We start from the raw sequence: 85,692 nt of genomic DNA on the forward strand, positions 1-85,692 counted from the left end.
AAATCGAAAATCTTTGACCAATCCTTTCATCTGCTGACGCATAAGAAAATAGGCATTGCCTCCGTCGGAGAACTAATGAATGCCGATTGGGCGCAATACAACTACTTCATAGAGGTCTTTAACCATGGCAACAAGTAATAACAGCGGGTACGCATTAGAACTCATTGTTGGGGTTAAAGACGCCTTTACGCAGCAGTCAAAGAAGATTGAGAATGAGTCGAAAAAGCTGGAGCGAGAGTTTAAGCAGCTACAGAAAACCACCGCTGATGTTGATGCATTTAAGAAAGCCGAAAACGCTCTGAAGGAATTGAATCAACAAGAAACCAAAAACAAAAAAGCAATCACAGTCCAAGAGCGTGAGCTGGAGCGGCTTGGACGAACACTTAAAAATACGGGCGTCGATGTTAATAACATCGCTCAGGAAGAAAGACGACTGCAAGCTGAAATCCAAAAAACGAACCAAGGACTAAAGCAACAAGGGAGTGCTCTACAGCATATAGAGAAGATAGGCACGATTGCTGGCGGCGCTATGGCTTCAGCAGGACTTGCTTGGGCAGGCAACGATAAGGCAAGAAATGAGCGCCTTCTCGCTGCTCGCAGTAGCTATTCACTTGAGGAGGTACAATCAGCATCCCAACGTCAATTCCGTACAGACTTAATTCGCATGTATGGAGCAGACCAGGAGAGCATATTTGCAGCTCAAGCGTTAGCCAAGCAGCAGAACTTGGGCGAAGAAGACACTCAGGCACTAACGAAAGCGACTATCCAGTTGCAAAAGATCTTCCCTGACTATTCATCCCCTGAAACCGTTCGAGCACTTGCCAATATTTCAAAAGGCTTTGGTATCAGCATTGAGGAAGCGGCGAATAAACTCTACGCCACCAGCTCAATGGTTGGTGATGCTAACGGGGATTTACTCGACACCTTTGCTGAATACTCACCTTTGCTTGGCGATAAGATTTCATTCGACCAATTTGCAGCTTCCATCGTTCGGGCACGTCAAGCAGGCGTTTGGAACACTGATAAGGTTGGGGACTCATTCAAAGAATCTTTTATGGCTCGTTTCAGTGATGAAGGTGAGTTTGCCAAGCTTGTTGGTGAAGGTGACAAAGCAGGAACCGTTGATGCAATTGAGGATGTCGATTTACGCAACCGTATAAAGGAGGCCGCTTACCGAGTTCGCAATGACGTTGCAACTGGAACCGCTCCTGGTAATAACTATGCTGCATTGTTGGCATTGGTCAATAGTGTAAGCCAAACAGATGCCGCCGCAGTTAAACCAATTCTTGAAGCGATTGGTGGCACCATTATGTCTGAGGATATTGGCACCAAAGGCTTAAATGCAATGCAGCAAGGGATGCAAGAAGGCGCTAAAGTATTTGAAGGTGTGGACTCACTTGATGATGCTGCGAAAGGCATATCCACATCCATAGACAAAGCCACACAATCATTCAATTCAATGACTGATACCGTATCTAACAGTGCAGCCAAATTAATTGATAAGTTTGATGGCTTAGGGAATGCGGTTTCTAATGTAACAGGCTCTACTACTGGAGCGATGAACGATAACTCCGCATTAGGTTACGCTGGTCTTACTGGAGCTGTTGGAACCGCTGCATTTGGCGGCTTACTTTTAAGCCGGTTAGGTAAAAAGGCTGTCGGTAAAATCCTCGGCACGGCAATGGGTTCTCAAGGCGGTTTCAAACCAGCCAGTATGTTCAGTGGGCTATTTACCAAGTCTGCTGCCGAGCCTGTAGCGAACGTTGCTAAAGGACCGAGCTTTTGGTCTACGGCAGGCCAAAAGGCATTAGGTGGTGGTAAAGGTGTTCTCAAAAAGCTTCCTGTTATTGGTACAGCGCTCAACGCTGCATCCATCGGAATGAGTGCAATGGATGGTGATACCGAAGGCGTTTGGCGTAGTATCGGCTCTACCGTAGGAGGTGGACTTGGTGGACTGACTGGTGCCTTATTTGGTGGTGTGGGCGCACTCCCTGGAACAATAGGTGGCTCGATTGCAGGTGATGAAATTGCAGGCTGGCTGTATGACGTTTTCAATGGTGGAGACGATAAAGTTAACCAGCAAGCCGTTGCCCAGGTTGAACAAACCGTACAGTCAGCAAGCGCTCAATCAAGAGCCATCATCAATCAACCACCAGCGACCGTTGAGGTCAGTTTTGCTCCCGTCATTCAGATTGAATCCGCCAGTACCGAACCGGATGTGATGGCTCAAACTTTAGTGGCCGCACTGCGCGATATGACCCCACAACTCAAACAAACCCTCCACGATGTGATGGATGATCTATGGAAGGATATGGATCATGTTGACCTCGGCTAAAAATAATTATACTGTTTATTTATACAGTTTAATTCGAGGCGAGGTTTGTTATGCGTGTTGAAATGATCGTTAAATCGGATGGTTTACCAAAAGACAAGTTCTCTTTGATTGAACCGGAAATTCAAAGGCGCTTATCGGTACTTGATCCTGATGTTCGGATTCGTATACGTAAGGGTGAAAATAATCACCTTGAGATTATGGACAAGAATAAAGACAACAAGGAGAAAGCCCACGAGATTTTAGAAGAAATGTTCAACGAAGCGGACGAATGGTTGTACAACTAGAAACCAGAAGTGATGTATTGTTTAATGGCTATATCTTTATGAATTGAGGGAAAATTAAATGGCGCGAAGAACACTTTTACTACCACCCGAGCACGGTTGCAGTCTTGTTCTTGTCGAAGAGCTTGACGCCAATGGAATGGTATTGTCTATCTCATACGAAGTGATTGATGTCGATGGAAATACCAAATCTTATCCTAGCAAAGCTGCGGCTAAGGCAGCATATGCGAATAGGGTTTACGAAGCAGAACAGCGCTTAGGGATTTCAAACTCACCAAGTATGCGAATGTAATTTTCAGGGGAATTATGAAATACAACAATGAACTGTATCTTAATCTAGTTGATACGCTATCCGAGTTTATTCATCACACATGTAATGGTAAACACGCAACGGATACCAGCCGAGATGTATTTTGCCATCTCGCCATACTGAGTGAAGTGATTGAACACGATTCAATGAAAACAACCGATTTAGTTGGCCGATGCGTTAACCTGATTTCTGTTGGTAGTCATTTGATGTGCCGTTTGGAACCTTCATATCATGGGTCGGAGACGCACCAGCTTTGCTGTACTGTTATCAAGCATCTGAGTGAGTTATGCGAAGTGCAGGAGCACCAGGTCTCATATTGGTTAGATTATGCCAGTGGCAATTAGATGACGATTAAAAGTAGCAAAGGCGCAATTAAGCGCCTTTTCTTTTAAGTTACGGACTAACATTTAATACTTTTAATCGACTCCAATGTTTGCTCAAACGTTTCTTCTTCCATTTCAATGCCAATGAAACGCCGATTCAAACTCAAACAAGCCTTACCAGTTGAGCCACTGCCCATAAATGCATCGAGCACCACATCGTTCTCACGACTGCTGGCGGTGATGATATGTTGCAGCAAGTCTTGCGGTTTCTCACAAGGATGTTTACCAGGATAATATTGCACAGGAGCAAACTGCCATACATCCGTATAAGGCACCTCACTGGTGACAGAGAACGGGCGGCGTAGATGTTCGTATTGGGCTTTTAGATCATCGTATTCCAAAACCAAACTTTGATAGCTGTTTTTTAAGGCATCATACTCTTCTACCAGTTCGCCATGTGTTTTGGCCAACAGCCCTTTTTTGTTGGCAAAGAGCCGTTGCAACTTCTGGTACTGCTCTTTGCTTGGTAATGTCCACTGGCTTTCACTAAACCAGTGTGAACACATTTGAGTGCCTGTAGCCTCATTGATTTCTTTCGCTGTCACTCCGAGCTGTTGACGAGCCTCAATAAAATAATCCATCAACGGTTTAAATACTTGTTTCTTTAGCTCACTGCACTGAGAGGCGTAACCTGAGCAGCCTTTCGCATAACCTTCAGCATTATAGTGACCAGCAAACAAGATACGCTCGGTTGCAGGGAAGAACATACGCAAATCAGGCTTGTGCATTCTGCGCCATGGGCCTGATGGTTTAGCCCAGATGATATGGTTAAACATTTCAAAACGATTTCTGATGAGAAGTTCCGTGTCACTGGCAAGTTTTGAACCACAGAACAAATAAAGGCTTCCTGAAGGTTTAAGTACTCGCCAGAATTCGAGTAGTACCTCATCTAGCCACGCTAAAAATGAAGTGACATCTGGCCACTGGTTATCCCAAGCTTGACGTTTAACTTGGAAGTATGGTGGGTCGGTTAAAATTAGATCCACAGAATTGTCTTCAAGTTTTTTAAGGTAAGTTAAACAGTCGGCATGAATGAGGGTTGCACGACCATCGTGCAGAGTGTGTTGGTGCATTCTAATCTCCTGTTGCAAGAGCCTTGAACACAAAGAGCGAGTGAAGCCGCCAGCCATAACGAATTAAAGCTGGCGGCGTTTTGCTGCTTCCTCTCCAATTCCTTTATTAAAAGGCTCTGGGTCTCAGGTACTCAAGGCATCAAAACACCAGGAGAGTTTATCACCATTAACACTGTCATTATATACAGTTGTTAGTGTTTTTAATCAGGTGGTGTAAATCGGCGAATGGCACTTGTGCGAGCTGCTCCAGTACAAAAGCAATATGATGTTCACTGTATTCGGGGTGTTGCGCGGCAATGATGTGTGGTTTTACCGCGCCATAACGCGAATAGGTTGCGATCGTTTGTAGAAGCTTTTGTGCCCCAGGTGCAATCGTTAACATGTTGTATCCCCTGCAATGAACGAGACCACGACACTAACTCTGGCACACCATACCATCCAGTCTTATTTATTGAGGACACATAAATAATAAAGTGGGCAGCGGGCAAATTTTTGCCTGTCGATTTTTAAGGTTATCATGCGAAAATGGAATTCAATGTCAGTCAGGAGATCTTCAATGCCTATATACGATATGTTTGATAAAAATAAACTGTACAAATGTCCTGTGGGTCAAAATCCAGAGCTCTGTAAATGTAGCTCTTGCCAAATGCAGAGAGATTGGGACAAGAGCGCTGCCGCTCTAAGAATGGCTGAAGCCAAAAATTTTGCACCATTAGGATCCTCCATGCCCATGACTCGGAGTGTTACACCACCTGAGCCTTCGAGAAAAACCACCAAAGAAAGGCTGGAAGCACAGCGAAAAGCGAATCTGGAGGCCAATGATAGAGCGTTTGCCGAGTTGCAAGCACGCAATAAACCACAGATCGCCGCAGAAAATATGTATTGGCCACCTTATAACCCTTTAGCTCCAGAAGGTAAGAAAGACATCCAGATCGAGTATGTGAAACCGATAGTGAGTATCGCGGTGCTGTCGTTGGAGGAAGCCCAAGAGCTATACAGCAATTTAGGAGGGAAAGAAACGATAGGCACCACTAAGTCTTATAGTGATTTAGCTAAAGGAACTGCGGAAGCTTATGCTACTGCTAAAGGACTGGGTGGGCTCGGTGTTAAATCATCAACAAAAACCATTCATGGTCAAGACTGGGTGATTATTCGTGATTTTCGTCGTCATCAACAAACCTTAATGCAAGGAAATAAGTGGGGAGCAAGTAATCCAAAAGTGGTTCAAGCTGGACTCGGTTTGAACGATCTCAAAGGCGCAGTGCGATATGTTCGGTTTAACGCAGGTATTGAAATCGCGTTTGCGGTTGGAGTAAATGCCGTCGACTATATACTGCGTGATGACGCAACCCTGGCAGAACTTGGTGTGAACATGTCTGCTGATTTGGCTAAAGGATTTATTGCTTTAGGTGGAGCGGCATTATTTACAGCATCATTGCCAGCAACAGTCGGCGTTTTACTTACAGGGTTAGTCTTTGCTGGGGTATCTTTTGGCTTAGGTTATGCTCTAGACGAGATTGATAAAAATATGGAATATTCAAAAAGCATTACTGAAGCAGTAGAGGGATACTTTCAATGAATTTCTTTCGTATCATTTTATTTTTGAGTGGTACATTTATAGGTGGTTGGCTAGTCAATGATCTAGTTGAAACAGCGTTTTTTCATAGCAGCGTAATACGTGTTGCTGGCTTACTCAATATGTGGGGAAGTTATGTGATGCTATTAATCTTTCCTTATTTCACAATTTATACGGTTAAAGAACAGTTTAGACTGTCCTTAAATATTGGTGAGATTAACAAAGTAGGCATCGTTTTAGTGCTTATTGTTGCCCCATTGTTAGCTATGGGCACATATAGTAAAACGCAATCTAATATCGAATCTTATGTCGAATGTAAAAGTGAACGAAAGATTTCCAGTCGTTATTCAAGCCGAACGTATGCGATCAATGAAGAGTTGTGTTCAGCTTTAAGTCAGCATGATTAGTTATCCAGTTTGGGGGCTCCTTTCTGCGAGGAGCTCCCTAGCTACATTTTGAGTGTTACAAATGTCTGTTGCTCTAATTCTGATATCGTCATGCTGACAAGCCGATGAATTTGGCTACTATCGTATGCACTTGCAAAGGCTACGGCTCTGAGTGAGTCATCCAGTTCAAGTACGAACTGCAGGCTGGGTAAGAAACTCCCATCCTTGAGTTCATCAAAAACCAACCACACTTCATCGGGAGATCTGATTAGCTTATCCTGTATCATCTCGCGGAACGGCTCTAGTTCGGGTGATTGTGTTATCGCTTTGCTGAGTGTTGCCGCAGACAAGCCTTGTTTGGTGACCGCTTTGGCTTGCTCCTTTAATACGCTTTTACTCTGCGTCTGAGAGTAATTCAAGATGCTTTGCGTCAGTCCATACTCTTGCGCTCGCTCCATCATCGATGCAGGCAATGTTTTCATTGATACCAATGGCGAACTGGTGAACTGATGCTCTTTACCTGTGACCACATCTTTATCTAAGGCTTTACCACTAACTTGCTCTGAGGCTTGTCGCATCGATGCAGGCAGCGCTTCATACTGCTTACGTGAAAGCACAGACACAGTGGCTCGGCATTTATGGTGGTTCGGTGGATAGAAGCTTTCCCAAAACGGATCGTCTTTGGGCTTAATTACGCCATCAAGCTTTCTGCACAACTCTGTCGTTCCTGAGTCTAGGACAGATGAATAGACTAGGAACTCAACCAAATCGTTATTCGCAATCTGAGTCCAGCGGCCAGAGTTGTACGCCGTCATCATATTGTTGCGATAATGCAGCTCTAGCCAATATGGGCTGGCTTCAGAAATACCTTCTTGCTCGAGAAGCTGACGGATATTGCCCAAGGTTTCAGAGCGAGACGCGCCGCTTTCCAGTGCGTCCTCATAGCGTTTCTTAACGCGATTGACAGCATCAATACTGGAGACATTCGCCACCGTGAAAGCACGAAGTTTCATCGCCGCTTCCATTTGACGATACTCTTTGGTATCGGTCGGTATCATCGCTTTGAGTGAATCAATTGCTTCCTGAAAAGGCACATCATCCACGGCAAGATAGATAGGCGCATAGGTCAGCTCGATGGGCTTATCTTTAGCTTCAGTGATGGCATTATTAATATGAGCCTGACCAAGCAACCAGCTCACCATCATCGATGCAGCATAGATATTGGTGTACTTATTGGTGGCTTGAGTAATATCGATATCGTCAGGGTTTGAATGGGCTTTGAAAGCGGCTTCTAACTCTCTTGAGAGACTTTTGATAGTTAAAGAGAGTGCCTCATTTTCGAGGCGCTGTAATTTGGTTAAGTTAATGGTCTCTTTCTTGTCGAGACTCTTTAAAGCAGACATAGATGCTTTCCTGGTACGTCTGAAAACTCCAGATTTGGACGTTGATTAAAACCTTGTACGGGTTCAACCCCTGAACCATTCGCCAGAGCCGATTCCAGCATGGCTTTGTACGCCTCCTCATCCACTCGGATTTTGATATTACCCTCACGACCGTTGGCTAAGAAAATCCACTTAAACAGCGTATCGTTAAGCGTCTTATGCACCATTCGAGCATCACGCTTGGAGACGCGCATGGCTGCGCGCTCGTGAACTTCACCCAAAGAGCGAGAGCCGTACTTTTGGTTACCGCCTGTGAGAGTCTGCCCAGTGATGCGCTTGGAGATTTTATTGTCGATGTATTCAATGGTGCGCAGCAGTTCGTCCACCTTGCCGTTCGCATCGAGCGCAACAATCTCTTTCACGCCAGACAGGGCAACCGCATCGCCGTTCATCACAGGAGCCAATGAGTTTGCAATCGCTTGCAAGTCAGTTTCGCCATTGGCATTCTCCGCCAATGCAATGGCAGTCGGAATGGCATACTTCTCACCCAAGCGCTCGATGTTAGCCCAGCTAATCCACTTACTTTGCCAGATTGGCCAGACCGATTCTAAGATGGTCTCACCGTATGGACGCTCAGTGGTCGCATTGCGCAGAACGGGAATGACTTTACCTGTCACCGGTGTTCTTGCGGTGTAGTCCACCGCGCTGTACACCAAGGTGCCATCTTTTAATAGACGAAAGTCTTCAGGACGTTTTTGCTCAGAATTGGTAAGAACAAGCAAAGAGCCGTCTTTCTCCCAAATCAGCTCCACCGGCATAAAGCCAAACTCGGTGGCACTGAGCATCTGCTCCATCAGCATTTCTAAATCAAAGTCCGCCATCACATCGTTGTAAAACGCAATGTCATTGGCTGAGCCTTCAATCACATAAGGCACTGTCATTGCTGTGGCATGTCGCATTTCAATGTCTGAGGCGACCTCTTCATCGAGTAACATGGCACGAATGGCACCAAAATAGTAGTTACTGCTTTGGTATCGCGCATTGCCCAGCTCAGTTGGCAATGGGTAGTGATTAACGATAACGTCGGTGGGAAGCCGAGCGATAAGGGACGATAATGTGAGATTCTTTATCACGGGCAATCGCAGCTCCTGTGTATTGAGCGCCACTGTCAGCGCCGTTATTAAGACCAAGCAACGAATTGATTAATGCGATGGCTTCATCTTTGCGATCGTCAAAATCAAACTCACTGATTTCACCCAACTCATAGATAGCCATTTGAGTCATGGCTTCAGCCAGCACTTCGTTATCATCATCGCTGTAGAATCGAGCGAGTGCATTCTTTTGACCAAGGTAGGCATAGCACCAACGGGCCGCTGATTGGCAGGCCGTTTGAGCGCTATTGCCATCGTTGTAAGTTAACGATTGATAGATTTGCTCCTCCAGGGAGTCAGATACTCCCTGGGGGGTGACCATCGCTCTTAACTGGGTAAGGGTAACAGCCATTATCGCTCCTTACGCCAGAGCGTTATCCGCCCAACAAATGGCATCAACGACAACCGCAGGCAAAGGTTTAGACATGGTGTAGACATCGGCTCCACTTGGATCATCCACTTTTTTCACTTTCGAGAAGAACGGCAACGCCTGAAGACCCGCATCTAAATCATCCAGTGCGGCGTAGTAAAGGTTGTGACCTGCATCGAGGTCAACCATCACCATCTTGTCGTCATCAACGGTTTTTACGCGCGTTTTGAGACCGCCTGCCATGGTTTCGTACGAACCATTTTCAAGGTTAATAATGTAGCCACCCACATTCACCTGACCTTTACTCACTTTGACATCCAACACGTTAGATTGATTTTTACCTGCCAGCGTGACAATACGAGCAAACAACGTTTTACCACACAAGGTTTCTACGTTAATGCCATAGCCTTTTGCCTGAATGGCTTCATCCATTTCTTGCAGTGCGGTATAGACCATTTCAATCGTCGCATCTGCGGCATTCAATGAGGTTGCAAAGTTGTGGCGCAGCGTCTCGCCATAGTCAACGTCAAACGTCTCTAGGGCACCTTCAGCGGTTTTCATTGGGTAAGAAATTTTACCTGTCAATGACTGAGCACACAGCGCTTCGGTGGAGAACTCAATCTTGCGCATCACGCCAAACTGAAGCATGTCGAAGAACTTTTTAATGTTCTGTAAACCTAACGCTTTCATGTTGTTCAGCTCTGCCGCTGAAATATATGACACGGTTGAGAAACCTTGAGGCTCGATGGCTTGTGTCTCTACATCATCACCACCTAGCTGATAAGCCTTGGTGCCACGACGCACCACCGGAATATTCGAAAGGGTTTCTTTCAACACACTCCAAGGGATACGCACACTTGGGTAAAAGATGGCTTGGCCAAACACTTTATTACGGATGCGCATTGGCACTGGTTTACGTTTTTTGTACTTATTCAGCAGCTCTGCCCATTCTTGTGGCGCTAACAGGCCGCGTAAAATATCAATAATATCCATACTTTTTTCTCTTTATAACAGCCGCCTATTGAACGGCTGTGTGCATTAATGGGAGTGGTTACTTCTCTGAGCTTGACTCAGGCGCATCGACGCTGGGTTGTGGTGAGCCATCCGTTGATGGGGCGTTCTCGTTTGGTGATGCATCTTCAATCACTAAGCCGAAACTGTCCTCAACACGTGGGTAGTCACCTTTTTTGGTAAACGCCACTTGAATGGAGACTTCACCATTACCCACAGGGGTGATGACGCCTGTCTTCTCATCCACAGCGGCCACCGACGTGTCACTGGATGAATACTTCACAACTTGCTCGTATGGGTTGTTGATGCCCAAACTGAACTTGCCTTCGTTATCACCATCAGAAAACACAAGAGTGGTGTAAGGCACTGGCACATCATCCACTTTCACAAAGCCGACGTGCCCCAACGTTGAATCATCTTCAAGGCTTTTATCTTGGATAGATTCAGTGGAGGCTTTCACTGCAGGCTGACCCAGTTGGTGATACGCATCGCCTTCACGTTTTAGGATTTGCAATTTCGCAATGGCTTGCTCAATCAAATCGTTTCGATGTGAGTGATGCAGCAAGGTACGCGGGTGTGCTCCTATCTGAACAAAGGCGTTGGAGGCTTCACGCAGCGCTTTTGAAAAAACGCCATCTTGCTTGGCTTTTTGTTGCTCTAACGGACTCATAGCCAAGCCCCTTCAGTGAATAGATGAGATAGTGACAACGTGAACTCATTGGAAGCGGAAAGCGCACTGCCATCGGCAAGCACAACGCGATCGCGAAGGTAAGCGCCAAGGCGAAGTGTAGAAACCGATGCATCACCTTCCATTTGTTTGGTGGTCACAATACCCAGCGTAACTTGAGTAACAGTTAGGTTTCCTGCGCCATCATCCTGCGCGGTTATTAAAGGGGAACCGTTCCAACGCGCCGTAATGACACCATCTGCAATAACGACTACATGACCAGGCTCTAAATCGGCTACGCCATTAACCATCATTTGTTGGATGACGTTACCACCGCTGTAACTACCGACAATTGCAGGTGCGCCTTTGATGGTCGTTTTCATTCCAAAATCCATTACCAACCCTCCGGATCAAAGTTGTCTTTTTTAGCGCCGCCGTTATCAGCCAGCTCTAAGTTTTGGGTTAACTGGTCCCACGACGATGGTTTCGCTGGAGCCGCTTTCTTCTCTGGCATGGCTGTCAGCATGCCTTTGAGTTGGCTGTAGCGGTTGCCATCACCCGAGGCGCAAAGCTCAATAGCAGAAGCGCTATCAATCATGGCTTTCACGCTCTTGCGCAGCTCATCGCTCATCTCACGAGAGTCCGCGAGTTCAGTCAGCGTTTCTTTGCGATCGCCAGCTAACGTGTCTTGCATAGCGGTGACCGCAACGTTTGACTTATCGCCATCGGTGGTGACTTCACCATCCTTATTTGGTTCGCCGTCTTTTTTAGCCGGTGCAGGCGTATTGGGTTTTATACCCATCGCTTCGAGCTGCTCTTTGACGGCATCGCCTAACAGCGCTTTCAGTTCGTCTTTCTTCATCGTTATTCCTGTTTCATTGTCATCAGAGCCAGACTGAGTGCCGACTTCTGCACTGAGATAGATAGCGCCATCGCAAAAGTCGCTATCGCTTAGGTTCACCACATCACGGGTTTTGGTTTCAGCCGCCGGAGGAAGCTGACCCAAGAACGCGGTGTGATGCATGTACCATTCACCGTCTTTGTCCGGCACCGGATGGATACCGGCGCTGAAGCCTTCAAACTTGCCCGAATCCTCCAGAGCTTCCATTTCAGGGGTGTAAATAATTTCCCCAACCAGCACGGTCTTTCCGGCTTTATCGCCACTGCCAGCTTCGGTTCGAAGGTTGGACACTCGCCCCAACGCGGCAATCTGATCGCTGCCTTTGGTTGGGTGACCTGGGGTCACCGGTGGACGAGCGTCCGGTTTGTAGTTGCGAACCACCGATTCCAACTGCGCTTTAGTGACAGGCTGACCATTCTTTTGAATGCCATCAGCCACTATCTCTAACTTACGAACTCGCATAACTGCTCCTTACAAAGTGACTGTGACACCAAATTGACCAGGGTCATCTGGCGGATATTTCGCGCCCGTTTGCATGTCGAGCATGAACACACGGCCCGAGGTATTGCTGATTTCAATAAAGTGCACAGCAATGTTGGCGGTGTACGGTGAGCCTTCATCGTTGTATCCAGGCACTGGCGGATTCTTCACATAGCCATGAATACGAGTGATACCGGCATCAATGATTTTTGTGCCCGTGTCAGAATCCAGCATTCTGACTTGGCCCGTCATGCGCAGCTTTATCCAACCGTCGTTATTGGTCAGTTGTTTCACATCGCCTAATGCGACCGACTGGAACTCGATGGTTGCCGTTGGCGCTTCGTATTTGCCAGTGGGTACTTCCACATCACCCAGACCACCTAAGCCGCCCACGGTGGCCATCTTACGTTGCAAATCCGCGCTCGCACTTTTCACACGTCCAACGTATTGGGTCTCATTGATGAACGTCATCTGGTCACGCCAGACTACACTTTTCTCTGCCATGACTTACCTCACGCAATCAGTTTGCTAAAGGCGCTTTCCAAGCCTTCAACGTAAATTTCAGCGACAAACTCGACGCTCTGCATGGGTACAGGCGGCGTCATTCGATAGCGGTACTTAATTTTGCCCAGCATCAGATTGGTGAGCGGGTTATCACCGGCATCAATCGACACACTGCTGTACACCAAAGCGGTACCTTCTTTCGAACGCAGATAGTCGTTCACCGTATCTTTCACGCGGCCACACGTGGTGTTGGCAATATCGGTGGGACTGGTGAACATTGGAAAGTCCAAGAACTGACGAGTGACATCTTCAATGCTCTCTTCAATGATGTCCGCAGTGCGGCGCACCGAAAGAAACGACAGGTAATCACTTTTGGCTGGGAACGCGGTTGAGTAGTTACCAAAGTTCTTCCAACCGCCGTGGTTCATCAGCGTCGTAATGCCATTCACGTTGAGATAGTTCACATCACACGATGGGTCGCTTGGGATGTAATCCAACTCAATCGATGGGCCAATCACATCCGCCATTACATAGTTCGATGGTGAACACCAGTAACCCGTCTCCGGCACAATGTTCTGCTCGGTTTGGTCACGGTCTACCTGAGCAATCAATCCGCACAGACTTGGCGCGTACCAATCCACAACTGTTGCGCCATCTTCAGCCAGCACTTTCGGACGCGGCCAACCAACATACGCTCGTTGTGAGGTGTACTTTTGTTTCCACGCGTAAGCTTCTTCTGGGGTTGAAATATGCTCAGGCATATCACCCACCCAAATACCGCGAAGGGTGCTGATAGCCGCAACCGCAAGCCCCATCGCGCCATCCTTGTGCAAGATGCCCGGAGCCATGTTGATTTTGGATGAGAAGCCATAAGTCTGTTTTGCTTTGCGAAGCAGCGGCAGCGCTTCCATGAATTTCGCGAGCAGCGCATCGGTCACGCGAGAAACTGTCAGTACATAAGTCAGCTCAACGCCTGCTACGTCACCCACATTGATGGTGACATCGTTATCGTTGGTGTAGCTGTAGTTACTCTTCGGTGCGAGCGTCACCGTGACCACGGCTTGTCCTTCAGACAAAGGCGTAATGGTGCCGTCACTGCTATCGACCAAAGCAATGGCTTCATCAACAATCGACCAAACAGCGGTTTGCTCGTACGGGTTGATTAACGCGTTTGGTTGAGAGTCAGCACCTAAGAACGCGGTCGCTACAGAATCGCCCAACGTTGCTGGACTCATCACCTTGCCTGCGCTCGGGTTGGTTTGAGCGACCGTCACGCCATAGACATGCGCTTCGTCTACATCATTCTCGCCATCGTTAAAGGTGACTAATGCGGTAATGTTGGCAACGCCTGCTTGCACGGGAGTGACAACACCCGTTACCGCATCAACGGTCGCAATCGCTTCATTGTCTGAGCTGTACGCAATGTCATAGGCGTGAGGGTTTGAAATTGAGATAGGCAAGCTTGCACCATCATCAATATAGATTGAGGTGCTAGACGTGCTCATCGTTACGCCAGAGACAGCAGGCTCTTCGACTTCAGGGAAGTCGCTGTCTTTACCTAGAGGGATGGCAATAATGGAGTTGCTTGGCACATAATTGTGAACACGACGAATGGCATTTTTCAACGTGCCTTCACCGAAGACTTTTTTCGCGTCGTCGTAATTGGTGGTGTGGTAGAGCTTTAATGGCTCTGCCAACTCAGAGGTTCCGAACACACCAATCACACTGGACGACACTTCGATGACCGAAATGGGACCTGTGAGCGATTCGATGGTTCGGATGCCGTGAAGTAATTCGGCCATGGATACTGTCTCCTGTTAATCAGTGGAGTCAGTATCTGAGATTTCTATAGGGATAATTTCCGTTCGGCAGGGTTAGGCGTTGGTGAAATCGAAGACTTCACTTTGACCCGTGGCGAGAATTTGGCAAGAAAGTTTAATGCCAATGATGCCTTGTGGCAAATCGGTTTGGTATACGATGATGCTTTCCAGCCTAACGCGAGGCTCGTACTTTGCCACAGCTTCGGCAATCGAGACTTTCAGACCTTGCACTTCCCATTGAGGCTTATCAACATACTCTAATGCATCGGCCGCGTAGTCCGGCATGTAAATCCGTTCACCTTTCCCCGTGTACACAATCATAAAAAGCGACTGCTTAATATCGGACACCAAATCGATATTTCGCCCGCTTGCTGCAAATTTGAGTGAGTAGGTCATGCGTACCCCGTTTGAATTCGTTTGAAATCCGGTTTGAATGAGTTTGAATAAAAATATTCGAACATTCACACCAGATTGAAATTAAACGCCCTTAGAATCGCTCTGAGAGCGTTTTGTTATTTTATTGATTTGCACCGGAGGTTGGTCTGCCTTCAGCGTCATTGTGGGTATGGCTAATCACAGCGACCGTTACCCCATTAATGGTGACTGAGCCTTGCATGATTGCGCCGCTGCTCATCACTGCCGCTCCTCCAGTGGTACTGCCGTAACCCGCCGCGCCCACCAAACCGGTGAAGGTGGCCGTTTTCATTCCCGTCAACGTATCCATCAAGGTGGTGGCTTTGACGACCTTGAGCGTATCAAGAAGCTCGGTGGCTCCAGTTACTTCCAGTTTGGCATCAATCAATACTTTGTCGGGATTGACGGTGATGGCTGGTGTTCCACCGCCAATCTTGAGCACACCCGTTTGGGTTGACTGGTCATATTCTAAAAGCGTGCCGTCTTTAAACTGAACCCCAAACTTATCGATGTTCGCGATATAAGGCTTTGCTGATTTGTTGGCCATTGAGCCAAGCACAAAGCCGGACATCATCGAGCCACTGGGAATGAACAGGCACAGCACTTGCTCACCAACCTCAAAGTTGCACGAAATGCTGACGCTTTTACTGCGCATCCCCAGAACAGGAAGCCAATCTGATTCGGGATATCGCAGCCCAGGGAAAGTGACCTTCACGCGCCGCAGATGCGCGTCAACGATGCTGACCTCCCCAATGCACACCAGTTTACGCAGCATTGAGAGTACATCACTCAGTTTGGCTTTTATCTCTGCCAGTTTATTGAACATATTGGCTCCTAACGCAATATCCGGCTTAACGCACCACCGCCGAATCGAGACAGCGCCTGCGCGGCAGTGCGGATAGGCCTTGGTGTTTGTGGCACTGCGCCACCAACAAAACCGGATTCAAATCCACTGATGGCCATCTCTACCGCATCAGGGCCATCATCATGACCACGTGGAAACTCTAGGAACATTTGACGCAGCAGTGTTTGGGTTTCTAAGAACTGAATGAGGCCATTCTCCACCTGTGAAGACAGAGACTTGATCCGTACCTGCTTGTTGCCGCCTTTGAACTCACGAACCGGAAGACGCACACCTTTCTTCTTGGCGTAACGCATCACTTCTTTTTTGTAGATCTTCTGGAAGGCGACCGTTTCAAACATCACAAAAGACGGTCGATGTTGCAGATACACATCCACAATGCGCTGAGCAAACTGCAAGTCCGATTCCTTCCAACCTTTGGCAAAGAGGACATGATCCACCATGGTAATTTTGTGGCGAGCCACGACCGCAATAAATGACCAGTCGCCTTTCTTCAAACCCGTAGCAGGGTCAACTGCCATGCCAATGGTGCAGTCTCGAAGGTCAAGTTCGTAAGGCTTGAAGTAGATAAACCAATCTTCTTTAAAGTCCGCATCTTCATCGGCAATGGGTCGGTTCATCCATTCCGTCCACCACGCACTGCCGGAGGCTATCCGCTTATTCTCTAAGTCTTGCAAACTCCAGCGAGACGGGAACAGTGGACGCCCTGAAGGCGTAATGGCACTAAAGCGCAGACCTAACCAGTTTGGAAGACGACCGTCTTCAATCTGATTTAACAAGCGTGACGGCAAGTCGTCAGGGTGCATGATGGTATTGGCAATGATGGTCAGTGCGCCTTTACCCAAGTTCATGATCACGCGCTTAAACCAACGTTCAGCCTGACGACGTAGTGTGGGCGATTCCACCTCTTTATCATCGAGTAAGTCATCACAGATGATGTGGGTCGGACGCTGGTATTTGTTCTTGATACCACGAAGACGTTGACCACGACCCACCGCAACAATGGATGAACCATTCGCGAGCTTTATCTTACGTTTGGTCCAGGTGTTGCCTCGCTGCTCGCCGTAGTCGTCCAGGATAAGTTCGTTATCTTCTAAGTCGTCTTTGATGGCGTCCATCATCTCTTTGGCGCTATCAGCCGATGCACCACAAATCACAATGAACGAACCAGGGTGATTGAGCGCAAGCCATAACGGCATCGCCTGAGTATTACGAGTGGTCTTACCGTGGTCACGTGGCTCGATGTCAAGAATCCCTTCGTATTCACCACTGATGGGCTGCTTAATAAAACCATGATCGCGTGGGTCAATGAGTTCTTTAAACAGCGCTTCATCTTGACGGTTAAGATTTCGATTAGCCGCAAGACGCGTGAGCGCCAGTTGATATTCACTGAACGCCAGCGTGAACGCATCAGGCATGTAGGTTTGACAGAAGTAAGCAAAGTCATGCTTGGATTTAGCGCGGCGTTTTTTGCGGGCTTTTTCTTCCTTCTCTTGACGTGCTAACGCTCGCGCTTCTTGCGCCTTACTTTGTTTGGCAATGCGTTTGTCTTCAGCCGCAATATTGGCGCTGTCACGAATGTTCTCTAAATCCGCATCAGACAAACCTTCAAACAGGCCACTCATCGACGGCCTCGTTTGGGTTTCTGCTCAATACGAATTTTCTGGATGATGCTCACCAGCTCAAACAACAGCTCTGGGTGTTTCTCTTTGAGCATATCAGTGAGCTGATTTTCAAACTCCGCTTTCGCCGCATCGACGCCTTTACGAAACTCGACTTTCAAACGGTCAAGGTTGACCTGCGCATCGGACAGACGAGCCAACAGGTTGGCAAGCTTATTGGGATCTTTAAATGACTCAGGACCAAACTCCAACTCACGCAGCACTTTAAACATGTAGCGCTGCATGATTTGTAAGTTCAGCTCTGAAATATCGGTGTTTGGACTGTCTTTGAATTCCTTTAGAAAGACCTCAGCCTGCTCTTGAACCAGACGCTGCTCTTCAATCAATTCTTGGTTACTGCGAATAACACGATGCACTGACGAACGGGAGATATCAAAGCCATCTTCTTTAAGCTGGGTAGCTATCTCATCCAGATTCAGTTTGTCTACGGTGTACATCTCAATGACGCGCTCAAGCAGCCCGTGCAATTCCACCTTTGAGCGTGGGGCCATGGGGTTTCCTTCTTATTATTTTAGTGAGTTTGAAGCTTATCCCTTGGAGGTCTTATTAACTTCCGTTCGGCAGATGTCAGCTAAATAAAAGGCAGAATTCAATCAGGGTTCAAACACAGTTCAACGGAGCACATCAGCAATGAAAGGTTTTCTGGATGCGCTGCATAACACCACCAAAGCGATTGATGGACTGCCAGAAATACTGGCTCCATTTGGGTTGCAGTGTGTGCGCGACAACATGAAGAACGGCACCTTTAAAGCCAACTCTCCGCTGACCAAAAACACCAAGAACGCAGGAGCGAAACCGCTCTTTGATACGGGCGAGACCTACGCGTCACTCACGTATCAGGTAGGCAAAGACGAATACCGTGTGGGAACAAACAAAGCTCATGCACCGCTGATTAACGATGGCGGCGTGATTAAGGCCAAGAAAGCCAAGCAGCTCGCCATTCCAGTGAACAAGCAAGTGAAAAAACGTACTGAGGTGTATGGAGTGCGTAAGATCTTGGAAGGCTTAGAGCGCCAAGGGTGGAAGATTTTCTACCGCCCTCATTCGATTATGGGGCGAGCGCCACTCGGCGCTAAAGCCTTTGGTCAGCGAGTAAAAACCAAAGCGAACCGAAACAACAAAGGCGCAGATAAAGGTGTGTTCTACGTGCTGTATATCCGAACGCCCCAGGTCAAAATCTCCAGCCGCGAGTTCATGTACTTAAGCCCTGAGCAGCAACAAGCGCAAAGAGAGATGGCATTAGAGCAATTAAAGGCAGCGATTCAATGAAAGTAATACGAGCATTAGAGAAAGCGTTAGAAGAGGCGCTTGGCATGCAGGCGGTGGTTGAACCGTCTAATGCCATCGCCCGAAAAGAAGTGCGCGTGATGTTTAATGGCATTCGCGGTTTGAACCGCTTGCCCCTTGCAGTTCAAGGCTCCTACGTCCCCTATGAAATGTTGGTGGATGTAGTGATATCCGCCCGAGTCAGTGGTGGCAACACGCAGTGCTTCTTATCCAATCAGCAGATGCAGCTCAACCTGTGCATGACCGATTACCTGACCAACGACTTAATAATATTGAAAGACATTGGCGAGGCGTTGCCGCCTGGATTTGGCGGACTCAGTGAACGGTTAACCATTAAAGGTGATGCAGAGATTTCAGATGCTCGCAAAATTGGTTCGAGCTGGAGTGAGCCGAAACGTGACGATGACTTTGAACACAAAGACGAGCTGTTTGTCTGGCGTGAAGATTGGCAGGCCACATTAGAGCTGACCGTGCACAAGCAATTTACTAACCCAGAAACAACAGAAATCACTGCTGTTAGCGAATTAACAGGTGAAAGCCAAACCATCAGCGATGAGGAGCAATAACATGGCAGAGCAATCAGCAAACTATGCCCAGTGGGGCGGCTTTGGTGACTTGGTGTTTAAAGGTCGCTTCACACCAAACAAAATCAGCGACTCGCGCACTTTTAAGATCAACAAACAAGATCTGGTTAACGGTTATCCCATGCACCAGAACATGGGCGAAGATGAGCACACTGCATCATTAGAGCTGACCTTTAACAACCACTTTGTGGACATTACCAAGATGACCAAGCAACTAGAGCAGATGGGTGAAAACGGAGTGCCTCGCGCTTTGGTGGTGGGTTCAACCGTACATGGCCGATTCAGTATTCGCAAAATCAACCGCACCAATGTTCAAACTCTACCTAGCGGCGTAGTGACCAGCGTGGACTATCAACTGGATATTGTGGAAGTACGTACATGAACACCTTAATTGCTCGTCAAGGCGAGCGCTGGGAGCAGCTTTGCTATCGCGCCTATAGTGCGACCAACCAAGCACTCGTCGATGCGCTCTTTGATGCTAACCGTGAGCTGACCCGCGCCATGACCAGCTTTACCTTCAGCGGAGGCGAAACCGTCAACATCCCTGCGGTGAAAGTGGTGAACACCGTCAATGTGGAGACGCCACCATGGGCATAACCGCAACAGGGCTTATTCGTCCATTCGCTATTTTGCATTGGGCAGGAAAGGATGTGACCGCAGAGCTTAGCCGCTATGTAAAGTCGATGACCTACACCGATGTGATGGAGAGCAAGCAAACGGGCACCGATACCTTGTCTTTGACGCTGTTTAACAAAGACCGACGTTTTTGCGATGCGTGGTATCCGACCAAAGGCGACACCTTAAAGCCCGGTATCGGTTGGTTAGATGAGCAAGGTCAACGTCATGAATGGTTATGGGGTGAGTTCAGTATCGATGAAGTGGCATTCAAAATTGGCCCTGATGATGTGATGGTCGGCGCGAACGCCAAGCCGCCAACTGCTGAGCGTGGCTTTATTGATAACCAGCAATGTCTGGTACAAGAGAACGTGACCTTCGAGCGCGTTGCTCAGTCCTGGGCAAAAGACAGTGGCTTGTCGTTTATCAAAGCACCTGACACGCCGGACTTTCGTTTTGACCGCATTGAGCAGCGTGATGAAAGTACGCCCGCGTTCTTAACCAGACTGTCAGAGCAAACCAGTGTGCCGATGGCCATCAAAGGTAAGAACCTTGTAATGGGCAACTTTGAGTCTGATGTGATTCAAATCGACACCCTCAATCGCAGCGTTCTGACCTCTCTTAATCTGCCTGACAGCGATCGCTCTAAGTATGTCGCGGTTGAAGTGAATGGTTATGACCAACAAGCACAGAAGCTGTTCAGCTATCGAGCCGGTGATGCCACCGCCACAGGCGACAGAGTCAAAGTGCTGCATAACATCGACAACGTGAAATCCATGGCTGACGCCAGAGCGTACGCCGAGTCCTATTTGCAAAACGGTGCAGACGGCAAGCAAGGCGCAAAAGGCCGAATGTCGGTGGTGAATACCATGCTGACCACCGCGCACCTGATTGAATTTTTAAACCTTGGCAAAGTGCCAAACCGCTGGAAACCCACCACAGTCACCACCTCCATCAGTGGTCGTTCGTGGACGGCCAGCGCTCAACTATCAAGAGCAAGCTGATATGACAAACCGATTTCCAAACATACCAGAGCCGAAACTGGTTGATGTGGACTATGACGCTGACCTTGCCAGTTTGAAGGCTCGCTATCAAGAAGGCACTGGTCACTATCCTGGCATTAATGATCCCGAAACCTTCCACCTTGAGCAGATTGCCTACGAGAAGAACGAACTCAAAGCGCTCATCAACTATGAAAGCAAACAGAACTTGCTTCCGTTTGCTGAAGATGAACGCTTGGACAACATCGGACTACTGACCGAAACCGAACGACTGCCAGCCTCAAAGGCCCGTACGGTAATGGCGTTTAACTTTTCCTTGCATACTGGGCTTGTCATTCCCCAAGGCTATCAAGTGATTGCGGTGGATAACCAAACCATTTTTGAAGCATTGGAAGATACGGTGGTCAGTGCCGGCATACTCACTATCAATGTAAATGTGGAATGCATTAAAGCCGGTATTCAAGGTAACGGCTTCTTGCCTGGACAAATTAACCAAGCTGTTGAGCCATTAACCGCACTTGAAAGCGTGACGAATACCGAGACCACACAAGGTGGTTCGGAGATTGAAGACAATGATGCCTTTGCTTATCGCATCTATATCTCACCGTCCAAGTTCAGTGTGGCTGGCCCCTATGAAGCGTATGAGTATTTTGCACGCTCCAGCAGCTCGTCGATTAAGAACGTCTCAGTCTGGACGCCTGCACCGAATGAAATTGAGATCAGCGCCATTTTGCAAGACGGCTCGCTGCCGAATCAAGCCATCAAAGACTTGATCAAATCGGAATGCTCAGGGGCAAAGCGTGTTCCGATGGGAGACTTAGTACGCGTCGTAGACGCAGAGGATGTGGCCGCAACCGCCAGCTTTCACCTGCAAATCTTTAGTGATTACGCGTCACTGGCTGAATCCATTCAAAGCACGGCCAAAGCGAACATTGAAGCCGCAATCAACGCGTGGAAGACCCAGCACGGGCGCGACATTGTGCCTGCGGCTTTAACCTCACTGGCGCAACGCATTGAAGGGGTTTACCTCGCCAAAGGCACGGTGAAAGACAGTGAAGGCACGGTTATCACTGACACCAAGAGCGTGACGAAAAAGCAAAGACCGCTCATCACATTAGAGAGTTTTACCTTTGAGGTTGTGAGCGAAAACAGCCAGCAAACATTTGAATAACAACAATAACAGAGAAGAAAAACAATGAATGAAACTGGAATTAAAGCGGCGTTGATGTCTCTGGCTGATTTAGCGGGCCTCAAGAAAGTCGGCACCTCCGTCGCTGCAACGATTGTCAGTTTTGGGGTTAACGATATGGCGCAACTGGTTGCCATTGCCGTGGGTATTGTGTCGGGCTGCATGGCGATTCGTCACTACGCGGTGGCCACACAATTAAACAAAGCCAAACTGGCTCGTCTGCAAGCGGGTGATGACACCATGATGGAGTCGGAGGAGACTTCATGAACCTGAAAAGTAAAGCGACCCAAGTCATCGTCTGCTCTGTGACTGCGGTGTTAGCGATCGTGTTCAACATCGATGACGAACTTAGCGTCAGTGAAAACGGGCTTCGCCACATTGCCAATGAAGAAGGGTGTCGCCTCAAAGCATATCAATGCAGTGCTGACCGATGGACGGCAGGCATGGGACATACAGAAGGTATTACCGCATCAACGCTACTCACTGAGCAGCAAGTGGCTGAATACTTTGTTAAGGATGTCGCCAGCGCGGAAAGGTTCGTAAAAAAGCAGATCAAGAAAAAGCCGAATCAGGCAGAATACGACATGATGGTAAGTTTTGTTTTCAACCTAGGCGCTGGCAATTTTCAGACCTCTACGCTGCTTCGCAAGTTTAACCAGGGCGACAACCTTGGCGCTTGCAAACAGTATCCTCGGTGGGTGTATGTCAATGGCAAAGACTGCCGAGTTAAAGAGAACGACTGTGAAGGCATCACCAAACGACGCAATAAAGAGATGAATATCTGCTTAAATGGATGGCAATAACATGGGCGTTCTGAGCCAATTCAAACGCACCGCACTATGGGTAGCGGGAGCCATTCTCATCCTGAGCTTACTGGTGAACTACAAGCTGTTTGGTTACACCAGTGAGCTAAAGGCCAGCAATAACACCTTGAGCGAGACCATCACCAGTCAGGAGACCTCCAACAATCAACTGGCCCAGCGTATCTCTGAATTAACCGACCAACGAAGCAAGGCGCAGCAAGCCGCTGACGAATCGTCGCATCGAGAACGCGATGCCCGCATTCGGCTAAGCGACCGCATTGAACAATTAGAAAAGGAACTCAAAGATGAAACGTGCAGCACTGTGCCTATCGCTTATCCTGCTGACTGGGTGTCAGGATACTAAGGTTGTGACTCGTTATGAGTATCAGGATGTGATTCAGATACCACCCAGTAGTGACTTGATTGAATGTGAGCAGCCTTTTAATCAAAAGCCAAAGACCTATGGTGAAGCGGTCAGCCGCGATGAAGTGTGGTTAACATACTTTCGGCTCTGTGCCTGCAAGCTTGAGCGCAATCGCATCTTCTACGGTTACACCAATAAAAATGACGCTTGCTCCAAGCTGGAATCAAGCGCCATTCAAACTCCACAACCGGTTACCCAAACAGACTAAGCTGCTCCTCAACCTTGCCATTGGCCGCTTCGCCCTTGTCTTTGACGAACACAAACCAGGTTTGCAATTTGGAGGCAAAGAAGTAGCCATCTCGCACATGGTTGCGCTGTGTGCGAGTGCAGCTATTAAAGACCTCATAAGCTGGAAGCATACGGATCGGTTTCGATTGCATGGTAATTACTCCTTCTCCATAGGTACTCGGCTAACTCTTTTGGTGTGTACCAATTGCGGATCCCCAAATCGCTTTTAATGATCGCTTTATCGACTTGATTGAGAGCCGCTTGAAACTCACTTGCAGCAATGCGGTTGTCGGGATACATTTCAAGCAATAGCGCTTCTAGTTCATCTTGCGTTTGAGGGTTCAACACTTCATAACGCGGCTCTGCCCGAAACTTTACTCGCCGTGACATGACGCCTCCTTACCCGCAATCCAACGCTCAAGCCCTAAAATCACCGGACGAATATTGTCACGAGTGAGCCAGCGAGCACGCTCCACCTTAATGGTGCGCTTTACAAAGCTATCGAGCGCAGGGTCATCTAGCCCTTGCCAGCCAATAGATTTTGCTAATATCGCCAGTTTAGCCCATTGCTTACTGGATGGCTGATTGGATGAGCTGCCACCCAAGCGCTTTTTAAACTTAGGCGAGTCTTCCAAATAACCTTGCTGCTTTAACTCGTTGACTAACTGCATCAGTGCGCCATCGGTTAAATCCTTACAGCTTGTTTTGCCTGTTTGGATACCTAAGTAGTTGCGGTACTCATCGTCATCAAAGAAACCCATGCGATCGAGTAGCAGCGCTTTCACACCTTTATGCACCAAACCATAATAAGCATGGCGGTTAATTTTCATCTTCATAGCGCCTCCTCAATCGGTAAGGTGAAGGGTTTGCCGAGCCAGTTCTTATTCGCCACACGAAGCAATAGAGCCGCTAAAAACTCTGATTTTTCTTTGGTAGAGAAGCCAGCGTTTTCGCGCAGCGAATCAAAGAGGTCAGCACTGTCGGCATCGAGAACGAACTTACGCTCAACACGGCCTAACGCCTTGCTACGTAAGCGACTATCACGGGTTCTATCTGCTTGAGATTTGGGGTTATCGACTTTAGGTCGCCCAAGGCGAATGGAAGACATGACCATAAATGTTACTCACTAACAAAAAGTGTTTGGTCATAGTTTATGCATTTGAAAATGAATGTACGAAAAAGTTAAAGGCGGGATAAAAGAAAACCGCCCGAAGGCGGTGGGTGGGTGTCGTTCACATGTAGACTTAAGCGGCTACTTCTTCTGAGTCCATTTCTAGACTTCTGTAATACTGTAAAGCCACAGGGTCTGCGACATACTCAACGACACCATGGTTACGCTCAACAGCATCAATAATCTGCTGTAACTCCACTTTGAAGAATTCTTTTCGTAAATTGATCTTATTCATTCGATGTCTGTTCAACTCAGTATGTAGTGCATTCTCTAGTGCTGGCGCATCATTACAAGAAATCATAGCATGCACATCAAACTCAAATGGCACTGATGCATCACCAAGCTCTTTAACACGCTCCATTGGCTCTAAACGTCGTGTCATACCAACCTTAAAGACATCCTCTCCAAATGAACCAATATTGGATATGACATATACATGTCCCTGCTTGGTTAATTGGGCCATCGACTTCGCTCTTTCATATTGTGAATGAACGTCTGCTATTTGCTGTTCAAGCTCTGCTCGTTGCCTTTCTAACTCTTCTTTATATTGCCCCTCGGCTTGAGCTAAGGCTTCTTCAACTAAGCGACGTTGCTCAGCTAGCCGGTTTTCTTCCTCTTCAGCTTCTCTTTGGCGGCGTTCAAGTTCATCTTGACGCTGCTTCTCTTCTTTCATTTGACGCTTGATTTCAGCTTGAGCCTCTTTTTCGTCTTGTGCTGCCTCCAGTAGTGATACCTTGTCATAAAATTGTTCAACAATTTCATCCCAAGCTGAGTTATCTTCTAATCCGAAATACAAGATATCACTTTGCAGGTCTTTGTATTTACTCATTTCCTTCTTCAATTGATCATATTTTGTTGATTGATTTTTAAGGCTAATACTCGCTAAAAGGGTTTTCACTCTAAAGTTATAAGCACTATCTACAAGACGCTGCAATGACTTACGGGATTTATTTTTGTTTTCTTTATGTTCATTTCGATCACGGTTTAAAGAGTTCCTTTCTTTTGAAACTAGTTGGTCAACTTTGTCTCTCACTTCTATATCAAAGTTTTCTACTCTTTCATTATGATCTTCAATATCTAGATCAAGTTCCCGCCTTTGCTGACGAACTTGTTTTTTCAAGAAATAGCCAATAACCACGCAGCTTAGTATGAGCAATCCAAAAAACATGGCTACAAGACCATTTGGAGATGATGAAAACTGCACTAAATTGTTGTGAATATAACTAATACCTTCAATGACAATTGAAACTAACCATATAATAACTCCCAATATTACGATGACGATGCCACCTAATGCATCCCCACCTTTCTTTTTTCGAGCCATTGTTTTTATTCCTTTGTTTACTTAACGCTTTTGTTCTTATACACATACTTTCACATACAAAAAAGCCCACTAGTGAAAACAGTGGGCTAGTTAACAAAATGCAATTTATTTTATAAAACCGAGAGCTTGCCGTGCTCTTGTCCGTTAACACCATGATTCAGTTCGGCGGCTTTACCAGCTACGTGACCAGCCCAAAGCGCATCATCAGCTCCACCTCTTGCGTTCTTAGTCGAAGCTTTGCGAGTGTCGCCCGTTTTTAAATCGGGGTGAGCTTGCTTCATGTAAGTGGCGAGCTGCCGTGACTCTTCATCACTAAGTGAGAATTCTTTGACCTTAGTTCTTACACTGCCGACCCAACCTTCACAGAAAAGATCGGCTCTCGATGTCTTGGTGCTTGCTTTGATGCGCTTATTCAGCGTGGAGATAAACTCTTTACGCGCTTTGATAAGCTGACGCTCTAACACTTCATAAGCATAGGCCGCCACATCAGGGCGTTCATTGTGGCCAGTGAACGTAACAACGTATCCGCCTTTAAAGCAGTTCCAGTTGAAATGCACACGACAACCGAAAGCTTCAGCCACCATTGTGCTAAGGCAAGCAAAGTAATTGGTTGGTTTTTTCGCTTTAAACTTAGATTGAATCTCGCCGGTACAAACATCGCTGAGTTCTGGACTCTCATCCGAAAGGCCATGCTGCTGCATTAACGCTTGAGCGCGAGACATTGCCGCTGCCGCTTCATGTTCATTGGTTGACTTAGCCAAGCGCAGTAGCTTCTTGATTTTGTTGATATGCTTTGAGTTAGCCATGAGCTTTCTCCTTCATATCTACCTGCAACGCCTTTACTTTACTCAGACAACAATGCTTCAACTTTTTACCTGAGCGACAAATGCAAGGTTTATTGCGGTTACGCTTCTTACTGATAAGGCGTACCAATTCTTCCAGTTGCTCATCAGTGATGTCATCAGCCACGATTGTTTGGTCCATAATTTCGGGGTTAATGTTTTCCATCGGATACCTCCTTCAGTGCCGCGTAGACCTTATGAAGCCTGGCAGCACGCTCGAAATCACTAATCTGAATACAACCGTAGATACGCCGACCAATAGACTTGATGCTGCGTTTAACATCAAAAGGCTGCTCAATATTGCATTCTGAACGAATGCGAATCCCCATAGCTAAATCAATGACGACTTTTTTAACGATGGGTTCAAGCGAAACCACAACCGACTTCGCTGGTGCTGATACTTGCGGACACGACGCTTGTAACGAGTCATTATGTTCTCCTTGCGTTTGATCTAATCGCTTGCATATCGCACTATGTGCATTGGATAAGTTACCTAGCGCTTCTTTTACTGTTTCGATAATCTTAGAAAGGTATCGATAGTCAGCAGTAAGGCGCTCTGGTACATCAAACCCTTCAAAATCGAGTTGCTCGAATTCTTCTTTATATAAGAAACAAGGGTTTCTAATTGGCTCATAAGGATTACTTGTCACGTAATCACTCCAATCATCAACATCGTATAGTTCACGAGCTAACTCTTTGGATAGACTGTAATCCCGACGCATTTCACATACCTTCTGACGCATCTCTAAACAGAAAGCATCAAAATCAGGTTCGTACTTCTCCATATGAGGAGCCAAGCACCCGATTAAATAACCATTATTACAATCACGGAAAAACTCTGAGATAAGGCGAAACCCCATACCTGGCCAAAACGCCGTCCAAGATCTTTCCCAACAATTGATGGTTATTTTTCCTTGATGCGGCTCTAAGTCTTCGAGGTAAACATCAATAGGGTCTAAGTCTTCTACTTGAGTGATTCGTAGCTTGGTCACAGTTGTATGCTGAATGTTCATGCTTTCCCCTCATCAAACCCAATCCATACTTCACCACTAAGGTTGTGTAGAAGCTGTAATTCAGCACAATCCACAAAACATGATTTGATTGCTAAGTCTTCTGGCAGAGTTTTAATGGCTTCTTTTAGTTCTTTGACGCTAGAAACACTTACGGTTTGTTCACCATTTGCGAAGTAAAAATCTAACTCTTCAAACACTTCCAAGCGCTCAGCGGAAAGACCGCCAGCTTTACCCGTCACGCTAACGATGACTTCACCACAGAGTTCCCAAGGTTCGCTGCACACCGTTCCGATGTGAAATTGAGTTTTATCTTTTAACAGGGGGAAGTACTTAACCTTTTGACCGATTGGAAATAGCTTTTGAGCCGTTTGAATATCCATTTTGAAATACCTTTAAATCGGGTTTGAATATACGTTTCACTAAATTCAGGCAAAGCGAAGCCAAAGCGGGTACGCGTGGAGCGTCGCTTGCCTGTATTTAATAGGTTGGTTATTGGGTGTATTTACTCGTTACGAGTCACTGTTGTTCTGCTTTATGGACGATGGTCCTTAGCATGGAAATACGAGTCATGTTTCAACATCCCATGCTTGGCTTACCAAGGTGGTCTAATACCTTCTGTGCTAACTCTTTTGCATCTTGAGGATTACTTGCGAGCATGCACTCCAGTGAGCTTTTAGCATCAGAGACGCTGGTATTAATGAGCGAGTTCACTATATCCATGGTGGCATCCTTATAATTTGCTGAAGTTCAAGTGAACCTGTTGGTATTCGCCTTGCTCGTCGCGTTCGTAGAAGTTGAAGTACGACTTGCTACCAATGATAAGCAGTGACTCCTTTGCGGCTTCCTGAGCCTTACGCAACGTTTCGTCTTGGAAGTCTTTGCCAATAAAGCTAATGGTGTTTGCAATAGAGGCATCGTTAACAAAGAAGTCTTGAACCGCGATTAACACATCATGCGGCAGTTTGTCTTTTTGGCTGTTGTAGTAGTCACGAGCCAACTGACGAGCGGCATCATGCTCAGGGCCAAGGGTTTTTAGTTTGGCGGTTTTGTAAGTAATTTTGTATTTGCCATCAAAGCTAAACATCGCCACATTGTCGCCAGTGCCCCGTGTATGCAGCTTAGTACCGTATTTGTCCAGCATCTCAACGCGGAACATTTCAAAAGCTTGCATCAAATTCACCTTGAACGTTTGAAGTAGTTTCTGTTGCTCTTTCACTTGCTTCAGTAAACCTGTCACAAACGCGTCCTTACGCAGCTCATGAGCCGGAATATTACATTGTGCGATAAGGTTACCTTCTGCGTTATATACAAAGCCTTCTGGTGCAGATGGGCGAGTTGGCTTTACTTCTTTGGTTTCTGTTGCTTGAGTGGTTTGGTTCATAATGGTGCTCCTGTTTTTACAAAATGGTCAGCTTTAATAAGCTCGTTCTGTTGTTTTAAAAATTGGTTTACTGCGCTATAAGCGATATCTCTTGCACCAAAGGCAGTGACTGCGGATGCTGAATCGACTTGTGTGATCGCTTCCGCACGGCAATCAGAGATAAAGAATTCACCGATGCCGTTTTGGTTATTCGGACCAAAGCGAACAATCACTTCGAGCCTAATTTCTTGATTGGGTATTCGTGCCATTACGCCTCCCAATAAATAATGCTGTTGTTCAATCTGACGGCTTGCATGTGGCGCTTAATCCCTTGGCTGTACATGTTGATATCGAACTTCTTCACGTCCTCATCAACAATCAGTAAAGGGCTATCACTCATTACCAGCTCACCTTTACCTTTAGGTCTGCGGCTGATAACTCGGCCACCGTGTAGCCACACGAACTCATCAATTTTCATTCGGTTCATAAACCCTCCAATGGACGAAAAACTTGCGTTATCAATGTAAAAGCGGGGTTGTTTAAAAATTCGAAATCCGACAACAGTTGTTGATTCACGCCTTTGTTACCTCTCTGACAATAAGCACATTTATCATCACGTAGATTCCAGCGTGGAATACGACAACCACAGCATTCGCAGGGCGCATAGGGCGAAATCCCTGTTAACCGATACACATAGCTATTCCTCTCTTTACCGACGATGAGCACCACGTAATGTTTGCTCATCTGAGCTAAAACGTTTTTCACGGCAGGCTGACTAACATGACAAGCTGGATTCATGGCTATCCGACCCGCTGAACTGTCTCCAATCTGACGCATAATGGTCAGCACAATCTCTATGGTTTCACTTCCTTTTACTGCCATAACTAGACTCCTATACTTTCCTTTAAGTAGTGATGAGCAGCTGCTAGGTGTTTCGGTGTCAACGGCTCATGGTTTCGTGATGCTGACGAACTGGCTAACATGATCATGTCGGCGAGTGTTCTAAGTTGACCTGTCGTTTTCGGCACAATGGCGTACGCCGCTTTAAACAACTCTTGGTCTTGAATGCCCCAAGCTTGCATATAGCTTTTGATATCTTCCTTTGATGCAACCTTGATGCATGTAGGGCGGATCATTCGGCTCCAAATCGGGTTCATATTGACTTGAGAGCGAGCCGCACTCATGCGAGTACGCACCACATCGTTCCCTAGAAGGAACACGCCACACTTGCGTTCTGCCAGAATGCGCAGACCGTTAAGCACATCGTCAGAAAGGTATTGCGCTTCATCGATGATGATGAGGCCATTTGAACCATCCAGCTCTTGTGCAATCGCTTTTTGCATGCGGTAGACCGTCATGCTTGAGGTCTTGATGTTCATGCTTTCACAAAGCTCAGACAGGATTGCTCTTGCTGATTTGCACAAGTTTGAAGCCGTCACAATCCATACATTGTTGTGCTTGCGTTGATACTCTTCTGCGGTCACGGTTTTACCGATACCTGAGCCTTCATACACCATCGACCAACGGCGCATAGTGCGAGCTAAATCCATCAACTTCCAAATGGTTTCAGAAGTTGGCAACATCAGGAATTCAGGCTCTTGTAATGACACATCAGCAAACTCTTCAACCTGAGTACCACGTGTGTTCAACCACGTTTCAAGCTTTTGAAGCTGAGCTTCGGTGTCACCCGTATAAGGCTTGTTATTGAACAGTTTGCTAAGAATGCCTTCGTCGATATCCGACTCTTTAGCAATCTTGCGGTTGCTCAGTTTTTCACTGCTTTTAACCGTTAGAACTTGTTGAATAATGTGGTTCATTTCGCTTTCCCGTACTGCTGCATAAATGCGTCTAAATCCATCGCAGGTTCAAAATCCGCACCCACGGCTTTTTTCTCAAACAATCCATCAAAGTCACTGGTATTCATTTGGTGTTGCTCTGGTGTTCTTGGTAGTTCTGGCGTCATTTGAGTAATGCTTGGAACCATTCCACCTAATGGCTCTGGCTTCTCATGACTACGTGCCAACTGTGCGAGGTCTTCATTCGTTAACTCGACCATTTGCTCTTTCAGCCAAGCGGCATGGTTAACACCTTCGGTTTGGTACAAGTTCTGACGACGCGCTTCGCCTAAATCGTCATAAGCCACATCAGCATAAAGTGGGATTTCACCAATGAACTCACCACGCTCACTGTAGGCATACACACAACCTGTTAGGTCATAAGGATTGAAGCGTAGGTGGACGCTTTGACCGATGTACTCAAACAACAATGGGCTGCGATAGCGGTTCACCAAATGCTTGCTGTAGCGTCCTGCGTTAAGTTCGACTAGACCACCATTGTGAACCTTCACACCTTTACGAGTACGGTGCAGGCACAAACGTAATTGGGTTGCGGTAGGCTTACGGACTTGAATTTGGCGATAGCTTTGTTCAAAAACCTGCTGGTAACTGTGAATACCGCGAGCCATTTCACTGCGACGACCTTCCTGACTGTTCCAATCGTCAACCCATTCGGCAAATAGCTCAACAACCAATTCAACAGGCACTGTGGTTTCACCGTAGTTCGCAGGCTTGCTGGTGGCAGATTCACCGGCATAAGCACCCGCAAAAGCTGGATGGCGTTCAAACTGACCGATGCCGCCTTTAGAATGGAACAAGCGTTCAACAGGCTTGGCACGTGCGTTACCTTTACGACCGACGTTGTCATCTTCAACTCGAGTCCAGTTAACCTTTGAACCCAGAGCTGTGATGGCACCTTCAATCTCTGCGTTATCAAACTTCTTGTGCTCTAGCTTGCCTTTGCCTGTGGCTTTCGGACGCGAAGTACGACCTGTCATCGCCTCACTTAAAGCGACTGAACCTCGGTCAAGGTCAAACACTTCAGGAATGCCGAACTTTGAAACCATGTTGAAAAGGGCTATCCCAAGCATTTCTGTGTTTTCGCTGACATCGATGGCGTAGCCAGTAATCATGGAGCTGTACACATCCTGGAATACCCAAACCGTGGGGCGAATCACCGTGCCATCTTCTAAATGACAACGAATACGGAATTCGTGGCCATCACCAGAAACACGCTGCATGGCATGCATTCCTGAGCGAGTTCGACGCTGTGCTGGAACCAATGCTTGCTTAGCAGCAAACAGACCGCCGCGACAGTACACTTGTAACTCATAAGGAATATCATCATTCACTCGGCTGCGAATGGTAGGCAGACTTGGAACTTCCCAACCTTCGCGCTCAGCAGCTTTAACCATGCGGTTGTAGCACTCTGAAACGGTGGGTTTCTCAGGACGTAAATAATCTGCTTGAAACATTGACCACGCTTCAGGCGACAACTTAGCCACACGTTTACCGTGCACACCTTGTCGATCCAAAAGAGCAGGAAGCCAATCTTCAACAGGGATTTTATTGGTTTGCAAACCTGGCTTGTTGTAGAACCAGCACACTAATGTGGAGTATTTCTCGCCAGACTCCTCCGCGACACGAGCCATGGATTTACGCATGCTGATGCCAGCCTCAACGTAGGCTTTGACGCGCATGCACAACTCATACTTCTTCTTGGTGTTTTCGCGCTTATGGTCGGTGGCTTCTTCATACTCAAGCCACAGTTCATCAGACGCAGGAGTGACGACCTGACGAGCATTACGGCTGCTTTCTGCTTGTTCGGTTTGTTGCTTTGCAATATCACGCAATAGATACAAACGCGTTTCTTCAGGTAAGCAGTCAATGTGATACTCAAAAGCTTTTGAACCTTGGCGTTTGCGTTTTTGATTGTAGCTAGCCAACTTATTCAATCTGTTCCTAACATTGTGAACCATGGTTGGCATGCCAATTAAACCTACACATTCTTGTGCTGTTACATACATGACTACGCCACCTTGTTGATGTAACGACTAGGCCAAATATCTGAAGGCTTAATACCAAGAGCATCAGCAATAATCCCTTCACCTTTCGGCCACGGACGATTTAGTGCATTGGAGAGTGTTGTAGGAGCTAATCCAGATTTGATTGATAGCTCTTTAACCGTGAGCCCTTTCTTATGCAGAGCGGCAACAATGTCGATTCGATGCATGTCATTTTTTTCATTCGACATAATGATCTCCTGTACCTTTTTTGATAACCTGATTAGTCATCAAACTAACCAATAGAATTTAAATTCGAAACTTAGTGCGTTGACTTAATAATTGATCGAACTATTTAACGAGTCAAGGTGTTTTTTATCGGTTTTTTATTCGAGCGTCGTGCTTTGGTGTTTGTTTACAGGAAAACTCTTAAATGTCAGATACTTACAAAGAAAAGACTAACGATGAAAAAAATGAAGAAAAACGGTTTTTTCGTGATGATATAAAAAACCGCTTCGCAGAAAGACTTGAAGAGGCTATGGCAGGAGAAGCCAATCTGTCATTCGCACAAAAGTGCGGCATATCTGAGGCAACAATACGAAAGTATAAAAAAGGGGAAACTACTCCAAATTTAGAGATCTTAGATGCGATCGCGAATGCCGCTAAAGTAGATCTTAATTGGTTGGCTACAGGTAATGGTGCCAATACACAAATAGTGCAAGTTGCTAGTAAACCCATGAGCGAAGGTAGTGTAGAGGTTGTCCAATATGACTTAAGAGCGAGTGCGGGCGCAGGTTGTTTGGTGGTTTCAGAAAACCCAGTGGCTAAGTTTGAGTTCTCACGTGAGTGGCTAATCAAACAAGGCTTGAATGGTAAACACCTAACAGTGGTAGAAGTGTACGGCGACTCTATGGAGCCTACGCTTATGGATGAAGACCTAATGCTGGTGGAAGTAGTAGACGACCCTAAACAGGCTCGTGATGGTGTGTGTGTGTTTAGAATTGATGATGAAGTAATGGTGAAACGCGTTCAGTATGACTTTGCGAGTGGTGGCTATCATGTCACGAGTGATAACACTGCATACAGCCCGTTCTTTATCGGTAAAGAGTTTGAAGGCCGTTTCCAGCTTCTTGGACGTATGGTGCGAGTGTTGCAGCGAGCGAAGAAAGCATAATTTAACGATCATTTACCAACAATGTTGATCTGTTTTAACTATTAACTATGATCTCTTCATAAAAGCCCTAAGATCTTGAATAATTCACTTTAGGGCTAAAATCCATCCTTTCTTGATTATTTTCAAAGAGTTATGTATGTATAACTCACTTTCTCTTTTGTATTAATTTATAATTCTCTCTCTCATCATTACCATGCCAGCATTATCAAACTGATCCACCACCTAAAATTGAAAAACTAATAACGACTTTTAAAGTCATCCTTTTCTAAACCATGTTTTTTCATTCGTAAGTAGAGCTTTTTACGCGGTACTTGCAGATAATTTGCGGCATCAGCGACGCGACCAGAATGGAGAAATAATGCATCTTCAATAATTTGCTTTTCGTAATCATCCACCAATTCATCAAGCGGTGATAAAAGATCAGACTGATTGTACAAACGCTCTTTTCCCGTCAGTTTTACAATACCTATCGCATATAATTCAGCTACATTTCTCAGCTCTCGTACATTTCCCGGCCATTGATGTGCACGCAGTAGCGACAAATAACTCAGTTCTACCGCTGGCAAAGGTTTCGCCAATTTATTACAGCTCTGCTTGAGAAAATAATGGAACAAAGTAGCGATATCATCGGGACGATGTCGAAGTACAGGCACCTCTATCACGCCTTGGTTTAGCAAATAATAGAGCTCTGGCTGCAACCGATTAGCCGTAATCAAGGCCTCAGGTTCCGTACCTAAAATAGCAATCACGCGCGTTCGAGCTTTGCTTAGGCGTTCTTGGTTAAGCATCCTCTGAGTCAAATAACGCTGCAATTCTTCAGAAAGTAATTCGATGTGGTCTATTAGCAATGTACCGTTTTCACTTGCATCTAATTTTTGTTCAATCTGTGCGAGCGTGGTCGCTGATGAAACGGTTAATTCCACCAGCGATGAAGCATGATTACCCTGTGTCAGTTGGTGAATGAGATATGCAATAGTATGCCGCCCAACACCCGATTCTCCACAAATAACAACATGACTGTTGAGCATTGAATACTGAGCAACATGGTGGCGAATTTGCCCCATTTGAGCGGATTTTCCGATGAGTTCGCATTTGATTGAGTTGGCCATAGCCGTTTTTTGTTGTACAAAATGACGACGAATATCGAGATTTTTCTTCACTAAGCTCAATAACTCCGCAGGATTGATTGGCTTTTCAAGAAAATCGCATGCCCCTATTTTGACCGCCTCTACCGCCATAGGAATGTCTCCGTGGCCAGTAATGACAATCACAGGAATATGCTCATCGATCGATTTAATCGCTTTAAGCAATTCAATGCCGTTCATTTGTGGCATATAGACATCAAGCAATATCACTCCAGCCCAATCAGAATGGATAAACTCACACGCTTTGGTGGGGTTAAGAAGTGCTTTTGACGGCAAATTAGCTATCGACATAAGATGCGAATATGAGTCAAGGACATCTTGGTCATCATCAATCAATAAAACAGAATAATTATGATTCATAAGGCAACTCCAGCACGACCATTGCACCTCGACTGACTGTCGAGGCAAGATAAATTTGACCCTTTATTTTTCCTATGAGCGAGCGGCAAATATTCAGCCCTAAGCCCAACCCTACTTCTTTGGTCGTGGTAAAGGGCGTAAAGAGTTTTTCAACGACATCATGAGCAAATCCAGCCCCTGAATCGCATACTGCAACAACGTGATGCGTTGGCGTACTCGACAGCAATATCACGTCAACTTTTTTGTGCTCACATCCCACAACCGCTTCACAGCCATTTACCAACAAATTAATCAATACCTGTTCCAAGCCGATTTGATCTGCAATGACTTGAATTGGTTGATGAATATGGCTTTGCAATACTATCTGTTGACGTTTCGCTTTCGTTTCAACCAACAACATAGCCTGACCGATAACGTCAGTAATCAAGACATGGGTAAGGGTTTCATCACTGCTACTTTTACGAGAAAAATGACGTAACCCATTGATGATTTTGCCCATTCGCTCTGTTAAATGTTCAATATGATCGATGGAATGTCTGATTTGCTCTGTTTTCTTCTGCTCTAAAGCAAGGTTTACGCTATAGAGATAAGTCGACATCGCGCTTAATGGTTGATTCAATTCGTGCGCTAAACTGGTCATCGTTTGCCCGACCACCGCCATTTTAGCGGCTTGTACTAACTCACTTTGTGTTTTTTTAAGATGGTTTTCGGTCCGGTGGTGCTGCTCAATTTCAGCGAGTAACTGATGATTTTTTTCACGTAATGAATGAGTTTTTGCTCGAACTCGCTCTTCTAATAATCGATTAGCGTGCTCTTGATCGGTAACATCCGTAATCGTGATGATAACTTTATCGCTTAAACCGTGGGTATACTTACGTAAATACAAGCGCAAGTAATAAGGTTTATCCACATCGCCTAACGATAGCGTAATGACATCTGCACCATTTTCGATCAACTTAGCCTCTGGGTTAAACAGTGCTTGCAACTGCGATTGAGTTGACGTTGAAAAACAGAGCCAAAAGGCTTTCGGGTCCTCATTCTGGTCTATATTCAAGCGAACACGAGCGCTTAAGTTAGCCGATTCAATATAACCATCCAAATCACAAGTGATTAAACTCGCTTGCGTATTGTTAATCAAACTCAGTGCGTTGGTTCGGTCCATTTCCTCCACTTTTTTACCATACTGAACCAATTTTTCACTGATCCGGCCAATTTCATCTCTGCCGTCTACCACAATAGGGTGTGAAAGATCATTATGAATGATGGCATCTAAACTGTCGCTAAGGCGGTTAAGTCGGCCCACAATCCGACGATTGATGAAATAGTAAGTCAAAAACAAACTGATAATGATCGATAAGCTAAAGCAGACAAACAGAATACGGTTACCATGAGAAACCAGTTCCGTGGTCTCTTTTTTCGCTTGAACAAACGACTCATCGGCGTTGGCGACCAACATCGCAATATCAGTATGTTGGTGGAGAAGCTGCTGCTGAACTTCAGCTCGAATATCATCAAGCCGGGAATTTAAACGCACCATAGAACGTAAGTTTTGATGGAAAGAGCCATTCAAACTCAATACATCCATTAGCTCACTGAGTAATTGTTGATAGGCGATGGTTGCAGGTTGTGAAAAAATCGGCGCACTCTGTGCGTACAGTTCTTCAAGGCGGAACTGTAGTACTTTCATGCCATTATTCACTTGGCTAATATGCTTAGATTGGATGAGCTCTTTTGCGAACATAAACGTTTGAGCCTCACCATCTAGGATAGACTGGACAGCCCCTAAACTCGCAAACAGCATGTCGCTTTCATTACCTTTCATTTTACGCTCTAGCTGCCACTGTATTTCTTGGCGCAGCGGAGTCAACTCAGAACCAATATCTTGATGTAGCCATTGGATCTGCTCTTGAAGTAACTCAATTTGACGACTTTGATCAATCCGTTGCCCGACTAGAAGACCAAATTGCTCACTAAGATTACGTAGCCGTTGATACCCAGCAAGCAGCCGTTGCTGCTCGCTGTTCAATTCAATCTCGCTTAATATTTTGCTGATCGTCGTTAAATTGTTATCCAAACGTTGCCGTTGCTCATCCAACTCAACTTTGTTACGCGTATTTGAGATGATTTCGATCCGTCTTTTAATTTCCGAACTACTGCTTTCGAGCAGATAACTGGCATTATATTTAGGAACACTTTTATCAAGCAGCTCGCTCACTTGATTATCTAAACTATTCCATGTTCCCCATGCGACGATGCTGACAATCGTCAACAGCAAGGTACTACAAGCAAAGGCCAAAACCAGTCTCGCGCCAATCGTGTTGTATTTCGGAAAAATCATGGCGTATCGACCCGGTCCAAGTTTTTTAGATCGGACAAAGCTTCTTCTAAGGTTAATGCCAACTGCATCTTCCAACGATGCGTCAGCTCCGCTACTTGCATAGAAATGGCGGCGGAGTGTGTCTCATACTGCGCCTCATCAACACTGATTTTTTGCCATGACTGATATACCACGGCTAACTCTGTTTCGGTCACAGGTAAAGAGAACACTCGAGTTTCAATATTTTCAATGAGCTTCAGAGCGGGTTCATTGTGTGCGTACTTGGTTTTAGCATGATTGATTGCGAGCCAAGTGTCTTTTAACTGAGGTAAGCGTTTGGTAATCGCAATTTCAAACAATAAGTTAACTAACTCCTCACGATGTGTAATGGATGCCATGGACAACTGTGTATATGCCTCATTAAACAGGGATTTATCGTTTATCGCATGTTTAGAAAAATCATTGCTATCCATATTCGTTTGTACCGCTTTTGACATCAATAAATCGATGAATGCCTTCGCATATTGATCATTTTCACGCAGGCTCACTTGGGCGACGTATGTGGGCATTAGGGTAAAACTTTCATCATAGCGAAATTGAACGTGCTCAAATTTTCGTTCTAATATGCTGGCATAGCTATCAATCGTTGGGCCTATCCCAAATTGCCCTTTGGCTACATAATCACTCACACCAAAACTGCGTGAGGAAATTGTCCCTAAATTTGCCCCCACGTTCAGTAAAATCCGCCACCCTTGTTGCCAACCATATTTAGCAAGAATGCTCTCGACCATTAACTGAGTAGTACCCGAACGTGTTGGGGTACTCATCGTGATGTGGTCAAAGTAGATAAAATTAGCCAGATCGGTGAACGACGTAGGCGTCGGTAAATGATGTAAGCTGAGATAGTCACGATTCCATACCAAACCAGCGCCAGAATAGCCTATCGTCACGACTTTATCGGTTGGCGGTAACATGTAGGGTTTTAACCATTCTGGTGGTTGCAAATGGGCAGGTAAGGTTGCGAGCTTATTGCTATTTGCTAAATGCTGCATTAAAAAAGGCGATGAGCTCAGCACTACATCAATATTCTGGATATAGCTTTTATTAAGCAGTTGAATACTCGATTGTGCTCTACGGTGGACAACTTGCACATCAACCCCTTGATACTGTTTGCTGAACTCTTCAATAAGAGGTAGCAAGGGTTCACGTGAAAATGTGGTCAGTATGACTAACTCATTCTCTTTTGCATAAGCGGTATTGATAGCCGCCGCTATCGATCCTAGTAGCACCATCCATTTGCACCAGCGTAATAAGGTACAAGAACGGAAAACCGCTTTTAAATCACAAAACCCTAAAAATTGTGCGTTCACTCAAAACTCTACCGTTTAGCTAAAAATAAATTATTAAACATTTGTGTCAGTTATGACGCAAAACAGCGTATTACAATTTCAATTTTATCAGCAAAACATAATTTACCCTTCGCTGAATTCCCATTTTTGACCCATTCACACTCTCAATTTGAGTCATTTCTGCCTCAAATTGGCACTTTTGAGCCCCATACCCATTTGTTTGAAGATGCATTCCGACAACGAAACAACCCTATTTAGTAATAACCCTATTTAGTATTTGATGAATGGAGAGCTCCATGCTTAACTTTTTTAAAACTCGCCCAGATCTACCGCTATCGGATAGCTCTGAGGGCGCAATGCAATCGCGTTTCAAAAGTTTTCAATGGCAAGTATTCTTAGGCTTAGTCTTTGGATACGCCATGTTCTATGTGGTTCGTATGAGTTTAGGCGTCGTTAAAAAACCGATGCTTGATGCGGGCATCGTATCGATAGAAGAACTCGGGATCATGGGATCAGCCTTCTTCTTCACCTACGCATTTGGTAAGTTTTCGAACGGTTTCCTTTCTGACTACGCCAACATCGGCCGATTTATGTCGTTCTCACTACTGCTTTCTGGTGCCACTGCCATATTCATGGGGTTGAACACCACGGCATTCTTCTTTGTGTTACTTTGGGCCGTCAATGGTTGGTTCCAATCGGTGGGTTCTGCGCCTTCTTGCGTCTCGCTTTTCCAATGGTTCTCACCTAAACAACGCGGAAGCCGTTATTCAATTTGGGGAGGATCTCGAAATATCGGCGAAGGCATCACTTGGATTCTAACAGCAACGCTAGTGAGTTATTTAGGCTGGCAAGCAGGTTTCATCGGTGCGGGCATTGCTGCCATCATCGCTGCATTGATTATGTTCTTTGTACTGAAAGATCGCCCGCAAACCTATGGTTTACCTGATGTTGCAACAGCATTTGGTGAAGAGCCCGAGTTCAAAAAAGCCAACGATCCAAAAGAAACACGTCGCGCTCAACTGTTCATTTTGAAGCAGCCGACTGTCTGGCTGATTGCCGCTGCTTGTGCAGCGATGTATATCTCTCGCTATGCGATGTCTTCTTGGGCGGTGTTATACCTACAAGAAACCAAAGGCTATTCACTGATTGATGCTGGTTTTGCAATGTCCACTTACCCTATTGCAGGCCTCGCGGGCGCTATTTTGTCTGGTATCATTTCAGATAAAGTATTCAACGCTAACCGTCATATCCCAACGCTACTTTACGGATTTACCAACATTGCAGGTATGTGCTTGATGTTCTTCGGCCCCGATAACCGTATGGTAGATGCTGTTGCTCTAGGCTTAATTGGTTTTGCGATTGGTGGGCTTGTCGTATTTCTTGCTGGCCTAACGGCTTGTGACTTAATGCCTAAAAATGCCGTCGGTGCCGTAAAGGGCTTTATTGGTTTGTTCTCTTACTTAGCCGCTTCGGCTCAAGAACTGGTGTCTTCATCACTGATTAAAATGACGGAAGTGGATGGCGTAACCAAATATGACTTTACTCAAGCACAATATTTCTGGTTGGCCGCTGGCGTGATTTCTTTACTGCTTGCGACTACGGTATGGAATGCCAAGAAAGTAACGGATATTGATGCTCCTACGGGCCAGATACTGGAAACGAAACCAAGTCTCTAATCTATAACACCCTTGATACAGGGGGATAATCCCCCCTGTTATTTTCTTATTTTCATTCTTATTTTCTATATCCAAATCACTTGAAAAATCGACCAAATGTCGGCCGAGAGCAATGGACAAGTGCAATTAGCACCACCATAACTTCAAGTAAAATGGCTATAGCGAGTGTCGTTATAGGATACCACTATGTGTAAAACAAAAATCGTTGCAACGCTTGGCCCTGCAAGCCAAAGCCGTGAGATGATCACCAAGCTCATTAATGCTGGTGTTAACGTTGTACGTTTAAACTTTTCTCACGGCACCGCTGACGAGCATATTGAACGCGCGATGTTAGTACGTGACATTTCACAAAAGCTTGGTGTCAGTGTCGGCATATTAGTCGATTTACAAGGACCTAAGATCCGTATTTCCTGTTTTGAAGACGGTGCGATCACTCTAAAAGCGGGTGACTCATTTATTCTCGATGGGCTTCACCCCACAATGGCTGGTAACCAAGAACGTGTGGGCTTAGATTACCCGCAGCTGATTCAAGACTTGAAGTTGGGTGATACTTTACTGCTTGATGATGGCCGAGTACAACTCCGGGTCGAAGAACTCAACAAACCACAGCAGTGGGTAAAAACTCGCGTCATAAACAACGGTAAGCTGTCTAATCGCAAAGGCATTAATTTGCTCGGTGGTGGCCTTTCCGCGCCAGCACTGACGGACAAAGACAAACGAGACATCATCACTGCCGCGAAACTCCAAGCCGATTTTCTAGCCGTCTCATTTCCACGTAATGCCCAAGATTTACATGAAGCGCGCCGGTTAGCGGTACAAGCCGGATGTCATGCACATATTGTCGCCAAAGTAGAGCGAGCCGAAGTGGTGAGCGATCAAAAAAATATGGACGCGGTCATCAATGCATCCGACGTAGTGATGGTTGCTCGTGGTGATTTAGGCGTTGAAATCGGTGATGCTCGCCTACCCGGCGTACAAAAAGCGTTGATTGCGCGCTCAAACTATTTAGGCAAACCCGTTATCACCGCAACACAAATGCTGGAGTCGATGATTGACAACCCGCTGCCAACACGCGCAGAAGTGCTTGATGTAGCAAACGCGATTATTGATGGCACTGACGCTATTATGCTATCAGCAGAATCAGCGGCGGGAAGCTATCCCATTGAAGCAGTGGAAGCGATGGTGCGTATCGCTCACGGTGCAGAACAAGAGTTAGGCTGTGCGCAAAATTCATGGGATAAACTGCATCATTTGTGCAGCGATGCGGGCAAAAGCTTCGCGCTTTCCTCCATGATATCGGCGACTAAGGTTCATAAAGATCTTGGGGTCGCCATTTTAACTCAACAGGGAGAAACACCCCTGTTGATGTCTCGCTGTCAAAGCCAAGCTACCATTTGGGCACTCTCCGACAGGCCTGAACTGCTGCGTAAATTAACCATTTTGCGCGGCGTTACACCAACCTATATTCCATCATTAGCGACACAAGCGGATTTGCTGTCTCAGCAAGTGCTTAACGCTCTGGCACAAGACGCAGCTAACCGCCATATTTCATCCATTTTGATGACACAATTAGAATCGATCGAAGGCGTGGGTAATATTAACGTCTGTCGTTTATTGACGTTGCCAGTAGTAAAAGAATTAGCCGCGTAGAATGTAGGGTTCTGCGCCGCTAATCATGAGATCATTAAAATTATTCAGTGATCTCAACACCTCCCCCTAAAAAACCTTGCTCCACAGGGAACTTGGCCTGCGCTTGTCGCAGGCCCTTTTTAATGATGCCAACAGCCAATTACTTATACAAACAGTAACCTGAGTGAATGAATGGATTGAGCGGCTAAGGCTTCTAATTCCGCTTGTAGCTCTTGATAAGTTTGCGCAGAGTCAGCACTTTTCTCAATGACTAAACACAGATCAAACAAGGCATGCAAACCTAAGCTGCCAGCTGAACCTTTCAATTTGTGTGCTAACGACTTAACGACCTGAACCTGTTCCCTCGATTGACGAAACTCATGTAGGTATTCATGCGTGCAATCGGCGAACAGCTCAATGATTTCATCCATCTTGTCACGCCCTAGCACTTCAATATCCGCGAGTAGGATCCGCTCGTCCATAATCGGACGAGCGGATTTTTGGCTATCCGAGGTTACGTGCGTAGGCACACTCAACTCAACGGGTAAGGTATTGTGTTCAATACGTTGCTGGACAAGTTGTGCAAGATCTTCTTTGACTAAAGGTTTGGGCAAATAGCCATCAAAACCAGCCGCTAAATAGCTTTCCACCTCTTCATTAAACACATGAGCCGAAATAGCAATCATCGGTGTGGGGCGTAGATGCGAATACTGTTCACGTTCGATAAGTTTGAGCTGCGCCAACAGCTCAATACCATTAACGTCAGGTAGATTAATATCGAGCAGTGCGACATCAAACCTGTGTTCACTAAACAGAACCCGAGCTTCAGCGCCTGTTTTCGCGGTGAGCACATTATGGCCGAGACTGGTCAAAAACCCTTCAGCAACCATGCAATTAACAGGGTTATCCTCCACCAGCAAGATGTTGGCCTCTCGCGTCGCGGCTATCGGCCTTTTAACCACTTCATTCACTGCCTCTCCTCGCTGTAAAGGAACAGTAAACTCAAAACGGCTTCCTTTGCCTAAATCTGATTCAAGCTTAAGCTCGCCGCCCATGGCTTCAACAAGCCGTTTGCTGATAGCCAAACCAAGCCCAGTACCACCTTTGTAACTTTGCTCACTGGAAGCTTGAGTAAACGCATCAAACAGCCTGATTTGATCCTGTTCACTGACTCCAACACCGGAATCCGACACTTCAAATGTCACTTTATTAGGCATTTCAGCATCAAGACTGACATAAATATCCACATAACCTTGATCGGTAAATTTGATGGCATTACCCACAAGGTTCGTCAGCACTTGACCTAAGCGAGTCATATCACCCACCCAAAAAGAAGCAACATCCAGTTCAATCTGCTTGGTAAATTCAAGCGACTTTTCTTCAGCACGTCCTTTCATCAGTTGGTAAACATCGTCCACCATTTGATGCAAATTAAAGTTGGCATTGCGAATTTCTAAGTGTCCGGCCTCAATTTTTGAATAATCCAGCACATCATTCAAAATGGACAACAAGGTGTGGCCGCTGCGGTTAATCACGTCCACATACTGACGCTGTTGAACGGTTAATGGCATCTCTTGTAATAAACGAGCCGTGCCTAATACGCCATTCATTGGTGTGCGGATTTCATGGCTCATGGTGGCCAAAAATGCCGATTTAGCGCGGTTGGCTTGCTCGGCTAAGTTGCGAGCTTTGGCATGATTCAACACTTCCATATTGAGTTTCTCATTGGTGTGTTGCAATTGTTCTGTTCGCTCGGTAACCACTTCCTCTAAGTGCTCTTTATGTTCTTGTAACGCCTCTCTCGCCTGCGCTTCACTTTCCGCCACCACTTTAAGAGACTGCGCGGTATTGCGGGCCGTGATGATCGCCTGCCCCATTTGCGCCAGTTCATCCTCTCCTTGGACTGCCACTTCCACCTGCAGTTGCCCTTTTGCGATGGATAACAGTGCCGATGAATATTCGGCTAAACGTTTTACCACCGACAGATAGACGACCTTCCACATAATGAAAGCTGCAATGAGAAGGCCAACCAAGGTTAATAAGGTCAATGTATACTGTGCCATGTTCAAGGTTGTAGAGAGCTGCGCAACAGCGTGAGTCGTTGTACGATTGGAGTCATCTACTAAGCGGCTGACGGTAGTATTAAGATCTGAAAACTGTACTAAGGTGTTTTGTGTGAGCGATTTCGCGACCTGCTCGTTATCATAACGTTGCTGCAAAACACTAAAAACCACTTTGCGCTTTTCTAACTCATTAAGCAGCTCTGTCATTTGCTTCGAACGCGTCGGGTCTTCTACCGCGCGTACTCTGCGCTGCATGATGGTGAGGTTATGCAAAAACTCTGTTTGGATTTGTTGGATTCGCTCAACATCGGTAACCGTGCGTGTCTCTTCGATGTGGCTGAGCATTTTGAACGCCAGCAAATGAAGCTCATGCAAGCGCTCTGAAAGATCGAGGTCTACTTCCACTAAAGCGTCTAACGCTTTGTACGCTTGTGACGTTTTATCGGCTTGTAACAAGTCATAAATATGCGTCACATTCGCCACTGCGATGGTACTGGTATTGAGCACTTGAGTGCGCGTCAACTCTTCCAATTGCAGCGCCAGTTGTCGCATCTCTTCCACTCGAACACTTAAGTCATGTGCCAGATACAACTTACGCTCAACCGTAATACCAAGCTGAGCCAGTGTATCGATAACGCTTTGAACATCATTTTCTAGGCGCGTCAGCAGTTCTGAATCAAAAGAATCGGCACCCAACTGCTTGATGTGATTAAGCAAAGATTGAAGCTGATCGAAAAGCGCTTTGCCATACTGCTGGCGCTCTTGCTCTGTTTTTGAGTTGGTTAACATTTGCACAGACGTAATGATTCGTGTGCTTAACTCCGACACTTGACGCGCTTCCAGCATCGAAGGAATGGCAGAATTCACCACATTACGTTCGGTTTTAGCCACCAGCGAAAAACCAAACACACCGATCAACGCCGATAACAAAACGAGCAGGGCCATTGCCGAAAAGGACAACATTAATTTTCGGCCAATACTGGCTTTGGCTAACAACATGGCACCCAACCTCAAACATTACTTCTTAAGCAACACGGAATGGGCTATATTTTGCAGTGTTTACTCACGTTATGCCAACGAATAGCGAATGCAATTGATCTTAAACCTTATTTCCCCAACGCTTTTACTGCTGATTTTAAGCTTGGTTAGCAACACAACATTCGCCGAACCCCATAAGAAAGTCTGCGCTTTATACCCTCACCTCAAAGATTCCTATTGGTTATCAGTCAACTATGGAATGGTTGACGAGGCGAGAAAACAGAAGTTGAATTTACGCGTGTTAGAATCGGGTGGTTATCCTAATCATGAACGACAAAAAGAACAGCTTTCATTGTGCGTTCGTTGGGGCGCTGATGCGATCATTCTCGGTACTGTTGCGCCGGATCTTTACACAACGGACTTAAGCACATACGTCGCTTCTACGCCTGTGTTTGCAACGGTTAATCAGCTCATTCTCAATCAGCAGCAGGCTGCGCGGCTACAAGGTCAAGTGGGTGTCGATTGGTATTGGATGGGATACTACGCGGGAAAATATCTTGCTGATAAGCACCCACAAGGCAGTGGAAAAACCAATATAGCTTTGCTACTTGGCCCGAAAACCAGTGGTGGTACTCAACCCGTTAGCCAAGGTTTTTATCGCGCAATACAAGACAGCGATATCAACGTAGTGGAAAGCCTATGGGCAGATAATGATAAAGAACTGCAGCGTAATTTAGTACAACAAGCGCTGGAGCGAGCTGACCTTCACTATATTGTGGGCAGCGCCGTCGCGATTGAAGCGGCGATCAGCGAATTGAGAACCTCAGGGATGACAAACCGCATCGGTTTGGTGGCAACCTATTTAAGTCATGGCGTCTACCGCGGGCTGCTGCGTGGCCGAGTCGAATTTGCGCCAACGGATAAAATGGTCGAGCAAGGCAGGCTTTCCATTCAACAAGCTGCGGCTTTTTTCAATCAGCAACCTTATGAAAAAAAAGCCGCACCGATTATCGAATCCTTAACGCCTATGTCACTCAATCCGCAGATAATTGCAGATTCGTTATCTCCATCTGAATATAGGCCGACTTTTAGCGTAAAAGAGATTGAATAAAAGTGGCGATTTCGCTATTTAACATACTGATTTGAATCATAGGGACTCTTCAATGCAAACAACGACTCGGACTATGCCTGCGCATAAGCATGTCGCTCTCGTCGCTCACGACAACTGCAAACCGGAACTACTTCGCTGGGTAAAAGAAAATAAAGAAAAACTACAGCGCCATTTTTTATACGCGACAGGAACCACTGGCAATATGCTCAGCAAAGAGACTGGCCTTGCTATAAAAAGCATGATCAGCGGTCCGATGGGTGGCGACCAACAAATTGGCGCGTTGATTTCTGAAGGCAAAATTGATGTGTTGATCTTCTTCTGGGACCCACTCAATGCCGTACCGCATGATCCCGATGTAAAAGCTCTGCTACGAATTGCCAGCGTTTGGAACATTCCAGTTGCCACAAACCGCGCCAGTGCTAAATTTTTGTTCTCTTCACAGTTGATAGAGCAAGAGGTCGATATCGAGATCCCTGATTACCAAGCTTATCTAGCTGAACGCATGTAACCTATAACCTTTACATACGCACAGAGACACACAGTCAAAATCCAAATCACCACATAAGACAACTTGATCGCCTGCGTGAACGCATCCCCTTTCAAAGGATGCGTTATTTCTGCTTCACCACTGGGTAATCCCCTGATAGCAATTCGCGAACAAAAACCGAGCCACTGCCCGAGTGCGTGATCCACACTTTCTCTTTAGCGCGGGTCATTGCAACGTAGAATAAACGGCGCTCTTCGGCGTAGGGGAAATCATCATTCGATTGGCTCAATGCACTATCGATATGCAGCGCTTTCACTCGAGCCGGAAACTGCCCCTCATCAACACCGAGCACAATCACAAAATCGGCTTCTTTACCTTTACTGGCGTGACAAGTCATAAATTCTATATTGAGTGAGCGGTAATGCTTTTTCCAGTCGTTAAGCCGCTCTGGTTTATGATAATGGTTTCGTCCAAGCAATAGCACAGATTGCGTACTATTCGCTTGGCGATTGAGTTGATCCAAGATCTTTTCAATGTTGTTGCTTGGTGCAATAAATACTGATTTTTGTTTTTGCTGCTTGAAGCTGTTAAGTGTTTTTGGTAACTGATTCGGATTAGCTTGAATAAACTGGTTAGCTACCGCACCCAACTGATCATTAAAACGATAAGTCGTATCCAGATAATGAACCGTCGAGTGTGGGAAGCGTTCACTAAACCCAGTCGTAAGATCCACGTCAGAACCAGCAAATTGATAGATTGACTGCCAATCATCACCCACGGCAAACAAGTTACACGCTCCTGGCTGCTGCTCACATAAAGATTGGATCAACGCCAATCGCTGTGGTGAAATATCTTGGTATTCATCGATCATGATGAATTTCCAATTCGATTTAAATTTACCCTTTTCAACGTATTCCGTTGCGCGGCTGATCATCATATTAAAATCGATTTGATTTTGCTCTTTGAGCATTTGTAACCAAGCTTGGTAACATGGCCAGCACAAAGAGAGCTCACTGTTCAGCCTTGAATAGTCTGGATGGTCAATCAAACGTTGTTGCAGCTCCTTTTTCCCAAGACCAAGCATAGCCAGTTGTTCAAGTTGCTTTTCCAACCATGCAATCAGCTTGGGGTTTTCAACATGGCTACCCAGTTCATCATCACCAGCTAAATAAGCAATTGGCCATTTAGACAAATGCTTCTGCCAACGCTTAAAATTGGTCGGCGTCATCCAATGTTTCTTCAACCAATCAATACACCATGCCAACTTTAAGTTACTGTCTAGAGCCACTGGCGAAATGATCGCTTCTCGCCCTTCGACCTCGTTTAAAATTTTCAGCCCTAACTGATGGAAGGTATTAACGCGAACGTGTTCCGCCGCCATGCCGATTTTGCTATCTAATCGCTGTTCCATCTCTTTCGACGCATCGCGACCAAAAGCCACCAGTAGAATTTCGTGGGCCTGTGCAAGGTGACTTTGGAGTAGATACGCAACACGCGCCGTCAAAACGCTGGTTTTGCCCGAACCTGCACCCGCTAGGATGAGGTTGTGATCATCATTGAGTAGCACTGCGTGTTGCTGCGATAGATTAAGGGGAGAACTTTCAACTTGAGAGAATAAGACTTCCCAGTTTTGACGTTCCAATTCAAGCCAGTGTTGATTTCGCTGGGCAAGGGACGCCGAGCGATCCGTAAGCCAAGGCGAGAGCTGAGCAATAGCATCAGGTAGCCGTTGACGTGCTTCGGCTAATTTCATGTCCATCGTCGAAAAATCAGCTTCCACTTGCAAAGCCCAAACATCTAATAAGGAGTGTGGCAAAAAAGAGGGTAAACGCTTCAAGCGATTGAGCTCTTGCTCCCAGCGAGGCAGATACTGACTTAACTGCACACATTGACGATTGTGCCATTGTTGATAAGCCGCTACCGCCGTATGGGCAAACTGTCGGCACTCGGGCCAAGGCAAACCTTGCACCAACCATGATTGTTGAACACCTTCATCTTCATGCGCAAAAAACTGCAATGCTCCCCAAAACAAACCACGCTTAACACGGACTTTACCGTTCCAAACCGTGAACGGGATCCGCTCTTCGCTGACAGCCGAGGAGATAATCAAACGCTGTTGGTCAAGTTCAACTTGGTTATATTCGTCTTGAATGAGAAATTGTGCAGGCTTATTTGCGCTCAGCTGCATGGTTTTATGCTCTTTTATAAGAATGTGAATATGATATACCAATCACAGTGGGCATTGAAAAATTAATGTCAAGATTACTGTTGTTGATTTTGTAATCAAGTAGACGTTTTTCTTTATCTTGATCAGAGTGTTAATCAACGCTTCTGCTACACTATGGTTTTCTTTTTGGATGTTGAAGTATCGTGCCGCTCTCTAGCAAAATTCGCCTTTATTGGGCGAATAAAACTGTCAATTACAGCATTCTCATTTTGATCACTCTATTAGGTGTGGTCATTCCTGCGTGGCACTACAACCTCAATACTTGGATTACGCCACTGATCCTTGGCGTGATTGCCGCAGCACTGGCTGAAAGTGATGATAGTTTCAGTGGACGGTTAAAATCCCTCACTCTGACATTTATCTGCTTTGCTATCGCTGCATTTTCCATCGAACTACTTTTCCATACCCCGCCACTGTTTGCGATTGGGTTATTTATCTCCTCGTTTGGTTTTATCATTCTTGGCGCAATTGGCCCACGTTATGCCAGCATCGCCTTTGGCTCCTTACTTATCGCCATCTACACCATGTTGGGTGCACACCAAAGCGTGAATTTGTGGTTTCAACCCGTTTTGCTCCTGACGGGTGCCGCTTGGTATTACTTCATGTCGATGATTTGGCATATGTTTTGGCCAATGCAACCAGTACAGCAAAGCTTAGCGAATGTTTTTTTGCAATTGGCCAATTATCTTGAGTCCAAAAGCCATCTCTTCCATCCCGTATCGAACTTAGTCCCTCAGCCATATCGAATTGCTGAAGCCAATTTAAACGCGGCAACGGTTACCGCACTCAATCAATGTAAAGCCACTTTGTTGAGTCGTTCAAAAAGAGGCCATATTGATGGTGCCAGTGACCGATTTCTCAACATCTATTTCATGGCACAAGATATCCATGAACGTGTCAATTCAAGTCATTATCGCTATCAAGAGCTTGCCGAACACTTTGGCCGCTCAGATGTGCTGTTTCGCTTTAAACATTTATTAGAAACACAGGCCAAAGCCTGCCGTGAAATAGCCCAATCGATTCAGTTAGGGCGAAGCTATCAGCACCATTCAGAGTCAATCATGGCTCTGGATGAATTGCAAAGCTCATTAAACTACCTACAAGAACAACAACGCCCTGACTGGCGGGTGTCATTAGCGCAATTAGGTTATCTTTTCAATAACTTAGCAACAGTAGAAAAGCAACTCAATAACGTTAACAACCCTGATGCTAACAAGCTCGAAGAGGGTATGTTGTATGATACGGAAGCCCACACTCTTAAAGCCATGTGGTTACGGGTGAGGGCAAATCTGCATAAAGATTCGATGCTATTTCGTCATGCGCTGCGTATGTCTATCGCACTCACTATTGGTTACGGAATCATCCAAGGTTTTGGTATTGAACGAGGCTATTGGATTTTACTCACGACACTGTTTGTTTGTCAGCCAAACTACTCAGCCACTCGGCAAAAACTGACGGCCCGAATCATTGGCACGTTATCGGGGCTGTTTTTAGGCGTGCTGCTATTAACCTTGTTCCCATCGCCAGAAAGCCAATTGGTCTTTATCGTACTATCAGGTGTGATGTTTTTCGCCTTTAGACTAAACAACTACGGCTATGCGACTGGCTTTATTACTCTTTTAGTGCTGTTTTGCTTTAATCAATTGGGTGAAGGTTACGCCGTGGTACTGCCTCGGCTTGCCGATACTCTGATTGGCTGCGCATTGGCCGTTGCAGCGGTAGTGCTGATCCTCCCTGACTGGCAATCAAAACGATTACATAAAGTCATGGCGGATGCGATCGATGCCAACAAAGCCTATTTAGGACAGATTATTGGTCAGTACCGCATCGGTAAAAAAGACAACTTGAGCTATCGCATCTCACGGCGCAATGCCCACAACCAAGACGCAAATTTAACCGCAGCGATCAGTAATATGCTGGCAGAACCGGGTAAATATCGCGCGGCAATCGATGAAAGCTTCCGTTTTCTGACACTGAACCATGCACTGCTCAGCTATATCTCTGCTCTTGGAGCCCATCGGACACGCATCGAAGATGAAGCAACGCACCAACTGGTACTTGAAACTCACCGAGTGATCCACCAACACCTAGAGGTGTTGCACAAACAACTTTATGAACATTGTGATGAATGCGATACCAGCGACATTGACGATGCAGGCTTAGAGAAACGCTTAGCCGAATGGCGTGAAGAAGATGAAAGCTCGGTAAGAATGGTCTTACAACAGCTGCACCTTATTTATCGCATGCTACCTGAGCTTCACTCTCTCGCCAGTAAGTTTGCCGTCCGTGTAAACTAGCAATTGTCGTAATAATGAGAGCGGCTCAATTTCGGGCGGCTCTCACCTTTCTCTTGTTATAACTTGACATTTTTCGGACAAAAAATCGCCACATCGAGAATAATCTCAGATTAAGTATTTTCTTACAGGTGTAAGGCCATGAAAGGACATCAAACTTACCGCGGTGAGAACGCAGCGCATTTTTTACTGAGGCATGAGTCGATGACGCATAATCAATTTGAGTCTTTAAAATCACAATTACAGCATTTAACACCCCAACAACTGCGTTTATTACAAGGCGAGATAAAGCACTCTTTGGAAAATGAATCGAATAATTTGCTCACTGATGATGAGCTGAATGTGCTTTCGAGCCTCTTTTCCTAGTCACGAATTTCTTCTTGTGCAAAAAGTAAACGGAGCCTAAACTTTAGACATCGACGAGGATAAGCTTATGTCTATATCTGGTGTTCATTCTGGCTATCAACTGATCAATCAGTCAAATAAAATGGCTGAGGATGCGGCTCGTGAGCTCAATATGGAAAAAGACATCTCTCCTGTTGATAAAGCGGACAAAGCGCTTGCTTTTAATAAAGTTGAGTTTGATAAAGTTGTTGCTAAAGCTGAAGAAAAACCTGAAGAAATTGATAGCCTACTAAAATTGAACCAAGCTACACAATACAACCGCATTGGCACCAATATTATCCAACGAGATCAAGACATGCTGGGTTCAATATTGGATATCCAAGCCTAACTCTTCACACAACTTGCAACACAAGCAAATATTGTGTTTATGTGCATGGTGAGTACAATGCCCGCAAATTCTTTACCATGATTCGCTATGCCTAAGCTAAACCTGCATCGAAGAGATTATGTTTCTATTTTGGGTGGTGATATATCAGCACAGCAGCTAGAGCAAATACTCCAACCCAAGCTCACTTCTCCAACGCTCAAATTAACACCAAGTCCGTATTTAACCGCAAAAAATGTAGAACGCCGTTGGCAAGTACTTAACACGCGAACGAACAAAAGTGCGCTTTTAGATGACTCAACAGAGCAAGATATGCTCAGCTACCACAAAAATATTGAGCATTTTATTGGCACAGTCAAAGTTCCAGTTGGGATCGCAGGGCCATTACGAGTCAACGGACTGTTTGCCAAAGGTGATTATCTCGTCCCGCTAGCTACAACCGAAGCCGCTTTGGTTGCCTCTTATCATCGTGGTGCAAAACTGCTCACTGCGGCAGGAGGTGCTAGCGCCATATTGTTAAATGAAGGCGTTACTCGCACGCCAGGCTTTGCATTTTATAACTTAATCGAAGCTGGGCAGTTTGTGGCGTGGATAGTGACTCAATATGACCACTTTAAACAAGTTGCAGAAAACACGACAGCACACGGAAAACTGTCAGACATTAATGTCAATATTGAAGGGAACCATGTCTACCTCGTGTTTGAGTTTTTAACCGGCGATGCATCAGGGCAAAACATGGTCACTATTGCCACCAATGCCGTGTTCCAAACCATTCTGGCGAATACTCCTGTGCAGCCTGAATACGCATTCCTTGATGGCAACCTATCGGGTGATAAAAAAGCCACTAGCCAAACACTGCGTAGTGTGAGAGGAAAAAAAGTGACTGCCGAGGTGCATTTATCTGCCGAACTCATCCATAAACATCTGCATACGACGCCACAGTCTATGATGCAATTTGGCCAAATGACAACTGTTGGTGGAGCATTAAGCGGCGCGATAGGCATTAACGCGCATTACGCTAATGCACTCGCTGCTTTGTATATTGCCTGTGGGCAAGACGCCGCTTGCGTTGCTGAATCGGCAATTGGTATGACACGCATGGAAGTGGACAAAAATGGTGGTTTGTACGCCAGTGTAACCTTACCCAATTTAATGTTAGGGACCGTTGGTGGCGGTACAGGGTTACCGAGTCAAAAGGCATGTTTGGATATTCTCGGTCTGCACGGTACTGGTCATTCGCAAGCGTTAGCCGAAGTGGCAGCATCACTCTGTCTGGCTGGTGAACTTTCTATTGTCGGTGCGTTCTGCGCTGGCCATTTTTCACGCGCCCATCGCAAACTCGCTCGTTAAGGTATTGCCTCTCACAATAAAAAAGGCGCTACGTGAATACGTAGCGCCTTTTTTATTGGTTAAGTGAGCATATGCATTAGAAAATAATGATCGAGATCAAAATAAAAAAACAAAAAACTAACTATTTCGACTAAAAAATGGTTTCATACGAACATTACAGAACAAAAACGAAATAGGTACGCTCAATGAACAACCATTCTGTTTGCAACTCGATTGAAGCCGAAAACAATGTGCTCGACATTATTGTTGTCGGTGGCGGTATCAATGGGGCAGGCATCGCCGTAGATGCTGCTGGCCGCGGGCTGAAAGTTGGCCTGTATGAAGCAAAAGACTTTGCTAGCGCTACCTCTTCTGCGAGCTCAAAATTAATTCATGGTGGGTTGAGATACCTAGAACATTATGAATTTCGTTTAGTCGGTGAGTCATTGGCTGAACGCGAAGTACTGTTGCGCAAAGCGCCTCACATTGCAAAACCAATGCGATTTCGTCTACCACACCGCCCTTTTCTAAGACCTGCTTGGATGATTCGTGCCGGACTTTTTCTTTATGACCATTTAGGCAAACGAACCTCACTACCTGCCAGCAAAAAAATAGCCCTTAACGCGGGTGTGGTGACTAAAAATGAGATGAAAATGGGTTTCGAATACTCAGACTGCTGGGTCGATGATGCTCGTTTAGTGATACTGAATGCGATGCAAGCACGTGAACTCGGTTCCGAAGTAAAAAACTATTGCCGCGTTGAATCAGCTCGTCGTGTTGACGAGTTATGGCATGTGACTTTGTTTGATGAAAAAACACAAACTCGTTTTACTCGCCGCAGTCACGCGCTTGTCAACGCAACAGGTCCTTGGGTTAAACAGTTCATTGATGAGCAGATTGAAATTACTTCTCCCTACGGTATCCGGCTTATCAAAGGATCACATATTATCGTGCCGAAAATTCACGATGAAGAGCAGGCGTATATTTTACAAAACGAAGATAAACGGATCGTCTTTGTGATCCCCTATCTTGATCACTATTCAATGATAGGCACCACCGATGTCGAATACCGAGGTGATCCTCGTCAAGTGAAAATTAGCGTCGAAGAAAAACAGTACTTATTGGATGTTGTGAATAAGCACTTTATCCATCAGGTCACATTAGATGATATTGTGGCTGACTTCAGCGGTGTACGCCCGCTTTGTGATGACGAGTCTGACTCACCACAAGCCATTACTCGGGACTATACACTCTCATTGGATCAACAAGCTGATAATGCGCCACTACTTTCTATTTTTGGTGGAAAGTTAACCACTTATCGCAAGTTAGCTGAATCTGCTATGGGTCAATTAAAACCATTTTTTAATCAAATGTCTGACAGTTGGACCGCAAACAAACCACTGCCTGGTGGAGAAGCCTTTTATCCAGCACAGCTCAAACAGCAGCTTGAGCAGCGCTTCCCAGATCTTGATAAAGCGACCATTAACCGCTGGATCACTAATTATGGTAGCCGAGCTTCGGTGATGCTCGATAATGTGCAAAGTAGTGCTGATCTAGGTAAACATTTTGCGTTTGGGCTCTATCAATGCGAAGTCGATTATCTCTTACATTATGAATTTGCTTCTTCATGTGAAGATATCCTATGGCGCAGAAGTAAACTCGGCTTAACATTTAACACTGAACAAATTCATCAGTTAAATGATTATATCGACCAATCATCAACTTGTGAATGTCAACGCATCAGTGCTTAACACAAGATGTAGCCACTAGAATTAAACTTGAGAAAAGCTCTTAGAAACATGATCTTCTGAGAGTTTTTTACTTTTTCTTAGTAGGTGACGTAAAAATCACGGGGTATAGTAAAGCTATATTTCCGTAACGACGATGCCACTCAATGCCAATTCCGAATACTAACAGCGACGATCTCATCAAACTCCTTAAGCCATGCATGAAAATCCTCGTCACTATTGAATTCGGACCTGAGGATTCTTACAGCTTTTCAACGACAATTGTCGGATGTAAACGTGAAAGATATGTACTGATCGATATGCCCGTTAAAGCTCGTGAAGACTTGGTGATGCGAAAAATAGTTAATATCCAAATCATTTTGCGTGGGATTTGTGACACTGAATTAGGTCATATACTCGCGTTCAAAACCTCGATTATTCGTAGTATTTCTAAACCGTTCGGATTACTGTTTATCAAGTTTCCTAAGCACTTTGTGACCAAACCAATCCGTGAGCACGAGCGCTATAAACTCTCTTTGCCAGCCGTTATGCATGAAGGAGAGCATCAATTTAAAGGGAAATTGATCGACTTTTCTATTTCTGGCTGCGCGCTATTTATTCCTGGCTTGCACCATTTAGAAAAAGATATGTTTATTGAGATAAAGTCCACACTCTCCCCACTTCTACCACAAGATCTCGCTTGCCAAATCGTCAGTGTGCGTCAACAAGGTAAAGGTATGTTAGTAGGCGTTAAATTTCTTGAATCAATTGCAATGACCGCTGCATTGAAAAAAGAAATATTAGAACGCGCTTTTATGGCTGGTAGCGTATAAGAATGTTGCGCGGTGCTTTATTTCTGCCGTTTTTGGAAGTGACAAAAAGCCTCATGCAATGCTTTCTCTTTGATAGGTTTAACTATCACATACTCTGCACCTGCGGCCATAAATGCTTCGTTAGTCGATTGCATACCATCAGCTGTACACGCATAAATAGGTACATCCATCATCAACTCATGTTTGATCAAATGGGTTGTTTCAACCCCACCTAAGTAAGGCAGTTGGTTATCCATTAAGATAAGATCCACTGGATGATCTTTCACATAATCAATCGCCTGTAGACCATCCTCTACTCTTGTCACTTCCATACCGTATTTTTTGCAAAATGCTTGAGCAATAAAGGCGTTGGTATGATTATCTTCGACTAGCAACACTTTGATTGGTTTTTCAAACATTTCATGTGGCGGCGCGCGCTCATAAGATGGTATATCCTTCCCGCAGTCACTGACGACAACCAGCGGGAGTTCAACAGAAAATGTAGTACCTACTCCAAATTGGCTTTTCACGTTTACGGCACCACCAAGCATCTCAATTAAGCTTTTGACAATCGCAAGCCCCAAACCACTACCGCCGTATTCTCGTGTGGTGTTTGATTCTACTTGAGTAAAAGGCTCAAAAATAAGCGCGAGATCTTGCTCTCTGATGCCGATACCTGTATCACTAATCGAAATAAACAATTGGTGGTTATTCTTTTGCTGGAACTCAATGCTAATCAACCCATTATGGGTAAACTTAGTCGCATTATTTAATAAATTAAACAGAATTTGGTTCAGGCGGACTTGATCGCTATGGATCATCATATCAGGCGGAATATTGCTCTTTAGGCTGAACTCAATCTCTTTTTCGGCACATAATGGCCGATAGATACTTTCCACGGCAGAGATGACCTCAACCAGCTTAAAGTCAGACTCTTGAATTCTAAACTGTCCCTGCTCTATCTTTGAAAAATCAAGGATATCATTCAGCACCGCCAATAAATGTTCACCACTACTGCATAACACATTCACTTGTTCAAGTTGCTCATGGTCACTGATTTCACGCTTAAGTAATTGAGAAACACCTAAAATTCCATTCAATGGTGTTCTCAGCTCATGGCTCATTTTTGCAAGAAATTCAGCACGAATACGCGCCGACTCTTCCGCTTCTTGCCTTGCGAGTCGGCTCTGTTTGGCCGCCTCGGCGATTGTCGTAATATCTTGCCCTTGAGTGATGATTGACTCAATTCTCTGCTCAAAAATAATGGGGGATAAATTCCAGCGAAAAACCTTATTGCCGACTTCAACGTTTATCTCTCGGAACGTTTCTTGTTCAACCGCAAGGCGTATCTTTGGCTGCAGTTCTTGCTTTAATGCATCAAGAATGCACTGCTGTTGATCATTGCGACGCATGAAATATTTCTTTGCTGATGGGTTCATTTTGATGATATCACCGTCGATACTCCATACTATGATGGGCGAAAGTGAAAAATTGAACAGATCTTCAAATTGTTTTTCTTGCTCAGATAAACGTTGAAATGTGTGTTCTAGCGTTCTGCCGAAGTGATCAAATTCATAGATTTTAGAACCAGAAAAAAGCTCATAACTCCCAGCTTCTGCAGCTTTGTGGGTGTAATTCATCAAGCTACTGATTTCATTTTTGACACGCTGCTGTAACCACCAACGTGTCAAAATAGAGACTATCACCATCGCAAAAAGGGCAAAAATCATCCAAAAAAAATAATTTTCACGTAATTGCAATACGTTCTCATTGCTCTGCACACTGAGGACGTTAATATAAATTGGTACGCCTTCTATGGTTAACGCGGTACGGCTTACCATGTAATCGGCAAAACTATAGGCGTCAAAATTATCTTCTAAAACATCACGTTCCGTGTAGGTCTCATCACCATTAATTGTTGAGGCTAAGACCTTTTCACCCGTCGTCATCACGAGATTTTCTGAGTTACTCCCTTCACGTAATGTTTCTGCCAGCACGTAATTGTTGTTAAGTACGGTAGCAAGATGCAAAAAACCAATCACCTCTCCGGACTGCGAGTCAATAACGGGAGTACGTCTGACCATTAGGTAGGCATAGCCCAATTGAGAGGGAGATTTGATCATATGCCAGTTATTACTTAATGCGACTTTACGAGACATGTTTACCAGCTCGTTTTGTTCAATACCATAAAACTGAGCATTGCCATCTTCCCACATCAGGCTGTCAGAATCAGAAATGAAACGAATGTCAGGCGTGTTGGCTACTTCTAGCTGGTCAACTCCAAAAAAGAACTGATCAATGCTGTCATTATCGCCCTTACGAATTGCTTTAACTAAACCTGCATTTTTTGCGCTGCTATCTTGGTTTATCTGCAGTAATGAAAGACGGAAGTTAAAGAGGTTCTGGATGAGACTAGAGGTTTGAGAAGCCGTACGTTGCACTTCTTGAGCAATGATTTTGCTACTGATCTGATAACTTTGAAATAAAACGCTGAGCGTCAATGCGCCAATCACCGCAATCATTGATTTGGTGATCACGGTAGCTATCTTTTGTTTTTTCTTGACGGTGCTTGACCTTAAACTCATTAATGACTCGATATATCAATGGTCAGAGTAACGAAATGCTCGTTTTTTGAGCTTTTCAATATACGCTGAAGAGACCTCTTTGGTTACCAATTCAAAATCACCAGAGTAAACCGTAGGTACCGGCTTTCCTTCAAGATCCCACTTAATGGCTTCCGCCATAGCAACACCGGCATCATCATTGACACGCATGATAGTCACATCAAGTGTGCTATTTTGCAGCGCGTCCAATTCAGCCTCACCACCGCCCCAGCCGTTTAACGTAATATCTTCTCTATTTTGCTGCTGCAACGCATCCATGGCACCGAGTGCAACATCAGTAGAGCATGCGTAAATAAAATTAATATCTGGTGTTTGTTTAAGAATACGCAAAGTTGCATCAAATGCACTATCTCGTGTCGCTTTTGTATAAAACGAAGAGGCCAAGTGATATTTGCTGTCTCGACTCATTTCTTGGATAAAACTATCACCGCGTGCATCGCTAACATAGCCTTCAGAATAATAGAGTACGGAATAAGCACTATTCTTTGGCGCCGACTTTTTGTAGTAATCCACCAGTTTCATTGTGCCAATTTCATGATCAAACCCCACGTACATAAAAGGCTGGCGATCTCCCCAACTTTTTACTGGCGTAGTGATATTTTGCAGAATAATTTTGGTTTGATTTGAACTTAACAACTGCTCGATAAATTTACGGTGGCGGATGGTATCAAGCGTAAACACCAAGTAATCGGATTTGTTTCTGATCGCTTCCATCAACGATAAACTTTGTTGGCGAATATCGACATTCGGACGAGTGAAGACTTGGTTAATTTGGTATCTAATCCCAAGTTCGTCTAAACGCATCTCAAAGGCTTTGATATTGCGCGCCCAATAATCGGAAACTTGTTGACCTGGATAAACAACAGAAATATGAATAGGTTTATCTTGCTCTATTGAGAGTACAGCGGGAGGTTGACGCACTGCCTGTATCATCTGGTCGGTAAGAGCCTGTTGCGCAGGATTAAGATCTAAAAACTCTTGATATCGCCAATAGCCATTTAAAACTTGCGCTGCAGCCTGAGTGGAGGCTGCCAAACTGACACTGAATACAAATGAAAGGAGCAGGATTTTTCTCATGGCATTCTCATTACACTAACTTCTGGATTTAATGACACACAATGGCTGATTTCGCACTCATCATATTCTCGGACTCCCCAATGAAGGATCAAACAAGTAGCCCGTATATCATCTTGATTATTAAGTATGTTCCTCATAAATGATAGTGCAAACCACTAAAAAAGCTGACTTGCACTCATAACCGCTCATTTACTAAACAAAAGCATCAAAATGCTTTCCTATACTTAAAAGGTGAAAGCTAAATTTCCAGAAATGCCAAATTGATTATCTCCAGCATAGTTTCCTGCAAGATCGAAACTGACAAGATCTCCGGGGCTGATGCCAATGCCAAACGTCACGGCGTTGTCCAAAGTGTCTTCTAAATCGATTTCATAACCCGCACGAAGCTGTGCCCATCCCCAAGCATTACCTTCTAAGCCAAAGCGTAGGTATTGTGTATCATCTTTTTGGTCTTGGAAACGACTCTGCTTTGTTGCATCTAAATCGATTGCAGCAGTGAAAAACTCAGTGACATATCCACCCGAGATTGTGACTTGCGTATCCAAATCATATGAGCTTAAACCATCAATGGTTTTTAATTCTTGAGCAAAAAGATCCTTTACCGCAACACCCACTCGAAAATCGTTAATTAACCACACAGCCCCTAAATCAAGATTGAAGGCATTATCGTTCGTTTCGCTTTTGTCATAATCAGCAAGATCAAATTCTTTTACCGAAACATTTTGCTTATAGGTTCTTAATTGTTGAATTTTTGGCGTAATGCCAAATGAAAATTGTTGGCCACGAATGTTGTATATTTTGGCCAGTGCTAGGCCAAATTCTGAGTAACCAAATGCAATCAGATCAACGGTTGAATTTTTATAACGATTCTCAACGTCGGTGCCGCTACTGCCTGTATTTGCCGCAATATCAGAACGCGCAATCACCTCCGCGTGACCACGCGCAAAAATATTAAGTGAAACTAGATCGAGAAGAATTGCTATCGCCATACCAATGCCCGCCGATGCTGCAAGAGGTTTGTCATCGGCAAGCTGGTCCAAATACTGATTGAGTTTATCAATATCACTTTGATTGGGTGTACCGGAATTTTCAAACGCTTTGATGCTATCTTGCAGGTCATCAATGGATTTTAGACTTTTGTCTGGGTCTCTAGCCGCACCACCTACCGCAGGGAAAAGCACGCCAAACGTGTCATTATTCCGATACACGGCCACCAAAGCAGGATTATAGAATGGGGCTAGCAGATAATCGGCCGTTGTTACGCCAGTATTCCCCATTCCATTACCACGTGCGTCAGCTATCGTGTTCGCCGCTTGCGCAGAAGCACAAGCCAACAAGAGCAACGAGACCACTGACCATTTGTTGTAACTGTTCATATTGCAACCAACCTTGTTGTTATTATTCCCTAAACAAGGTTAATACAATTTTTTACATTGCACATGAAATTGGCGAATAATGCCGCTGACCAAACCTAATCGTCACCAAAATCATCCATGCCACTAACAGAGAAATGAACATTCTCTTGCCCTGCCACCAACTGTTCTTTTTGCAATTTGGTCAGTTTTTTAATCGCTAGCTCAGTTTTTAAAGCGAGGCTTTTACCGCCTTCTACACGTTGAGACCAAACCAATAATAACGGCCCTTTACCTCGTAACGCTTTTGCACCCTTCCCTGTTTGGTGTTGTACAAAGCGTCGTTCAACATCCGTTGTAATACCGCAATACAGTGCTTGATGGCGGGTTCGAACCAAATAAACCCACCAGTCCGGGCTATCTTTGTGGGAAACCTTATTCACTTACAGTAAGCTTTCCACCAAAGCGCGTAACTCGGCGACTTCATTTTTTAATGCGTGAACCTCCTGTTCAAGCTGATCAATACGAGCAGTCGCCCCACCTTCCGGAACATGAGCAAAGGTTTGCTCTAAACTTTCAACGTCAACCTCTCCAGAAAAGAGATGTTGATAACGCGACTCTCGCTTACCCGGTTCACGCGGTAGCTTCACCACCAGCGGGCCTGATTCACGGTTGGCTAAAGCGTCTAAAATAGTTTCGACTTCTTTTACATCGGTAAAACTGCATAATCGGTTAGTGCGAGTGCGCAACTCTCCCGGCGTTTGTGGCCCACGCAGCAGCATGCAGCACACCAAACCAAGCTCTTGATTTGACAGCTTTAAATCGCCAAATTCGGTGTTGCAGAAACGGTGCTGATATTTGCTCACTCGGCTATTAAAACCACTTTCATCACTCATCAGGCGACGAGCGATCAAGCCCTCAGCGGCATCTTGAACCTCAGCTTCGGTTAATGACAGCACTGGCTCACGGTTACTTTTTTGGTTACATGCGGTGGTCAAGCTGTTGAGCGTTAATGGGTAGTAATCAGGCGTGGTCACTTCTTTTTCAATTAAGCAGCCAATAATTCGTGCTTCTAGGGGAGAGAGCTCAATGTTCATTATAATTTCCTTTTTTCTAAGCGGAGTTTCCTAATCGAGGCCACAATCGATGTTGCATTAGTGTTCTAACAACAGTGAAATTCGGATGATTTTCCCATTGCTATCAATCATCACAATCTTTGCACGGCTTAACTCTAACTCGGTCATCTCCAGCTTCTCACGCTCGCTAATATAAGCTTCACGCAATTTAACACTGTGATGCAGTTCAGCGTTTGCAGGTACATCTTTTCTTTTAGGTACTAAAATTTCTGAAAGTTGCATCTCTAAATACCATAAGATAGCGATTTGAAAGGTACATGATATAGCGCCTATCCGTACCAATACAATCACTCATGACTAGAGTGATTATTTCTTAATCAAGAGTGAGTCAGGATTGATCTAAAGGCTGTTATGAATCAGCTCGATATGATTTAATCAATGGCATTGACATTCAAGTTGGGAAAAGGAACCTATGAGTATCGTATTTGAAATTGTTAACCAAGCTCGCCGTAAAAATAAACTGAAACGTGAACTGCTAGATAACGAGAAAAAAGTTCGTGATAACCGTAAAAGAGTTGAACTGCTTGAAAACTTACTCGATTACATGAAACCGGATATGACCCACGAAGAAGTCATGGCGATCATCAATAACATGAAAGCCGATTACGAAGATCGCGTCGATGATCACATCATCAAAAGCGCAGAAATTTCAAAAGAGCGCCGTGATATTAGCCGTCGTATCCGCGAGCTGACCGATAAAGATAAACAAATGACTCAAGGCAAAAAGTAAAATTGATGCCGACCATCTTCGAAACCCGTCTTAAGACGGGTTTTTTTATAGCCAAAACATTCACAAAACAAATCAATATTTCTATCAACAAAAAGTGCGATAAATTTTATGTGATAGACATTAAACGTTTGCGTAATCGCTAACCTTCACCGAACCTAGTTTTGAGTCTTTTATCACATATTAGCTATTGTTATATTTATACACAGTAAATCAATTATGACCATTCGAGGCACGGAGCTTCCTCACTTATCTCACGGCGAGAAGATTGGTACCGACATCGTTCGGCATATATTAAGAGGGTCAAATTATGGAAATGAATGTGGTTGAAATTTTGGGCTATGCAGCTTCGATCATGGTGGCAATCTCGCTGACAATGAAAGATATCGTTAAACTGCGTATTCTTAATTTTGTTGGTTGTGCACTGTTTACCGCTTACGGACTAATGATTGATTCATGGCCTGTAGTGCTCACCAACGGTTTTATCGCCTGCGTAAACATCTACTTTTTAGCAAAGATGCAACGAGAAAAAAAAACGGCTGACGCCAAAAGCGCTGCATGATGAACCCAAAATAATAAAAATTGACGTGTAAAAAAATGCTCTGCCACGATGACAGAGCATTTTTTATCGATAAATCAGAGAGCAAAAGCATAAATAGCCAAGCAAAAAGCCTCTAGCAGGGGGATACATAGAGGCCATAAGGCTAAGTATTACTCTTCGTCATCGTGCATAGTTGCCCAAGCTTGAGCACATTTCACCGCACGTTTCCAACCTTTATAGCGACGATCGCGCTTCTCTTCATCTTGATGAGGAACGAATGTTTTATCGATCACGGCTTTATCAGCAAGCTCATCCAAGCTTCCCCAAAAGCCAACCGCAAGACCAGCTAAATAGGCGGCTCCTAGCGCGGTCACTTCCGTCACTTTAGGACGGTGTACTTCGGTATCAAGCACATCTGATTGGAATTGCATTAAGAAATTATTGGCTACCGCGCCACCGTCTACGCGTAATGCTGACAGTTTGATGCCAGAATCAGCTTGCATTGCATCAAGTACATCACGTGTTTGGTAAGCGACACTTTCCAAGGTCGCACGAATAATATGGTTCGAATTCACGCCACGCGTTAAACCAACAATCGTACCACGGGCATAAGCATCCCAATACGGCGCGCCTAAACCAGTAAACGCTGGCACAACATAAACGCCGTTGGCCGTATCAACTTTCGTAGCGAAATATTCTGAGTCATGCGCATCTGAAATCAGTTTCAATTCATCACGCAACCATTGAATCGATGCACCGCCCATAAAGACTGCACCTTCAAGCGCGTAGTGAGGTTCACCAGCAGGGCCACAAGCTAGAGTTGTTAGCAAGCCATTATGTGAGGTGACTTTCTCTTTACCTGTGTTCATCAATAAGAAACAGCCAGTGCCGTAAGTATTTTTTGCTTGACCCGCCTCAACACACATCTGCCCATAAAGCGCAGCTTGCTGGTCACCCGCAATTCCAGCAATAGGAATACGTGTCCCGCCTTTACCACCAATGTTGGTTTGGCCGTAAACTTCGGAAGATTTCTTCACTTCAGGCATCATAGACAAAGGAATATCAAACTCTTTTAGGATTTTCTCATCCCAATGCAAGTTGTTGATATTGAAAAGCATAGTGCGAGAGGCATTGGTATAATCCGTAACGTGAACACGGCCTTGTGTCATGTTCCAAACGAGCCACGAGTCAATTGTACCAAACAGCAGTTTTCCAGCCTCGGCGTCTTCACGAGCCCCTTCGACATTATCCAAAATCCATTTGATTTTGGTGCCAGAGAAGTAAGGGTCAAGCACTAGGCCTGTATTCTCGCGAATGTACTCTTCTAGCCCTGGGCGTGCTTTCAATTCTTCACAAATGGATGCGGTACGTCGACATTGCCATACAATCGCATTGTAGACTGGTTTACCCGTTTCTTTGTTCCACACCACCGTAGTTTCACGTTGGTTGGTAATACCAATCGCCGCAATTTCATCACTGCGAATACCTGCTTTGCCAAGTGCTTCTACTAGCGTCGAACTTTGCGTCGCATAAATTTCCAGTGGATCATGTTCAACCCAGCCAGCTTGAGGGTAGATCTGGGTAAATTCACGCTGAGAAACACTGACAATGTTAGCATCATGATCTAACACTACAGCACGTGAGCTTGTTGTTCCTTGGTCAAGGGCAACAATATATTTCTGCTCAGTCATGGTCTTTTCCTTATCTTTCACGTTAATCGTTTTATGAAGTGTTATCGTTATTTTAGACGTGAGCTTGCTCACTTTCTTCTACGTCATCACACTGGTTTGGAATGGTGCAGCCTACGCCGACAGTGGGTAGGTACGCGCCAATAAATTTAGGGTAAGCCCATGCCCCAAAACAGGCACCAGCAATAGGAGCAATGATAGGTACGATGAAGTATGGGATATCTTTTGCACCTGTTAGTGCGTAGTCCCAGCCAGCTAAGTAGGCAAACAATTTAGGGCCAAAATCACGCGCAGGGTTCATCGCAAAGCCAGTCAATGGGCCAAGTGAACCACCGATAACCGCAATCAGAATACCAATCAGCAATGGGTTCATTGCATTGCGATGTGCGCCGTTATTTTCATCACCTAGTGCCAAAATAGCGAACATTAATACTGCTGTGATGACAAATTCGACCGCCAATGCACCAACAAATGATAATGAAGCATTAGGGTAGGTAGAAAAAATACCCGCTGTGGCTAACGCTTCTTGACTGCTACGTACAAAATTGTGTGCGATTTCATAATCAGTAAAAAGGTTGCTGTACAAGCCGTAAACCAGAGCAGCAGAGCAGAATGCACCGAGCATTTGCGCCGCAATATAGGGAAGTACTTTTGCTTTGTTGAAGCCGTGGAAGGCGGCCAGTGCAATGGTCACCGCCGGATTAATGTGAGCTCCAGAAACACCCGCAGTGCAATAGATGGCAATTGCCACACCTAAGCCCCACATGATGCTGATTTCCCACTGACCAAATTGTGCGCCAGTAAGAACTAAGGCAGCAACACAGCCTACACCGAAAAAAATCAGCAATCCGGTGCCGATAAACTCCGCGATACACTCTCCGAGAAGAGTATGTTGTTTTGTTCGAGTCATAGTAAGTGTCCTTGTTTATTTTTTATGTACACAATGTTTGTGTGTGGCAAATTTTGCACATTTTTCTTCCCACGAAAATTAAAAAACAGCATTTATGAGCGTTCGAACACAATTTTGTTACTTGCAATATCGTTTTTTGTTAATTAACTCATTATTTTGATCTTCTGCTCATTAACGCAGAGCTTAACAAATGATAGGAAACTAAGGGTGTCTCTATAAACAACGACATAATCAAGTGCAATAACGGATAGAGATATGATTTCATACTGCTAAGGGAGGCATGATAATGAAGTCATCGGATCAGCTCGTAAGCGCATTTGTTCTCTAAAATCCACTCCAGTTGTTAAATTAACCCAACCTAAATTGTTAAACCGTTCATCATTTTGATATGAAATAACATACAAAGATGAAATTACCGCCAAAATGAAACACAATTTCGCTCATTCGCGCTTTTGTGAGCAATATATCGAACATTTTCTATTGAAAATGCCACACTAAATATAAGTTTTTCATCGAATAAGGTTTCACCATGACCACAACCACACGATTTGAAACCGATGTTGTTATCATTGGTGGCGGAGCAACCGGTACAGGGATCATGCGCGACTGCGCACTGCGCGGCATTGCGTGTATTTTGCTAGAAAAGGATGATATTGCTTCTGGTACCACCGGGCGAAATCACGGTTTATTACACTCAGGGGCACGTTACGCAGTTACCGATCCTGAATCGGCCAAAGAGTGCATCCAAGAGAATCAAATTTTAAAAAATATCGCTAGACATTGTGTAGAGAAAACCGACGGCCTGTTCATTACTCTGCCTGAAGACGATCTTGCTTTTCAAAGCACGTTTATCGACGCGTGCGCTCAAGCAGGGATTACAACCGAGCCGCTTTCTGCCAAAGAAGCACTGCGTTTAGAGCCTCACGTTAATCCAAACCTTGTTGGCGCGATCAAAGTACCCGATGGCACACTCGATCCTTTTCGTTTATGCGCTTCCAATGTGCTAGACGCCAAAGAGCATGGTGCGCGGATCATGAACAAAACCATTGTGACGTCGCTGATCCGCCAAGGTGACACAGTATTAGGCGTGCGCTGTTTACAGCTGAGCACTCATCAACAATATGAGATTTTCGCCAAAGAAGTGATTAACGCAGCTGGAATATGGGGACAAGACATCTGTGAATACGCCGATCTCAACATCAAAATGTTCCCCGCGAAAGGCTCATTGTTGATCCTTGATTATCGTATCAACAACCTTGTGATCAACCGCTGTCGCAAGCCTTCTGATGCCGATATTCTTGTCCCTGGTGATACCATTTCACTGATCGGTACTACCTCTGAACACATTGACTACGACCAAATTGACAACCTGCACGTGACTGAAAAAGAGGTCGATATACTACTGGCCGAAGGCGCGAAACTGGCTCCCATCATGGCGAATACTCGTGTATTACGCGCTTATGCGGGTGTGCGTCCATTGGTCTCTATTAATGATGATGGCAGCGGCCGAAACATCAGTCGCGGCATCGTATTACTTGACCACGAACAACGCGATGGATTGAAAGGCCTCACCACGATTACAGGCGGTAAATTAATGACTTACCGCCTAATGGCAGAATGGGCGACCGATTTAGTCGCCAAAAAACTGGGCAATAATACCCCTTGCGAAACTCATACTCGCGCCCTACCCGGCTCCAACGAAACCCCAAAACAGGTGAAAAAAACCGCCAGCATTGCCAAACCCGTCTATGAATCGGCTATTTATCGCCATGGTGAGCGCGCACAAAATTTCTTATCTGATGATGCAAAGAGCCAAGCGGTTATTTGTGAATGTGAAATGGTGACCGCGGGCGAAATTGAATACGCAATTAAACAACTCGATGTAAATAACTTGGTCGATTTACGTCGCCGCACTCGTTTAGGTATGGGGCCATGCCAAGGAGAGCTTTGCAGCTATCGCGCCGCCAGCTTATTTCAAGAATATGGTCACGTTTCGGGAAACCAATCGAGCCAACTGTTGGTTGAGTTTTTAGAAGAGCGCTGGAAAGGCATTAAACCGATTTTCTGGGGAGATGCACTGCGCGAAGCTGAATTCAGTTACTGGATTTATGAAGGCTTGTTCGGAGCCAATGACATTCCAACGCAACACAAGCAAAATGAAAGTGAGGAGACGTTATGATGAAATACGACGTCACAATTATCGGTGGTGGAATTGCAGGTTACAGTGCAGGTCTTCGCTGCTTACAAGCGGGCCTAAAAACAGCACTGATCAGTCAAGGCCAAAGTGCTCTGCATTTTTCATCCGGTTCCATCGATGTTCTGGGTAAACTGCCTAGCGGCGAAGCGGTTGAATCCCCTTTGCTCGCCATGGAAGCATTACGTCAACAAGCCCCGAATCACCCTTACAGTAAAATTGGCGCTGACACTATTTCGCAAGGGTTAATGTGGTTTCAAAAAACGCTGCAGCAACGCGGCATGCCGCTGACACACCAAGCGGATAATAGTAACCACTATCGCATTACTCCGATGGGGACATTGAAAGCCACTTGGTTATCACAACCTTATGTTTATCAACATAAAACAAATGCTGATTTTAAGCGTATTGTGCTGCTCGCCATCGATGGTTATCGAGATTTTCAACCACATATGCTGCAAGATAACTTACGCGCTCTACCTGCATTTTCGACTATCCCAAGTGAGATCATCAATATCACGATTCCGGGTTTCGAAGCACTTCGCCATAACCCCAACGAACTGCGCTCCATCGATATTGCTCGTTTGCTCAAACAACCACATGCATGGCGCAGTTTTTGTGATCAACTGATCCGTCATGCCACTGTGCAAGATCTAGTGATCCTACCTGCCATCATGGGCAATGGTGATGGGTTAACCTTACTGAACAAACTCAAATTGGAAACCAACTTGCAGTTGCATGAAGTCCCGACCATGCCGCCATCATTAATGGGCATCCGCATTGAAGAGACACTCAGCCGAGCTTTTTTAACTATGGGTGGTACCCATTTAAAAGGCGATAAAGTCATCAGTGGTGAATTTGATGGTAACCGTTTGACCGCCATTCATACTCAAAATCTCAATGATATGCCGATTCAAGCTGACCATTTCGTGATGGCTACAGGGAGCTATTTCAGCCAAGGTTTACAGGCTTCTCATCACGGTATTAGCGAACCCGTGTTCCAATTAGAGACGGAGAGCTGTCATGATCGCGCTCTATGGCGAAATCATGCCTTTTTCTCAGCAAACTCTCACCCTTTCATGACCTTTGGTGTGCTGACCAACACGTCACTGAACCCAACTCATCAAGGTAATATCATTACCAATTTATACTGCTGTGGTTCGATGCTCGCGGGTTATGATCCTGTCTTTGAAGGCAGCGGTGGAGGCGTTGCTATTGCCAGCGCTTACCACGCTACCTCTCAAATTATGGCTCAAACTCAATCTCGACCAGCCATTCAGGAGGTATTAGCATGAGCACCTCTTTTGTTGAAGCCGCACCCAAAAATACCTCTTTTGATCAATGCATCAAATGCACTGTTTGTACCGTTTATTGCCCGGTTGCTAAAGCAAACCCACTCTATCCGGGGCCAAAACAGTGCGGACCGGATGGCGAACGCTTGAGGATTAAAAGCGCAGAGTATTATGACGACCTACTCAAGCTCTGCACCAACTGCAAACGGTGTGAAACCGCCTGTCCTTCCGGAGTGAAAATTGGCGATATCATTGCTGTGGCGCGTGGCAAACATGGTAAAAAAACGCTGAGTCCAAAGCTGGTGCGTGATTACGTGCTGAGCCATACCGATCTTTTTGGCACGATCGCCACACCATTTGCACCGATAGTGAACGCTGCTACGGCTATGCCGATGGTAAAAAGACTGATGCACAAGACCATTGGTGTGCACGATCATAAATCACTTCCCAAATATTCACACGGCACGTTTCGTCGTTGGTTTAAGCAGAACTGCACACGCCAACCCCTGTATAACCGGCAAGTGACCTATTTCCACGGCTGCTACGTTAACTATAACCACCCGCAGTTAGGTAAAGATTTTGTCTCTGTGATGAATGCGATGAATATCGGCGTACGGTTACTGGATAACGAGAAATGCTGTGGTGTACCGCTGATTGCCAATGGTTTTCACGATAAAGCACGTAAAAATGCGTTATTGAATGTGAAAAATATCGAAGCCGCGGTAGTTGATCGTCAAACGACGCTCCTCTCCACCTCATCAACGTGTTCGTTTACCTTACAACAAGAATACCCTCATGTTTTAGGGGTTGATAATAGTAAGGTGGTCAAACAAATCGAGTACGTCACGCGCTTTCTACTCAAAGAGTTCATGAGCGGTAATGCGCCTAAAATGAAACCCGTTAACTTGAAAGTGGTTTACCACACCCCTTGCCACCTTGAACGCAGCGGTAATGTCATTTTTACCATTGAATTATTAAAAATGATCCCAGGATTGGAGTTAGTGGTCTTAGACAGCGAATGCTGCGGCTTAGCGGGAACCTACGGTTTTAAAGAAGAGAACTATGACGTTTCAATGAAAATTGGCGCGCACCTGTTTGATGCAATCAAAACATCGCAAGCTGACTATGCGATTACCGATTGTGAAACCTGTAAATGGCAAATTGAAGAAAATACCGCGTTAGAAACCATTCATCCAATTAGCCTGCTCGCCATGGCGATTGCCTAGTTTATACACCTAGCATTGAGAGTAAAACAGGCCACATTGTGGCCTGTTCTCATACTGCTTGTACTGTGTGAACATTCGTTTTCTAAACGTTATTTAGATAGCGGGCGCTGCTGGCAGTGCTCAATTGCATTAGCCAATAATTCTAACGCACTGGACTGACACTCTGGTAACTGCGCTTGGCTACGGCTAATCGCGGTAACACGCTCGCCCCATTTGATGTGCCCAGCCCCCCAAGTTAAGCCCGCCCCGAAAGCGGCCACCAGCAGGTTATCATTCGGTTTGATTTTCCCTTGTTCAACCGCTTCACACAATGCAATAGGTACGGTCGCGGCAGACGTATTACCATAGTGTTGAATGTTAACGAATGCTTTATCTTGGCTAATACCTGATAAGTCACACAAGGTTTGAATGATACGAATATTCGCTTGATGCGGGATCACCACATCAACTTGCTCGGTTGAAAGACCGGAACGCGCCAGCACAGTTTGCGCCGCTGCGCCCATGCCTCGAACCGCACGTTTAAAAATCTCTTTCCCAACAAAATCAAAATCCCAATACCCATTGTCAGCGGCAAAACGATCCATCGATGAGCCAAATCTAGGCACCGCCAAAATATCACGCCCTTCTGCATCACAGCCGATTTGTGCATCTTGCAAACCCACTACTTTATCGGTTTTACTCAAGACAACAGCGCCAGCACCGTCACCAAACAACACGGCGGTATCACGTTTGGTCCAATCAATGTAAAAAGAGAGACGCTCAGCACCCACCACTAACGCATGGCGGTAATGGCTTGCTTGCATTAAACGCGTCGCTGTTTCTAATCCATAAACAAAACCGGTACAGGCTGCATTTAAGTCAAAAGCGGCTGCATTTTTAATCCCAAGATTCTGCTGCACTTTCGAGGCAATATTTGGGATAAGAGAATCTGGCGAACAGGTTGCGATGATGATGAGATCAATCTCAGTTGCATCAATCCCAGCACAAGCAATGGCGTGTTGGGCGGCCACCGTAGCTAAATCCGAGGTATTCACATGGCTAATGCGGCGCTGTTCAATCCCGGTGCGAGTTTTAATCCACTCATCGGAAGTTTCAATAAAGGTGCTAAGATCATGGTTTGAGAGCGTTGCAGGTGGTAGGCATTTACCCCAACCTGTAATTTCGGCATAGAATTTTGTCATTGTTAACCTGTTTTTGTTGTATTTTCTAATGCAATCCAAAGACCTAAAATTAAAAACTCATTGTATGAAAGAGAAATGAGACTCAAAAGGTCCTTTTGATGTCAGTCAGTATACGCGCTTTTGCTCCGACGTTAAGTCTAGTGCGTTAAATGCGACTGGAGCAAAACACAAAAATAAAGAGAGGAAACCATGTCAACATTCAATACTCGTTGTCCTTCGTGTCACGCAATGAACCGAGTTCCGATAGAACGAGTAACAGAAAGCCCGAATTGCGGTAAATGCCAAGCTCCCCTATTTGATGGAGCGCCCATTGAAGGAACGGAAGCCAATTTCGAAGCACTACTTAATAGTCGCCAACCCGTTGTCGTCGATTTCTGGGCACCTTGGTGTAATCCGTGTGTTGGTTTTGCTCCGGTATTCAGTGATGCTGCGACGGAACGAAAAGGAAACATTCGCTTTATAAAAATTGATACTGAAAGTGAACAAAGCCTCGCCACAAAATTTCAAATTCGCAGCATTCCAACCATTATGGTGTTTAAAAATGGTCAACGAGTCGATATGATCAATGGCGCTTTACCAAAAAGTCAATTTGATCAATGGTTAAACCAAGCCATATTGAAATAATCCATCATTATAACCAATAATAAAGTTGGCATTTTTTATCGATTTATGCCAACTTTACTGCTCATTTCTCTTGCTTTATTTTCGATTAATAAAATTAATCGTTAAGAACATAATTTTTCGTTTTACCTTTCTCAATATCAGCTCCATATTCGCCGCAAAATATCCCATCAATTCTGGTTTTGAGGCAAAGTCAATGGACAACATCACTGTGAACGCGTCTTCACCTCGCATTTCCGTTCCGGTCATTGCGCTATCGCTTTATGCGATTGCCTCAGGCTATTTAATGAGCCTGATCCCATTGATGTTGCCGCACTACGGGCTTGAGAGCTCATTGGCAAGCTGGCTTGCCAGTGCCTTTTACGCTGGCTTATTGATCGGCGCATTAGTCGTTGAACCTGTTGTCAACCGCGTTGGCCACCGAAACGCTTTTGTATGGTGCTTAGCGCTACTCATGTTAACCATTTTTGCCTTACCTGCTCTGCACTATGCCAGTGCTTGGTTAGTGGCACGTTTTGTTGCTGGTATTGCGGTGGCTGGTGTCTTTGTAGTCGTCGAGTCTTGGCTATTGCATGGTGATGAAAAAGGCCGAGCAAAACGCCTTGGTATTTATATGGCGGCGCTTTACGGCGGCACGGCATTGGGCCAATTAGGGATTGGTTATTTAGGCGTATCAGGCGGCGTGCCTTTCATTGCCATCATTACCTTGCTATTAATCGCCAGTGTGGTGCTGATTTATGGCGAATCTGACCAACCGTCAACTCAGCATGCCGTCAGCCTATCGCTGAAACAGGTACTCAAACTAAACCATGCCGCCTTGCTCGGTTGCGGAGTTTCAGGGCTCACTTTGGGGGCTATCTACGGTCTAATGCCTGTTGAATTGGAACAACGCGGTATCAGCCATACCGATATTGGCAGCTTAATGGCGCTTGTGGTTTTGGGTGGCATGGCGGTGCAACCTATGGTGCCTTGGCTATCAAAGTTTTTGGGCCGAACACTATTAATGGCACTATTTTGCTTGATTGGATCTGCGGCGATTACCATAACCTTGTTCGATTCAACGATGATGATATTAGCTGCCAGCTTGTTTTTCTTAGGTATGGCGACGTTTGCCCTGTACCCAATCGCCATCAACTTAGGTTGTGATAAGCTCGATGCCAATTACATTGTCTCAGCGACACAAGTTATGCTGTTTAGCTACAGTATCGGCTCTGTGGTTGGCCCCGTGATCGCTGATTGGTTTATGCAAAGATCGCAAGGCTTAATGGGCTATCTCTTTATTGCTTTACTGGCGACTTGTATTTATATGTTGGCTTCAAGCCTCAAAACCAAACGCCAGTGGGTGGCGGGGAAATAAGTCGCAGCAAAGCCGATCATATTTTATCGCAAGGCGCACGGTTCAATCGTTGATGGCGATTTGATGCATGCGCCTTTGGTTTTTCTGGTAGTGCACGTTTTTCATGCAGTAGATGGCGGATCGCCAATATAGGGTGAGAGAGCAACATTCTTGGCCCTGCGTAACGCATCACCAATCTCATTTGTTCTTTCGGCTCAGGCTTATAGCAATGAATTGGGCAACGGTTGCAGGTGGGTTTATGTTGGCCATAAGGACAGCGATCTAAGCGTACTTGCGCATATTCCAACAAGGTTTTGCAACACGTACAGAGGCCAGATTGACAGCGATGATGGCGCTGACAATAAATGTTCACCATCGCCTCTACGGTGCGAAACTCACTGAGTAGCTCTCCCGTTAAAAGATCGCTATTCATTTTTTCCATTGCCAATAACTCCCATTGAGATCGCAGATAAAAACAAGTATCCTGCGCCACCTTGTTCCTCACGTACCCAGACTTTGTGTCAAAGAGCAGACGACTATGAACCGCAAAAAGAAAATTAACCAAACACTGCAAAAGCATCTTAAAAAGAAGCATGCCAAGCTGCACGGCAGCAATAAGCCTCGTTATATTTCAAAAGCTGAACGTGAAAAATTAGACGCAGAGCAAGCCGCTTCAACCAGCACGGTAGATACCCAACATAGTGAGATTGTGCCTGCTGAAGGTGAGCTACAACAGTAAGTCTTGCTCGATTGGAACAAACTGGCTGGCGACATCAATAAGGCTTTGAGCCGTCAGCCTTGGTACTCCGTACACTTCTACTTTTTTGTTAAAACGCTGTTTAATCCGTTCGACCAATAGCTCGAAATCACCATCTCCTGATACCAGAACAATCACATCCGCTTGCTCTGCCAGCTCAATCGCATCGAGAGTAATACCGACATCCCAATCCCCTTTTGCACTGCCATCACGACGCTGAATGAAGGGCTTAAGCTGAACCTCAAAACCAATACCGCGCAAAATATGGTGGAACTGGCGCTGCTTAGGATCTTGGCTAGCAATCGCATAGGCATTGGCTTTGATCACCTCTCGCCCTTGAGTGGCTACATACCAAAATTGGTTGTAATCAAAATGCTGGCGGTACTTCTCTTTACAGGTGTAATAGACGTTTTGAACGTCGACAAAAATGGCAACTTTTTCCATGAGCTCTCTTCTCAAATAGAAACAAAAACAGCGGCCTGTTCGCCGCTGCTTTGCAAATTGCGCTTAGTATACGCCAAACCACTTCAATTTGTCGTGCAAGCGAGTCACACTGCCGACCACAATCAAGGCTGGGCTTTGTGCTTGTTGCGCTAAAAGGGGTAAATCGTCAAGCGAGCCCGTCAATACTCTCTGTTTATCTGTAGTGCCGCGTTCGATAATCGCGCAAGACGTTTCTGCGCTCAGGCCAGCATCCAACAAGTTTCGTGTGATATTCGGGCACTGCTTTAACCCCATATAAAAAACCAAGGTTTGATTATCTTGCGCTAAACATCGCCAATTGATCGCTTTACCTTCTTTTTGTAAGTGACCCGTAATGAACTGCACACTTTGCGCGTGATCACGGTGCGTCAGCGGAATCCCCGCGTAAGCCGTGCAGCCTGCCGCCGCCGTGATCCCCGGAACCACTTCATAAGCGATATGATGTTCAGCCAGCGTTTCGAGCTCTTCACCACCTCGGCCAAAAATAAAAGAATCACCGCCTTTCAAACGGACAACTTTTTTATCTTCTTTGGCTTTATCGACCAGAATTTGGTTGATCTGATCTTGCGGCACACAATGAAAATCCAACTGTTTGCCAACATAGATCATCTCCGCGCTGCTTGGCGCCAGATCTAAAATCGCTTGCGAAACTAAACGATCATACACCACCACTTGCGCTTGGCTGATCACGCGTAGCCCCTTAACCGTCAGTAGATCGGGATCGCCCGGCCCTGCGCCCACTAAAGAGACAAAACCGCGACTCGTTACACTGCTTACCATGATTACTCTCTACCTTATCGACAAAAGGATATCGCCATTAAGCGAGGTTAAACCTCACTTAACAATGGTTAGCCAAGGTTGCGTTGTGGCAAGGTTTTACCGTGAGTCATGTAAAGGCTTAACCCGGTAAATAACAAGCCGCCCACTAAGTTACCCAATGTGGCCGGAATTTGGTTCCACACCAACCAATCGACGATGGTGAATTTAGCGCCCAACATCATGCCAAGTGGGAACAGGTACATGTTCACTACGGCGTGTTCAAAAACCAAACCGAAGAAAATAAAAATAGGTAGCCACATCGCGACCACTTTGCCGCTCACAGTAGTTGATGTCATAGCACCGACAACACCTAGACACACCATCCAGTTACACAAGATGCCTTTCACAAACACGGTGATCCAGCCATTAATACCGTGTTCGGCAAAGCCAAGAGTGCGAGCAGTAGACGCTTTGATAAACGCTTGCCCAACCGAGCTCGGCTCGATACTGAAATTCATGGTGAAGGTTAGCGCCACTAAAAAGGCGACGGCAACGGCACCGATTAAGTTACCTAGCCCAACCAAGCCCCAATTCCGTAGAACGCCCACTTTGGTTACTCCGGCGCGTTTTTCAAACAAAGCTAAAGGCGCTAAAGCAAAAACACCCGTTAATAAATCAAAGCCCATTAGGTTCAAAATACAAAACCCCACAGGGAAGACCAGAGCGCCAACAATAGGCACTCCGGTTTGCACAGCCGCAGTAATGGCCACAGCGACGGCGATAGCAAGAATCGCCCCCGCCATAATGCCACGAATCAGGGTATCGCGCGTTGACATGAAGATTTTGCTTTCGCCAGCGTCAATCATTGTCTGCACAAAATCGGCAGGTTTTACATAAGACATAATGGTCCTTATTGTCACCAAAGTTAAAATTAAAAAGGGAAATTGAATAGATAAAGGCTCCCAACCATCAATGCATAATCAAGAGAACTTGATGAACAAGGAACCTTTTTGCTATTGAATCTCATCGTCTCAAAAGCGGCTGTTAAGCCGCGACTTCGACCACACCGTCGGTGACTCGCACGGCATAAGCTTTCACGCTAAAGCGTTCATCTTCCATACATTGGCCTGTTATGAGATTGAAACGCTGCTTTTTAAGCGGGCTTGCTATCCAGAACTGCTCTTGATGTTGGCAAATAAAACCGCGTGACAACACATTGGCTCGAGCAAAGGGATCCATATTGCTTATCGCCATCACTTCTTGCGCCTCAGTCGGACGGAAGAGAGCCACTTGCTCACCATTCACCAGTGCACACACACCCGTTCCGGGAACAATGTCATTAATGCCACAGATGGCTTGAAATACTGTGTTATTGGCCATAGTTATTTCTCCAAAACAGGGGTAGAGATTGCTGAATCAGCAAGCGCAATGTGGAATATATCGCCTTTCGCTTCTGGGTGTTTTTCGCTATAAGTCGCAGGACGGTGCTGCTCACGAGCGCTGACGAACACGACGTTCTCATCGCGTAAATCAGAATTAATGAAGTGAGTAAAACGAGTTAATTGCTCAGGATGATTAAGCGTTTCTGTCCATTCACAGCGATAATCAGCAATAAGCTTTGCCACATCTGCTTCGAGTTGATCGTTAATGCCCAACTTATCGTCCACAATCACTTCACGCAGGTAATCAACGCCACCTTCTAGGTTGTCTAGCCACACTGAGGTGCGTTGTAATTTATCGGCTGTGCGAATGTAGAACATCATGAAACGGTCGATGTATTTCAGTAGTGTTGCTTCATCTAAATCAGAGGCCAGCAGATCGGCATGTCGAGGCTTCATACCACCATTACCGCAGACATACATATTCCAACCCGCATCGGTCGCGATCAGGCCTAAATCTTTCCCTTGCGCTTCGGCACATTCGCGGGTGCAACCTGAGACACCAAACTTCATCTTGTGTGGTGTACGGATACCTTTGTAGCGGTTTTCAATCAGCACACCCAAACCGACGCTGTCTTGCACACCAAAACGACACCACGTACTACCGACACACGTTTTTGCCATGCGCAGAGCTTTGGCATAGGCTTGGCCTGTCTCGTATCCAGCATCAATCAGTTTGCGCCAAATCTCAGGTAAATCGTCTTTTTGAGCACCAAACAGACCAATGCGCTGCGCGCCCGTCACTTTGGTGTAAAGTTTGTATTCCTGAGCGACATTCGCCAGCACCGCAAGCGCTTGTGGTGTGACTTCACCACCCGCCATGCGTGGGATCACCGAATAAGTACCGTCTTTTTGCATGTTACCCAAGAAGTTATCATTGGTGTCTTGCAAACTGACCAGCGATGGCGAGAGCACATGATCCCCCCAACACGAGGCCAGAATAGAACCAATTGTTGGCTTACAGACTTCGCACCCATAACCGCGTCCATGTTTTGCCAACATCTCATCAAAACGTGTGATACCGTTAATGCGGATCAAATGGAACAGATCTTGGCGTGAATACGCAAAGTGCTCACAAATATCGTTTTTGACTTCCACACCCGATTTAGCCAGTTCCGCATTCAGAACCGACGTCACTAAAGGCACGCAACCACCACAACCTGTTCCTGCCCCTGTCACCGCTTTAATCGCGCCGAGCGTATGATGACCATCGGCCACGGCTTGGGCAATTTTCGCTTTAGTCACATCAAAACAAGAGCAGATCACAGCAGTATCAGGTAGTGCATCCGCGCCTAATGCCGGTTTTTCAGCGCCAGCATGCGCAGGTAGAATCAAGGTGTCAGGGTGTTTGGGCAGCTCAATATCATTGAGTTTGAGTTGCAGTAAATCGCCGTAATCTGACGTGTCGCCGACTAAAACTGCACCAAGCAGTTTTTTACCATCTTCAGAAACGATAATGCGCTTATAAACTTCATCTTCTTCATTTTGATAGACGTAGCTTTTACAACCCGGAGTTCGCCCATTGGCATCGCCAATCGATCCCACCTTCACACCCAGCAGTTTGAGCTTGGCGCTCATGTCTGCACCACTAAATTGGCTCTCATTGCCCACAAGATGATCAACCGCAACCGTTGCCATTTTGTAACCAGGAGCGACCAGACCGAAGAAAGTTTGATTCCAAGAAGCACATTCGCCAATCGCGTAAATATCAGGATCGGATGTTTGGCAGTGATCGTTAATGGCAACGCCACCACGCGGCGCGATGTCTAGACCCATTTCACGAGCTAATTTGTCCTGAGGACGTATCCCTGCGGAAAATACGATGAAGTCAACTTCCAAATCCGAACCGTCGGCAAACTTCATGGTATTACGAGCGGTCTCGCCTTGAGCAACGATCTCTAGCGTATTTTTGCTAGTGTGAACGTGCACCCCCATCCGCTCAATTTTATTACGCAGTTGTAAACCGCCTTGCAAGTCAAGTTGCTCAGCCATTAATACCGGAGCAAACTCAATCACATGGGTTTGTACGCCCAACGCTTTCAGCGCGCCAGCCGCTTCAAGGCCAAGTAAACCACCGCCTATCACTACGCCACTTTTGCTCTTTTTCGCGCACGTTTCGATGGCCTTTAGATCTTCAATGGTGCGATAGACAAAGCAGTCTTTACTTTCATTGCCTTTGATCGGCGGTACAAAGGGATAAGAGCCCGTCGCCAAGACTAATTTGTCATAGCTCACTTCACGGCCAGTATTTGAATAGACCACGCGCTTTTCGCGGTTAATGTTAACCGCCCGCTCGCCCATCAAGACATTAATCGCATGCTTTTGATAGAAACCCGGCTTAACAAGCGAAAGCTCTTCAGCGGTATGGTGCGAAAAGTAGGAAGAAAGATGGACGCGGTCGTAGGCAACACGCGGTTCCTCACAAAAAACCGTGACATCAACAGACGATGCCTCCATTTTTTCGACCAAATCTTCGATATAGCGATGGCCAACCATGCCATTACCGATGACAACCAGCTTCATCCTGCTCATATGGGTTCCTAATTATGGTAACGTTTCATTGAGCGAGATTTTTAATTATGAAAGAAAATGAATTACTGATGTAAATCAATTACAAACTCAAACTACCCTAAAGAGGTAGCCATAAAGAGGAGTATCAGAGAGAAATAAAGACCTTATCGTGAACACTAGGAGACGACAGGTATAGGAAGATAATTTATATAGTATGATCACTTCCAATCAAACCTGATCATTTACAACAAAATTTGTCAGTTTTCCCTCTGCCAAAGCACTTGGCAGAAGTTATATACGCAACGTAAACACGCTGCCCTATTGTGCTTTAATAGTGGAAGATCATCACGGTGTTGTTCCTCCCCCCCTTTTAGGGGGAGGGAATTAATTTCGTGAGTATTGGGTATGCTATTTATGATGAGCGATATAGGTTGTTGGAATGTTTTTGCCCCTTTCCAATCTAACGCAATTACTTAATAGCAGATCGCACCACAGAAATCACAGTACATTTCTTTACGACTGATAACTATGGAGTGGTGTTTGAAAATTTACCGATCCTTTATCGTTTCTTTTGTCAGCATGGCACGGAAGAGGTGGTATTTTACGAGCTTGATTAGTTCGTGAACGCTAGAGTTGCCCCAAAGGCTACAAGTCCTACACCGCAGGTTTGATTAATCCTGTTTCCAAATCTTTGAAAAACAGATAAGACTTTCTCCGAAGTGACAAGAAATGCGACTATACAGAACCACAAGATATGTAACACAGAAATGTATAGCCCATAAATCAACGCAAAGGATGAACTATTATCATTGTCCGGGGAGATAAGTTGGCTAAATATACTTAGAAAAAACAGCATAGTTTTCGGATTCAGCATGTTACAAAGAAAGCCCTGTATAAAATATCTCCGTGCGTTGTCATTTGACTGCGATATAGATACAGTCTCGCGATCAAATTTAAGCTTTGAACAAAAGATGCCAGTAATCCCTAAGTAAATTAAGTAGGCTGAACCCGCGTATTTAATCATGCTAAACAATATTGTGTTCTGTGATAATAAGTGACCAATTCCCAAGGTTGAGTAGGTAATATGAATACATACACCAATACCAATGCCAAGTCCGGTCAACAATCCTGATCTCCTTCCATTGTTAAGACTGTTCTTTAACACCAAAACAAAGTCTGCACCCGGACTTACGACGATTAATAGCCCCAAAACGATATAACTTGTTATCTCCACATCCATTCTCTCATATTGTTTATTTAAGATTATTGTAAGTTTTTTTTAGCCAGATATAATCGAAAATAATGCATAATTGATGTGAGAAAAAATCACAGATGAGACACCTTAAAGCTTTTCATGTTTTTCATATAGCCGCAGAGTCTCCCAGTTATAGTGTGACGGCAGATAAGCTTCACATAACTCATGGAGCAGTTAGTAAGCAGATCAAATTGTTAGAAACTTACCTTTCTCTGCCACTGTTTTGCAAAAAAGGTCGGGGAATGATACTCACCCCAGAGGGGGAGTTACTTAAGCAATACACCAACGTGGCTTTTGATGCATTAGATGCAGGCATTAATAAGTTAAAGAGTACCAAAGGTAATTACCTTGAAATATCATGCGAGCCTACGTTAACCATGCGTTGGCTTATGCCCAGACTTTCGGATTATTACAACCTATCTGGAACTGACATAAGGCTATCTACTGCCGGGGGGCCTATCACGTTAGGGGAAGCTGGCTTGTCGATGGCAATTCGTCGTGATGATTTTGATATACCCTCAGATTATGGAGTACACAAGTTAGTTGAAGAATGGGTCGGGCCTGTTTGTTCTCCAGAGTACTGGACTAGGGTTCAACATGATTATTCGAATATAACCCTGCTTCACAGTAAGACACGCCCTAGTGCGTGGAACAATTGGTTAACAAAATCAAACCATGGAATTCATCTAAGCAAGTCTAATCAATCATTTGATCATTTTTACTTCTGTATACAGGCAGCCGCAGATGGACTTGGAGCTGCAATTGGTTCATACCCTCTGGTTTCCGATGATTTGACCAATGGAAGGCTGGTTGCACCTTTTGGCTTTATTTTATCGGGGCATAATTACGTATTACTGCGCCAATCAAACGAGTTAGGAACTCAAGAGGAACACTTTCAGCATTGGCTTGAAAAGAAGCTTTCGAAGTGTGTGCCCGACAATTAGGAGTTTCCCACCTTGGTTTCAGATAGTTCTAGCTGACAGATTTCTGCTCAGGTCCGTGCTACTGAGCTACCTACCAAAATCGAAAATGCCTCAAAGTGATTTAGTAGCGTGACTTTAGGCTCACTCTGAAACACAACGATTGACCCAATTTTAGTAATGATACAAAGTGACTACTGTAATGGTGGCTACTCAAAAAAAAACTAATTAACTAACTGAAAATAGAGATTATTTATTGCCAAAATTAATCTCTGGTGACGTTAAATTATCTAACAAGGATGTCGCATGATTAATTCTCTAGAAATTGCTAACGCAGCAACATATGGAATAGTCCCTCAACAGGTGTCACCACTTGAAAAGTTTAATTTCTTCTTTGGTGCAAATGGTGCTGGTAAAACGACAATATCTAGATTGATTGAGGATTCAACAAGGTACGCAAACTGTGCAGTTAAGTGGTCTGGTTCGCCCATAGAAAGATTTGTTTATAATCGAGATTTTGTAGAGAAAAATTTCAATCCTCAAAAGGACCTACCCGGTGTATTTACCTTAGGGGAAGCTGATCAAGCAGTTATAGATAGTATTGCGCAAGGAAAATGTGAATTAGACAAGATAGTTGAAGAAATTAAATCCAAGGAATTAGTTTTAAATGGTGACGACAGCAACAAGGGTAAAATAAGAGATCTTGAAGTTATTGATAATCATTTCACAGATAAATGTTGGTTAGTAAAAGATAAATTAGACGAGTTATTTAAAGACGCTTTTCAAGGTGTACGTAACAGTAAATCCAAGTTTAAAGATCGAGTTATTAGTGAAAACGCTAGTAATACTGCTGATTTAAAAACAAAAGAATATTTAATTGAAAAAGCAAAGACATTATTTGGTGATACTCCAGAATCAAAACAATTAATCCAACTTACTCTTGACTCGTCAAAACTAAAGGAATTGGAACAACATCAGATTTTACAACAGAGAATTATTGGTAAAAATGATGTTGATATAGCAGGTGTAATTAATAAGCTCAATAACAGTGATTGGGTTAGACATGGTACGAACTACTTACCTCTATCAGAAGGTGAGTGCCCCTTTTGCCAACAAACACTACGGAGTGGCTTTGAAGAGCAGTTAGCCAATTATTTCGACGAAACATTTACTCAAAATATTGAATATCTACAGGCTGTAGTGGCGACATATTCTAGCTCATCACAACAATTGATTTCACATCTCGAAAGTCTTGTGGCTAATAGCCATGCAGATATTGACAGCAACTTATTAAAAGCCAAGTTTGACACATTGAAGGCGATAACCAGTGAGAATATGCAGTTGCTTGCTAATAAAATATCAGAGCCTGCTTCTACTGTTACATTAAAAGCTACCCATCAAATAATCGATGAAATTCAATCGATAGTTGAAAACGCCAACAAATCAATTAATCAGCATAATTTGATTGTATCTAACTTTAAAAGCGAAAAAGAATTGTTAGTCAATCAGGTTTGGAAGTTTGTGTTGGAGAAGGAACTGAAAGCAGAACTTCAACAATACACAAAAGATTCTTCAAGTTTGCAAAAAGCTATTCATGGCTTAACTGTCGGTATAAATGCTAAAAAGGCAGATAAGATAGCTAAGGATGCTGAAATAAAGGCACTAGAAAAGGACACTACTTCAATTCAGCCAACTATCGATGCGATTAACAGCTTATTAAAGTCATTTGGATTTACTAGTTTTACTATTGGCAAATCTATGAAAGACAGTTGTTACTCTATTGTTAGAGGTGATGGCTCTTGTGCAAAAGAGACATTAAGTGAAGGAGAGAAAACCTTTATATCTTTTTTATACTTTTACCATTTACTTAAAGGTAGCTTCAGCGAAGTTGGCATAACAACTGACAGAGTTGTAGTTATCGATGATCCTGTTTCTAGTTTGGATAGCGATATTTTATTTATCGTAAGTACTTTAATAAAAGGATTAATGTCCGATGCTATAAATGATTCTAGCTTAATGAAGCAGTTATTTGTCTTGACTCATAACACTTATTTTTTTAAGGAAGTTACGTTTAATAAAAGGCGATCAGGGCAAGATAAACTGAGTGATGAAACCTTTTGGATAGTGAGGAAAGTTGCTGGTACTTCTAAAATTGTTGGGCATAATTCAAATCCAATAAAATCATCGTATGAATTACTCTGGCAGGAGATAAAAGCGCCAGAACCTTGTTCGCTAACTATTCAAAATACAATGAGAAAGATATTAGAGAACTATTTTACGTTCTTAGGGAATATCAAAAAAGATGACATGATTGAGCTTTTCGAAGGAGAAGAAAGGTTGATTTGCCAGTCACTGTTTTCGTGGGTTAACGATGGCTCTCACCATGCTATTGACGATTTGTACGTAACTCAAGATATTGGGGTTATTGATACCTACAGAAAAGTTTTCAAGAAGATTTTTGAAGAGTCTGAGCATGGCGCGCATTATAAGATGATGATGGGGGTTAGCGGTGAGCCACATGAATCGCCAAAAGAGCAAGGAGTGGCTGCATAATGAAATTTGCTAAAGCTTAGTTTCGAGCTGAATTTCAAGAAAAGTTTGGATTGTTGTGGCCGATAAAAATTAGCTACAGGTTTAGAGCCATTCCATACTTTTTCGAATCTGAAACCCGTCATTTTTGTGCCGATTCGAAACTCACAATTGTCCAAACTTGTGTCAGGCCGATCTTCGCTGGCTCATTTTTGCCCCATTATGCTCTAGAGTGGAAGCTGAACCGTTCTGTTCCTCCCCCTTTCAGGGGGAGGTTAGGAGGCTGTCTCTTGATCACAAGTCTGGTGAATCAAGAGACTTAGCCAGTTCATACCCTTCAAGGATGGTTTGTAACCTAAACCATCCTTGCCATAATGTCTTTATAGAAGCACGACCCGTTCGCTTTGTATTCTTCCAACCCCCTAATCGAGCAATACCTCTGTAAGCCCATGATATGTC

Annotated in this window: 90 protein-coding genes and 1 pseudogene; 37 read left to right on the top strand and 54 right to left on the bottom strand. The window is 45.1% G+C overall.

What is annotated here, in order from left to right; translation table 11 throughout:
- The first annotated feature begins 124 nt into the window (after window positions 1–124).
- The 4 genes from AACT23_RS17560 to AACT23_RS17575 are packed head-to-tail and all read left to right on the top strand — an operon-like array spanning window position 125 to window position 3,270.
- Window positions 125–2,335, top strand: a complete 2,211-nt coding sequence (locus AACT23_RS17560; RefSeq protein WP_094130190.1) for a phage tail tape measure protein — start codon at window positions 125–127, stop codon at window positions 2,333–2,335.
- Between the two features lie 50 nt (window positions 2,336–2,385).
- On the top strand, window positions 2,386–2,619 hold the full coding sequence (locus AACT23_RS17565; RefSeq protein WP_094130193.1) for a DinI-like family protein: 234 nt from the start codon (window positions 2,386–2,388) through the stop codon (window positions 2,617–2,619).
- Between the two features lie 58 nt (window positions 2,620–2,677).
- Complete coding sequence (locus tag AACT23_RS17570; protein WP_094130197.1) at window positions 2,678–2,908, top strand: hypothetical protein; 231 nt, start codon at window positions 2,678–2,680, stop codon at window positions 2,906–2,908.
- 14 nt (window positions 2,909–2,922) lie between these two features.
- On the top strand, window positions 2,923–3,270 hold the full coding sequence (locus AACT23_RS17575; RefSeq protein WP_094130200.1) for a hypothetical protein: 348 nt from the start codon (window positions 2,923–2,925) through the stop codon (window positions 3,268–3,270).
- 56 nt (window positions 3,271–3,326) lie between these two features.
- On the opposite strand, the gene AACT23_RS17580 is transcribed toward AACT23_RS17575, so the two are convergent.
- On the bottom strand, window positions 3,327–4,382 hold the full coding sequence (locus AACT23_RS17580) for a DNA-methyltransferase (RefSeq protein ID WP_094130203.1): 1,056 nt from the start codon (window positions 4,380–4,382) through the stop codon (window positions 3,327–3,329).
- A gap of 178 nt (window positions 4,383–4,560) precedes the next feature.
- Window positions 4,561–4,764: a hypothetical protein gene (locus AACT23_RS17585; protein ID WP_094130206.1), complete on the bottom strand. Its 204-nt coding sequence runs from the start codon at window positions 4,762–4,764 to the stop codon at window positions 4,561–4,563.
- A 174-nt stretch (window positions 4,765–4,938) separates the two neighbouring features.
- Between AACT23_RS17585 and AACT23_RS17590 the strand changes: the two genes are divergently transcribed.
- Together AACT23_RS17590 and AACT23_RS17595 are read left to right on the top strand one after the other, a co-directional pair.
- Window positions 4,939–5,961 carry a hypothetical protein gene (locus tag AACT23_RS17590; RefSeq protein WP_255211900.1) on the top strand — a complete coding sequence of 341 codons (1,023 nt, stop codon included), beginning with the start codon at window positions 4,939–4,941 and terminating at the stop codon, window positions 5,959–5,961.
- Window positions 5,958–6,365: a hypothetical protein gene (locus tag AACT23_RS17595; RefSeq protein ID WP_094130209.1), complete on the top strand. Its 408-nt coding sequence runs from the start codon at window positions 5,958–5,960 to the stop codon at window positions 6,363–6,365. The genes AACT23_RS17590 and AACT23_RS17595 overlap by 4 nt, the downstream gene beginning before the upstream one ends.
- A gap of 41 nt (window positions 6,366–6,406) precedes the next feature.
- Here AACT23_RS17595 and AACT23_RS17600 read toward each other — a convergent pair whose 3' ends face one another.
- From AACT23_RS17600 to AACT23_RS17660, 13 genes are all read right to left on the bottom strand, one after another.
- Window positions 6,407–7,747 (bottom strand): phage head morphogenesis protein, encoded by a 1,341-nt coding sequence (locus tag AACT23_RS17600; RefSeq protein ID WP_094130212.1) that lies wholly within the window; start codon window positions 7,745–7,747, stop codon window positions 6,407–6,409.
- A complete protein-coding gene (locus tag AACT23_RS17605) occupies window positions 7,735–8,859 on the bottom strand; it encodes a phage portal protein family protein (protein WP_255211901.1) in 1,125 nt (374 codons plus the stop codon). The genes AACT23_RS17600 and AACT23_RS17605 overlap by 13 nt, the downstream gene beginning before the upstream one ends.
- The gene (locus AACT23_RS17610) at window positions 8,798–9,229 is read right to left on the bottom strand and encodes a hypothetical protein (RefSeq protein WP_094130215.1); all 432 of its coding nucleotides are present in this window, start codon (window positions 9,227–9,229) and stop codon (window positions 8,798–8,800) included. Before AACT23_RS17610 ends, AACT23_RS17605 begins: the two co-directional genes overlap by 62 nt.
- 9 nt (window positions 9,230–9,238) lie before the next feature.
- Window positions 9,239–10,240: a major capsid protein gene (locus AACT23_RS17615; protein WP_094130218.1), complete on the bottom strand. Its 1,002-nt coding sequence runs from the start codon at window positions 10,238–10,240 to the stop codon at window positions 9,239–9,241.
- Between the two features lie 58 nt (window positions 10,241–10,298).
- Window positions 10,299–10,928, bottom strand: a complete 630-nt coding sequence (locus AACT23_RS17620) for a hypothetical protein (RefSeq protein ID WP_094130221.1) — start codon at window positions 10,926–10,928, stop codon at window positions 10,299–10,301.
- Entirely contained in the window at window positions 10,925–11,308 is a 384-nt protein-coding gene (locus AACT23_RS17625) for a hypothetical protein (protein WP_094130387.1), read from the bottom strand. The genes AACT23_RS17620 and AACT23_RS17625 overlap by 4 nt, the downstream gene beginning before the upstream one ends.
- 11 nt (window positions 11,309–11,319) lie before the next feature.
- Window positions 11,320–12,288, bottom strand: coding sequence for a hypothetical protein (locus AACT23_RS17630; RefSeq protein ID WP_094130224.1), 969 nt, complete (start codon window positions 12,286–12,288; stop codon window positions 11,320–11,322).
- A 9-nt stretch (window positions 12,289–12,297) separates the two neighbouring features.
- Window positions 12,298–12,810 carry a phage major tail tube protein gene (locus AACT23_RS17635; RefSeq protein WP_064626343.1) on the bottom strand — a complete coding sequence of 171 codons (513 nt, stop codon included), beginning with the start codon at window positions 12,808–12,810 and terminating at the stop codon, window positions 12,298–12,300.
- Between the two features lie 8 nt (window positions 12,811–12,818).
- Window positions 12,819–14,612: an Ig-like domain-containing protein gene (locus AACT23_RS17640; protein WP_094130227.1), complete on the bottom strand. Its 1,794-nt coding sequence runs from the start codon at window positions 14,610–14,612 to the stop codon at window positions 12,819–12,821.
- Window positions 14,613–14,684: 72 nt separating this feature from the next.
- Window positions 14,685–15,026, bottom strand: coding sequence for a GPW/gp25 family protein (locus tag AACT23_RS17645; protein WP_094130230.1), 342 nt, complete (start codon window positions 15,024–15,026; stop codon window positions 14,685–14,687).
- Window positions 15,027–15,147: 121 nt separating this feature from the next.
- A complete protein-coding gene (locus AACT23_RS17650; RefSeq protein ID WP_094130233.1) occupies window positions 15,148–15,870 on the bottom strand; it encodes a phage baseplate assembly protein V in 723 nt (240 codons plus the stop codon).
- 8 nt (window positions 15,871–15,878) lie between these two features.
- Window positions 15,879–17,531: a phage terminase large subunit gene (gene terL, locus AACT23_RS17655; RefSeq protein ID WP_094130236.1), complete on the bottom strand. Its 1,653-nt coding sequence runs from the start codon at window positions 17,529–17,531 to the stop codon at window positions 15,879–15,881.
- A complete protein-coding gene (locus AACT23_RS17660) occupies window positions 17,528–18,079 on the bottom strand; it encodes a phage protein Gp27 family protein (RefSeq protein ID WP_094130239.1) in 552 nt (183 codons plus the stop codon). Before AACT23_RS17660 ends, terL begins: the two co-directional genes overlap by 4 nt.
- Window positions 18,080–18,218: 139 nt before the next feature.
- Here AACT23_RS17660 and AACT23_RS17665 point away from each other — a divergent pair, with 139 nt between their 5' ends.
- Genes AACT23_RS17665 through AACT23_RS17710 form a run of 10 tightly spaced genes read left to right on the top strand, consistent with a single transcriptional unit; the run spans window position 18,219 to window position 23,699 of the window.
- Entirely contained in the window at window positions 18,219–18,857 is a 639-nt protein-coding gene (locus AACT23_RS17665; protein ID WP_094130242.1) for a hypothetical protein, read from the top strand.
- Window positions 18,854–19,441, top strand: coding sequence for a hypothetical protein (locus AACT23_RS17670; RefSeq protein WP_094130245.1), 588 nt, complete (start codon window positions 18,854–18,856; stop codon window positions 19,439–19,441). Before AACT23_RS17665 ends, AACT23_RS17670 begins: the two co-directional genes overlap by 4 nt.
- A gap of 1 nt (window position 19,442) precedes the next feature.
- Complete coding sequence (locus tag AACT23_RS17675) at window positions 19,443–19,841, top strand: phage tail protein (RefSeq protein WP_094130248.1); 399 nt, start codon at window positions 19,443–19,445, stop codon at window positions 19,839–19,841.
- The gene (locus AACT23_RS17680; protein ID WP_094130251.1) at window positions 19,838–20,056 is read left to right on the top strand and encodes a tail protein X; all 219 of its coding nucleotides are present in this window, start codon (window positions 19,838–19,840) and stop codon (window positions 20,054–20,056) included. The genes AACT23_RS17675 and AACT23_RS17680 overlap by 4 nt, the downstream gene beginning before the upstream one ends.
- Window positions 20,047–21,078 (top strand): phage late control D family protein, encoded by a 1,032-nt coding sequence (locus tag AACT23_RS17685; protein ID WP_094130254.1) that lies wholly within the window; start codon window positions 20,047–20,049, stop codon window positions 21,076–21,078. The genes AACT23_RS17680 and AACT23_RS17685 overlap by 10 nt, the downstream gene beginning before the upstream one ends.
- A 1-nt stretch (window position 21,079) precedes the next feature.
- On the top strand, window positions 21,080–22,246 hold the full coding sequence (locus tag AACT23_RS17690; protein WP_094130257.1) for a baseplate J/gp47 family protein: 1,167 nt from the start codon (window positions 21,080–21,082) through the stop codon (window positions 22,244–22,246).
- 24 nt (window positions 22,247–22,270) lie between these two features.
- On the top strand, window positions 22,271–22,531 hold the full coding sequence (locus AACT23_RS17695) for a hypothetical protein (RefSeq protein WP_094130260.1): 261 nt from the start codon (window positions 22,271–22,273) through the stop codon (window positions 22,529–22,531).
- Window positions 22,528–23,067 carry a lysozyme gene (locus tag AACT23_RS17700; RefSeq protein WP_094130264.1) on the top strand — a complete coding sequence of 180 codons (540 nt, stop codon included), beginning with the start codon at window positions 22,528–22,530 and terminating at the stop codon, window positions 23,065–23,067. Before AACT23_RS17695 ends, AACT23_RS17700 begins: the two co-directional genes overlap by 4 nt.
- Window position 23,068: 1 nt before the next feature.
- Entirely contained in the window at window positions 23,069–23,431 is a 363-nt protein-coding gene (locus AACT23_RS17705) for a hypothetical protein (RefSeq protein WP_094130390.1), read from the top strand.
- A gap of 4 nt (window positions 23,432–23,435) precedes the next feature.
- Entirely contained in the window at window positions 23,436–23,699 is a 264-nt protein-coding gene (locus AACT23_RS17710) for a hypothetical protein (RefSeq protein WP_176428701.1), read from the top strand.
- Here the strand turns inward: AACT23_RS17710 and AACT23_RS17715 are convergent.
- The 17 genes from AACT23_RS17715 to AACT23_RS17795 all read right to left on the bottom strand — a co-directional run bounded on the left by AACT23_RS17715 (window position 23,683) and on the right by AACT23_RS17795 (window position 33,518).
- On the bottom strand, window positions 23,683–23,871 hold the full coding sequence (locus AACT23_RS17715; RefSeq protein ID WP_141195570.1) for a hypothetical protein: 189 nt from the start codon (window positions 23,869–23,871) through the stop codon (window positions 23,683–23,685). The genes AACT23_RS17710 and AACT23_RS17715 overlap by 17 nt on opposite strands.
- A complete protein-coding gene (locus AACT23_RS17720) occupies window positions 23,834–24,109 on the bottom strand; it encodes a hypothetical protein (protein WP_001900928.1) in 276 nt (91 codons plus the stop codon). Before AACT23_RS17720 ends, AACT23_RS17715 begins: the two co-directional genes overlap by 38 nt.
- Window positions 24,094–24,555 carry a regulatory protein GemA gene (locus tag AACT23_RS17725; RefSeq protein ID WP_141138128.1) on the bottom strand — a complete coding sequence of 154 codons (462 nt, stop codon included), beginning with the start codon at window positions 24,553–24,555 and terminating at the stop codon, window positions 24,094–24,096. Before AACT23_RS17725 ends, AACT23_RS17720 begins: the two co-directional genes overlap by 16 nt.
- Complete coding sequence (locus tag AACT23_RS17730) at window positions 24,552–24,827, bottom strand: hypothetical protein (RefSeq protein WP_141138397.1); 276 nt, start codon at window positions 24,825–24,827, stop codon at window positions 24,552–24,554. The genes AACT23_RS17725 and AACT23_RS17730 overlap by 4 nt, the downstream gene beginning before the upstream one ends.
- Window positions 24,828–24,963: 136 nt before the next feature.
- Window positions 24,964–26,214: a GIY-YIG nuclease family protein gene (locus tag AACT23_RS17735; RefSeq protein WP_094130271.1), complete on the bottom strand. Its 1,251-nt coding sequence runs from the start codon at window positions 26,212–26,214 to the stop codon at window positions 24,964–24,966.
- A 110-nt stretch (window positions 26,215–26,324) separates the two neighbouring features.
- The gene (locus tag AACT23_RS17740) at window positions 26,325–27,020 is read right to left on the bottom strand and encodes a DUF2786 domain-containing protein (RefSeq protein ID WP_094130274.1); all 696 of its coding nucleotides are present in this window, start codon (window positions 27,018–27,020) and stop codon (window positions 26,325–26,327) included.
- Complete coding sequence (locus AACT23_RS17745) at window positions 27,013–27,222, bottom strand: SEC-C metal-binding domain-containing protein (protein ID WP_094130277.1); 210 nt, start codon at window positions 27,220–27,222, stop codon at window positions 27,013–27,015. Before AACT23_RS17745 ends, AACT23_RS17740 begins: the two co-directional genes overlap by 8 nt.
- A complete protein-coding gene (locus AACT23_RS17750; protein ID WP_094130280.1) occupies window positions 27,209–28,069 on the bottom strand; it encodes a hypothetical protein in 861 nt (286 codons plus the stop codon). The genes AACT23_RS17745 and AACT23_RS17750 overlap by 14 nt, the downstream gene beginning before the upstream one ends.
- Entirely contained in the window at window positions 28,066–28,449 is a 384-nt protein-coding gene (locus tag AACT23_RS17755; RefSeq protein WP_176428702.1) for a hypothetical protein, read from the bottom strand. Before AACT23_RS17755 ends, AACT23_RS17750 begins: the two co-directional genes overlap by 4 nt.
- Window positions 28,450–28,642: 193 nt before the next feature.
- A complete protein-coding gene (locus AACT23_RS17760) occupies window positions 28,643–28,789 on the bottom strand; it encodes a hypothetical protein (protein ID WP_176428703.1) in 147 nt (48 codons plus the stop codon).
- Between the two features lie 10 nt (window positions 28,790–28,799).
- Window positions 28,800–29,450 (bottom strand): DUF3164 family protein, encoded by a 651-nt coding sequence (locus AACT23_RS17765; protein ID WP_094130283.1) that lies wholly within the window; start codon window positions 29,448–29,450, stop codon window positions 28,800–28,802.
- The gene (locus AACT23_RS17770; RefSeq protein ID WP_094130287.1) at window positions 29,447–29,698 is read right to left on the bottom strand and encodes a hypothetical protein; all 252 of its coding nucleotides are present in this window, start codon (window positions 29,696–29,698) and stop codon (window positions 29,447–29,449) included. Before AACT23_RS17770 ends, AACT23_RS17765 begins: the two co-directional genes overlap by 4 nt.
- Complete coding sequence (locus tag AACT23_RS17775) at window positions 29,698–29,916, bottom strand: hypothetical protein (RefSeq protein WP_094130290.1); 219 nt, start codon at window positions 29,914–29,916, stop codon at window positions 29,698–29,700. The genes AACT23_RS17770 and AACT23_RS17775 overlap by 1 nt, the downstream gene beginning before the upstream one ends.
- Complete coding sequence (locus AACT23_RS17780; RefSeq protein WP_094130293.1) at window positions 29,913–30,311, bottom strand: hypothetical protein; 399 nt, start codon at window positions 30,309–30,311, stop codon at window positions 29,913–29,915. The genes AACT23_RS17775 and AACT23_RS17780 overlap by 4 nt, the downstream gene beginning before the upstream one ends.
- A 2-nt stretch (window positions 30,312–30,313) precedes the next feature.
- Entirely contained in the window at window positions 30,314–31,246 is a 933-nt protein-coding gene (locus AACT23_RS17785; RefSeq protein ID WP_094130296.1) for an AAA family ATPase, read from the bottom strand.
- The gene (locus tag AACT23_RS17790; protein WP_094130299.1) at window positions 31,243–33,291 is read right to left on the bottom strand and encodes a transposase domain-containing protein; all 2,049 of its coding nucleotides are present in this window, start codon (window positions 33,289–33,291) and stop codon (window positions 31,243–31,245) included. The genes AACT23_RS17785 and AACT23_RS17790 overlap by 4 nt, the downstream gene beginning before the upstream one ends.
- A 2-nt stretch (window positions 33,292–33,293) precedes the next feature.
- On the bottom strand, window positions 33,294–33,518 hold the full coding sequence (locus AACT23_RS17795; protein WP_094130302.1) for a helix-turn-helix domain-containing protein: 225 nt from the start codon (window positions 33,516–33,518) through the stop codon (window positions 33,294–33,296).
- Window positions 33,519–33,700: 182 nt separating this feature from the next.
- Between AACT23_RS17795 and AACT23_RS17800 the strand changes: the two genes are divergently transcribed.
- A complete protein-coding gene (locus tag AACT23_RS17800; RefSeq protein ID WP_094130305.1) occupies window positions 33,701–34,441 on the top strand; it encodes an XRE family transcriptional regulator in 741 nt (246 codons plus the stop codon).
- Between the two features lie 236 nt (window positions 34,442–34,677).
- Here the strand turns inward: AACT23_RS17800 and AACT23_RS17805 are convergent, their stop codons facing one another.
- The 3 genes from AACT23_RS17805 to AACT23_RS17815 are packed head-to-tail and all read right to left on the bottom strand — an operon-like array spanning window position 34,678 to window position 39,633.
- Entirely contained in the window at window positions 34,678–35,946 is a 1,269-nt protein-coding gene (locus AACT23_RS17805) for a sigma-54-dependent transcriptional regulator (protein WP_013867894.1), read from the bottom strand.
- The gene (locus tag AACT23_RS17810; protein ID WP_094130308.1) at window positions 35,936–38,284 is read right to left on the bottom strand and encodes an ATP-binding protein; all 2,349 of its coding nucleotides are present in this window, start codon (window positions 38,282–38,284) and stop codon (window positions 35,936–35,938) included. Before AACT23_RS17810 ends, AACT23_RS17805 begins: the two co-directional genes overlap by 11 nt.
- Entirely contained in the window at window positions 38,281–39,633 is a 1,353-nt protein-coding gene (locus AACT23_RS17815; protein WP_020977853.1) for an ABC transporter substrate-binding protein, read from the bottom strand. The genes AACT23_RS17810 and AACT23_RS17815 overlap by 4 nt, the downstream gene beginning before the upstream one ends.
- Window positions 39,634–39,908: 275 nt before the next feature.
- Here AACT23_RS17815 and AACT23_RS17820 point away from each other — a divergent pair, with 275 nt between their 5' ends.
- Both AACT23_RS17820 and pyk read left to right on the top strand, forming a co-directional pair.
- Entirely contained in the window at window positions 39,909–41,288 is a 1,380-nt protein-coding gene (locus AACT23_RS17820) for an MFS transporter (RefSeq protein WP_094130311.1), read from the top strand.
- 186 nt (window positions 41,289–41,474) lie between these two features.
- The gene (gene pyk, locus AACT23_RS17825; RefSeq protein WP_019280880.1) at window positions 41,475–42,938 is read left to right on the top strand and encodes a pyruvate kinase; all 1,464 of its coding nucleotides are present in this window, start codon (window positions 41,475–41,477) and stop codon (window positions 42,936–42,938) included.
- 143 nt (window positions 42,939–43,081) lie between these two features.
- Here pyk and torS read toward each other — a convergent pair whose 3' ends face one another.
- The gene (torS, locus tag AACT23_RS17830; protein ID WP_255211902.1) at window positions 43,082–45,979 is read right to left on the bottom strand and encodes a TMAO reductase system sensor histidine kinase/response regulator TorS; all 2,898 of its coding nucleotides are present in this window, start codon (window positions 45,977–45,979) and stop codon (window positions 43,082–43,084) included.
- A gap of 88 nt (window positions 45,980–46,067) precedes the next feature.
- Here torS and torT point away from each other — a divergent pair, with 88 nt between their 5' ends.
- Both torT and AACT23_RS17840 read left to right on the top strand, forming a co-directional pair.
- Window positions 46,068–47,069 carry a TMAO reductase system periplasmic protein TorT gene (torT, locus tag AACT23_RS17835; RefSeq protein ID WP_094130317.1) on the top strand — a complete coding sequence of 334 codons (1,002 nt, stop codon included), beginning with the start codon at window positions 46,068–46,070 and terminating at the stop codon, window positions 47,067–47,069.
- A 52-nt stretch (window positions 47,070–47,121) separates the two neighbouring features.
- A complete protein-coding gene (locus AACT23_RS17840; protein ID WP_026027464.1) occupies window positions 47,122–47,577 on the top strand; it encodes a methylglyoxal synthase in 456 nt (151 codons plus the stop codon).
- 103 nt (window positions 47,578–47,680) lie between these two features.
- Here the strand turns inward: AACT23_RS17840 and helD are convergent, their stop codons facing one another.
- Window positions 47,681–49,744, bottom strand: coding sequence for a DNA helicase IV (helD, locus tag AACT23_RS17845; protein ID WP_026027873.1), 2,064 nt, complete (start codon window positions 49,742–49,744; stop codon window positions 47,681–47,683).
- A 182-nt stretch (window positions 49,745–49,926) separates the two neighbouring features.
- On the opposite strand from helD, the gene yccS reads away from it, so the two are divergent.
- The 6 genes from yccS to AACT23_RS17875 all read left to right on the top strand — a co-directional run bounded on the left by yccS (window position 49,927) and on the right by AACT23_RS17875 (window position 56,696).
- On the top strand, window positions 49,927–52,080 hold the full coding sequence (gene yccS / locus AACT23_RS17850) for a YccS family putative transporter (RefSeq protein WP_094130320.1): 2,154 nt from the start codon (window positions 49,927–49,929) through the stop codon (window positions 52,078–52,080).
- A 138-nt stretch (window positions 52,081–52,218) separates the two neighbouring features.
- The gene (locus AACT23_RS17855; RefSeq protein WP_094130323.1) at window positions 52,219–52,443 is read left to right on the top strand and encodes a hypothetical protein; all 225 of its coding nucleotides are present in this window, start codon (window positions 52,219–52,221) and stop codon (window positions 52,441–52,443) included.
- 67 nt (window positions 52,444–52,510) lie between these two features.
- Window positions 52,511–52,810 carry a hypothetical protein gene (locus AACT23_RS17860; protein ID WP_013867906.1) on the top strand — a complete coding sequence of 100 codons (300 nt, stop codon included), beginning with the start codon at window positions 52,511–52,513 and terminating at the stop codon, window positions 52,808–52,810.
- Between the two features lie 87 nt (window positions 52,811–52,897).
- The gene (locus AACT23_RS17865) at window positions 52,898–54,157 is read left to right on the top strand and encodes a hydroxymethylglutaryl-CoA reductase (RefSeq protein WP_094130326.1); all 1,260 of its coding nucleotides are present in this window, start codon (window positions 52,898–52,900) and stop codon (window positions 54,155–54,157) included.
- Window positions 54,158–54,342: 185 nt separating this feature from the next.
- Window positions 54,343–55,887, top strand: coding sequence for a glycerol-3-phosphate dehydrogenase (glpD, locus tag AACT23_RS17870; RefSeq protein WP_094130329.1), 1,545 nt, complete (start codon window positions 54,343–54,345; stop codon window positions 55,885–55,887).
- 143 nt (window positions 55,888–56,030) lie between these two features.
- On the top strand, window positions 56,031–56,696 hold the full coding sequence (locus tag AACT23_RS17875; RefSeq protein ID WP_019282225.1) for a PilZ domain-containing protein: 666 nt from the start codon (window positions 56,031–56,033) through the stop codon (window positions 56,694–56,696).
- 17 nt (window positions 56,697–56,713) lie between these two features.
- On the opposite strand, the gene luxQ is transcribed toward AACT23_RS17875, so the two are convergent.
- The 6 genes from luxQ to AACT23_RS17905 form a co-directional block, all read right to left on the bottom strand.
- Window positions 56,714–59,260: a quorum-sensing autoinducer 2 sensor kinase/phosphatase LuxQ gene (gene luxQ / locus AACT23_RS17880; protein WP_094130332.1), complete on the bottom strand. Its 2,547-nt coding sequence runs from the start codon at window positions 59,258–59,260 to the stop codon at window positions 56,714–56,716.
- 15 nt (window positions 59,261–59,275) lie between these two features.
- Entirely contained in the window at window positions 59,276–60,376 is a 1,101-nt protein-coding gene (locus tag AACT23_RS17885) for an autoinducer 2-binding periplasmic protein LuxP (protein ID WP_013867911.1), read from the bottom strand.
- A 224-nt stretch (window positions 60,377–60,600) separates the two neighbouring features.
- Window positions 60,601–61,752, bottom strand: coding sequence for a conjugal transfer protein TraF (locus AACT23_RS17890; protein WP_094130335.1), 1,152 nt, complete (start codon window positions 61,750–61,752; stop codon window positions 60,601–60,603).
- 95 nt (window positions 61,753–61,847) lie between these two features.
- Window positions 61,848–62,171, bottom strand: coding sequence for a GIY-YIG nuclease family protein (locus AACT23_RS17895; RefSeq protein WP_013867913.1), 324 nt, complete (start codon window positions 62,169–62,171; stop codon window positions 61,848–61,850).
- Window positions 62,172–62,825 (bottom strand): YceH family protein, encoded by a 654-nt coding sequence (locus tag AACT23_RS17900; RefSeq protein WP_094130338.1) that lies wholly within the window; start codon window positions 62,823–62,825, stop codon window positions 62,172–62,174.
- A gap of 57 nt (window positions 62,826–62,882) precedes the next feature.
- The gene (locus AACT23_RS17905; RefSeq protein WP_026027876.1) at window positions 62,883–63,086 is read right to left on the bottom strand and encodes a hypothetical protein; all 204 of its coding nucleotides are present in this window, start codon (window positions 63,084–63,086) and stop codon (window positions 62,883–62,885) included.
- 190 nt (window positions 63,087–63,276) lie between these two features.
- Between AACT23_RS17905 and AACT23_RS17910 the strand changes: the two genes are divergently transcribed.
- Both AACT23_RS17910 and AACT23_RS17915 read left to right on the top strand, forming a co-directional pair.
- Window positions 63,277–63,594: a DUF496 family protein gene (locus AACT23_RS17910; protein ID WP_010319897.1), complete on the top strand. Its 318-nt coding sequence runs from the start codon at window positions 63,277–63,279 to the stop codon at window positions 63,592–63,594.
- 307 nt (window positions 63,595–63,901) lie between these two features.
- Complete coding sequence (locus AACT23_RS17915; RefSeq protein ID WP_013867916.1) at window positions 63,902–64,153, top strand: YgjV family protein; 252 nt, start codon at window positions 63,902–63,904, stop codon at window positions 64,151–64,153.
- Between the two features lie 149 nt (window positions 64,154–64,302).
- Here AACT23_RS17915 and glpK read toward each other — a convergent pair whose 3' ends face one another.
- Window positions 64,303–65,823, bottom strand: a complete 1,521-nt coding sequence (glpK, locus tag AACT23_RS17920; protein ID WP_026029114.1) for a glycerol kinase GlpK — start codon at window positions 65,821–65,823, stop codon at window positions 64,303–64,305.
- Between the two features lie 52 nt (window positions 65,824–65,875).
- On the bottom strand, window positions 65,876–66,730 hold the full coding sequence (locus AACT23_RS17925; RefSeq protein ID WP_010319894.1) for an MIP/aquaporin family protein: 855 nt from the start codon (window positions 66,728–66,730) through the stop codon (window positions 65,876–65,878).
- A 529-nt stretch (window positions 66,731–67,259) separates the two neighbouring features.
- On the opposite strand from AACT23_RS17925, the gene glpA reads away from it, so the two are divergent.
- The 3 genes from glpA to glpC are packed head-to-tail and all read left to right on the top strand — an operon-like array spanning window position 67,260 to window position 71,442.
- Complete coding sequence (gene glpA / locus AACT23_RS17930; RefSeq protein WP_094130342.1) at window positions 67,260–68,909, top strand: anaerobic glycerol-3-phosphate dehydrogenase subunit A; 1,650 nt, start codon at window positions 67,260–67,262, stop codon at window positions 68,907–68,909.
- The gene (gene glpB, locus AACT23_RS17935; protein WP_094130345.1) at window positions 68,906–70,219 is read left to right on the top strand and encodes a glycerol-3-phosphate dehydrogenase subunit GlpB; all 1,314 of its coding nucleotides are present in this window, start codon (window positions 68,906–68,908) and stop codon (window positions 70,217–70,219) included. Before glpA ends, glpB begins: the two co-directional genes overlap by 4 nt.
- Complete coding sequence (gene glpC / locus AACT23_RS17940; RefSeq protein ID WP_094130348.1) at window positions 70,216–71,442, top strand: anaerobic glycerol-3-phosphate dehydrogenase subunit GlpC; 1,227 nt, start codon at window positions 70,216–70,218, stop codon at window positions 71,440–71,442. The genes glpB and glpC overlap by 4 nt, the downstream gene beginning before the upstream one ends.
- An 89-nt stretch (window positions 71,443–71,531) precedes the next feature.
- Here the strand turns inward: glpC and AACT23_RS17945 are convergent, their stop codons facing one another.
- Window positions 71,532–72,623: a ketoacyl-ACP synthase III gene (locus AACT23_RS17945; RefSeq protein WP_047689650.1), complete on the bottom strand. Its 1,092-nt coding sequence runs from the start codon at window positions 72,621–72,623 to the stop codon at window positions 71,532–71,534.
- Between the two features lie 189 nt (window positions 72,624–72,812).
- Here AACT23_RS17945 and trxC point away from each other — a divergent pair, with 189 nt between their 5' ends.
- A complete protein-coding gene (gene trxC / locus AACT23_RS17950) occupies window positions 72,813–73,247 on the top strand; it encodes a thioredoxin TrxC (protein ID WP_017043322.1) in 435 nt (144 codons plus the stop codon).
- 193 nt (window positions 73,248–73,440) lie between these two features.
- Entirely contained in the window at window positions 73,441–74,601 is a 1,161-nt protein-coding gene (locus tag AACT23_RS17955; RefSeq protein ID WP_017047243.1) for an MFS transporter, read from the top strand.
- Between the two features lie 16 nt (window positions 74,602–74,617).
- On the opposite strand, the gene AACT23_RS17960 is transcribed toward AACT23_RS17955, so the two are convergent.
- A complete protein-coding gene (locus tag AACT23_RS17960; protein ID WP_214650501.1) occupies window positions 74,618–75,022 on the bottom strand; it encodes a nitrous oxide-stimulated promoter family protein in 405 nt (134 codons plus the stop codon).
- Between the two features lie 96 nt (window positions 75,023–75,118).
- Here AACT23_RS17960 and AACT23_RS17965 point away from each other — a divergent pair, with 96 nt between their 5' ends.
- Window positions 75,119–75,319, top strand: coding sequence for a DUF2986 domain-containing protein (locus AACT23_RS17965; RefSeq protein ID WP_010319684.1), 201 nt, complete (start codon window positions 75,119–75,121; stop codon window positions 75,317–75,319).
- On the opposite strand, the gene AACT23_RS17970 is transcribed toward AACT23_RS17965, so the two are convergent.
- From AACT23_RS17970 to AACT23_RS17995, 6 genes are all read right to left on the bottom strand, one after another.
- Window positions 75,308–75,781, bottom strand: coding sequence for a LabA-like NYN domain-containing protein (locus AACT23_RS17970; RefSeq protein ID WP_094130355.1), 474 nt, complete (start codon window positions 75,779–75,781; stop codon window positions 75,308–75,310). The two genes, AACT23_RS17965 and AACT23_RS17970, sit on opposite strands and share 12 nt — an antisense overlap.
- A gap of 63 nt (window positions 75,782–75,844) precedes the next feature.
- Window positions 75,845–76,600, bottom strand: a complete 756-nt coding sequence (cobA, locus tag AACT23_RS17975; RefSeq protein WP_094130358.1) for a uroporphyrinogen-III C-methyltransferase — start codon at window positions 76,598–76,600, stop codon at window positions 75,845–75,847.
- Window positions 76,601–76,668: 68 nt separating this feature from the next.
- Window positions 76,669–77,481 carry a formate/nitrite transporter family protein gene (locus AACT23_RS17980; RefSeq protein ID WP_094130361.1) on the bottom strand — a complete coding sequence of 271 codons (813 nt, stop codon included), beginning with the start codon at window positions 77,479–77,481 and terminating at the stop codon, window positions 76,669–76,671.
- A gap of 142 nt (window positions 77,482–77,623) precedes the next feature.
- Window positions 77,624–77,959 (bottom strand): nitrite reductase small subunit NirD, encoded by a 336-nt coding sequence (gene nirD / locus AACT23_RS17985; protein ID WP_094130364.1) that lies wholly within the window; start codon window positions 77,957–77,959, stop codon window positions 77,624–77,626.
- Window positions 77,960–77,961: 2 nt separating this feature from the next.
- Entirely contained in the window at window positions 77,962–80,550 is a 2,589-nt protein-coding gene (gene nirB / locus AACT23_RS17990) for a nitrite reductase large subunit NirB (protein WP_094130367.1), read from the bottom strand.
- A 592-nt stretch (window positions 80,551–81,142) separates the two neighbouring features.
- Window positions 81,143–81,763, bottom strand: coding sequence for a LysE family translocator (locus AACT23_RS17995; RefSeq protein ID WP_217899563.1), 621 nt, complete (start codon window positions 81,761–81,763; stop codon window positions 81,143–81,145).
- A 98-nt stretch (window positions 81,764–81,861) separates the two neighbouring features.
- Here AACT23_RS17995 and AACT23_RS18000 point away from each other — a divergent pair, with 98 nt between their 5' ends.
- Together AACT23_RS18000 and AACT23_RS18005 are read left to right on the top strand one after the other, a co-directional pair.
- Complete coding sequence (locus tag AACT23_RS18000; RefSeq protein ID WP_094130373.1) at window positions 81,862–82,728, top strand: LysR family transcriptional regulator; 867 nt, start codon at window positions 81,862–81,864, stop codon at window positions 82,726–82,728.
- Window positions 82,729–83,010: 282 nt separating this feature from the next.
- Window positions 83,011–85,257, top strand: coding sequence for an AAA family ATPase (locus tag AACT23_RS18005; RefSeq protein WP_094130376.1), 2,247 nt, complete (start codon window positions 83,011–83,013; stop codon window positions 85,255–85,257).
- 270 nt (window positions 85,258–85,527) lie between these two features.
- Here the strand turns inward: AACT23_RS18005 and AACT23_RS18010 are convergent.
- A pseudogene (locus tag AACT23_RS18010) lies at window positions 85,528–85,692 on the bottom strand (IS4 family transposase); the annotation flags it as partial.

This window comes from Vibrio sp. V09_P4A23P171, from assembly GCF_963875615.1.
Lineage (GTDB): Bacteria > Pseudomonadota > Gammaproteobacteria > Enterobacterales > Vibrionaceae > Vibrio > Vibrio anguillarum.

What these genes read in the sequence shown, in the direction of transcription:
- AACT23_RS17660 (WP_094130239.1), bottom strand. Translation starts at nt 18,079, where the DNA reads ATGGCCCCACGCTCAAAGGTGGAATTGCACGGGCTGCTTGAGCGCGTC.
- AACT23_RS17645 (WP_094130230.1), bottom strand. Translation starts at nt 15,026, where the DNA reads ATGACCTACTCACTCAAATTTGCAGCAAGCGGGCGAAATATCGATTTG.
- AACT23_RS17565 (WP_094130193.1), top strand. Translation starts at nt 2,386, where the DNA reads ATGCGTGTTGAAATGATCGTTAAATCGGATGGTTTACCAAAAGACAAG.
- AACT23_RS17640 (WP_094130227.1), bottom strand. Translation starts at nt 14,612, where the DNA reads ATGGCCGAATTACTTCACGGCATCCGAACCATCGAATCGCTCACAGGT.
- AACT23_RS17630 (WP_094130224.1), bottom strand. Translation starts at nt 12,288, where the DNA reads ATGCGAGTTCGTAAGTTAGAGATAGTGGCTGATGGCATTCAAAAGAAT.
- AACT23_RS17970 (WP_094130355.1), bottom strand. Translation starts at nt 75,781, where the DNA reads ATGGAAAAAGTTGCCATTTTTGTCGACGTTCAAAACGTCTATTACACC.
- AACT23_RS17765 (WP_094130283.1), bottom strand. Translation starts at nt 29,450, where the DNA reads ATGAACCAAACCACTCAAGCAACAGAAACCAAAGAAGTAAAGCCAACT.
- AACT23_RS17955 (WP_017047243.1), top strand. Translation starts at nt 73,441, where the DNA reads ATGGACAACATCACTGTGAACGCGTCTTCACCTCGCATTTCCGTTCCG.
- AACT23_RS17980 (WP_094130361.1), bottom strand. Translation starts at nt 77,481, where the DNA reads ATGTCTTATGTAAAACCTGCCGATTTTGTGCAGACAATGATTGACGCT.
- AACT23_RS17805 (WP_013867894.1), bottom strand. Translation starts at nt 35,946, where the DNA reads ATGAATCATAATTATTCTGTTTTATTGATTGATGATGACCAAGATGTC.
- AACT23_RS17745 (WP_094130277.1), bottom strand. Translation starts at nt 27,222, where the DNA reads ATGGAAAACATTAACCCCGAAATTATGGACCAAACAATCGTGGCTGAT.
- AACT23_RS17785 (WP_094130296.1), bottom strand. Translation starts at nt 31,246, where the DNA reads ATGAACCACATTATTCAACAAGTTCTAACGGTTAAAAGCAGTGAAAAA.
- helD (WP_026027873.1), bottom strand. Translation starts at nt 49,744, where the DNA reads ATGCAGCTGAGCGCAAATAAGCCTGCACAATTTCTCATTCAAGACGAA.
- AACT23_RS17960 (WP_214650501.1), bottom strand. Translation starts at nt 75,022, where the DNA reads ATGGAAAAAATGAATAGCGATCTTTTAACGGGAGAGCTACTCAGTGAG.
- glpK (WP_026029114.1), bottom strand. Translation starts at nt 65,823, where the DNA reads ATGACTGAGCAGAAATATATTGTTGCCCTTGACCAAGGAACAACAAGC.
- AACT23_RS17720 (WP_001900928.1), bottom strand. Translation starts at nt 24,109, where the DNA reads ATGTCACGGCGAGTAAAGTTTCGGGCAGAGCCGCGTTATGAAGTGTTG.
- AACT23_RS17780 (WP_094130293.1), bottom strand. Translation starts at nt 30,311, where the DNA reads ATGGCAGTAAAAGGAAGTGAAACCATAGAGATTGTGCTGACCATTATG.
- AACT23_RS17705 (WP_094130390.1), top strand. Translation starts at nt 23,069, where the DNA reads ATGGGCGTTCTGAGCCAATTCAAACGCACCGCACTATGGGTAGCGGGA.
- AACT23_RS17680 (WP_094130251.1), top strand. Translation starts at nt 19,838, where the DNA reads ATGAACACCTTAATTGCTCGTCAAGGCGAGCGCTGGGAGCAGCTTTGC.
- glpA (WP_094130342.1), top strand. Translation starts at nt 67,260, where the DNA reads ATGACCACAACCACACGATTTGAAACCGATGTTGTTATCATTGGTGGC.
- terL (WP_094130236.1), bottom strand. Translation starts at nt 17,531, where the DNA reads ATGAGTGGCCTGTTTGAAGGTTTGTCTGATGCGGATTTAGAGAACATT.
- AACT23_RS17770 (WP_094130287.1), bottom strand. Translation starts at nt 29,698, where the DNA reads ATGGCACGAATACCCAATCAAGAAATTAGGCTCGAAGTGATTGTTCGC.
- AACT23_RS17890 (WP_094130335.1), bottom strand. Translation starts at nt 61,752, where the DNA reads ATGAACAGTTACAACAAATGGTCAGTGGTCTCGTTGCTCTTGTTGGCT.
- AACT23_RS17725 (WP_141138128.1), bottom strand. Translation starts at nt 24,555, where the DNA reads ATGAAGATGAAAATTAACCGCCATGCTTATTATGGTTTGGTGCATAAA.
- AACT23_RS17600 (WP_094130212.1), bottom strand. Translation starts at nt 7,747, where the DNA reads ATGTCTGCTTTAAAGAGTCTCGACAAGAAAGAGACCATTAACTTAACC.
- AACT23_RS17590 (WP_255211900.1), top strand. Translation starts at nt 4,939, where the DNA reads ATGCCTATATACGATATGTTTGATAAAAATAAACTGTACAAATGTCCT.
- AACT23_RS17595 (WP_094130209.1), top strand. Translation starts at nt 5,958, where the DNA reads ATGAATTTCTTTCGTATCATTTTATTTTTGAGTGGTACATTTATAGGT.
- AACT23_RS17755 (WP_176428702.1), bottom strand. Translation starts at nt 28,449, where the DNA reads ATGGATATTCAAACGGCTCAAAAGCTATTTCCAATCGGTCAAAAGGTT.
- AACT23_RS17570 (WP_094130197.1), top strand. Translation starts at nt 2,678, where the DNA reads ATGGCGCGAAGAACACTTTTACTACCACCCGAGCACGGTTGCAGTCTT.
- glpD (WP_094130329.1), top strand. Translation starts at nt 54,343, where the DNA reads ATGAACAACCATTCTGTTTGCAACTCGATTGAAGCCGAAAACAATGTG.
- AACT23_RS17700 (WP_094130264.1), top strand. Translation starts at nt 22,528, where the DNA reads ATGAACCTGAAAAGTAAAGCGACCCAAGTCATCGTCTGCTCTGTGACT.
- AACT23_RS17875 (WP_019282225.1), top strand. Translation starts at nt 56,031, where the DNA reads ATGCCAATTCCGAATACTAACAGCGACGATCTCATCAAACTCCTTAAG.
- nirB (WP_094130367.1), bottom strand. Translation starts at nt 80,550, where the DNA reads ATGAGCAGGATGAAGCTGGTTGTCATCGGTAATGGCATGGTTGGCCAT.
- AACT23_RS17585 (WP_094130206.1), bottom strand. Translation starts at nt 4,764, where the DNA reads ATGTTAACGATTGCACCTGGGGCACAAAAGCTTCTACAAACGATCGCA.
- glpC (WP_094130348.1), top strand. Translation starts at nt 70,216, where the DNA reads ATGAGCACCTCTTTTGTTGAAGCCGCACCCAAAAATACCTCTTTTGAT.
- glpB (WP_094130345.1), top strand. Translation starts at nt 68,906, where the DNA reads ATGATGAAATACGACGTCACAATTATCGGTGGTGGAATTGCAGGTTAC.
- AACT23_RS17885 (WP_013867911.1), bottom strand. Translation starts at nt 60,376, where the DNA reads ATGAGAAAAATCCTGCTCCTTTCATTTGTATTCAGTGTCAGTTTGGCA.
- AACT23_RS17650 (WP_094130233.1), bottom strand. Translation starts at nt 15,870, where the DNA reads ATGTTCAATAAACTGGCAGAGATAAAAGCCAAACTGAGTGATGTACTC.
- AACT23_RS17820 (WP_094130311.1), top strand. Translation starts at nt 39,909, where the DNA reads ATGCTTAACTTTTTTAAAACTCGCCCAGATCTACCGCTATCGGATAGC.
- AACT23_RS17685 (WP_094130254.1), top strand. Translation starts at nt 20,047, where the DNA reads ATGGGCATAACCGCAACAGGGCTTATTCGTCCATTCGCTATTTTGCAT.
- AACT23_RS17790 (WP_094130299.1), bottom strand. Translation starts at nt 33,291, where the DNA reads ATGTATGTAACAGCACAAGAATGTGTAGGTTTAATTGGCATGCCAACC.
- AACT23_RS17740 (WP_094130274.1), bottom strand. Translation starts at nt 27,020, where the DNA reads ATGGCTAACTCAAAGCATATCAACAAAATCAAGAAGCTACTGCGCTTG.
- AACT23_RS17620 (WP_094130221.1), bottom strand. Translation starts at nt 10,928, where the DNA reads ATGAGTCCGTTAGAGCAACAAAAAGCCAAGCAAGATGGCGTTTTTTCA.
- AACT23_RS17900 (WP_094130338.1), bottom strand. Translation starts at nt 62,825, where the DNA reads ATGAACATTGAGCTCTCTCCCCTAGAAGCACGAATTATTGGCTGCTTA.
- AACT23_RS17560 (WP_094130190.1), top strand. Translation starts at nt 125, where the DNA reads ATGGCAACAAGTAATAACAGCGGGTACGCATTAGAACTCATTGTTGGG.
- AACT23_RS17915 (WP_013867916.1), top strand. Translation starts at nt 63,902, where the DNA reads ATGGAAATGAATGTGGTTGAAATTTTGGGCTATGCAGCTTCGATCATG.
- AACT23_RS17690 (WP_094130257.1), top strand. Translation starts at nt 21,080, where the DNA reads ATGACAAACCGATTTCCAAACATACCAGAGCCGAAACTGGTTGATGTG.
- AACT23_RS17730 (WP_141138397.1), bottom strand. Translation starts at nt 24,827, where the DNA reads ATGTCTTCCATTCGCCTTGGGCGACCTAAAGTCGATAACCCCAAATCT.
- AACT23_RS17910 (WP_010319897.1), top strand. Translation starts at nt 63,277, where the DNA reads ATGAGTATCGTATTTGAAATTGTTAACCAAGCTCGCCGTAAAAATAAA.
- AACT23_RS17925 (WP_010319894.1), bottom strand. Translation starts at nt 66,730, where the DNA reads ATGACTCGAACAAAACAACATACTCTTCTCGGAGAGTGTATCGCGGAG.
- AACT23_RS17580 (WP_094130203.1), bottom strand. Translation starts at nt 4,382, where the DNA reads ATGCACCAACACACTCTGCACGATGGTCGTGCAACCCTCATTCATGCC.
- cobA (WP_094130358.1), bottom strand. Translation starts at nt 76,600, where the DNA reads ATGGTAAGCAGTGTAACGAGTCGCGGTTTTGTCTCTTTAGTGGGCGCA.
- AACT23_RS17715 (WP_141195570.1), bottom strand. Translation starts at nt 23,871, where the DNA reads ATGCAATCGAAACCGATCCGTATGCTTCCAGCTTATGAGGTCTTTAAT.
- trxC (WP_017043322.1), top strand. Translation starts at nt 72,813, where the DNA reads ATGTCAACATTCAATACTCGTTGTCCTTCGTGTCACGCAATGAACCGA.
- AACT23_RS17760 (WP_176428703.1), bottom strand. Translation starts at nt 28,789, where the DNA reads ATGGATATAGTGAACTCGCTCATTAATACCAGCGTCTCTGATGCTAAA.
- AACT23_RS17855 (WP_094130323.1), top strand. Translation starts at nt 52,219, where the DNA reads ATGAAAGGACATCAAACTTACCGCGGTGAGAACGCAGCGCATTTTTTA.
- luxQ (WP_094130332.1), bottom strand. Translation starts at nt 59,260, where the DNA reads ATGAGTTTAAGGTCAAGCACCGTCAAGAAAAAACAAAAGATAGCTACC.
- AACT23_RS18005 (WP_094130376.1), top strand. Translation starts at nt 83,011, where the DNA reads ATGATTAATTCTCTAGAAATTGCTAACGCAGCAACATATGGAATAGTC.
- AACT23_RS17810 (WP_094130308.1), bottom strand. Translation starts at nt 38,284, where the DNA reads ATGATTTTTCCGAAATACAACACGATTGGCGCGAGACTGGTTTTGGCC.
- AACT23_RS17775 (WP_094130290.1), bottom strand. Translation starts at nt 29,916, where the DNA reads ATGAACCGAATGAAAATTGATGAGTTCGTGTGGCTACACGGTGGCCGA.
- nirD (WP_094130364.1), bottom strand. Translation starts at nt 77,959, where the DNA reads ATGGCCAATAACACAGTATTTCAAGCCATCTGTGGCATTAATGACATT.
- AACT23_RS17860 (WP_013867906.1), top strand. Translation starts at nt 52,511, where the DNA reads ATGTCTATATCTGGTGTTCATTCTGGCTATCAACTGATCAATCAGTCA.
- pyk (WP_019280880.1), top strand. Translation starts at nt 41,475, where the DNA reads ATGTGTAAAACAAAAATCGTTGCAACGCTTGGCCCTGCAAGCCAAAGC.
- AACT23_RS17735 (WP_094130271.1), bottom strand. Translation starts at nt 26,214, where the DNA reads ATGGCTCGAAAAAAGAAAGGTGGGGATGCATTAGGTGGCATCGTCATC.
- AACT23_RS17840 (WP_026027464.1), top strand. Translation starts at nt 47,122, where the DNA reads ATGCAAACAACGACTCGGACTATGCCTGCGCATAAGCATGTCGCTCTC.
- torT (WP_094130317.1), top strand. Translation starts at nt 46,068, where the DNA reads ATGCAATTGATCTTAAACCTTATTTCCCCAACGCTTTTACTGCTGATT.
- AACT23_RS17905 (WP_026027876.1), bottom strand. Translation starts at nt 63,086, where the DNA reads ATGCAACTTTCAGAAATTTTAGTACCTAAAAGAAAAGATGTACCTGCA.
- AACT23_RS17670 (WP_094130245.1), top strand. Translation starts at nt 18,854, where the DNA reads ATGAAAGTAATACGAGCATTAGAGAAAGCGTTAGAAGAGGCGCTTGGC.
- AACT23_RS17965 (WP_010319684.1), top strand. Translation starts at nt 75,119, where the DNA reads ATGAACCGCAAAAAGAAAATTAACCAAACACTGCAAAAGCATCTTAAA.
- AACT23_RS17635 (WP_064626343.1), bottom strand. Translation starts at nt 12,810, where the DNA reads ATGGCAGAGAAAAGTGTAGTCTGGCGTGACCAGATGACGTTCATCAAT.
- AACT23_RS17575 (WP_094130200.1), top strand. Translation starts at nt 2,923, where the DNA reads ATGAAATACAACAATGAACTGTATCTTAATCTAGTTGATACGCTATCC.
- AACT23_RS17945 (WP_047689650.1), bottom strand. Translation starts at nt 72,623, where the DNA reads ATGACAAAATTCTATGCCGAAATTACAGGTTGGGGTAAATGCCTACCA.
- AACT23_RS17865 (WP_094130326.1), top strand. Translation starts at nt 52,898, where the DNA reads ATGCCTAAGCTAAACCTGCATCGAAGAGATTATGTTTCTATTTTGGGT.
- AACT23_RS17795 (WP_094130302.1), bottom strand. Translation starts at nt 33,518, where the DNA reads ATGTCGAATGAAAAAAATGACATGCATCGAATCGACATTGTTGCCGCT.
- AACT23_RS17665 (WP_094130242.1), top strand. Translation starts at nt 18,219, where the DNA reads ATGAAAGGTTTTCTGGATGCGCTGCATAACACCACCAAAGCGATTGAT.
- AACT23_RS17675 (WP_094130248.1), top strand. Translation starts at nt 19,443, where the DNA reads ATGGCAGAGCAATCAGCAAACTATGCCCAGTGGGGCGGCTTTGGTGAC.
- AACT23_RS17695 (WP_094130260.1), top strand. Translation starts at nt 22,271, where the DNA reads ATGAATGAAACTGGAATTAAAGCGGCGTTGATGTCTCTGGCTGATTTA.
- AACT23_RS17750 (WP_094130280.1), bottom strand. Translation starts at nt 28,069, where the DNA reads ATGAACATTCAGCATACAACTGTGACCAAGCTACGAATCACTCAAGTA.
- torS (WP_255211902.1), bottom strand. Translation starts at nt 45,979, where the DNA reads ATGTTGTTAGCCAAAGCCAGTATTGGCCGAAAATTAATGTTGTCCTTT.
- AACT23_RS17615 (WP_094130218.1), bottom strand. Translation starts at nt 10,240, where the DNA reads ATGGATATTATTGATATTTTACGCGGCCTGTTAGCGCCACAAGAATGG.
- AACT23_RS17610 (WP_094130215.1), bottom strand. Translation starts at nt 9,229, where the DNA reads ATGGCTGTTACCCTTACCCAGTTAAGAGCGATGGTCACCCCCCAGGGA.
- AACT23_RS17625 (WP_094130387.1), bottom strand. Translation starts at nt 11,308, where the DNA reads ATGAAAACGACCATCAAAGGCGCACCTGCAATTGTCGGTAGTTACAGC.
- AACT23_RS17800 (WP_094130305.1), top strand. Translation starts at nt 33,701, where the DNA reads ATGTCAGATACTTACAAAGAAAAGACTAACGATGAAAAAAATGAAGAA.
- AACT23_RS18000 (WP_094130373.1), top strand. Translation starts at nt 81,862, where the DNA reads ATGAGACACCTTAAAGCTTTTCATGTTTTTCATATAGCCGCAGAGTCT.